Source organism: Rhizobium binae (assembly GCF_017357225.1).
Lineage (GTDB): Bacteria > Pseudomonadota > Alphaproteobacteria > Rhizobiales > Rhizobiaceae > Rhizobium > Rhizobium binae.
The window spans coordinates 115,344-230,686 of sequence record NZ_CP071608.1 but is presented as its reverse complement, the minus strand read 5'-3'; the positions used below and the strand labels follow the sequence as shown (position 1 = coordinate 230,686).

Genomic DNA, 115,343 nt, shown 5'->3' with positions numbered 1-115,343 from the left:
TTATCGACGCCGTCGAGGCGGCTGATGTCCTTGTTGTCGGGTCGCCGGTCTACCGGGCATCGTATACCGGCGCTCTCAAGCATCTCTTCGACCTTGTTGACTACCGCGCACTGACCGGAAAGCGGGTCATTCTGGCTGCCACAGGTGGCACACCGCTGCACGGTTTGATGACCGAACATCAGTTGCGCCCGCTATTCGGCTTCTTCAACGCCCTGACACTGCCGACGTCGATCTACGCTACCGAAACCGATTTCACGGATTATGAGATCGCCAGTCCTGTGGTTCAAGAGCGTATCGAGCGCGCCGTTTCAGAACTCGCTCAGGTGCTGCCGCTCTCTGATCACACCGCTGCCGCGCGCGCTCATGCAAACCGCCCGGCGCTCGCCTCCGCGTCAGCCTAGCCATTTCAAGAGGGAGAGTATCATGTCCTATGCCAGCAGAGAGCCGGTCAAATTCGCCTACTGGGTTCCCAATGTTTCGGGTGGCCTCGTCATTTCCAATATTGAGCAGCGGACGAGCTGGACGATCGAATATAACAGAAAGCTGGCGCAGATCGCCGAGGCTAGTGGCTTCGATTATGCGCTGAGCCAAATTCGTTTCACCGCCGGTTATGGCGCCGAATTCCAGCATGAATCCGTCTCCTTTAGCCATGCGCTGCTGGAATCGACGACAACGCTGAAGGTGATTGCCGCCATTCTGCCGGGACCATGGAATCCTACACTGGCGGCCAAGCAGATCGCCACCATCAATCACCTCACCAATGGTCGTGTCGCCGTCAATATCGTCAGTGGCTGGTTCCGAGGCGAGTTCCACGCAATTGGCGAGCACTGGCTTGACCATGACGAGCGCTACCGCCGCTCGGAGGAATTCATCCGCGCACTGCGCGGTATTTGGACCGAAGACAATTTCACGTTCCACGGCGATTTCTATCGCTTCAACAATTATTCGCTTAAGCCCAAGCCGATCGATCCACAGCCGGAAATCTTCCAGGGCGGCTCCTCTCGCGCTGCACGCGACATGGCATCGCGTGTTTCCGACTGGTACTTCACCAATGGCAACACGCCGGAGGAAATCGGCAAGCAGGTGGCTGACATCCAGGGCAAGGCGAAGGCTAACGGTCATTCCGTCCTCGTTGGTGTCAACGCTTTCGCCATCGTCCGCGAGACCGAGGTAGAGGCAAGGGCCGTGCTCGCCGAGATTATTGAGAAGGCCAATCCAGAGGCGGTCAATGCCTTCGGGCACGAAGTCAAGAACGCCGGGAAATCATCACCTGAAGGCGAGGGCAACTGGGCGAAATCCTCTTTCGAGGACCTGATCCAGTACAACGACGGCTTCCGCTCCAACCTGATAGGGACACCACGCCAGGTCGCCGAGCGGGTCATCGACCTGAAGCGCGCCGGCGCGGACCTCATCCTTCTCGGTTTCCTGCATTTCCAGGAAGAGGTCGAGTATTTCGGCAAGCACGTCATCCCGTTGATCCGCGAGTTGGAAGAAGCCGAAACGGCGACGGCCGTCGCCGCCGAGTAATCGCAACACGTTGTCGGCCGGCCCGCAAAGCCGGCCGCATCAACGATGACAGGCCAAGAACCCGGTGGTTCGTGGTGGGATAGCGTGCGCCTATGAACTCGTGGGCTCGTGGCGCGCCGTCGAAAGCAGGGGCGTGCACACTATGACATTTGCCTTCGGAGGCTTGGGAGCGGCGCCGTTTCCGCCGGACGTTCAGGAGCACTTGGCCGGCTTGGACAGAGGAACAGGCGCGGCCTGGGCGTCGCCCATTGAAGCCGGCGCAACGGACGGCATCATTCTGGAGCTGGCCCGCATCGATCTATCCTTCGGTGGCGTCGTCGCCCTGAAGGATATCGATCTGTCCGTTTGGCGTGGCGAAATCCTCGCCGTTATAGGGCCCAACGGTGCTGGCAAGAGCTCGATCATCAATGTGATCAGCGGCGTATACCGACCCGATCGCGGTTTTGTGTGGCTCTCCGGGCGCCGCCATGCCCAGGTCCCGACGCAGAAACTTGCCCGTCTCGGCATTGCTCGCACGTTCCAAAACCTGGCATTGTTCAAGGGTTTGAGCGTTCTCGACAATGTCGTGGTTGGACGAGCGCAAAAGACGCGGTCTAGCTTCGTCGAACAGATCGTCGGCCTCGGTCGAGCCCGCACGGAACAGAGGGATGCCCGCAGTCGGGCTTTCGAGGTGCTCGAGTTCCTCCACCTTTCGCATATTGGCGATCGTCTGGTCGGTACACTGCCTTATGGTCTGCAAAAACGGGTGGAATTGGCGCGCGCTCTGGTGGCCGAGCCCGACATCCTGCTGCTCGATGAGCCGATGGCCGGAATGACGGCGACGGAAAAGAACGAGATGGCCGATTTCGTGCGCGCCGCACGTGACAGGTTCGGTACCACCGTCGTGCTGATCGAGCACGATATCGGCGTTGTCATGGGGTTGTCCGACCGCGTTGTCGTGCTCGACTACGGCCGCAAGATCGCCGATGGAACACCCAACGAAATCCAGCGCGACCAGCGCGTGATTGATGCCTATCTCGGTGTCGCTCCCGAAAATGAAGAGGGGGCGGGCATCTGATGGCTGACTTCGACTGGCTGTTCTTCATGGAGATTCTCGTCGGCGGCCTTTTGTCCGGCGTCATGTATTCGCTGGTCGCGATCGGTTTCGTCCTGATCTATAAGACATCCGGCGTCCTCAATTTTGCGCAAGGGGCGATGCTCCTGTTCGCGGCGCTGACCTTCGTCAGCCTGACGGAACGCGGCATTTCCTTCCCGCTCGCATTCGCGATCACCTTCGCGATCATGGTCGTTATCGGGATAGCTGTCGAGCGTACCGTGTTGAGGCCGCTGACCAACAAACCGCCGATCACGCTCTTCATGGCGACGCTCGGCCTCTCCTATATTGTCGAGGGCGCTGCCCAACTGATCTGGGGCACGCAGGTGCACGGCCTTGATCTCGGTATCGAGGATGTGCCGTTCGATGTCGGTGGTGTCTACATCAGTCAATTCGACATCTTCGCAGCCGTCGTTGCCGCCTCCATGGTGCTGCTGCTCTCTGTCTTCTTCCGTTACACCCGCATCGGGCTCGGTTTTCGCGCCGTGGCCGACGATCAGTTCGCGGCGCTCGCCGTCGGGTTGAGACTGCCTTGGATCTGGGCGACGGTCTGGGCCACCGCAGGTCTGGTGGCGCTGGTCGCCGGTCTTTTGTGGGGAGCCCGCGTCGGGGTGCAATTCTCACTGTCGCTGATTGTCCTGAAGGCCTTGCCGGTTCTCGTCCTCGGTGGGTTCGACTCGATCCTCGGCGCGATCCTCGGCGGGTTGCTGATCGGCGCGTCCGAGAAGCTGGCTGAGGTCTATATCGGCGGATATTTCGGCGGCGGCATTGAGGGTTGGTTTGCCTATGTGATCGCGCTCGCCTTCCTCCTCGTTCGCCCTTCCGGCCTGTTCGGCCAGAAGCTCTTGGAAAGGGTCTGACCGATGTCCACGATCACTTGCGATCTGCCGGCCTACCGGTTCCCCGCCCGCTGGGCGACGCCGTTGGCTTGGCTTGCCATTGCCTATGTCATTGTGCCGCTTCTCGGGTCAGACTACCTGTTCGAGGCTATCCTGCTGCCGTTCATGGCCCTCAGCCTCGCCGGCTTGGGGCTCAATATCCTGACGGGCTATGCCGGGCAGGTGTCGTTGGGGAGTGCTGCCTTCATGGCTGTCGGCGCGTTCGCGGCGTTCAATTTCAATCTTCGCGTCGACGGTCTGCCTTTGATCGTCAGTATGGTACTTGCTGGTTTCGCTGCGGCCGGCGTCGGCTTGGTGTTCGGCGTTCCCAGCCTGCGCCTCAAGGGCTTTTACCTCGCGGTATCGACGCTTGCAGCGCAGTTTTTCGTGCAGTGGGCACTGACCAAATTTAGCTGGTTTTCGAATGAGTCCGCATCCGGCGTTATCGATGCGCCTCAGCTTTCGGCTTTCGGTCTTGTTTTCGATGGGCCCGTCGGACGATACTATTTCGCGCTGACGGTGGTCGCCGTTCTCACTTTGCTGGCCCATCGGTTGGTGAATTCGCAGACCGGCCGCAATTTCATTGCCGTGCGCGACAACGAGACAGCGGCGCGGATCATAGGCGTGCCGGTGCTGAAAACCAAGCTTTTGGCCTTCGCAATCTCCTCCTTCATCATCGGCATCGCCGGAGTCCTGTGGGCGTTCGCCTATTTGCGCACGGTCGAGCCCGCCGGTTTCAATCTTGACCGGTCGTTCCAGGTCCTGTTCATCGTCATCATCGGGGGGCTTGCATCGATCCGCGGTGCTTTTTTCGGAGCGGCGCTGATCGTTGTGTTTCCCCTGGTCCTGTCCCGGCTTGGCTCCTTCCTGCTCGGAAATATCTTCAATTCAGGCGTGTTGGATATGAGTCAGCGCATCGTGCTCGGCGCGCTCATCATCCTCTTTCTGGTCCTCGAACCGGATGGGCTTGTCGCCCTTTGGGATCGGGTCCGAAAACGAATCCGTGCCGCCATCGTGCAGTCCTGATCGAAACGGAGCTATCAAGGCTCTCGAAATGCCACCAGCCCTTATCAGATCAACCCGGACCGGCGCCTTGCCCCGGTCGATACCCGGAGTATGTCCAAAAATGACGATCCTTGCCAAATTCAAGATTGCGGCTCTTGCCGCCGGCCTCGCCTTCACGGTGGCCCTGCCGATGGCCCATGCGGACGAACAATATTTCCCGCTCCAGAGCTATCGCGTCGGCCCCTATGCTGCCGGCGGCACCGGCTTCTTCGGTGGTTTCATCGATTATCTGAACCTGATCAACACGCGCGACGGCGGCGTGGGTGGCGTCAAGCTGACATGGTCGGAAGCTGAAACGCAGTACGAGGTCGAGCGTGGCGTCGAAGCCTACGAGCGCCTGAAGTCCAACCCGAACGTCGCCGCCTGGAACCCGCTTTCCGTCGGCATTGCCTATGCGATGATCGATCGCATCACCGCCGATAAGGTGCCGTTGATTACTATCAATCATGGCCGCACGGATTCGACCGATGGCCGCGTTTTCCCTTATGTTTTCCCGCTGCTGCTCAATCCATACAGTGAGACCTCAGGCATCGTGAACTACATCGCCGGCAAGGAAGGCGGTATCGAAAATCTCAAGGGAAAGAAGATCGTCGTTCTCTATCACGGCTCGCCCTATGGCAAGGAAACGATCCCGATTTACGAACTGCTGGCGCAAAAATATGGTTTCGAACTTCAGCAGATCGAGGTGCCGCATCCTGGCAACGAACAGCAGTCGCAATGGCTCACGATCCGCCGCGCCAAGCCAGACTTCGTCGTCCTACGCGGTTGGGGCGTGATGAACCCGGTCGCGCTGAAAACCGCAGCCAAGGTTGGCTTCCCGGCAGATCATATTATCGGAAACGTCTGGTCCAATTCAGAAGAAGACGTCATCCCCGCTGGTGATGCCGCCAAGGGCTATACGGCGATCACTACGCAGGCATCTGGCACAAAATACCCGGTCGTTCAGGAGATCGTCAAAACGCTCTACGACTCCGGCAAGGGCAACCTCGAAGACAAGAAGCGTATCGGGTCAGTTTATCATAACCTCGGTATCGTCAACGGCATCCTCAATGTCGAGGCAATCCGTATCGCGCAGGAGAAGTTCGGCAAGCGGACGCTCACGGGCGACGAGGTCCGCTGGGGTTTTGAACACCTACAACTCAACCCGGCGCGTGTCGAGGCGCTCGGCGCCAAGAGCCTGTTCCACTCGATCAACGTTACCTGGGATAATCATGAGGGCAACGGCTACGTGACTTTCCAACAGTGGGACGGGAAGAAGTGGAACGTTGTCTCTGACTGGATTGCACCGGACTGGGCACTGTTGCGGCCGATCATCGAGAAGTCCTCGGAAGCCTACGCGACCGAGAAGGGCATCAAGCTTCGTACCGCGGCAGACGCCGAAACGGCGACCAACTAATCCCTTCATGCCGCGCCTGACAACAGGCGCGGCATGAAGAGCTGGCGCGAGGGTGGTGCCTCTCTCTCCAACCTCTCGCCTTCTCTCAATCTCGCCTTTCAAGGCAAGAGGACACTGTCATGGCTCTGGAAACCACTCTGCTTGCGGTCGATGATCTGAAGGCAACGTACAATCACGCCATCACCGCACTCGACGGCGTCGGTTTCCATCTGGCGCGTGGTGAAATTCTGGCGCTCCTTGGCGCCAACGGCGCGGGAAAGACGACGACGCTCAAGGCGTTGTCCAATCTGCTTCCAGCCGAACGTGGGCAAGTCGTTTCCGGCAGCATCCGCTTCGACGGGCTCGATGTCCTGCGCACAAGCCCTGCTGCACTGGTGCGTGCCGGTCTCGTGCAGGTGCTTGAGGGCCGCCATTGCTTCCGCAGCCTGACGGTCGAGGAAAACCTCGTCTCCGGCGGGCTTGGCCGCAGCGGCACGCGCGCTGAGATCGCCGAGGATATCGAGAAGATCTACGCGCATTTCCCCAGGTTGAAGGAAAAGCGTCGTGCACTTTCCGGCCTGACCTCGGGTGGCGAGCAGCAGATGACGGCGATCGGCCGGGCGCTCATGTCGCGGCCGCGCCTCCTGGTTCTCGACGAACCATCCATGGGACTGGCGCCGCTCATCGTCCAGGACATTTTCCGGAAGCTCCGCCACCTCAATCGCGAAGAAGGTCTTTCTATCCTTGTGGCGGAGCAGAATTCCGCCGTCGCTCTGAAATATGCGGATCGCGCCATCATTCTCGAAAACGGCGCCACGGTGCTGACCGGTGACGCACAGGATCTGCGCGGGCGCGACGACATCAAGTCTTTCTACCTCGGCCAGAGAGCCGTGGCTCCCTCCATCCCCGCCGTTGTCGGCTAACACGATCCAAGAGGAGAAACACCGTGACCCATCCTACCATAAATACCGAAAATGCCGCAAAGGCCGTGCCACCTGTTCCACGCCCGTCGCAGCCCGCCCACATTATCAAGACTGACGCCGAAGCGATTGCCATCGCCAAGGCACTCGCGGCAGAGTTCGTCAAGGGATCGGCAGCACGCGATCGCGACCGCATCTGGCCGGTCAAGGAACTGGACGCGTTTTCGCAAAGCGGGCTTTGGTCTATCAACGTGCCGAAGGCCTTCGGCGGTCCCGAGGTCTCTTATGCGACGCTTGCGAAGGTCATCGAGATCATCTCGGCGGCCGATTCATCCATCGGACAAATCGCGCAAAACCACCTGGGTGTGGTCGCCGCCATCCGCACGGTGTCAGACGAAGACCAACAGAAGCTGCTCTTCGCGGAAGTGTTGAAAGGAACGCGCTTCGGCAATGCCTTCTCCGAATTTGGATCCAAGCGTGCGGTCGACTTCGAAACAAAATTCGTTGATGCCGGAGATCATGTCGTGGTCAACGGCCAGAAATTCTACTCGTCAGGAGCGCTGCTCGCGCATCTGGTGCCAATCGTGGCACTGGATGACGAGGGCAGGGCCTGGTACGCAATTGCCGAGCGCGGTGCCCCGGGTCTGACTGTCATCGACGACTGGTCCTCCTTTGGCCAGCGTACCACGCTGTCGGGCACGGTACTGCTTAACAACGTCAAAGTGTCGAAGACGCATCTCGTGCCTGGCTACAAAGGGTATGAAGTGCCGACTGCGGACGGAGCGATCTTCCAGATTATCCAAGTGGCTGTCGATACCGGCATCGCGCAGGCCGCGATTGACGAGACCGTCAGTTTTGTGCGCACCAAGAGCCGCGCCTGGGTGGATTCCGGCGTCGACAACGCTTGGGACGATCCGTACACAATCCAGGCGATCGGGGACTTGACGCTAAGGCTTCATGCGGCGCAGGCGCTGCTTGAAAAGGCAGGTTATGCCATTGACCGAGCGATCCTCGACCCGAACGCGGGAACCGTTGCGGAAGCCCAGATCGTTACCGCCGAAGCCAAGATCCTCTCCACTGAGATCGCGATCGCGGCCGCCAACAAGTTGTTCGAACTGGCAGGAACGCGCTCGACCCTTGCAGAGCACGGGCTTGATCGCCACTGGCGCAACGCCCGCACCCATACTCTGCACGACCCCGTCCGCTGGAAGTATGCCATTTTGGGTAAGTATTTCCTGAACGGCGAGAAGCCACCGCTCCACGCCTGGAGCTGAGGTTTTCGATCTGCAAAGCACCCTGAGATCAGGTGCTCTGCAGATTTGTCTCCAGCGTATACGAGGGAAGAAGTTGTGGCCTTCGTCAACGGCCGCCGATCGTCATAGCCCCCAGTCGTTTTCATATCTGCCGGCCAACTACGAAGGGCGTGCCGTGCGGCCGAGATAAACATTTTCGCATCCGTCATTCAAATAGGTCATATCAAAACAATGGATTTCACTAATTCGCTCTTGGAAAAGATAAGGGGCACAGGCGGCACCCGTTGCCTCATAAGGAGTATTTGAGATGATGATCAAAGGCACTGATAACAGCCCCTTTATTAACGGATCCGATGACAACGACACAATCTATGCACGCGAGCTCAATGACTGGATCAAAGCCGGCGGCGGCGATGATTGGGTTTGGGCTCAAGCCGGCCACGACGTGATCTTTGCCGGTGACGGCCATGACATTGTCTATGCGGGGGATGGCTCAGACACAATCCATGCTGGTGATGGTGACGACCTCCTGTATAGTGACGGCTCATTCAAAGCCTTCAACCCCTTCGAAGTGCGCCGCGTAATACCACATAGCGGCGAGAGCGACGACAGGCTCGACGCCGGTAAGGGAAGGGATACCCTGGTGGCCGGCGACGGCGCAGATGTTCTGACTGGCGGCGAAGACGGCGACGCCTTCGTGTTTCGGTTCCACGATCCTATGGTTGGAACAACGCACTGGTATACGACTGTGACGGATTTCGACCCGAAGCAAGACCGTTTTGTCATGGACGCCGGTGACTTCGGCAAAGGGGATCTGTTTGGCGCAAATTTCATCAACCACTCGAAGGGTTTCCCAGGCGAATTTGTGGACACTTTCTACAATGGCGAGGCCGCGAAAGCGCACGGTCAGCACGTCGTGGTAATCACGGATCGAGGGTTCACGTCTGGCTCTGCCGCCGCGACCGCTATTCACGACGAAGTCCCCGGTGACATCATTGTCTACCATGACGAAAAAACTCTCGGTCAAGATGGCAAAACTCACGGTGCGACACTAGCCTATGTCGATTCTGCGAACCACGCGCATGCCTTCGCTCATGTCGACAATCTGCACGACATGTCGGATCTTACCTCGCTTACGGCGGAAAATTTCGGCTTCATTTAATTCGAAGATCCGAGGAGCGTTCCACCCTTGGGGCGCCTCTCTTTCCCAACGTGGCGCAGGGAACTGAAAATAGAAACGACGTGATTTATTGATCGACTGCACCAGTAAAGGTACGCCATTGAAACAAGTTCTCGTCGCCGATGACGACGCCGCCATGCGCCACCTGCATCCTGGGGCGGTTGCGCAAGCTGACTTTCTTCTCGCTGGCTGAGGCTAATGCCGCTATTGGCACTTGATCGCATCAACGATCACCTCATGCGTCGATTGGGTGTTACCCGGCGGCAAGTATTTGAACGTGTCGAACGTGCTGCGCTCGCTAGCCTCCCGGGTGAAACTACGAATTCGCCGAATGGCGTCTGGTCCGTGTCTCGACCGATTATCACGTCGAGTTCAAAAGCTTCTTTTATTCCGTCCCCCATGCCCTCATTCGCCAGCAGGTCGATCTTAGAGCAACGGCGCGCACCATCGAGATCTTTTACCGCGGCAAGCGCATCGCCGTCCATCAGCGCCGCTATGGCGGCTGTCGTCATGGAACCGACCCAGATCACATGCCCAGTTCCCACCGGCGATACGCTGAGTGGATACCAGATCGCTTTGGGCGCTGGGGCGCATCCATCGGTCAAAGCATGCCGCGAGGATTTCTCCGTTGCATACCACCGCGTTCCCCGGCTGTTCGCCACGCTCGCGCTTGCAAGGGGTGACGGGCGATACGGCAGAATCCCCAAATCTATCGCCAAGACCGACCTGCTGATCCTCGATGACTGGGGACCGGAAAAACTCAGCGATGATCAGCGCCGCGATCTTCTCGAGATCATCGAAGACCGCTACGAGCGTCGCTCGACGATCGTCACAAGCCAGGTGCCCCTGGATCGCTGGTGGGAAATTATTTCAAACCCAACGCCGCCGATGCGATACTGGATCGCCTCGTTCACAACGCCGAGGCATCGATATCATTGGCGAAAGTATGCGCAAACAGCGTTCACCGATGGCGCTTGAAACACAGCAAAGCTTGACCTGACACAAAACCCGATCCAAACATCAAACTGAACCGCACCGGGTTTGCCGGAGGCCGTTTGGTTTAAGTTATGCAGCCATGGCTGGTTCGTCCAGCATGGCGTAGTACTGCTCCTCGGCTTCGGCTGGCGGGATGTTGCCGATGGGCTCCAGAAGCCGTCGATGGTTGAACCAATCGACCCATTCGAGGGTGGCGAATTCAACCGCTTCGAAGTTGCGCCACGGTCCTCGCCGATGAATGACCTCGGCCTTGTAGAGACCGTTGATCGTTTCGGCGAGTGCATTGTCGTAAGAGTCACCGACACTTCCGACGGACGGTTCGATGCCCGCTTCGGCCAGCCGCTCGGAATACTTGATCGACACGTATTGAACGCCTCTGTCCGAGTGGTGGATCAGGCCGTCGCCATGAACGGGACGCCGCTCATGGAGCGCCTGCTCCAGGGCATCGAGGACGAACCCGGCATGCGCCGTCCGACTCACCCGCCAGCCGACGATGCGGCGGGCGAAGGCGTCGATGACGAAGGCCACGTAGACGAAGCCTTGCCAGGTGGCGACATAGGTGAAATCCGAAACCCACAGCCTGTTCGGCGCGGGAGCCTTGAACTGGCGGTTCACCCGGTCGAGCGGGCTCGGAGCCGTCTTGTCGGAGACCGTCGTCTTGACCGGCTTGCCGCGGATGATGCCCCGAAGGCCCATCGACCTCATAAGCCGAGCAACGGTGCAGCGGGCTATATCGAAGCCCTCCCGCTTCAATTGCCGCCAGACCTTGCGCACGCCATAGACGCGGAAGTTCGCCTCGAAGACACGGCGTATCTCGATCTTCCAGGCGATGTCGCTGCGGGCGCGGACCGACAGGCGGTCCACGTCCTCACGTTTGGCAACGTTCTCGTAGTAGGTTGATAGGGCAATCGGCAGCAGTCTGCAGATCGGCTCGACCCCGAATACCGAGCGGTGTTCGTCGATGAAGGAGATCATCGCTTCAATGGGCGGTCGAGCTCCGCCATCGCGAAATAAGCGGACGCTTTGCGCAGTATCTCATTGGCCTGCCGAAGCTCGCGGTTCTCCCGCTCCAGAGCCTTCATCTTCTCGGCGACGTCGCTTGGGAGCCCGGGCCGGGAACCATCGTCCACTTCCGCCTTCTTCACCCATTCATTGAGCGTCTGCGCGGTGCAGCCGATCTTGGCGGCAATCGAGGAAACCGCTGCCCATCGCGAGGAATATTCGCCTTGGTGATCCAAAACCATCCGTACTGCTCGGGCGCGGACTTCAGGTGAAAATTTGTTTGTTGTCTTGCTCATATCGGCTCCACTTTCTCAGAAGTTGGAGCCTCCGGCAAACCCGGTGCGGTTCAAACAGACCCAGGATCAGCCCGAAAAATGGCCGGCTTCAAATCGGAATCGGTGGCCGGTTTCATCGGAATACGCACCCAATGCAACATCTGAAGATCGACCTGATCGGCTTGCTTAATGCCAACGAAGCGCATCGTCGGTCGTCTTGCAGCTTCTGCGATCGCCGCAGCATCGATGATGTCATTCTTGTTCGATTTTACATAGACTTCACTGCGCCGGGATGATGCGGACGGAATGCCCCATCGTCTGCAACTTGGCGCAAGCCATTGGGAACCCGGACGGGATTCCATTCCGACAAGCGTTCTGTTCGCTCGTTCGAAGAACTGCAGTAGCGTCTCGCGCCGGAACTATCCAGGCCGACCACGTGGAAGAGGTTCTTTCCGATATCGATGCCGAAGACGGCGCATTGGCGCAGTTGGTTGCGATCCATAATTTCAGCCCTCCTTTGCCCACCTCCGTTATGCTCTCGGGAGACAGGACGGACCATCCCATTAGCTCTAAGCCCTGCTCGTAAGCGGGAGGTGGTGAAGGGCATGTGCCGCGATTGGTCGACTCCCGGCCGGCGCCAATACAACTCAGGCGCTGGCGCGCTAATGACGTGATCAGGTTAAACCATCCGGCATCCAGCGCTCGGCTATTGCGAATGTGCGGATTGGATGTTTGCATTTGCGGCTGCAACCGTCGAGGCCTCCCTGGGTGACGCGACTTTGGGAGCCGCAAAACCACCGCGGATTGCTACATTCAACCGCACGTGATCCTTGGCCAGTTGTTGGATCGCCGCAGCGAGGCTCGCCTGAGCGCTGGACATCTGCCTTTGCGCTTCGAGAACATCGAGGAGAGAAGAGGCGCCATCCGTGTACGAGGCCATCGAAAGCTTCAGTGCTTCTTCGATCGTTTCTACTTGCCTGCGACGTGAGTTCTCTGTGTGAACGTCGCGTCGGACGGCTGTCAAAGCGTCCTCGACTTCCTGCACAGCTGTCAGGACGGTTAATTTCCAGCTTATGTAGGCTGCTGCGGCGTCGGATTTAGAAGTCTCCACGTTTGCCTGCAAACGGCCGCCGTCCAGAATTGGGAGGTCAAGGCTCGGCCCGAAGGACCATTTCAAGATACCCCCGTGACGGCCGCGCTGCTTGATATAGGAAGGGGTGATCGAGCCGGAGAGCGTTATCGCGGGGTAAAGCTGTGCTTCCGTCACGCCGATCTGTGCAGTCGCGGCGGCTAGATCCCGTTCAGCCTGGCGAATATCGAATCGATTGCAAATAAGATCGGCGGGAATGCCGGCATTGATCTTTCCGCGATAGACCGGCTGCCCTTCACTTTTCTGCAGTTGCTTGATCACTGTTTCCGACGGCAAAGCGAGGAGGGCCGCAATGTGATGCGCCGACACGCGAAAATTCAGTAGTTGCACGCTGGAGACATTCTGTGTGCTCGTGACATCTCCCCCTTTGCCGATCTCGCCGCTTGTCGTGTGTGATGCCTTGGGAAGGCCCCCGGCGCCAGCGATGGTGACGTCCGCGGCGGCGGCATTAATCTTTTCGAGCGCCTGCTGAACACTGAGGTTCTCATCCAGGCCGGAGGCAACGTACTGGTCGAGCGTACGATCTGAAAACGAATCCCACCACGCCGACACCGCAACATCGCCGGCGCTCTGTTTTGCACCCTCGGAAAACTTCTCCGGTAAAGGCGTTTCCGGCGGTGCATGGTCGGGCCCGAGCATGCAAGATGACAAAAGTAGCGGCAACACCGCAGCGGCCAGACGGAACGAATGCAATCAATCAGCCTCTATTCCAGCGAAATTCAAGTCAAACCCGTTTCTCCTGCCCGAAGGATGATGCCAGCGCGCAATTACCGACGCAGCAGATCGAGAATTCCGGCGTGACACTACAAAATCCCGTGCAGCCAAAACAACAAGTCGACACCCGCTGGCGCGAGCTGGCGTCAAATCCCTTTAGGCCTGTCGTTCGGATCAAACTGAATGATAGTGATCCAATTAGCAGTGAGTGCCGGTCGGTTCTCGTTCTCGATCTCGACCGTCACCTCGTAAGTGGTCACCAGCATGCTTGCGCCGCGAAATTGACATTCAGAGAGAACGAAGCGACCGCGCACACGGCTGCCGGTCTTAACCGGTGACATGAAACGTACCCGGTCTAAGCCGTAGTTAAGACCCATGGTCTGCTCACGGATCCTTGGCATGCCGCTAAAGTTCATCGCCGACAGAAGCGAGAGTGTCAAGAAGCCATGAGCGATAGTGCCACCAAACGGGCTTTCGACTGCCGCGCGTTCCGGGTGCACGTGGATGAATTGATGATCGCGTGTCGCGTCGGCAAAGAGATCGATTGTAGTTTGATCAACGGTGATCCATTCGGATTTGCCGAGCTCCTGGCCAATTCGCGACGGCACGTCGGCGAGCGAAAGTTCGTGCATACAACCTCACTTATTTGATGTCTGATCTAGTCGTGGATTTTGCCGGAGGCGAGTTGCGATCTAGCCAATCGTTACAATCATTCGACTGTGACTGATTTAGCGAGATTCCGCGGCTGGTCCACATCTGCCCCCATAACGACCGCCGTATGATACGCAAGAAGCTGCAGCGGCAGAGAAAAGATCATCGGCGCGATAATCTCCTCAACATCGGGTAATACGATAGTGTGCATGGTGGGAAGCTTTGACATCGAAGCTCCCGTTTCGTCGGTGATCAGAATGATGCGGCCGCCGCGGGCGGCCACTTCCTGCATGTTGGAGACAGTCTTATCGAAGAATCGGTCATGTGGCGCGATAACGATGACTGGCATATTTTCATCGATCAGTGCGATCGGACCGTGTTTTAATTCTCCTGCTGCATAACCTTCTGCATGGATATAGGAGACCTCCTTGAGCTTCAGCGCACCTTCCATAGCCAATGGGAAACTCGTGCCGCGACCGAGATAGAGCACGTCGCGGTAATTCGACAATTCCCGTGACAAGAGCTCGATCTTCGGCTTGATGTCGTTCAGCACCTGTCGCATAACGCCCGGCAACGTCGCCAAACTTTGGACGAGCACTTGTTCCTCGTCGTCCGTGATTGCGCCCCGCGCCTTGCCCGCGCCGATGGCTAGCGCAGCGAGAACAGCAAGCTGGCATGTGAATGCCTTGGTAGAAGCAACGCCGATCTCTGGCCCGGCGAGGATCGGAAAGATGGCATCTGCCTCGCGGGCAATTGTTGATTCTGGGGTATTGACGACAGCACCAATTCTCAGACCTTGTGCTTTGCAATAACGCAGCGATGCAAGCGTGTCAGCCGTCTCACCAGATTGAGAGATGAAGAGCGCTGCCGATCGCGGCGACAACGGGATTTCGCGGTAACGGAATTCAGAGGCGACATCAATTTCCACCATTAACCGTGCGTAGCGCTCGAACCAATATTTGCCAATCAGTCCGGCAAGATATGCCGTGCCGCAGGCGGAGATCGCGAGGCTCTCAACTCTGGCGAAATCGATGTCGGTTGAAGTGACTGTGACATGACTATCGTTGACATTGATGTAGTGCCCAAGAGCACCGGCGATGACCTCGGATTGCTCGTAGATTTCCTTCTCCATAAAGTGCCGGTGATTGCCCTTGCAGACCAGGTCGGCGGTAGCAACCGATCTGTGCCGCGGCCGCGTAACGACTTTGCCTTCGATATCGAAAACTTGGACACTCGCTTTGCCTATAACAGCCCAGTCGCCATCTTGCAGATAAGTGATGTCATTGGTGAACGGAGCAAGAGCGATCGCGTCGGAGCCTAGAAACATCTCACCGTCGCCATGGCCTATCACTAATGGTGGCCCATTGCGCGCCACCATAATGCTTGCGGGATCCTCCTCAAACAGAATGGCAAGCGCGAAGGCGCCCTTGACGCACTTCAGCATGGCTTGCATTGCCTCGAGACATCCCATGCCATCCCGACGGAACTTTGTCAGGAGATGCGCAATCACCTCGGTGTCCGTGTCGGTCTGGAACTTGGCCCCTACCTTCGCCAATCCGTCCTTTAGCTCGGAGAAATTTTCAATGATGCCGTTATGAACAACGGCTACGCCATCGGCAAAGTGCGGGTGTGCATTGCATTCTGTCGGTGCGCCATGGGTCGCCCATCGTGTGTGGGCGATGCCAACAGTGCCGCTCAGGGGTTCTTTTTTCAATCTCGTTTTAAGGTTCCCGAGCTTGCCTTTTGCGCGGCGTCGGCGCAATTCTCCCTCGAATATCGTAGCAATGCCTGATGAATCATATCCGCGGTATTCCAGCCGCTCCAAGGCTGCTACCAGCCGCTCCGACACGGGCTTATGTCCCACTATGCCAACAATCCCACACATGCTCGTCACCCGTGTCCAAGAGCCCCCGACCGGTAGTCAGGAAGGCGGACGCCGCTCGGCGCGTGTCCTCCAGCGCGTGCTAATAAATCTAAACAGATTAGTAAAATTGATTGTTGCGATAGCTATCATCCACAATATGAATGCGGCGCACTCAGTAGGATCGATTGACGCTGTACGCAGCCAATGATGCCTTCTCCACAGTGTCGACTGATAAGCTACGCCCGGGTGTTGGGCGCCTACCTCTGAAGATGTTCCTGGCAACAGCGATTGGTACTTGCCGGCGACATAACGCCAGCGGATGTCTATTCGAAACGAGCAATTGTCATTCATCGAGCGCACGGACTGCAAAAGCAATTCGTGCTTCCGCAGGTGAAGCGGTCTGTATCTGCGGGTTGAGCCCGAAACGCAATTGACCTCTTTGCACGCGGCCGTTCGTACCTCATAAATCGGAAGAGAACCAGCATCTCCTTGAAAACACCAGTCGATCTAGATTCTACAGGTTGGTTTCGGGCACCGATGGGAAGGAGGCTTTGGCATGGGACGAACGAAGGCTATCTTCGGGCGGTCTCCCAGGAAAAGGTCACATGGCCGCGTGTGTCGGCAGTAGATGGTGCCTCGAGTTTTCGACAGGACAGCCGGATCCTGACGCTGGAACCCGGCGGTTCGGTGCGATGTGCAGCCGGTCGTATCAAACGCGATCAGTAATCACATAGCACGACTGCCCGACCGCATTTGCAAAGAGAACTGCGTCAGAGTGCCGATGGTCGCACGGGCCATGGCGACCCAAAATCTTCGTTCGCACAAGCAACGAGACTACCTCTTACCACCAGATTTTCGCCCGACGCCTACTTTTATGATGGCGGCAGGCGTCCACCGACTCTGACCCGAGCAGGATTTCCCATGGCCGTGCATCCTGCAGGGACATCTCGCGTGACCACGCTACCAGCGCCAATGACAGCGTGATCGCCGATCGTCACGCCCGGGAGAATGATCGCTCCACCGCCAATCCAGGCGTTTCTGCCGATGCTGACAGGTCGTCCCAACTGCAGTCCGGCCTGGCGCTGCTCGGGATCATGTGGATGGTCCGCGGTATAAATCTGCACAGCAGGCCCGATTGCGGTTCCGTCACCGATAGTCACCGTTGCCACGTCAAGAATGACGCAGTTGAAATTGATGTAAACCCAAGCTCCGATCCGAATGTTGAACCCGTAGTCGCAGTGAAACGGAGGGCGAATAGCCGCTCCAAGCCCCACCGTTCCCAATCGTTCCGACAGAAGCGCATGCCACCGCTCGGCGGGGTCGCCCAGCGTGTCATTGTACCGTTTCAGCCAAGCCCCGGTGAGGAGCAGCTCGGCTTGGATCTCAGGATCCGCTGCGTTATACATCTCGCCTGCGAGCATCTTTTCTTTTTGGCTGCGTGTCATCGTCTCTTCTCAGATCTTGTTCGAGGAGTGGTCGGTCATTGCGCTCAAATTCACCTGGTTGCCGGCAGAGCGCACAGAGGAGTTAACAGCAATCTTTCGCCTTTTCGCGGCTGGTTCGAAAGTCATCTGCTCAAGCGCGGCAAATCCTGCAGATAGGCAGACCGGGAGCGACCTTCGCATTCACCGGCTGGGGAGGGCACAATAAGATGTGTCTATTTAGCTTGGCAGATTCCGAACACAGCGGCAAGCGCATAGGCAGACCAGGGCTGACTAAGAGACCTTCATTAGGACTTTTACTCAAATCACTGCCCAGCTTCCCGAAGGGTTTATTTTATCCCAGCTCTATGGCCCGTCCGCCTTGCTCGATGCCGGCGGGAATGCAAATCGTCAGCGTTTTGGCGGGGCGCGGCATGACGAAGGGTGGTTCACCGACGGAGGCCGCTATCGCAGCCGCCGTCAATAGAATCCTCGGAACCTGAAAAATTACCGCACGCTGGCCAGTGCCTATGAACTGCTCATCTATAGTTTCTTTCACCCACCGATTGCTTCTTAGCGTGCAGAATTGGGTCGCCAGGGTGATAAGCGCGCGACAGCGGGCGAAGGCGGATATTCCACTTTCCGCCTCACCTTCGCGCAAGATCGGACGAGAACTGTTGGATGTGGAAAATTCACCCCTTACTGGCAGGCGGTCAGGCCCCCCGGATTTCGAATGGCAGCAAAACCGACGCCATCGATCGTGTTGTCGTCGCGGGCAATGAAGCAGTAATTGTCATCGGCGGGGGGAGCGGCGACGATGCAGGAGTTGGCCCCACCCGGTATGACAAAGGTGTCGGCTCCGACGATCGCAAAGACGGAGGCCGTTCCGTTCGGATGGGGCACCGGCTGCTTGGTGAAGAGGATCGCGTCGTTCGGCGGTGCGACCGCAATGGGCTGGTAGTTCCGGCAATCGGACGAAAAAACGAGTTGTGCGGCGGCAGGCAGCGCTGTTGCGAGGATAGAGACGATGGAAATGGCAAGCCCGGCAGCAATTCTATTGCGACGCGCTGTTTGGCCAGCGAATTTCGACGTGATACGTAACATTGCTATATTCCTTTCGTTTCAAGGGTTGGCTTGTTCAAGCGTCAGTGATGATCCGGATCTTTGGGTCTATGGTCCTCCTGTCGCCGAAAAGGTTCCGTCGGCTTTGTAAGTCACGGTGTAGGTCGCGTAACCGGTCGTGAAATCGCAGCATGCCGAGTTGCTCTCGTCATAAGTCACGGTGCTTCCGACCGGCTGGTAGCCCATCTTCACGAAAAAGATTTGCTTAGGTATGCAGTTCATGACGGCGTTGGGGACAGGAGCGACGAAGCTCGAGAGTATGATCGCTTGATTGTCGTTCAGTGCAACGACGCCACAATAGAGTTCGGGACGCGGCAACGGCGTGTAGCAAGGCACGTTTATGCCAAACCCTCCGATCGCAACTCCGGCTTGATTGGCTGGCGCGGAAAGTCCAAGCGGATCGAGCGTCAAGGTCGTGCAATTGTCCGGCGAACCGTCGACCGTGGTGAGCGTAACCGGTCGGAACGCCGAGCTGCTGCCGACCACGGATAGCGTGGCGGCATTGAGCGAGAGAAGCGCGATAAGCTGCGAGGGCGACGCGGTCTGCTTGGTGCTGAGGGCACCTGCATAGACCTGACTGTCCAAACCGAAATTGATCTGCGCTCCCGAACTTGCGTAATTGCCGATGCTTTGGCAGCCGAGACTGCCGCTGAGGATGGGACCATGGCTCGGCAGCAACGGAAATGCCGCCTGCTTCTGGAAAACATAGAAATATTGCGTCGTCTGCGAGAAGTTCCGAACGATGATCTGGTAGGACGAACTGGTCATGGCGCGTGACAATCCCCTCTGAGATCAAGCCTGTCCGTCGCCCGGCGGGCGGCGGCAACGCGCGGATGGTGCGCATGCAGGTGAAGAGGGGACGGTTCTTCACCTGCATGGCTGCCAAGGTTTACTGGAGCTGCGTCGTCCAGGTGCCGTCAGATTTCAGGCTGACGTTGCAGACGGAATAGCCGCCGGTGAAGTCGGAAAGCGCCGCGTTCACGCTCGACTGCGTGAAGTTCATCACAACACCTGGCGTGTAGGCGCCGGTCTGGACATAATATTTCAGGATCGGCTGGCAATCGGTATTGCTGGCCGGGTTTGCCTGCACGAAGTTGGAGAGCACGATGCCGCCATTGACGGCAACCGCTGAGCCGACATTGAAGTAGGGCGGCGAGTTGAAAACCGGCGTGGTGATGCGGAATGCGCCAGGCTGTACACCTTCCCCGTAGATTGGCGAGGATAGTCCGAGCGGATTGACCGTTGCAGTCGTCCAGTCGTTCGGTTTACCGCTGCCACCCGAACTCGGAGCAAGATCAATGGCGCGGCTGGCTGACGAGTAGCCAGATGATGCGCCAATTTGCGGCGGTGTATTTGCCTGCTGGATGCCGGCATAGTATTGCAGGTTGACCTGGAAGGTCAGGATCGCGCCGGTGTTGTCGTAGTTGCCGAGCGATTGCGAGAAAAGGCTGTTCGAATAGACTTGCCCGCCGCCGGTATAAATTGCCGGTTGCTGGAAGAAGTAGAAGTTTTGCGTCTGGGATTCGTAGTTTTTCACGTTGATGGTCAACATTGTTGACATGTCGGCAACCCTTCTGCGTTGATTGTGAAAACAAGGGTCTTCGCGTCGGCGAGGGCAGGGTGGGCTAGCCTTCCTGCCGGTCCCGTCAATGAAACCCTAATTAGAAAGATCGTTGATGCTGCTCATTTAAGCAACCTAAAGCTGTTGAGAGCAAGTTAAAAAACCGTTCAGAATTGTGCTTAGCGTAAGGCGTGTTCCGGAGGGATGGATTCGAGCAGCCCAATAAGATTGGACTGAGCCGCCGCAGATCGGCCGCGTAGCGCCATTACCCACAGCAATTCCGTGGCGGAGATCGCGCTGTTCCTATGCCCGTCCATGGTCCCTCGCCCCAAGAGCAGCCAATCGAGGGAAACATCCAGCAGGCGCGCGAGAGCGCAGGCGCTTTCCAGGGACGTATGGCCGCCATTTTGCCAGCGCGAGACGGCCGCGACTGATACATTCAGTTCGGCTGCAAGAGCGTGTACTTTCCGGAACTTGCCCCGAGATATCGCTTCTCGAATGCGTTTGCCGCGGGCTGGATCGTAGGTCACGAACGATTCTTCCTTGGTTGCGTTGAAGTGGCAGCCACAGCGAGCTTGAGATCGATCAAGCTTCGGAAATGCCTGTGAAAATGAAAGGTAAGTCGAAGCGCCGGTCAATCTGGTGAAATATCCAGATTGCTCGAGGTCGGCCCCTGTTGTGAAACATCGACGATCAGGAGGAACGGATATGTTGCGGATATTCACCAAAGACATGCTCGAGACCGATCGACGTGCATTCGATGCAATGTTTCGGGCTCGCGCCGTCGTTTTTCGCGATCGGCTGGGATGGCAGGTCGATGTCCGGGATCAATGGGAGAGGGACCGATATGATGAGGTCGAAGATCCCGTATATCTCGTCACTCAACGACCTTCGGGCACACTGACAGGTTCGCTACGCCTGCTGCCGACCACTGGCGCTACGATGCTCAAAAGCGAGTTTCGGCATTTCTTCGATCAGCCTATCGACGTCGACAGCCCGACGACCTGGGAATGTACTCGCTTTTGCGTTCACCCATCTGCCGGACACATCGCGCAATCGCGCGCAGTCGCCACCGAACTGCTCTCAGGGCTTTGCGATCTTGCCCTCGGCGCCGGTATCGAAAACATCGTCGGCGTCTATGATGGGGCGATGGTCGGGGTGTATCGCAGGCTCGGCTGGAGGCCGACGCCGCTTGCCCGATCACTGCCCGAGATCGGCAAACTGTATGTCGGCCTGTGGGACGTGACTGCAGATAACTGTCGGACACTTCGCACCAACCTAGCCCGACTTCTCAATGAAACCTCTTCCTGTCCTGGCAGAGCCCTTGTCGATGGTGGCATGCGGTAAGGCCAGTCGCCGTCCCGCCGCCCACAGTGTCGTCAGTTCCTTAACCTGTTCTTCACATCGCGCCATGGTTGCCATAAAATGCTCTTTTCTCGCTAACCGCGAAATGTTACGATTACCCCAGTCAGGAAAACACACAACCGCGAGTCCATCTCATGCTGAGCAGTTCTCGTTTTTTCTACAGTTTGGACCGGATCTCCGCATCGCCGACGTTGGAAGATCTGGAAACGACGCTGGACGAAGTCCGCCACATCTATGCGATATCGCACATGGTTCTGCATGTGACCCGCTCCTCGGGCGCAGCGGCCAACAATCCATTGCTGATGCTGACCTACCCGCCCGAGTGGGTGAAGCAATATCTTGCCCGGGATTACTTCAGCATCGATCCCGTCGTGCGGCTCGGACAGCGCGGCTTTCTGCCCGTGGAATGGTCCGCGTCAAAATGGGATTCAGGGCGGGCTCACGGCTTCTTTAAGGAGGCGATGGCCTTCGGTATCGGGCAGCAAGGCGTGACACTGCCGGTGCGTGGGCCTCACGGGGAGCGATCGCTGTTTACGATCACCTCCAATCAGCCCGCCTCCTACTGGCGTCGGTTCCGCATGGACAGCATGCGCGACCTCCAGTTTCTCGCCCACCATCTCCACGACAGGGCCATGGTTCTGTCGGGCCTGAGAAAAACTGCGGATTTTCCGCAATTGTCGCGCCGCGAACTGCAATGTCTCGGTAATCCTCCCCGTTTTAACGGGGTTTGACTGTAGAATTTACGCGGCCATTTTCAGTTTCTGAGCGGGTGTGACGCCGCCAATGCCCATGTTGGGCCGTTCATGGTTATATGTCCAAAGCCACTCTGTGGCGATCTCCTGCACCTCCGTTATGCTGTCAAAAATATACAGATCAAGCCATTCATGCCGAACGGTTCGATTGTAGCGCTCGACATAGGCGTTCTGTTGCGGTTTGCCTGGCTGAATGTAATTCAGGGCAATTCCCCGTGTTTCAGCCCATTCCATGAGCGTGCCGCTGACGTATTCCGGGCCGTTATCAACCCTGATCGCCAGCGGCTTGCCCCGCCATTCGATGATCTGGTTGAGACTGCGCACGACCCTTTCGGCGGGTAGCGAGAAGTCGACTTCAATGCCCAAGCCCTCGCGGTTGAAGTCGTCCAACACGTTCAGAAGCCTGAACTGGCGACCGTCTGCGAGACGGTCGGCCATGAAATCCATCGACCAGACCATATTCGGCGCAGCCGGAACTGCCAATTCATCCGGCTTCTCGCGCTTCAGCCGCCGGCGAGGCTTGATCCGCAGATTCAGCTCAAGCTCCCGGTAGATGCGGTAGACCCGCTTGTGGTTCCAGCGATACCCCTGAACATTGCGCAGGTGCAGGAAGCAGAGGCCAAAACCCCACGTCTTCTTTATCTTCACAAGCCCAAGCAACAGATCGGCAATCTGCTCGTTGTCGACATTGCGTTGTGGGCTATACCGGTAACAGGTTTCGCTGACGCCAAACGTCCGGCACGCCAGCGCGATACTCACACCGCGTTTCGCCACTGCTTTCTCGGCCAGCTCCCGGCGCTGAGATGGCCGCGTCATTTTTTTCCAAGAGCCTCCTTCAACAGATCGGCTTGCATGCTCAAATCCGCATACATCCGCTTCAGGCGGCGGTTCTCTTCTTCCAGCGCCTTCATCTGGCTCACCATGGAGGCGTCCATCCCGCCATACTTCGCACGCCACTTGTAAAACGACGCGGTGCTGATGCCATGTTCGCGGCACAGGTCAGGAACAGGCATCCCACCCTCCGCCTGGCGTAACACCGACATGATCTGGGCTTCGCTAAATCGGCTCTTCTTCATCAAAATCTCCTCGAGCATCTTGCCGAGAAAATTCTACTTTTGAACCCCTTTAATGCCCGGGAGGATTACCTCTCGATATGACGGCCAGCGGCCTAATGGCAAAGCAGATCTGCGCCCGCTTGTCCATTTCGGTAAGTGCTGTGCAGCTCTATCTTGCGTCGGCACGCCGAAAGCTGACCGTCGCCACGACCAGTGAAGCTGTCGCCAAAGCCACGGCGCTCGAATTGATATCAGCGTGGTGATCGCTTTCTCCGATGACCACGAAGGCCGCAAAGTCACCGAAGGTTCATCAATGCCAACAAGCAGCGGTGCCGAGCCCACTTCGTCAGACGTGTGTGCTCGCTGATGCCGGAAAGAGCGGGCGACGGGCTGCATCCCTCTCATCCCACAGCCTTTGCCCCGAGACGGCGGAGTAGCATGGTGTGCGCGGAGGAAAATTTCAGATGCGAGAGTATCCGAGGAATTAGAGCGAGACTATTTGACAGGATTGCGGTGCCTGCTTCAAGCATGTGCCGCTGGCCATACAAGGGTTAGTCGTGACGATCTTCACTTCATTGCACCTGCTTGAACGCAAGGACAGCATTCATGCCGCCCATGGCGAAGGCGTTGCTCATGGCCACGCCCACCCTGCGCTCCCGGGGCACATTTGGCGTGACGTCCAGATCACAATCGGGGTCTGGTTCGCGATAGTTGGCCGTGGGCGGCACGACACCTTCTTGGATCGCCATCACGCAGGCTATCATCTCGAGCGCACTTGCTGCCCCGAGGCAGTGCGCGTGAGTGGATTTGGTGGAAGAGATGGACATCGATCGAGCATGGTCACCAAAGACGCGCTTAATCGCCGTCGTTTCGATCTGATCGTTGGCCTTGGTGCCGGTGCCATGGGCGTTGAGGTAGTCTACATCCTCGGCATTTAAACCCGCATCAACAAGGCAGGCGCGCATCGCCGCCTCCGGCCCATGCACAGCTGGTGCAGCTATGTGGTAGGCATCGGCGGAAAGGCCGATGCCGGCGACCTCGGCAAGCATCGTTGCACCGCGGGCGGCGGCATGCTCATAGCTTTCCAGCACGGCCATGCCCGCACCTTCGCCCAAAACTAGTCCTTTCCTGTCGCCCGAGAATGGCCGGCAAGTATCTGGAGCGAGTACGCGCATTGCTTCCCATGCCTTAAGCACGATCCACACGAGTGGCGCGTCGCTTCCTCCAGCTAGCATAACGTCCGCCCTACCGAGCTTGATCTGATCTACCGCTGAAGCGATCGCATGGTTGGCCGAGGCGCAGGCAGAGGTGGCACCGAAGACTGGCCCCCGCAGCCCGAGGTTCATGCTTACCTGACAGGCAGCCGCGCTAGGCATTGCCTTTACCCCAGTGAATAGCTCAGTGCGGGTCGCGCCGCCCAATAGGAGGGTGCGGTAGGCCTTCTCGGTAGCGTCCCAGCCGCCAAAGCCAACGCCCACTGTCGCGCCGAAACGGTGGGCAATTCCTTCATCGCACGAAAGGCCGGCCTGTAGCATGGCTTCTTTAGCTGCAAGCACGGCAAGCAGGCTGAAGCGGTCCATGGAGATGAGCTGCTTGCGATCAATGTCGTGTTGAGGCAGCACCTTGATCTCGGTCCCGATCATCCCCTTCAGCTCATGAATCTCTGAGTTTGAGATCGGGCCGATGGCGGAGCGGCCTTCGCGCATCTCCGTCCAGATAGAGGAAGCATCGGTGCCCAGTCCGCACAGTCCGCCCAATCCGGTGATAACGACGCGCCTGTCCATTCAGACCTCCTTGGTGAGCAAGCCACGGACGGCTTCCACCACGTCGCCGATATTGTTGAGGTTCGACCAGGCATCGGCCGTATTCATCTCGATCTTAATGCCGTAGAGTTGCTCCAGATCCCAAAGGACATCGGCCAAACCCAGCGAATCGATGCCAAGCGAAGTCAACTCAGTGTCAGTCGTTATTTCGCCGAGCGCTACGGTCGTTCTCTCGCCGTTTTCAGCTTTGACGAGCTTATTGATCGCACTGATAATTTCCAGTGTGAGTTGATCAGCCATTTGTATTCCTTTCCATCATGCCTAATTTCGACAAGCCGACGGCCTTGCGAGAAGGCTCGATCTAATTGCTGATAACATCGGAAGATGTTCCGGCTCGTTATGCGAAACGACGACAGAAACCGATAAACTTACCGGAACGTCACCGCGCGGTTGCCCTGCTATGGATCATATGGCATCATTGGTAAAATTGATTGTGTGGATCAAAAGCATCCACACTATGGATTGTGGCTCGACATATTGCCGCGGCTAACTTCTCGCACCGGCGCCGTTGCAAATCCTCAAGAACAAGATTTGTTGCGGGATCGAAAGTAGAGCTTCGGCTACTATCCCGGGTCGGCGCGTTGCTCAATTTCGCGCAGACATTACGAATCGCACCTTCTCAGATAGAAACGATCGCTCTCGGCAATAGCTTCGATTGCTAGCTGAGCTGAGGCGGCGGGGGCCGCCTGTAACGTAAGGCCTCCTTTGGGAACACAGCCAATGCGTATGGATCTAATTACTGGGGCTGTGAAATGAGCCGGCGGTGCCGCTTACGACGTACAACTTTCCATCTCAGATTCCATGCGCGAAGCCTCTTGGATCATAATCTCGCGCATCCAGATGTTTCCAGGATCAGTGTTGTGGAGAGCCGGCCATTGGACAGCCTCAGTGAACGAAAGAAGCGGCAAAGGATGCTCAATGATTCTTAGTGGGATAGTTCGTTCGTAATGTTTGACCAGCCGCAGGGGGATGGTTGCTATTCGATTAGTGCCAGACAGCAATGGCGGGATCAAGTTAAACCCCGGGACGACGAGCTCAATACGCCTCTTGAGGCCGTGCTGCATCAATAGCCATTGCTCTACGGAAGGCTTGAGACCACGTCCGAACTTAGCCGCAACATGTCCCATGGACATATATTGCTCCAAGGAGAGCTGCCCTTGTAACTGCTCGTTCGTAGGGCAGCCGACGCACACCAATTTCTCTTCGAAAAGCCTTGCCTTCGGATGGGCGCCGGACATGAATAAATCCGGGAGGATCAGAAAATCGACATCACCACGGCGGAGAAGCTCCTCCGGATCGTCGTCAAGTGGCAGCAACTCGAAGCTGACCCCTGGCGCCTCCCGAGCTAAGCGCAGTATTATCTTGTCGAAGAAGACCAGTGCCATGAAGTCTGAGAGGATAATTCTGAATCGGCGGTCGGACTCCGCTGGGTTTATCGGATCCCAAGCGATAACGGAGAGCTGAATATGCAAGAGTGCTTCGCGAACAGCGGGGGCAAGTGCCTCTGCACGCGGGGTCGGAACTAGCTCCCGTCTCTGCATGATAAAAAGGTCGTCGCGGAAATAGTCGCGCAACCTAGAGATGGCAGCGCTCATGGCGGGTTGGCTGAGGTTGATGCTGCGCGCCGCTGCTGTGAGCTTGCGCTCGGTCATTAGAGCGTCGAGTGCTACAAGAAGGTTTAGATCTAGGCCTTTAAAACGCATGGGTTGAATATCCATTCCATAGATGATTGCCATCCAAACAATCAATTTTACCAATCTTTCGGATCACTTATAGAAAACCCGGAACTTGATCAATATCAGGACCAGGAACTAAAAAACGAAGCGCCGGGCAGGGGCCCGATTTGAGACTCTTACATCTCTTAACCGCTCGATTGCCTAACCGGCAATCCAACAAGTATGCGCAACAATATCGCGCAGCTCTGATCGTGGTTGGGCGAAGAAACAACTTGGAGCTTTTGCATGTCTTCTGAAGTGCGATGGAAAATCTGCTGGGAAAATGAGCTGGAAGCTTCCGACCACGCGGAACTCGCCGATTTTTTTTGCAAGACCTATGGGCCGACGGGAGCGTTCAATGCCAAGCCGTTCGAGACTGGCCGAAGCTGGGGTGGTGCGAGGCCCGAACGCCGCGCAATCGCATATGACTCGCACGGCGTCGCTAGCCACATGGGCTTGTTACGCCGCTTCATAAAAGTCGGTACGACTGATTTGCTTGTGGCCGAGCTAGGCCTGTACGGAGTGCGACCGGATCTAGAAGGATTAGGCATCGCTCACTCGGTCCGCGCTATGTTTCCGATTCTGCGCGAGTTGAGCGTTCCATTTGCTTTCGGAACAGTTCGCCACGCCATGCGGAATCACATGGAAAGATACTGCCGAGATGGTACCGCCAATATGATGACCGGGCTGCGTGTGCGCTCCACGCTTCCAGACGCGCATTCCGACCTGCCAGCCACGCGCACTGAAGATGTCCTCGTATTGGTAGTTCCCGTCGACCGTCCGATGACGGAGTGGCCCGCAGGCTCGTTGATTGAACGAAATGGGTCGGAACTATGAAGCGGCCTGCCTATATGAGCGAAGTACCGGTCAATCACACAAGCGGCCAGGAAGATCGCTGCGTTTATTTTACGTTCGATGATGGTCCTAATCCATACTGCACGCCGCAAATCCTTGATATTCTAGCTGAGCACCGTGTCCCGGCGACATTTTTTGCTATCGGTTCATACGTGAAGGATCACCCCGACCTCATTCGGCGTCTTGTGGCGGAAGGTCATGATGTCGCCAATCATACCATGACGCACCCCGACCTCGCCACCTGCGATCCCAAGGATGTCAAACGTGAAATAGACGAGGCGCATCAAGCTATTGTCTCGGCCTGTCCCCAAGCCTTGGTCCGGCACTTACGAGCGCCTTACGGGGTTTGGACTGAAGACGTCCTTTCAGCATCGGTGAGGGCTGGACTTGGAGCCGTTCACTGGTCGGCCGACCCTAGAGACTGGTCTTGCCCGGGCGTCGACGTGATCGTTGACGAGGTGCTTGCTGCTGCTCGGCCTGGGGCAATCGTGCTTTTGCACGACGGGTGTCCTCCCGATGAGGTTGAGCAATGCTCGCTTGCCGGACTCCGTGACCAGACGCTCATAGCACTCTCTCGAATTATTCCGGCACTGCATAGCCGCGGATTCGAGTTTCGTTCACTTCCCTGAAACACTGGACAAACGAGAAACCATGACCCTGCTCGCAACAACCAGCATCGCCGCCATCTCGCTTTATGCAATGCTCTCCACCGTTTACAAGAGCGCGCAGGTCTTTCATGCTAGGCGGACAACGATCTCAACAACACCTGCGAAAGACATTGAAACCAACCCCGTGCCAAGCGTTGATGTCATCGTGCCGTGCTTCAACGAGGACCCAATCGTTCTTTCGGAATGCCTCGCGTCGCTTGCGGAGCAAGATTATGCCGGAAAATTGCGCATCTATGTAGTCGACGACGGTTCCAAAAATCGCGACGCGGTTGTGGCTCAGCGCGCTGTCTATGCAGACGATGAGAGATTCAACTTCACAATTCTCCCTAAAAATGTTGGAAAGCGCAAAGCGCAAATCGCCGCTATAACCCAGTCCTCTGGGGATCTCATTTTGAATGTGGACTCAGACACCACGATCGCCCCCGACGTCGTATCTAAGCTTGCCCACAAAATGCGGGATCCAGCAGTCGGTGCGGCGATGGGCCAAATGAAAGCCAGTAACCAGGCGGACACCTGGCTAACTCGCTTGATTGACATGGAGTACTGGCTTGCCTGCAACGAGGAGCGCGCGGCACAAGCTCGCTTCGGTGCAGTTATGTGTTGCTGCGGCCCATGTGCGATGTACCGTCGGTCTGCTATGCTTTCGCTGCTCGATCAGTACGAGACGCAGCTTTATCGCGGCAAGCCGAGTGACTTCGGCGAAGATCGCCATTTGACGATTCTCATGCTGAGCGCAGGCTTTCGAACTGAGTATGTTCCGAGTGCCATCGCGGCGACAGTCGTTCCAGACACGATGGGTGTTTATCTACGCCAACAACTACGGTGGGCACGCAGCACCTTTCGGGATACTTTGCTTGCGCTTCCTGTACTGCCTGGTCTCGATCGGTATCTCACGCTGGACGCAATCGGGCAAAATGTCGGCCTGCTACTTCTTGCGCTGTCGGTATTGACAGGAATTGGCCAGTTTGCGCTGACCGCCACACTGCCCTGGTGGACGATCCTGGTCATTGGATCCATGACTCTTGTACGCTGTAGCGTGGCTGCCTATCGCGCCCGCGAACTTAGGTTTTTGGGTTTTGCTCTCCACACGCTCGTGAACATCTTTCTCTTAATTCCCTTGAAGGCATATGCCCTTTGTACCCTATCCAATAGCGACTGGCTGTCGCGCGGATCAGTCGCGATTGCGCCCACTGTTGGGCAGCAGGGCGCTACCAAAATGCCAGGGCGGGCGACATCTGAAATTGCCTATAGTGGCGAGTGATGAACACGTCACTGCAGCTCAAAATCTGGGACAAGAAATGAACGGGCAATTAACGAATTTGACGACGACGACCGCTGATCCGCACCAGGATCATCTCATCCTATCGGAGCGGCAGCACCAATCGAAATTTAAGGCAATGGATTCGCCTTCTGGCTCATTGTCCCCAGTCGCAATCGACCTAGCCGGCGTTTCGAAATCATATGGTGGTAAAGTCGTCGTCAATGACTTGTCGTTTACTATCGCCGCCGGAGAATGTTTTGGTCTTTTAGGGCCGAACGGCGCAGGTAAAAGTACGATCACCCGTATGATCCTAGGGATGACGTCGCCAAGTGCAGGCACAATCACTGTACTCGGAGCACGGGAACCGCGCCAGGTTCGCTTGGCACGAGCGAAAATCGGGATCGTGTCTCAGTTCGATAATCTCGACCTGGAATTCACGGTCCGCGAAAACCTTTTAGTATACGGCCGCTACTTCCGCATGAGCACCCGAGAAATCGAAGCGGTCATCCCGTCTCTGCTTGATTTTGCGAGACTTGAGAGCAAGACGAATACGCGTGTGGCAGACCTATCTGGAGGAATGAAGCGGCGCCTCACTTTGGCGCGTGCGCTCATTAATGACCCGCAGCTACTCATTTTGGACGAGCCGACCACTGGCCTCGACCCACACGCGCGCCACTTGATCTGGGAACGACTTCGATCGCTGTTGGCACGAGGCAAGACAATTCTTCTGACCACCCATATCATGGAAGAGGCGGAGCGCTTGTGCGACCGGCTGTGCGTGCTTGAAGCTGGGCGAAAGATCGCCGAAGGCCGACCGCATGCCCTGATCGAGGAGCAGATTGGCTGTCCCGTGATCGAAATTTATGGTGGCGATCCGCAGGAGCTTAGTCTTTTGATCAGGCCAAATGCTAGGCGAGTGGAAATCAGCGGAGAGACTCTGTTCTGCTACACGCCTGATCCGGAGCGGGTGCGCGCGCAACTGCGTGGATATTCGGGCCTACGCTTGCTGGAGCGTCCACCAAATCTAGAGGATGTCTTCTTGCGGTTAACCGGACGCGAGATGGAGAAGTAGACGATGAGCGTAGCAACATTACCCGCCGGCGGTTTGAACTGGCTCGCAGTTTGGCGCAGAAACTATCTGGCTTGGAAAAAAGCGGCGCTGGCATCCGTTCTTGGAAATCTAGCCGATCCTATAATATACCTATTCGGGCTCGGCGCTGGATTGGGAGTGATGGTAGGGCGCGTTGACGGCGTATCGTACACTGCATTTTTGGCGGCTGGAATGATCGCGACAAGCGCGATGACTGCTGCAACCTTCGAGACTATCTATGCGGCCTTCGGCCGAATGCAGGGCCAGCGCACCTGGGAAGCAATGTTATACACACAGCTCACGCTAGGGGATATCGTCGTTGGGGAAATGGCATGGGCAGCAACTAAGGCGGCGCTGGCGGGTACCGGTATTGGTATCGTCGCCGCCACGCTGGGATACACCCACTGGCTGTGTCTTCTCTATGCGCTTCCGGTCATCGCCCTCACTGGCTTAGCGTTTGCGAGCCTTGGAATGGTCGTTACGGCCCTCGCGCCCAGTTACGATTACTTCATATTTTACCAAACCCTCGTCATCACACCGATGTTGTTTTTGTCAGGCGCAGTGTTTCCCGTAGACCAATTGCCCGTAACATTCCAACAGATGGCCGCCTTCTTGCCCTTGGCGCATTCGATAGATCTTATCCGCCCGACAATGCTGGGCCAACCAATCGCAAATGTCTGCCTGCATATCGGTGTTCTCTGCATCTACATAGTCGTACCATTCCTCGTGTCGACCACATTGCTTCGGCGGCGACTAATGCGGTGATTAATGCCCCACCGTCCGGATCAGCATGTAAGCGTTGATGTTGTTGCCCAACGAGGACAACCGATCTGACGGCAGAGCTGCAGACAACAAAGCCGTCCACCGCTACACCGAGTTCTGTTCTCAATAAAACGCCAAAAGGTTGCGCGGCATCTGCCGGCGCTAATGGACATTCATGGGACCATTCAATGAACACTCATCCGGCCACCGGAACAACTTTGACCTGTTAAGGCTCTTTGCCGCCTGCCAAGTGATGTTCAGCCACGCGTGGAATTGGCTTCACCTGGGCGATTCTTTGAACGGCACAGCGGTCTTCAATCTGTTGTTTTCGGCGCCGGGAGTTGCGATCTTCTTTGTAATCAGCGGCTTTCTAATAACGGATTCATACATCCGCTCATCGTCTGCAGCCTCTTTTTTCGTCAAGCGGTCGCTCCGGATCTTTCCTGCACTGTTCGTCAACATCGCCGTAATGGAACTTGCCCTGCTGGTGACCGGGGGATTAAATGTAACAGGCATCTTGCAGTATCTGTCTTACTTCACGGTCTACATCCTGACCGCTGCACGCATCTGGGCGGTCTACTTCACGTACGAGCCCTACACGATGAGCGGCTTTTATGGCGCCTCGGACCCAAGTGGGGTGCTGTGGACGCTGACGGTGGAGCTGACGTTCTACCTCACTCTGCCAATGCTGTTGCAAATTTGGCGGCGGTGGAAACGAGCAGGGGCGCTAATCGTTGCCGTCGCCGCCCTCGGGTCTTGGGTCATGGCGCAGCACTTCAACATAACTGATAAGTACGATCCGTTCCTGTCGGTGACAGCAGGCCCGACTTTCTGGATTTTTTCGATGGGAGTTCTTGCTCGGCTTTACTGGCATCGCGTCAGCAAGATCTTTGAAGGCAAGCTCTTGTGGTGGCTGGCAACTCATCTCGCGATAACGTGGTGGGTAGCAGGAACGTCCGCTGCATTCGTCTCGATCAACAATGCGGCGCCTGTCGATGCGTTCCGAATCGCTGTTCTCGCCGGTCTAGTCCTGTCGGCAGCGCACTCATTTCCGCACCCTAATCTGTTGCGCGGGCAGGATCTCTCTTACGGGATTTACCTCTACCATATGCTCGTCATGCACACGCTGATCGCCATCGGATGGGTCGGCCATTGGTGGCTCTGGATCGTCGAGCCGGTCGGAACCGTGGCATTAGCCGCTCTATCATGGGTGCTGATTGAAAAACCGGCCATGAAACTTCGCACATTGCTAGTCGCCAGAAGGCTTTCCGTCGCTTAAACGGAAGCTCCTGTTAAAAGATCGCAACTCCAATGGAAGCTGTGCGTGAAGATTGCCCCGGAACACCCCCCGGAAGCGCGTGCGGCCAATGAGGCGGACTCGCCCGCTTTTTCGCTCGTCCAGCAGGCAATTGGAGAGCGACGACCGGATCTGCCCTCAAGCGCGCAAAAGGGTCCAATTTCAAGTGGTAGCCGTTTTTCGACGTCAGGTTTGCACCGAGAGCCTGACCATCTGGCTGGCGCCACTCCTTATCATCAGGTCGCCTCGAGAACCATGTTCAGCGGGGTCTCGGCTGCTCGTCTGACATGTGTGAACCCGCCTGACAGGATCACCTCCGTCAATCGCTTCTCTCCCGCCTGTGCGCCAAGTGCTAATCCCGTCTCCTGCGCCAGGGAGGTGGGAACGCAGATCATCGTCGAGGCGGAGTAGTAGAGCCGCCCGACCGGGTTTATATTCTCGTCAAGCGTGTCTCTGGCCATTGGTTCGACGACCATCCAGGTGCCGCCTTCCTTCAGCGCTTTTCTGATATGAGACGCCGCGGCGTTCGGGTCGCCCATGTCGTGCAGACAGTCGAAGCAGGTGATCAGATCGAAGTCGCTACCGTCGAAGTCCTGCGCCCGGCCCACCTCAAACTGCACGTTCGCCAAACCGTGCGCTTCCGCGTGCGCTTTCGATGCCGCGATCGAGCCCAAATGAAAGTCGTAACCCGTGAACCGGGAGTTGGGAAACGCCTGAGCCATCAGCACCGTTGATACCCCGTGCCCGCATCCGACGTCGGCGACCGTTGCACCCGATTTTAACTTGGCGATCACACCATCGAGCGCCGGCAGCCACTCCTGGACCAGCGCATTGACGTAACCAGGGCGGAACAGCCGCGCGACAGCGCAGAACATGCAGCCAGCCTGATCGCCCCAGGCAACGCCTTCCCCGGTCTTGAAGGCAGACTGCACCTTCGCCTGATTTCCGACCATCGCGGCAGCCGTATCGAACGCGCCAATCAGGTTGAACGGGCTATCGGGTTCAGCAAACACATAGGCCTGCTCCGGCGTGAGCGAGAACTGGCCATTCTCGTAGTGCACATAGCCCGAAGCCGCCTGCGCTGCCAGCCACTCGCGCACATAGCGAGGCGCGCATCCCGCGGCCACGGCAACCTCCTCGACCGTCGCGGGACCGATCGCCTTCAGCGTCTTGTAGAGGCCGAGCTCATCGCCGATATGCACCAGCGGCACGCTGAATGCACCACCAAGGTCGCCAAAGATGCGGTCCACGAGCTCCTTAAGCGTTGTTTCGTTGAGTGGGGTCACGTCGGATTCCTCCTGATATACGGGCGACCTCTTGCCGATCGTCGTCTTCAACGGATCGGCAAAGGATGGATGCCCTGGGGCGTATGAACTGCTTAAGCTTTGCACCAACGCTCGTCTATTGACCTGCGCGCGCACTCTAACTGGATAGCCTTCTGGCATCGACAGTAACGGGCAGGCGCCTGTTCTGCGATAGATCGGGAAGGGCAATCCGCCATCCATTTTTCAGCAGAATAAAGCCGCCCCATAGGTTTTTGTGCTCAACCGAGATGATCGGTTCCTCAAGGTCTTTCTTGTGAATATAGGCCGATAAGCCGACGTCAGTTCTGCTGATTGTCACTCTCATGCATGTCCCTTCTCGCTACTGCGGCTTTGGAGATCGAAAGCCGATCTTTATCAAAGCCCATTATTCTGGTTGGAAATATCCCCAGGCCGACACCTCCGTTATGGCTCTACATCAGATTTGGGCGGAATCCGCTCACTGGATGTGATACCGGTGGTACGCAATTTTCTAACCGCATGTTCGCCCGCTTGTCTCATTCTTCTCGCTTTAGTCGGTGGCGATCAAGCAGGGACGCAGGTCTTTGGCATCGGACACACCGAAGCGCATTGTTGCGTGTCAAACTCACCCTTGCACTCGGTACATTTTTTTGAATCCACAACATATCCTTCACCTTTGAAACTGATCGCATCTGAGGGACATGCAAATTCGCAAGAGCCGCACTGGGTGCACTGGGATGCAATGATCTTATAAGCCATGTTTCAACTCCTGAGTCAGTCAGAGGGGTAACGCCGTCGGCATCGACGGCTTGCGGCCAAACTCGGCGATGTACAGCGCGCCGATCGCAGTCTCGATGTAAGCATAGGCAAATGCGTCCGCTGCTCGCACGCCAGCTTTTGCCAACCGCTTCTTTGGTCCATCGCCAATTTTGGCAGAGAGCAGAATATCGATACCGTCGAGTGCAACGATGATTTGATCCAGAGCGCTCTCCTCGCCTACGCCACCCAAGCAATATGGCAGAACCTTACGGTGTCCCACCAAGTTGATCCCTTTTCGAGAGACGGCATACAATTGGAGTTCTCTTACCTGACCGAAATGTTCGTTGATCCGCCCGCCACCTTTAGTCGCCACCGCAACGGCAAGGGTTCCCGACGAACCCAGTGACTCGACTGCCTTGTTCGCGTCCAATTTTGCTGCAAATTGATCCTCTCGCTCATGCTCGACCAGCTTCCGATATGCCTCGCGCATGTTGGCATCGTAATCAACTTTGGTGGAGATTTGGTCGAGGGCAAACTCTCGCTCGCGATCACCGCCCAGCAAACCAATGGCGTCGGCCCGGCACTGTTGGCAGTGGCGCATAAGCTTAACGTTACCATCGAGACAGTCTTGAAGTGCCATTAGTTCGAATGGCTCGGGGCAACGCTGACCCGTGAGACCGTAATAAGTACCATGCGAAGGCTTTGAAATCAGGGGCACAACATTGTGCATGAATGCCCCGCGGTCTCTGATCCAACGGTTAACTTCCACGAGGTGCGTGTCATTGACGCCTGGAATCATAACCGAATTGATTTTGGTGAGGATGCCGCGTTCGGTCAGCATTTCCAAACCCAACATTTGGCGCTCGTGAAGGATCCTGGCACCTTCTATCCCGGTGTATCGACGATGACCGTGAAGTATCCATGGATAGATCTTCGCCCCGACTTCCGGATCCACCATGTTGATGGTGATCGTCACGTGATCGACGTTCATGTCAGCTAGCTCATCGACATGGTCCGGAAGCGCCAATCCATTGGTAGAAATGCATAGTTTGATGTCAGGTATTTCTCTGGCAACGCCTTCAAACGTCGCTACTGTTTTCTTCCAGTCGTAACAAGCGTCGCCCGGTCCGGCAATGCCGATTACGGAAAGCTCCGGCACTTTGCTGGCGACGGCAAGCACCTTGCGTAGTGCCTGGTCGGGAGTTAGCTTGACTGATGCGACCCCGGGACGGCTTTCGTTGGTGCAGTCATATTTGCGATTGCAGTAATTGCACTGGATGTTGCAGGCAGGTGCGACCGCGACATGCATGCGAGCAAAATAGTGATGGGCTTGCTCTGAAAAGCAGGGATGATCTTTGATTCTCTCCCAGATCCGCGCATCTATGTCATCCGTCACCGAAAGGTCATAGGACGAAGATGCGCGGCCGCCGCGCATAGCGGGCGCCATCGGCGCCCGGTCGAAGGGGGCGCTGCTGGTCATCCCGACCTTTATTTCCGGTTCCGACATCACACTGTTCCACTGTTGAGGAAGGTTAAATCTCCGAATGCAAAAGATTCCGGTCGACGAGACATTGTTGTTTCAGCGTTATGTCGCCTTACCGCCCGTTTCCCCGCTTGCTGCCGGAGATGTCTTGTAGAAATGAAAACAGATCGCGCCCGAAGTCGTTGGGCCACGCTTACGGAGTTCTTGGCGATCGCCGTCACTCTTTCTTCACATCGATACGATGCCGGCGTAGCGCATAGCCGACCTGCCGCGGCGTCTTACCCAGGATACGAGCCGCTTTGGCCTGTACCCAGCCAGCCTTCACCATTGCATTGATCAGCCGATCACGCTCAGTGAGACCCGCTGCCTCGATTGTGGCTGCGGCACCGCTGGGAGTACCTACGTTGGCCCCCAGTCCGCCTAACATTGTATCTCGCGGGTTGAGACTATGCACCGGGCCGTTGCCAGTGCCGTCGCGGGCGTCTTTCCAGAGGAGCGCCGAAGAACACTGGTCTTGCTGACAGGCAAAATCCGATGAAGTGATGGTATTTGAACTGGCGAGAGTGGCGGTCCTTTGAACGCAGTTGTCCAGCTCGCGAACATTGCCGGGGAAGGCGCATTTCGACAAAATGTCTATGGCCGACGGGGCGAAGTCGCAATTTCGATCATTTGCCTTGTTGAATTGCTCGAGGAACACTTGCGCTAGAAGCGAAATGTCACCGTCGCGCTGCCGAAGTGGCGGCAAAATGATCGGCACCACATTGATCCGGTAATAGAGGTCGGCTCTGAACTCCCCTCGAAGGACGGCCACTTCAAGGTCCTTGTTGGTGGCGCAGATAACTCGAACGTCTACTTTCAATGTCTTCGTTCCGCCGAGACGTTCGAATTCGCCTTCCTGCAAGACGCGCAATAACTTCGCCTGGAATTGTGGGGATACATCGCCAATTTCATCAAGCAACAGCGTTCCGCCATTGGCCAGTTCGAAACGCCCAGCTCGTTGAAGGAGAGCGCCAGTGAAAGCGCCCTTCTCATGGCCAAACAATTCGGATTCCAGAACGGTTTCCGACAGCGCGGCGCAATTCAACTTAATAAATGCCTTGCTTTTCCGTATCGACAACGCGTGTATTGCTCTTGCAAAGCATTCCTTGCCAGTGCCGCTCTCTCCTCTCAAGAGCACCGCGGAGTTCGTCGCGGCCACGATCTTGGTGGTAGCTAATACCCTCTTGAGCGCGGGGCTCTCCCCAACGATCCAGTCGATTTTGTCGAGGTGGGTGGGTTGAGGCTTCGGCTTGATTTTCGGAATCTGTCCTGCTTGTTGTTCCTCGGCGACTGAGCCGCCATCGCTGCACGATTCGCGATAGCGCTGGCAGGTTAAGCCGATCAGGACGGCAATCATTGCCAGAAGGGTTTCGTCCTGATCTCCGCTTTTCTGCGCGAAATCAATCCACAATGCGCCAATTGCTTTCCGGTTTACTTTAACGGGGAGAACGGCAGAATTTTTCCCAAAGTGCTTCTCACCGCTAGCGATGACACGATTTATTGCGTCCGCCTGTTCAAGCGTCAGAGAACGTGAGCGAACATCGTGCCCAATGGGAGCCCGTACGTTTATCCAGGGCTCTCCTCCGGAGCCGTGAATCACGATTCCGCCATCGCGCAATAGCAGATGCTCGACGAGGGCGTTCATGGCAGCCTTCAGCACGTTGTCGAGAGGAAAAGAAGAGATAAGCTCTTTGGATATGTCGTAGAGTATATGGAGCCGCGCCTCTGGTTTAATCATGCCTGCAAACAGGGGAGGGTGCACTGCTTTTTACCCTAGTGCGCGAAATATGTCGCCGCATATTCCTAAGTTAACGATAGGTGTTATCGACGGCGTAAAAATTAGCCTTTCGAAAGTTTGAGTGGATGCACATTTAATCGCCGCCGCTAATGCAGCTGCATCGATCGCTGCTATCCCGCCGGAGGTAGGAACTCTTCATCCGAATTTGAAGAGGACCCCGAACCCGCCCCGGGGATAATTCCACTTTATGTCGCCACTCGCTTCGCATAACACTCTGCATGTGCCGCATTCCAAGCAGCCATCCGAAACAATTGCCACCTGACCAACATCGTTCACCTCGTAGCATTTGGCCGGACAGATTTGCGTCAAGGCGAGCAGGCTTGGGCTTGGCGACCGATGCGGCCGCACCGTAATGTGTGGGCGTCCAGTATCGACGAGATATCGGTTTTGGTACAGCTTATCCTCAATGCGCTCAATGGTGGTCGCCTTCATCGAATTTTCCTTTTAACGCCAAGATACGGCGGAGCGGACCGCGTCGCTAATCAACCCCCAACGGGATCGTGCGTTGATAAAGGAGGCAGCTGTGGCCTTCTCCCTGTTGATTTTAGGTGCACCGTCGACGCGCACAAAATTTTGCGCCGCCTGAGATATAAGCGTTGGATACGTCATGAGAAAATTGTGACTGTCGGTGTGGAGGAGGCTTGGAAGATCTTTGTGTTTCATCAAGTCTTTCATGACGAACGACTTATCCAGCATACCCTTATAGAGAGAGAGATTGTGCTTCGTCATGAGACCGCCGCGGCTCTTTATCTGGAAGATCGCTTCACCCGCCATGAGGCCTGATGTCATCGCAAGGTTTGATCCCTCCCTATGCACGGCATTGTTTAATTGCGCCGCGTCGCCCACGACGACCCACCCGTTGCCAAAGAGCTGTGGGATTGCCTTGAAGCCTCCCTCAGGGATAAGATGTGCGGCGTATTCTTTGATCTCGGATCCCGCCAGTAATGGTCGGATGGATGGATGTTGCTTGAAGGCGTCAAGAAGGCGGTACGGATTTTCCATGCTTTCCGCTAAACCGGAGACGAGACAGCCGATCCCCACAGAGATCGACTCCTTGTTGGTATAAAGGAAGCCCAGTCCGGCCATTCCGCGTGAAATCGTGCCGCCGGCTTCGATCACACAGCCTTCGCCACCGGTGAGGCCGAAGCGCTCTGCGATGACCTCTTCCGGCATAAAATGCATTTCCTTGACAGCGAGTGCCACATTTTCTGGCTTCGGCATATCGCGCAAGCCGGCTCGTGTTCCAAGCAGTCCGTTCACGCCCTCAGCGAGGACGACTACGTCCGCGAGGATCACACCGCCCTCTCGGTCCGTGTAAACGCCTATTACACTACCGCTCCGATCTCGAGCAAGTTTCGTCGCTGTCGTTTCACAAAGGACTGTGCCGCCCGCCTCGCGCACCTTGGATGAGAACCATTTGTCAAACTGGGCACGGATGATCGTATACCGGTTTGGCTTCAGTTCATTAAAGTCATCAGAGCGATAGTGCACGCCCGTGTGCGACGAGTCATCCATTAGCCAGAATCGTTGCTCGACCAGATGCCGTTCCAGGGGAGCGTCATCTCGGAAGTTTGGGATAATCGCCTCCAACATGTTCGCATATAATATAGCCCCCTGAACATTCTTAGAGCCCGAATGTTCTCCGCGCTCCAGTTGCAGCACTTTTAGACCGCGACGAGCCATCGAATACGCTGCGGCGTTGCCGGACATACCGGCACCAATGACGATCGCGTCGAACTTACTCTTGGTCATCTAGCCTTCCTCGATCCATACCCTTGATAGAGTTGTGCGGTGGCATTCGCCTGGCGAAAGCTTCTGTCAACGCCGGCAAGAACTCCAGCGCGCAAGCGACAACGCCGATGTGGGCGAAGTCAAAGATCGGAGCCTTCTGGTCGAGGTTGATAGCGACAATCAGATCGGCTCCTTCGACGCCAACGCGATGCTGGACCGCGCCAGATATTCCCGCCGCGATGTAGAGCTTAGGTCTAATGGTATGGCCGGACTGACCAATTTGTCGATCAGCAGGCATCCAGCCTTTTTGGACCAGTGGGCGCGAGCACCCGACTCCCCCGCCGATCGTCGTTGCAAGGTTTCTCAAGTGCTGCAGGTTTCCCGCAGCGCCGAGGCCGAGTCCGCCCCCAACCACGATGTCGGAGTTGGCCAGATTGGATTGCTCAGAACCGTCGTTGCAGAGGAATGCGAGGACTTTGGTGACGATCGCTTCCTCGACCATTGTGAGTTCGTGCTGGATAACGCGCCCAATTGGCTTATCCGCACGTTGCGGCGTCGCCATGACCCTGGACCGCACCGTTGCCATTTGTGGCCGGCTGTTCAGCGTGTAGATCGTGCACAACAAGGACCCGCCGAAAGTTGGCCGCGTCGCTGCGAGTGAACCATCTCCATCAACATCCAGCTCGGTGCAATCAGCCGTAAGCCCCGTTTGTAAGGTCGTTGCTACAGCACCGGCGAGGTCGCGGCCGAGCGTGGTCGCGCCGAGAAGCAGAATTTCTGGTTTGTGAGTAGTGACCAGATCCGTCAAAGCCTTGGTGAAGGGCTCGTTTCGATAGTTTGCGAGGAGGGGCGACTCTACCAGATAGGCGACATCAGCTCCGTAAGCGAAGGCCTCTTCGATCGCCGGCTTGGTCCCCACGCCTTCAGACGAACCGAGGATTACCCCGGCCAGTTGGACGCCCAGCTTATCGGCTAGTCTGCGGCCTTCGCCGAGGAGTTCAATCGATACGGGATGAACCTTGCCGCGCTCAAGTTCCATGAAGACCCAGACGTGCCGGTGATCTTCGAAACACTTAAGCAGCTTTTTCCCTGAGCTGGCGCGGCCGACCGCGTTTGCCGGCGTTTCATTTTTTCTAGCGACCAAAATCTACTCCTCGCTGCTCACCGATTGCCATGGGACGTGAGCTTGCGTTCCAAAACAGGCTCGCGGGCAAAAATTGCAGCGACCGTGTCCGCCGCGACCTCGGCCAACGTTTTGTCGTTAATGTCCATTTGCATAGCTTTTTCGGCGCGCGGACCAGGAGCGAATACTCGCTTCACGACCGTCGGCGATCCCCTTAGGCCGCATTTGGTCAACTCCCCAATGCCGGCGTCAGCGGCCCCCCATTTAAGAACCGGGCTTCGCGCGGCACGGAAGGCGTCATCGAGAGAGCCCCGGCGGATTGCATTGACACCTTCCAGCACGGTGATGAGACACGGCAACGTGCTCTTCAGCATCTGCGTGCCGCTCTCCGCGTGTCGTTCAACCATGAGCTCGCGCGAAGTGGGATCAATGGAGACAATCTTCGTTACGTAAGTCAGTTGCTGGAGGTTCAGCCTCTTTGCAATTCCGGGCCCGACCTGGGCCGTGTCGCCGTCAATTGTCTGCTTTCCGGTAAAGACGATATCTGGCGCCCCATAGCTCTCGCCAATCTTCGCTACTGCTTGAGAAAGAGCATACGAGGTCGCCAGCGTGTCAGATCCAGCAAAGTGGCGGTCGGTGAGAAGCACTGCGCGATCTGCGCCGTGGGTGAGGGCTTTGCGTAGCGCTTGCTCAGCCATGGGCGGCCCCATCGTGAGAACAGTCACCTCGCCCCCATAGCGGTTACGAACTTGTAGTGCCTCTTCGAGAGCAAACAGGTCGTAAGGGTTAATGATGGTCGGTACGCCTTGGCGCATGATCGTATTTGTCACCGGGTGTACGCGTATCTGCGCAGAGTCCGGAACCTGTTTGATACAGACCACGATGTGCATAGTCGTTTAAGCTCCCAATCTAATTTGGGCTCTAGGGACCCGGCTTTCTGTGAGCACTGCTCGTGCCAATCAGGTTGCGGCGGTAACCCTTCGGGATTGCACGTGTTTCGTTGTCGCTATGCGGAGGATGTTGTAGGGTTGCCGACATGTCGTGTCGCAATCCGCCCAATTACCACGCGATGGAGAGGGCGGCCCATTAGCGTCAACTCGGTTAAGTCATGATGGCTGCGCTACGAGCCGGGAGATGATAAGGATCTCCGAGATGGACCGCGGGTACAAAGTTCCGGCGCGGTGGCCCGCACATGGGTGAGGCCGTCACCGAGCAGCTCCATATTGATGTGAGGCGAAGGTCCTGCAGAATGTGGGGCTCAAGTATGCATGCCGCCATTACGACCGGACCGGCCTCAATACGCCTGTTGTCATTGCCCCGATGACCGCGCCGCTTGCCGGGCAGGATCGCCACTTTATCCCGCCCGCCTCCATGAAGCGCATTCTTCCGATCAATGTCCCGAAATGACAACGGCGCAAGGAGATGTTGTCCAGGTTCAGGTTGATGCCCTCCTCAACGGCCGAAAGCGCCGTATTCCAGCCCTTGATCTGTGTCGCCGCCGAGTTCGTCATGGAACGAGCTCCGCTGCGTAAGTCTCGCCTGCAGCAATACGCTCCTTTTCGGCATTTTTTTGCTTCCGCGCTGGCACGCCAGCTGCCGTCAATGACTTTTGGCAAAACGTCCTCGATCGCACCCAGATGCCGATAAAGGCGATGCTGCCGTCGCGATCGACAACGAACGCCTGTGGAACGCCGAAAGATAGCTGGCATCGATCCAATGCTCATTCATTTCGCCTGAGTGATCGATGGCGTCCACCTCAGCTCTGGCCTCGTCGGCCGTTGCAGCTTACTCACGCGATGCGACCGCGATAACCTCAACTCCCATGTCGCGATATCCCTCCTGCAGCTGCGCCAGGTAGGTCAGCGATGGCCGGCAATAACCGCAGCCCGTCGCAAGAAGTCGAGGATGTATATCTTGCCGAGCTTGAAGTTTGGAAGCCGATCGCCGCGTAGCCAGTCCAGCGCTTCGATCGACGGGGCTGGAGAGCCGCTATTTAAACTGGAAGTCATTTTCATTCTCCACCAGTAGCTATCCGGAGCTTCGTAGGCCAGGATTGAGCGTGTCAAGTATCAGGCCGAGTTGCTTCGATTTCGAAACGCGGCGCATGTTCCGTCTGTTGGACCCACGCTTGTGATCTCTTCGTCTAAAATGGCTTCTGCGGGTGCGGGCCGCCATTGCGATAGTGTCCTTCGTTTGGGAGGGTGGCGATGTTCCCGTCGTGACAGGAAGACGCCGAGCCTTGATGCAGATCGAGGTCATTAAAGAGTTCCCATTAGTCATGAACACCGACTATGCTTCTCCGTGTTAGACGCTGCGGGGTTGTGCAAGCGACGCCTGTAAGTCAGGTGCCGGGGACTTAGCCTCCGGCGGGCTGCGCCGGCGATGTCTTGGGGCGAGGTTCTAAACTTTAGTTTCCCTATTGCTTCGTCAGCTGTTTGCGATTATCCGGCGTCGCTGTCATTCGCCGGTCGGCCGTCTATCCTCTGTTTGATTGGTTCAAGTGTCAGCAGCCGCAGCAATCGTCTTCATCGATGATGTATTTTCTTTCCGTTTTCTCATTCCTCTTGAGAGAGCTGGCTGCTGCTTCAGCGTCGGCGAAGACCACCTCAACATCCTCGCGTGAGACGAGTGGGGCGACACCTCTCATAATGCTCCGTTGGGCGAGACGGCGCACAATTTCCTTGACATATGCGGCGCTGGCACCCTTTGAACGAAGGACGGCTTCGGCCAAGGCTCCATCCTGGAAGTTCAGCGCGTGACCGTATTGCTTGAACAGGCGCTGGCGGCAATCGTCATCAGGGAGAGGAATCTCAATCGCCGCATCTACACGGCCCGATCGGGTGGCGAGTGCCTCCTCGAGCGATCTCGGTCTATTCGAGGTCAGGAGAATGACGATGTCGGAATCTTCGCCAAGACCATCCAACTCGTTCAACAGACGGTTCAGGTGGGTTTCTGCCTTTTGGCCCGAAATATCATCGCGTGAACGGGCAACCAGATCCACATCCTCAAACACCATGATGCATGGCTGTAGGACACGAGCCAGCGCAAAGTGTTCCTCCATATCCAGCATCTGCTCAGCCGTGACCAGAACTACACTGTGCCCGGGCAGGTTGGCAGCGATATAGTGGACGACATGGGTCTTGCCGGTGCCAGGCTCTCCGTGGAGCAAGATCCCTTTCTGTCCTGACTGGCCGAGGCGCTTCAGCTCCTCCCGGTATTTAACAAAATCGAAGATGTGCGTATCGAGCTGGGCCATAGTCGCCTTTGAAAGCACGACGTCGTCCCGGCTTACCGCAGGAAGCTTGTGCACCCTCATTGTTTCATTCGTGCCTTCGAAGTCAGTGGACTCGAAAGAGACGGCCTTGTGGCGATAATATCGGGAGCTCTTGCCGTGCGCCTCGATTGTGCGCAGAAAGCCCTTGGCGAAGGCATGACCCACCTCATTGGGCAGATGAGCAATTTCGACCTGGACCTTTGGACCATACCGGGTAAGGAACTTCGACAGCATGACTGCTGCAGGCATGTCGTCATCGATCATTATCAGCCAGAGACCGTTGTTAATCGAAGCATAGGGCTCATCTTCGCCAATGTCGATGTCCTGATACTGCACGGGCGTCAGCTGCACGACGCGTTTTCCCTCAAAGGTGGTCAGGTCTGACAGCTTCATCGGCAAAATCTCCAACTCTTGTTGGAAGCCCAAGAGCTCAGGGGACCGAGGTGCGACTAGGTCCTCGATAATGGTTTGAAGATCTGGCACGAGATGTGCGGTAAATTGTCGGCGTGAGCTCACGAGAACTGCCAAATCATTGGTCTTGAAATGGCGAATAAGTTTCTGCCACACAAAGCGAACGGATTCACTCATGACGATGTCCCTTTGAAAGTGGAGTTGAGTGGAAGGCCTGAGTCTCTAAAAGCAGCATCCGCATCGGGTTTCTCTCCAAACGTTCCGGCAGCCACGGTGTTTTCAGTGTCGCTTGGTCTCCGAAAATAGGATCAGGTCTCTAGGGACCCGGCTTACTCTGAGCACTTCTCGTGCCAATCAGGTTACGCCGGTAAGCCTCCGGGATCGCACGTGTTTCGTTGTCGCTATTCGGAGGGTTTTGTGGGGTTGCCGACATCTCGTGTCGCAGTTCGTCCGCGAATACTGCATTGGAGAGGCGGTCCGATAGTCTTCAACTCGGACAACTCATGAAGGCTGCGTCATGAGCCGCGGATCACCATCTTGACGCGTTTCGAAAATCTGCGGCCGGTGGAGCGCAAGTCCCACGGGCCTCTTTGCAATCAATACAGGTCGGCAACGGCGCGTTCGACGCGATCGCATGCCTGCGTGATCACCTCCATCGACGTTGCGATCGAGAGGCGGAAGTGAGGGGATATCCCGAAGGCAGCACCCTGCAGCGCCGCGACCCCGACGCCTTCCAGCAGGTAGAGCACGAAATCGAGGTCTGTCTCGATTGTCTTGCCTTCGGGGGTTTTCTTGCCGATGACACCGGCGCAGTTCGGAAACAGATAGAAGGCTCCGTCCGGTACGAGACAGGAGAGGCCGGGCACGGCATTGAGCCGTGAGCACGCATAATCGCGGCGCTCCTTGTAGACCTTCACGCATTCCGAAACGAATGACTGGTCAGAAGACAGCGCATAGGCAGCGGCGGCCTGACTGACCGACGACGGGCAGGACGACATCTGCGACTGCAGCTTGTTGATGGCCGCAATCAGGGCGGCCGGACCCGCCGCGTAGCCGATACGCCATCCGGTCATGGCGTAGGACTTTGAGACGCCGTTGGTGAGCAGAACTCGCTGCTTCAGTTCCGGGACGGCGGCAACCAGCGTCGTCATCGGCTCGTCCTTGAACCAGATCTGGTCGTAGATATCGTCGGAGAGCACGAAGACGTGGGGATGGCGCAGCAGCACCTTGCCGAGGGCTTCGAGTTCGCTCCTGTCATATGCCGCGCCCGTCGGATTGGACGGCGCGTTGAGAACCAGCCACAAGGTCTTCGGCGTGATCGCTTTTTCCAATGCTTCCGGCGTGAGTTTGAAGCGTGCTTCCTGCGGGCATTCGACGATGACCGGCTTGCCTTCGTTGGCGATGACCATATCTGGATAGGAAACCCAGTATGGTGCGGGAATGATCACCTCGGCATCGTTTTCCACGCTCGCCATCAGCGCCAGAAACAGAACCTGCTTGGCGCCGCCGCCCACGCAGATTTCGTTGTCCGCGTAGCTGAGACCCAGCCGGCGCTGAAAATCGCCGAGGATTGCCTTGCGCAGAGCTGACGTGCCGTTGACGGCCGTATATTTCGTTTCGCCCCTGTCGATGGCCTCATGCGCCGCGGCCTTGATGTTGTCAGGCGTATCGAAGTCCGGCTCGCCGACGGTAAGATCGACGATGTCGCGACCTGCCGCCGTCAGATCGCGAGCACGCGCTGCCGCAGCCGTGCTCGGCGAGATCTTGATATTGGACACACGCGATGCAGGCACGAAGGTGCTCATTGGGATTTCCTCGGTTCTGGAGGCTGGATAGGCCTCAGTGAACGGCGTCGGTTTCGCCGCGCATCTTCCCGGTCAGAAAAAGGTCGACGAGTTCGTCATGGGTGATGGCAGGGTCAGGGTCGCTGACAGCTTGAGAAAGTTGATTGCCAATCTAGTGGCGCCCGGCGAACTCAGAGCATCAGGACTTAAGGTCAGATCGCGTTATTGTCCCTTTGAAGATTCATCCCTGAACCGGTCGCTCCATAGGTAGCAAAATCCGTGCCAATTTTGACGGGCCGCACAGCATAGGAATTCTTTCAAGTTCTGATACTTAGAGGAAACTTCGACAGAACTCCATGCGCAATCAGTGTCCGACAAAGCCGACAGCGAAATGGAAAACCCTCCTGACTCTTAGAAAATCGGGCTTTCGCCAGCCCGATAGACAATCGGGCGCCAGTGCGTCGGGGGCCGTCGCCATGAGATCTCAAGGGAATACATCAAACACGAAAAGGAGCGTTCACTCATGCGGCAGGAAAGTAGGAAATGCGACAATCCCCCAGCCGGTGGCGAAACCATTTTCCCTCCGACTAAGTGATGCCGGGGCGGCTTTGCTGCCACGCGGGGCAGGAGACTGTCGCTTGCCGCAGATAGGGCTCCAATCCCACAGGATTGTAGCATGAAGACGACGCCGAACGATGACGTTAGTTGCACGCTTTCCTGGGGAAAAACGTCAGCGACCTCGAGCAATCGGCATTGTTGTGAAAGATACGCGGCGATGCTTCGCGGCCGTGTCGATAACATCGAGGATGCCCGCTTGCTGAAAATGAGATGATTGGCCTGAGCGGCACTTTCGAGGCGGTACCGCCGATCATCCGGCGGAGACGCTCATGCGCGTCTTTTGGCGCGCGAAGATCAGGGGCGATAACATCGCAATCGAGGCCGGAATGGCAGCCGCATCCCGATGATACATTGATGGTGGATGGCGGTAGACGACCGCGCTCCGCAGAGCACTCGTAAATCCCGCAAATAAAGGTTGTGAGTAACGAGCGCGCCTCACTTGAGATCTACGGAACGAAGTTCTACTTCTGTTCTAGCGGTCAATGGAAGCCTGAATCTTCGTAGATTGCGAATGATAATTGTGGGCGCGGCGACCACGGCGGCAGAAGCAGAGCAGCGATGGGGGGTAGGAAAGTGGCGAAAACCCGGATTTTTACTTCATTTGATTTCGATCACGATGAAGATTTGCGGAACTTGCTGATCGGGCAATCAAGGAACCAGGATTCACCGTTCGAGTTGGCCGATTGGTCAGTGAAGGAGCATATGACCGGAGACTGGAAGGCCAAGGTCCGGACCCGCATCCGCAGCACTCAGCAAGTCATAATCATGTGCGGCGAATATACGCATACCGCGACCGGCGTCAGTGTCGAGCTGGACATCGCGAAAGAAGAGAAGAAACCCTACTTCCTTCTTTGGGGGCGGTCTTCAAAGACTTGCAAGAAGCCGCTGTCGGCGCTTGCGCAGGACAAAATCTATAACTGGACATGGGATAACCTGAAGAGCTTGATCGGCGGAGCACGATAAAGGTGGCGACAATGTCTAGAAGGGCTCTCATCGTAGGAATCAATCACTACGACCACGCCGGTGTGAACAATTTGTCCGGTTGCGTACCCGATGCCAATGCGATGCGCGAGGTCCTCGGCCGTCACGAGGATAACAGGCCGAACTACGACTGCCTGATACTGACCTCCAATACGTCACGTATCACGAGAGTCAATCTCCGCTCGGCCCTGGTAGAGCTGTTCGCCTTCGATGGTGATATCCTGTTCTATTTTTCCGGTCATGGATCACTGGAAGAGACAGGGGGATATCTTGTCAGTCAGGATGGTGAGCCCGGCGATCCGGGCATTCACATGGATGAGATCATTCGCCTCGCCAACGGATCACGGGCGCGATCCGTCTTGATCATCATCGACTGCTGCTTTTCAGGCAACATGGGCAACGTGTCCGCCAATCAGGGCGGCCAGCATGCACAGGCGCAACTCCGGGAAGGAATGACCATCCTTGCCGCTTCAAGACCATCAGAGCCATCAATGGAGGTGGGAGGTCAGGGTGTGTTTACAGAACTGGTAGTTGGAGCTTTGAAGGGCGGTGCCGCGAATGTTCGCGGGCGTGTGTCGGCCGCCTCGATCTATGGATATGTGGAGGCAGCTCTGGGTGCTTGGGACCAGCGACCTATATACAAATCGCACGCGAAGCAACTTGACTCCGTGCGCGAATGCGAGCCCCAGATCCTTGATGACCTTCTTCGCAAGATACCGGAATTCTTCCCCACATCAGATCACGTCCATTTGCTCGACCCAACGTTTGAAGAACAAAACGTGCATTGCGCAAAGCCGGAGAATGTCGCGATCTTTAAGATATTCAAGCAGTATCAGATCGCCGGTTTGCTGAAAAATCGCTCCGGCAGAGACCTCTACTGGACCGCAGAACAATCGGGGGGCGTTTATCTAACACCACTTGGGGAATTTTACTGGCGTTTGGCTTCCGGCGGAAGAATCTGATGATCGTCGGTATTACAGGGCATCAAAGCCGCGAAGGGATCGACTGGAGATGGGTCAGATCGAAAATACGCGACGAGCTGAAAACGCTTGGTGATATCGAGGAGGGGTTAAGTTCGCTCGCCGAAGGAGCTGATCAGGTTTTCGCCGAATGCATCCTTGCTCGGGGCGCTCCTCTGCGCGCCGTCATTCCGACTGATAACTACGTAAAGTACTTCCGAGGGCGTTCCCGCGCCATCTATTTAAAACTGGTCGATCGCGCGACGATAGACAAAATCGAAGGAGCGCTCGGCTCCGAGGAAGACGCTTTTCTTAAGGCTGGAAGATATATCGTGGACCACTCTGATGTGATTATAGCTGTATGGGATCAACAACCCGCACAGGGAAAAGGCGGAACGGCGGATGTCGTGGCTTACGCGCAGCAGCGAGAGCGCAATGTCCGGCTGATTAATCCAATCGCCAAAACGGTGGGGAAAATTTGATGCCCAAGAAGGTATTTGTATCGCATAAGAAGGAGGATAGCGGCACCGCCTCCAAGGTGGCGGAGCGGATCAAGACCAACGGAATTGCGACCTACCTCGATGTCATTGACGATGCACTTGCATCGGACGGACCGGAATTGGCGGATCATATCCGCAAGCGCATGAGCGAATGTGACCAGCTTGTCGCGGTTCTTTCGACGGCAACGAAGGATTCCTGGTGGGTGCCTTGGGAGATAGGCGTGGCCTCCGAAAAAGACTTCCGTATTGCAAGCTACGCTGAGCAGTACATCTCGCTGCCGAGCTATTTACAGAAATGGCCGATATTGCAGACGATGAGCGAGGTGGATCTATATTGCGAGTACTCTAAGCGCAACGAGCAAGTTACCGTGCGAAAGATGGATGAAGCCTATTCGGCCGAAAGGAAGAGCACAATCTTCAAGTCGGGAATCGGCGACTTTCATAAAGAGCTTGCACGAGCACTGGTGACGAAGAGGCGCGGGTACTAGCGCTTCGCTACAGTGTATGCGGCGGCAGGGTTGGAATGTCCGTTTGTGTGCAAAGTAGAAGTGTCACTTTGGGCGCGTCTTCCGCCATTTAGAAATGGGACACTCGGCATGTCCACTTGCGCTGAGGCAAGCCGGCGACCGGACCGGCTGGACCGGGTTGCAAGGGAAGGGAGGGGCGGATGAGATGCTCCACTTCGGCTTTAGCTTTGACAGTTGGAGCAGCCGGTCATTCCGCCGCATTGAGGTCAGAGAGCGCTTGTCGCCGTCGGGCAATGACGGCGGGATCGTTCATGAAATCCGTCTTCCGACCCGGCTTGCGTCCCTGCAGCGTGTAGCCATTCTTCTCGCTGTTGGTCCTGACCTTGGGCGCCGGCAGTTGCTCCTGACGCTCCTTGATATAGGCCAGCACATCGCCGAGCCGCTTGTTCTCGGTGATCGCCGCATGCGTCACCCGCCGGTCCTTGTCGTCGAACGTATTGCTGCGCAGCTCACGGAAAATGGTTGAGCGATGACGGTGCAGCTTCTCGGCGATCACGTCAACGCTGATCCCAGCCGTGCGCCAGCGGGCAATCTGCGGCGTTCCTCCATATCGATTTGGGAGTAGGTGCGCTTCATATCTCGTTCCTTGCAGGGATAAACCGTTGTTATCTATCGCAAGTCGCACTTCATCCTTGAACCACCCGGCTACAGCCAATGTCAAAGCTGATTAGAGGCGCAACGCTGTCAGCCAGTTAGAAACGCGACACCGGCTCCGCTGATCAGCCCACGATCCGACCGGCTGGTCCGGGTTGAGAGGGAGGAGCGGGGGCGGGTGAGACGCACCCATTGGCTTTAGCTTTGAGACTGTGAATGCAGGCGATCATTCCGCGGCCTCCATGCGCGCCAGCGCCTTCTGCCTTTTTGCGATGACCTCCGGATCATTCATGAAGTCCGTCCGCCTTCCGGGCTTGCGGCCACGCTTCTGATAACCATTGCCCTGGCTGCCATCGGGAATACCGAACATATGATCCGTCTGGCCAGTGCGGCGAGGGCCGCTCTTGCTACGCTGCTGTTCCCGCCCGGCCTGCTGTTCTATGATGGCCGAGAGCACGTCATCCAGGCGCTTGTTCTCGACAACAACTGACCGATGAACCGACCGCAAGGTGTCAAAGGTTCTGTAAGGTAGGACGTAACTCTCATGCATGATCTCGAGGCGTCCATCCGGATAGTCGCAAACCACGACCTTCTTGCCTGCCAAGGGTCTGGAGACAGCACTGGTTCGAGAACGAAGAGGACTTTGTCATAGCGCAGCGTCAGGGATTGCGACAGCGTGCGAGCTTCTTTCCTACACATGGCGCCATCAAGGTTCTCATGATCGGCCAGCGGCCGGTGCATGTCCTTCGGATTGCGCGGTTGCTTGCCGAACCGCGAATTGAAATCCGCAATGAATTCTGATGCATAGGCGTTGGCAGCCTCGATCGTATCGATACTGCGAAGCCGCAACTCCTTCACCAGCCGATCCTGCAGCGTCTGGTTGGCGCGTTCCACGCGGCCTTTGGCTTGCGGAGTGTTGGCGCAGATGATGTCGATGTTCAGCTCATAGAGCGCACGTCCAAACTGCGTTAGCCCGCTCGTCCGGTCTTTCTCCGATGCATTAGTCGAGCGAAAGACGCTGTGCTTGTCGCTGTAGAACGCCAGTGGTTTGCCCCATTGCTGCAGATAAGCCTTTGTCGCATGCAGATAGTCGAACGTGTTCTCTGATCCAGCGAACCGCAGATGCAGCAGCTTGCCGGTCGCATCATCGATATAGACCAGCAGGGCGCATTTGGGGCCGCGGTTCTCGAACATGGAGTAATCGCGGCGCGATCGTCTGCGGCTTTTGGTCTGGCGAGGGTGGTTGCCCCCGATAAGATGGAAAAACGGGCTCTCGATTGGAACCGGGCCCAAACATCGGATGGAGGCAACCATGAACCAATATATTGGCCTTGATGTTTCATTGAAAGATACGGCAATTTCGATCCGCGAAGACGGGAAGCGGATCTGGCGGGGGAAATGTCCTTCGGATCCAAAACTTCTGGCGGAGATGATCCGCAAGCATGCCCCTTACGCTCGGCGCGTCGTATTCGAGACGGGACCGTTGTCGACGTGGTTCTATCACGTGCTGACGAGCGAGGGAGTGCCGGCGATCTGTATAGAAGCGCGGCACGCGCAAAAGGTATTGAACGAGACGCTCAACAAAACCGATGCCAATGATGCGGATGGTTTAGCTCAACTCGCTGAAGCCGGTTTTTACAAAGCGGTTCGCGTCAAGTCGTTTGACGCTATGATGACCCGCTCATTGGTGGCTGCCCGCGAACAACTCCTGTACATCTCAACGCAACTCGGCAATCAAATCCGCGGCCTGATGAAGACCTTCGGTCTGATCATCCCGAAAGCGAAGGGTCGAGTGTTTGATGGCGATGTGCGGAAGCTTTTGGACGGGAACAACGAGCTTGCGAAGATCATCTTGCCTCTTTTGGACGCGTGGCACGATATCCGCAAGCGCGCCGCCGATCTTGGTCGCCAGTTGCTTATGGTGGCCCGTCAAAGCGAAGCCACGAAGCTATTGATGACAATCCCGGGAATCGGCGCAGTCACAGCGGTGTCCTACGTTACGGCAATTGAAAATCCAGAAAACTTTCGAACGTCACGCTCGGTCGGCGCCTGGCTTGGGCTGACAACGCGACGTTATCAGTCAGGTGAGGTCGACTATGACGCCCATATCTCGCGAAGGGGGGACAATCGTTTACGTGGGCTGCTTTATGAAGCGGCGACAGTGCTTTTGACGAGAACCAGCGCCAGGGCCGAGAGCAGTCTCAAGAGCTGGGGACTTAAGCTGCGCGAGCGACTTGGCTTCAAGCGCGCCGCCGTGGCGGTTGCCCGAAAGCTTGCGGTCATCATGCACAGCATGCTCAGAACAGGAGAAGTGTTCAACGCATCGGCTGGTGCCGCTGTATAGGCGATGCGCTCAGCCTTCATCCCTCAGCGCGTCATCTAACTAGAGGCGCTGAGCGTCCCTGCTGCGGACGTGGGCAGGATCATTCCGCTTCTAGTGGCTGCAGCTCGTTGAGACTGCGCCTCGAACATTAGGAAGATCCCACCTGCGAAGACCATTGTGCGGCGACATCTGTCGACCGCGGAGACAACCCTGCGCCCAGCAATGGACAGCTCTGCCGGTACGGCCGATGAGGGCAGATCCATCCAAACAGTCTAGCCGTCTTTCCCATCCCGCAAGACGGCAACGTCGAGGAATGCTCAAATCAGCTTGACGGATGGAATGCGATTAGACAACCACCAATGATGCGAGCCATCGATCTGAACCAACTCACCGAAACAGTCGCGCCGGCCGCGCGGCTGGAAAACCCGCTTCTTGCGCTCACGCCGCGAGACCCAGATACCGGCCTCGGTCATCCATTGACGCAGCGTTTCCTTGGCCACCGAGATCCGGTGCAGCTCGATCAGCTTCTCGCGAGCCAGCGTCGGACCGAAATCCAGATAGCGCTCCCGGATGAGATCCAGCGCCGCATTGCGAAACTCCTCGCTATGGCGCCGGTTGCTCGGCTGCGATCGCTTCTTGGAAACGAGCCCGGCTGGACCATCCCGGTCATAGGCCTGTAGCAGCCTGTGCATCTGACTTCGGCTAAGGCCCAGCAGTTCGGCGGCCCGGACAACGCTCAGGCGCTCGTCACGAATCTTCTGGATAACCTCGAGGCGATGCAATTCTTTCTGCGACATGGTGATCATAAAGGACATGACGACTCCGACCGCTCATGGTCTCGACCAGGCTGAAGATCGTCATCCTTGCTCCCAACATTGGCATTGACCAGCGCGTCGAGAGGCGAGACTGTCGCATCTCTAACTGGCCCAACTGTCGCATTACTAAATAGCCCCTGGAGAATCTACACCAAGTGCAACATGGGCGTTTGAAGGGTAGGGGATCAGCCGCATTCACGCAAATGCGCCATGAAGACCTCGGCCGGTGTTTTGTAGCCCAAGCACTTTCTTGGCAGCGAATTCAGGTGATGGGCGAGGTCGACAAGTTGCTTCTGAGCGACGTTGGACAGATCCGTATCGCCAGGCATGAAGCGTCGAATGCGCTTGTTGGTGTTCTCGACAGCGCCTTTCTGCCAAGGCGAATTGGGATCGCAGAACCAGCTCCTGGCGCCGATCCCATCTTCCAAAGCCCTGAAAGCGGAGAACTCCGTGCCGCGATCAAAGGTGAAGCTTCGGCGTGCAAAAGACGGCAATGGTGAGAAGGCATGGATGATCTTGTCCATGATCGGTCGCGAGTGACGGCTGCGGTTCTTGATCATCACCGTATAGCGGCTCTTGCGCTCGACGAGAGAGGTGACGTTGGTCTCTCCGAGTTCACGCCGGAAGATCAGGAGATCGCCCTCCCAATGCCCGAACTGTGATCGATCATCAATAAAATCAGGTCGTTGGGAGATTCTGTAATCGAGCGGGATTAAGCCGTCGCGCGGTTTGCGTGCGCCGCGGCGCCGACGCCTGCGCCGTCGTTCCGGCAGGTGCTGATACAGCCCGAGCGGATAATCTTCCTTGCAATAGATGAAACGATAAATCGTTTCCGGGCAAATGCGCACAGGACTGACGCCATCGGCGAGAAGCCGGCCAGCGATCTGCTCAGGTGACCAATGCGCCTTCAGCCGGTCGATGACGAGATCGCGCAGATGCGGATGGCGTCTGAGTTTGCGCAGCCGTCGTCGGCGCTCCTTGCTCATGTCGTTGGCGATACCGCTGTAATAGCCGCTGTATTCCGGAAATTCGTGATCCTGGAACGTATTGCGTTTAAGCTCGCGATAGATCGTCGAACGATGACGACCGAGTTGGCGGGCAATCTCCGAGACGGAAACCTTGCGTTCTCTAAGATGAAAAAGACGCTTGCGATCAGGCAGGGTGAGCTGCGAATAGCAAAGGGACATGCATATATCTCCAAGGCGAAGCCATTGTTTTTATAAGCATGTCGCACTTGGAAATAGAATGTACCCCCCTACAGCCAATGTCAAAGCTGATTAGATGCGCAACGCTGTCAGCCATTTAGAAATGCGACACTCGGCATGTCCACTTGCGCTGAGGCAAGCCCCCGACCGGACCGGCTGGGCCGGGTTGCAAGGGAAGGGAGGGGGCGGGTGAGGAGCACCCCTTCGGCTTTAGCTTTGAGACTATGAGTGCCCGATTTATTCCGCTGCCTCCAGCCGTGCCAGCGCCTTCTGCCTTTTTGCGATGACCTCCGGATCATTCATGAAGTCCGTCCGCCGGCCAGGCTTGCGGCCACGCTTCTGATAACCATTGCCCTGGCTGCCATCGGGAATACCGAACATATGATCCGTCTGGCCGGTGCGGCGAGGGCCGCTCTTGCTGCGTTGCTGTTCCCGCCCAGCCTGCAGCTCGGCGACGATGGAAAGCATGTCGTCGAGACGCTTGTTCTCGACAACCTCTGCCCGGTGGACCGACCGCAATGTATCGAAGGTTCTGTAGGGCAGGGTGAAGCTCTCGTGCATGATCTCGAGGCGGCCGTCCGGGTAGTCGCAGACAACGACCTTCTTACCCGCCAATGGCCTGGAAATCTCGGTCGGATCGAGAATGAACAAGACCTTGTCGTAACGGAGCGTCAGCGACTGCGACAGTGTGCGGACTTCCTTCCGGCACATGGCGCCATCGAGATTCTCATGGTCGGCCAGCGGTCGGTGCATGTCCTTCGGATTGCGCGGTTGCTTGCCGAACCGCGAATTGAAATCCGCAATGAACTCAGGCGCATAGGCATTGGCAGCTTCGATCGTATCGATGCCGCGAAGCCGCATCTCCTTGACCAGCCGATCCTGCAATGTCTGGTTGGCGCGTTCCACACGGCCCTTGGCTTGCGGAGTGTTGGCACAGATAATGTCGATGTTCAGCTCATAAAGCGCACGACCAAACTGCGTCAGGCCGCTCGTCCGGTCCTTCTCCGACGCATGGGTCGAACGAAAAACACCATGCTTGTCGCTATAGAAAGCCAGCGGTTTGCCCCATTGCTGCAGATAGGCTTTCGTCGCATGCAGATAATCGAACGTGTTCTCCGATCCGGCAAAGCGAAGATGTAACAGCTTGCCAGTGGCGTCATCGATATAGACGAGCAGGGCGCATTTGGGGCCGCGGTTCTCGAACCACCAGTGATGCGAACCATCGATCTGCACCAGTTCGCCAAAGCAGTCGCGCCGGCCGCGTGGCTGGAAAACCCGCTTCTTGCGCTCGCGACGCGAGATCCAGATGCCGGCCTCGGTCATCCATTGCCGCAGCGTCTCCTTGGCGACCGAAATATGATGCAGTTCGATCAGCTTCTCGCGAGCCAGCGTCGGACCGAAATCCAGATAGCGCTCCCGGATGAGATCCAGCGCCGCATTGCGAAACTCCTCGCTGTGGCGCCGGTTGCTCGGTTGTGATCGCTTCTTGGAAACAAGGCCGGCTGGACCATTCCGGTCATAAGCCTGCAGCAGCCGATGGACCTGACTTCGACTGAGGTCGAGCAGTTCGGCAGCCTGGACAACGCTCAGGCGTTCGTCACGGATCTTCTGGATGACTTCGAGGCGATGCAACTCTTTCTGCGACATGGTGATCATAAAGGACATGACGACTCCGACCGCTCATGGTCTCGACCAGGCTGAAGATCGTCATCCTTGCTCCCAACATTGGCTTTGACCAGTGCGTCGAGAGGCGAGACTGTCGCATCTCTAACTGGCCCAACTGTCGCATTACTAAATAGCCCCTACAGCCAAAAATGGCATAATATGATTTATGGAACCTAACTGGTGCCACTGTTTTACGTTGGTTGTTATCGGCGGGAGTGATCGTCCACGCAAGCAGGAAATCTAGATTTCCTGCTCGTTGCACATTTGCGCTAGAGCACATCCTGTTCAATCCGGGTCATATCCAGCAGCCCTGAAGTAGTTTGCGCATTCTTCCGGTGTGAAGCGGGCGATCAAGGCGCCGACGGCATCCCATAAGGCGCAGCGCTCCGGTGAAGGTCGTTGTTGTCCAATGGCCATGCGGCACGCCGGCTCGGCAACGCGCCTCGAGTTGCACGCCCCCGCAGACGCGCATCTTCGTCGAAAGGCCGGTTTCGTCTATAAATATTAGCTTCTCCGGATCGAGATCGAGCTGACCATCAAAGCAGACGCGCCGGCGCTTCAGGACATCCGACCGGTCTTGCTCCAGTGCATGTGCGGACTTTTTTTAAAGGTCCATCCGCGGCCTCGTAACCAAGCACCGAGCGCACTCCGGCTGATGATCAGTTTGCCGCTCAACGGACAAGCGCTCGACCATTTCACCGAGCGTTACGTCCTTACGGTCTTCGATTAGCTCAACAACGAACACCTCGTGAGCACCCAGTGCCGACGGCCGTCTCTAACCTTGCGGCCGGGAAATAGGCTCGCCGTCTTTCGCTCTTGCGATCCAATGGATGGCCGTCGAAATCCCAACTCCGAACCGGGCTGCGGCCTGCCTTGCAGACATACCCGCCGCAGACGCTTTCAATACGCGTAATCGAAGATCATAGCTCAGAGCTTGTGCCATCATCCACCTCTTCGTTGTGGATGTTGATCAACTTCGGCCTGCGCCGTCACTTCACAATCGATTCATCGATCACAGGACCTGCTCTAGACGAAAGGATGCCGGATTTGCAAGTGGTCTGTCTCGCAACGCTGAACGTTCATCTGCCCTTAAAGGTGTCATTGTGCGAATTCGATTCTGACACGGCGACGCATCACCCATAGCAAACCGATCCCCCGCACCAGCAAAAAGACGTGATAAGAAGCCCAAAGCCCGTGATTGCCAAACATCCTCTCCAAGGCGAATAATGCAGTGATATAGGCCGCGAACGATACAAGCATAACGTCGCGCATACCACGCGACCAAGTGGCACCGATGAAGACGGCGTTCATCTGAAAGGACAGGAAGCCGCTCAGTGCAGTCAAGGCAGCCCAAGGAAGATATAATACCGCCTCAGAACGCACGTCCGGTGCCTTTGTTATTGCGACCACGACCTGTTCTCCGAACGCAGAGGCTACAAGGCTTGCAATGGCCGCGACTGCGAATCCCCAGCCCGTAGTAAGTCTCACAGCACGCAAAAAAGCCGTCTTGTCGCGGGCACCGATGGCGCGCCCAGCGAGGTGCTGTGCTGCCGTCGCGAATCCACCCAAAACGTAGTCAGCCATAAGTAAGAAATGCATCAGCACTGAATTGGCAGCGAAGGTCGAGGTGCCAAGTTGTGCGCTCTGCCGGGTGAAAATGAAGTATGCTCCCATGAGTACCAAGGTTCGGATCATTATGTCACTGTTCAAGTGTAGCATTCTCTTGAGGGCCGCTACATTGAACGTACGCCGAGGAGATATGGTTGGCAAAGTGTAGAAGCGCCGAACAAGAATGAACATGCCAGCAATCATGGCGGCAACTTCAGCGCATCCGGTTCCCCAGGCGACTCCTCCAATCCCCCCGCCGAGATAGACGCCAAAATAAATTGTCAGCACGATGTTTACGCCATTAAGGAGCAGTTGCAGTATAAGTGCGATCCCTGTATCGCCCCGCCCCAAGAGATAACCAAGAGTTGCATAGTTGATCAGCGCTGCAGGCGCCGAGATAAGGCGAATGCGGATGTAAATGTCCATCGCGGAGGTCACCGCGGGTTCTGCGTTCATGGACCATTCACTGAATTCGGCAATCAGTGGCGCAAGCAGCACTAGAACCAATCCAAAGAGAGCGGCAACAACTATCGCACGCAACACTGCCGCCCGCTCTTCAAGCGCATCACCTCTCCCGAAAGCCTGGGCAACAACGCCCGACGTGCCGGAGCGCAAAAAGTTGAAGGTGGCGAAGACGACGTCGAAAACCACGGCGCCGGCCGCAAGGCCACCAACTAGTACGGCGTCGCCCACTAGACCAATTACGGCCGCATCGACAAGGCCGACGAGCGGTGTCGTGATGGATGCTAGCATCATGGGAATGGCGATCGCAAAGACCTGCCAGCTACTGAGGCGGGACTGGCTGCCGCCGAGGACAAGCATTTTCTGTATCACGTTAAATCCTACAGGTTCGGAAACGCACCGTTCGGACTTGGTGTAATCGACCAATCCATTAGCTCAACGGCACACTGAAGTATCGCCCTGGCTTGAGCCAGCGTAGGCGAAACGGCGATAACATGTCCGATCTTGTCGCGGTTATCCCCTTTTCTAATGACAGTGATTTTGGGTTGAACGAAAAATTTCGCCTCTACGACGCCTTTTATTGCAGCGGCCCGGCTGTCGCCTTCAACTGCATCGAGGACGCCATCCCGATCAGCAACCAAAATCCGGGCGGCGGCAATGCCCAAATTCCTTTCGCGCAAATCTAATTTATCCCCGATCACAAGCTTGATGTGTTCGGCGACGAGATCGATATCGTAGGCGAGGTGAACCAGTCGGGAGTTGGGCATCCCGGCAAGTCGCGGATTGACTTCAATAACCACCGGACCACGCTCCGTCCACCGCAGATCAATGTTCGTCGGGCCCCAGCCAAGGTCGAGGGCGCGCAAACAATGGCGTGCGACATCGACAATACGTGTGCGGTCGTTTTCGGTAAGCTCTGCCGGGTAGATATACTCACGACAGACGAAATGTGGCGGACGGCCGAAGTCGGCGGCACCAATTCCTATGACCTCATTCCCCATCAACTCCACGCTATAATGGGCCCCCTTTGCGTATTCTTCTACCAGTATTCTTGGCGTCGACCGGCAGATGTCCGTTCCAACCATTAAGCGCGCAGTATGTTCCACTAGCTCATCAACATCGCGGCACAATCGCACCCCGCTGCTGCCGATGCCCACCGCTGGTTTAACGATCACCGGCAGGCCAATTTCCGCTGCGGCGCTTTCCACTTCCGCCGCATTCACCGCCACGCGATAAGCGGGAACCGGTAGGCCACCCTCTGCGAGCGCCTGACGTTGAGCGAATTTATCGCAACAATTTTCAACTGCCACGGGGTTCGGTCCAGGTAAATCGAAAGACCGGCAGAGTTTGCCAACCGTTGCATAGACAGCCTCCTGCGCGCTGGTAATGCCAGCAATGTCATACAGCGCGCGCAGACGGACGCATTCGCGGATCAGCGTCTCGAGATCACCGGTATCGACTCGGATGACGTCTGCCTCTTTCGCCACCAGGTAGTCGTATTGAGTTGGGTCAGTTGAAAGGGTGATCGGATGAAGATTAAGGCGTTGCGCCACTTCGAGGTAGTACGGACCATTACTTGCACCTTCAAGTAAAATCAGAGCTTTTTTCGCCATAAGCAATGCCTCCACCACTTTTTCTTGGGCCGTTATCAAGCCCCACCCTAGCGTTCTACCATTTACAGCGCAGCACAAAACCTACCCCATTGAGCAGTGTGCTCTAGATGTGACCTTGCCCCCAAGTTTTATCCAGTTTTGAGTTCGCTCCAGCGGTTTTTGGTTGCTGTTGTTGGTTCGGTAGCGGCGGGTTGCGGTGCGGAGCCATTTCGGCTGCGCAGCACCGCATCACGTCGCGGGTTGAGTGTCTGAGCGAATTCGGCCGGTGTCAGCCAGCCAAGGCTTGAATGCGGGCGTTGATCGTTGTAATCGCTACGCCAGTTTGAAAGCGCAGACCGGGCGTGAGCAAGCGACGAGAACAGGGTTTCATTCAAGAACTCGTCTCGCAGCCGCCCGTTGAAGCTTTCGATAAAAGCGTTCTGGATCGGTTTTCCAGGCGATGTAATGCCAGTCAACCTTGGTCCGGTCCGCCCATTGCAGGATCGCGTTGCTGGTGAACTCGCTGCCGTTGTCGCTGACGATCATCCTCGGCTTGCCGCGCTCCTCGATAATCCGGTCAAGCTCCCGTGCGACGCGAAGACCGGAAAGCGATGTATCGGCGACGAGCGCCAGGCACTCCCTCGTGCAATCATCGACGACGGTCAGAATCCGCAACCTGCGCCCATCGGTGAACTGATCCGACACGAAGTCTAGCGACCAGCGATCATTGGCCACCATCGGCACCAGCATCGGCGCTCGCGTGCCTATCGCTCGCTTGCGACCGCCGCGCTTGCGCACCGTCAGTTTCTCCTCCCGATAGAGCCGGAAGAGCCTCTTGTGGTTCACGAGGTGACCCTCCCGCCGGAGCAGCACATGAATGCGTCGATATCCGAAGCGGCGACGTTCATGCGCCAACGCCTTCATTCGCTCGCGAAGCTCATGATCATCGTCGCGCCTGGTCTCATAACGGACCGTCATTCGGCAAAAACCAATGGCTTTACACGCCCGCCGTTCGCTCATCTCATGATGGCTCATCAGATGCGCGACAGCTTTCCGCTTGGCCGCGGGCGTCACCACTTCTTTCCCAAAAGGTCTTTCAAGGCAGCATTGTCGAGCATCGCATCCGCCAGGAGCCGCTTCAGCTTCGTGTTCTCGTCCTCAAGCGTCTTCAGCCGCTTGGCCTCGGACACCTCCATGCCGCCGAACTTGGCCTTCCATTTATAGATGCTGGCATCGCTAACGCCATGCTTGCGGCAAAGCTCCGAGACCGGCGTGCCTGCCTCGTGCTCCTTCAATATGCCGATGATCTGTTCGTCTGTGAAACGATTGCGCTTCATCCTCTGGTCCTCTCAAATGGGCCAGAGCTTACTTCAAAATGGATTATTTCAACGGGGCAAGGTCAGATGAACTGAACCGCGCCGGGTTTGCCGGAGGCTATTGCGTTTAAGTTATGCGGCCATGGCTGGTTCGTCTAGCATGGCGTAATATTGCTCTTCAGCTTCGGCTGGCGGCATGTTTCCGATGGGTTCCAGAAGCCTTCGATGGTTGAACCAGTCGACCCATTCCAGTGTGGCGAACTCCACCGCTTCGAAGCTCCGCCATGGTCCGCGCCGATGGATGACCTCGGCCTTGTAGAGACCGTTGATCGTTTCGGCGAGCGCATTGTCGTAGCTGTCGCCCACACTTCCGACGGAAGGCTCGATCCCTGCCTCCGCCAGCCGCTCCGAATACCTGATCGACACGTATTGAACGCCCCTGTCCGAGTGATGCACGAGGCCGCCGCCATGAACGGGACGCCGATCATGAAGTGCCTGTTCGAGAGCATCGAGGACAAACCCGGCATGTGCCGTTCGGCTTACGCGCCAACCGACGATGCGCCGAGCGAAAGCGTCGATCACGAAGGCCACGTAAACGAAGCCTTGCCAGGTAGCGACATAGGTGAAATCTGAAACCCACAGCCTGTTGGGCGCAGGAGCCTTGAACTGTCGGTTCACGCGGTCCAGTGGGCTCGGAGCCGTTCTGTCGGGGAACGTCGTGCGGATCGGCTTTCCCCGAATGATACCTTGCAGGCTCATCGACCTCATAAGCCGAGTGACGGTGCAGCGGGCGACATCGAAGCCTTCTCGCTTCAACTGCCGCCAGACCTTCCGAACGCCATAGACGCGGTAGTTCTGCTCGAAGACACGACGTATCTCGATCTTCAGGCTTATATCCCTGCGGGCGCGGATCGATAGACGATCCACATCCACACGCTTGGCCACGTTCTCGTAGTAGGTTGATGGGGCAATCGGCAGCAGCCTGCAGATCGGCTCGACCCCGAACACTGCGCGGTGTTCGTCGATGAACGAGATCATCGCTTCAATGGGCGGTCGAGCTCCGCCATCGCGAAATATGCTGACGCCTTGCGCAAAATCTCGTTGGCCTGCCGAAGCTCACGGTTCTCTCGCTCCAGCGCCTTCATCCTCTCGGCGACGTCGCTTGGGAGCCCAGGCCGGGAACCATTGTCCACTTCGGCCTTCTTCACCCACTCATTGAGCGTCTGCGCAGTGCAGCCGATCTTGGCGGCGATTGAGGACACCGCCGCCCATCGCGAGGAATGCTCGCCTTCGTGATCCAAAACCATCCGCACGGCTCGGGCGCGGACTTCCGGTGAAAACTTGTTCGTTGTCTTGCTCATATCGGCTCCACTTTCTCAGAAGTTGGAGCCTCCGGCAAACCCGGCGCGGTTCAAAATGAATTCCTAAAAATCCCTAACCTGACAAGAAAGGCGCAGCGTCACACCGAGCGAAATCCGTTTGAGCGGCGGCAGTCGCGTTGGCTTACGATTTGGAGGCGATGTGGCTAACTTTGAAGCTCCCGGCAGATGTTTTCTTAATTCGAAAACACGGTTGACTATTAGATGTCGCAGTAGACGGCGGTTCTTTTTGCTATCGGTATCAGCACGCGATTGAGTGGGTGCGAGGCACCCTCCAGGAGGGTGGCATTGCGAACGAGTGGGCGGGCCGCAAGACCGCAGTGTATTGCGGGGCACCGCTGGGCCTAGGTGATGGAACACAGCTTGGCGCAGGCAGTCTCTAAATTTCGGGTACGGGCTGAGCTTAGTCGCCCACCCGTCGCGACCGCCACAAGTGGCGGCAGTTCACGTGCCTACTCAATGCTGTAGGTTTCTTGCTGGGTCGCAAATGGTAGAACGAGCAACATTACGAAGTCACAAATAGGAGAAGGTCCATGGCAAAATCGCTCATCCTACTTGAGGGCCATAGAAGCATTGGTCCGCTATACGTGAAAGCAGCTCAGCGTCGGGGCCTCAATCCAATCACGATGTCTACTGATCCCACTCAGCACGGCTATCTAGCGGCTGAAGGCATTGAGACCGTCCAGGTCGATACCAATGACCTCGATGCGATAAAGAGTGTCTATTCACGACTCAAACTGACCCATGCCATTGCTGGCATCACTGGCTTTTCGGGCCTTGATGAGTCGGTCTATGTAACAGTTGGCAAGCTCTGCCGCCATTTCGGTCTGCCAGGCCCCGACCCCGCATCCATTGAACAATGCCATGATAAGTTCGTTCAACGTCAGCTTCTTGCGCAAGCCGGCGTTGCCATGCCTTACTATCGCATGGCAACGAATGCGACGGAGGTAGAAAGCGCTGCCGTAGAAATCGGCCTGCCGGTGGTGATAAAGCCTGTCGTCGGTAGCGGCAGCAGCGGTGTACAAATTTGCCGCACCGTCGACGAGGTAGCCGAACATACACGGCATCTCTTGGGTGGAAGACACATCTGGCAGTCTCCGCCGCGGATACTGGTCGAAGAGTTTGCACAAGGCCAATACTTCACCGCTGATTTGATGGGAGGTCGTGTCGTAGGGATAGGCACCGGCGACTTCGGCCCCCCACCACATTTCGTCTATCGCGAGTACAGCTTCCCGGCCCCGCTGACTGATGAGGAGCATGCACGTATCATCGATATTTCGCTGAGCTGTTTACGCGCTCTTGGCCTTGGCTGGGGGCCAACGAACATTGAATTCCGGTGGACCAAGCGTGGTCCGGTCGTCATTGAAGTCAATCCGCGTCTAGCTGGCACGCCCGATCCCCAACTGATTCATCTGGCTTATGGCATCGACCTGGTCGATGAGCACATCAAGCTAGTCATCGGCGAAGAATGCGATCTACGCGCACGCCATTCGCGCACGGCGTCCGCGCGGTTCCTGGTTCCTGATCGCGACGGAATGCTCGAGAAAATCGAGGGCGCCAATCGGGCGGCCGCTATACCGGGCGTCGCCGAGGTCAAGATGTATATTCATCCAAACACGCCAATTGTGAGAAAAGGCGATTACCGAGATTTGATGGGGCATGTCATCGGTGCTTCGCCCAGCCGTGATCAGACGGCGGCGCTACTTCAGCAAGCCGCCGACTTGATTTCGTGGAATATAACACCATTCCCGCTCTTCCAGAACACGTGATGACTTTTACCCTCGCCAACACCTATGATGGGGAATACGAGTAGAGGAGGGATCCATCTCAATGGCAACATGTAGCGCCCGTATGACAGCCAAACCGTGCGATTCCGCAGTTACGACGGAGACTATATCCTGTTTAACGCCTCGGTTTCCGGTGCTCACGCATCCCCGACGATCCATTCCAGGCCCAAAATAGAAGGGAAAAGGACGATGGAGAAACATTCAGCGCCCCAAGATGATGGCTATGACTTGATTGGATCCACCGCCACCAACGTGGTGGATGGGTTTACCATGGTGGCAGTCGGTGACCTCATCGTGACGCGAGCGCTAACGACGGGTCAACATCCAGGGTTCAGCGAGATCGCTGAGATCCTTCAGAAGGCTGATGTCACTTTCGGAAATATGGAAACCAATATCTTTGACATTCGATCGTTCAAAGGGTTCCCTCAGGCTGAGCATGGAGGTGCTTACCACATCAGCTTGCCGGAGCTCGGACCTGACCTGAAAGCCATGGGTTTTAATTTGATGAGCTACGCCAACAACCACACATTCGAATGGGGTGTCGAGGGCATGCGTGAGACGTGTCGGGCACTTGATCAGAACGGTATTAAATATGCAGGAGTTGGCGAAAATCTTGCACAAGCCGGTGCGGCGCGTTTCCTGGAGACCCCGTCGGGTCGGGTGGCGTTGGTGTCATTTGCTTCAACGTTTACACCGATGTCCCGCGCGTGCGATCCGGCCGGCGAGGCACCGGGCAGACCGGGTCTTAATTCTCTTCGTTTAGAACAAAGTATAGTCGTCCCTTCGGCCATGCTGGAGAACTTGCGCCAAGTCCGCGATGCATTGCCCAACTATAAGTCGGATCATATCGATCCAAACCGACTCACCCTCGCTGGCACGACATACAAGGCGGGCGAGGAGGCCGGCTATAGCTATTTCCCCAATCCAGCCGACGTCGCCAATATTGAGCGCAACACTCGTCAGGGAAAGCAGTTCGCTGATTTCTGCATCGTCACCAATCACGGGCATGAGCCCGGCAATTGGAGCCAACAGCCTCCCGATTATGAACAAGCATTTGCACGTCGAATGATTGATGCTGGGGCCGACGCATATATCGTGCATGGGCCCCACCAGCTAAGAGGCATCGAGATCTACAAGGACAGGCCGATCCTCTACAGCGTCGGGAACTTTATCATGGACGACCTTCGGACGCCGGTAGGCGCGGATATGTTCGAGGCGTACCGAAAGGACCCTCGAACCGACACCGATGCAGACGTAACTTTGGCAGAGATGGCCGAAGGTTACGAGACGGATGCTGGCTTTTCCGATCCGATCTTTTACGAGAGCGTTATTGCACTGAGCCGGTTTGAGGACAACCGGCTTGCGGAATTGCGGCTCTACCCGATCGAACTCGGACACGCGCGCAGATTTGCAAATCGCGGTGTTCCTCGGCTCGCTGTTGGCCAGCAGGCAAGCCGAATTCTGGAGCGTCTCCAGGAGCTATCGAAGTCGTTTGGAACTGAGATCACGATCGATAGCGATATCGGAATCATCAAGCCTGCGCTCCTTTGTTTTTGATACGGACCAAGAAGACACGCTCAAACTTCACCTGCTGGAGACAATAGATGTCCATAGGAAGAGCTACATTGGCTGAACCATCTGTGGTCTCGCATCAGTTCGATACATCGCAAACTGAATGGGCCGCCAGGGAATGGCTTGATGACACATCTTCCGCTCGTCCTCCGCCTTTTTCTATCGATGAGTATCACTCTCGCCTAGCTGCATTGCGCAACGTCATGGCTGACCGGCGGGTTGAGCTGCTTATTATAGATCAATCCGAGCACAGGGCATATTTCAGTGGGTTCTGGTCGACTGCCGCCATGTACCAAGCGCTGCTTGTTCCCCTCCACCAAGAGCCTGTCGCGGTCATCCGCAGCATAGATGCTCCAAGCTTCAGCGAGTTGAGTCGGTTCAGCGATTGCGTATGTTTCTCCGATAGTGAGAATCCAATCCAAGTCGTAGCAGATACCATCAAATCCCGCGGTTTCGGAGCCACAGTCATTGGCATCGAACGTGATAGTCATTTCCTCACAATCAACCGAGCAGCGGAACTCGAGACCCTCCTTCCAACAGCCAAGTTCATCGATTTTTCTAAAGTCATGTGGGAAATGCGACTAATCAAATCGCCGCTGGAAATCGCCTGCCTGAAGGTTGCCGCCGAAATTTGCGACCGAGCAGCGGCGGCCGCCTTCAACGTGGCTCACGCGGGGGTGAACGAGCGCGAAGTCTTCACGGCAATGACGAGTGAAGCGTGGCGCTGCGGCGCGGACAACGCGCAAGTTGCCGTCCTCTCATGCGGGCCTACAACGTCGTTTCACGCGTCATTCAATGGGCGCGTTTTAGCAGAGGGTGACATCGTGTTTGTAGAGCCAGTCCCCCACTTTCGCGGATACACCGCGCGGTTGATGCGCCCCAAAGTCGTGGGTAAGCCAACTGATCAGCAAATGCTGACCGCCGAAACGATGATCCGGATCCAGGACGAGCAGTTTCACCTCATGAGGCCCGGCGCTAATGCACGGGACGTCGATCGCGTTATGCGAGAGGGGGCTTTGGCAGCAGGCCTGCGCGACAGTTACACGGGTATCACCGGGTACACGCTCGGGCTTAAGTGCCCTCCGCGGACAAGTGATTTTACCCGTGTATTCCTACCCAACAGTGACTGGCAGCTCCAAGAAAATCAAGTCTTTCACATGTATACGTCGGCACTCGGCCTGCCGTTTAGTGAAACCATCGTTGTCACGCCAGACGGCGGAAAACGGCTTACGGAAATGGAGCGTAAGCTCTTCTGCTGATGTGCACAGGCCGCGAAGCAACTGGGGAGCGCGTGCCAAGCCCCGCCCAAAAACGCTGACTATGCTTATGCCGATCAACTTAAATTAGCGATTGTGGCTTGGGGCAGAGCCGACACTCTCAGCGGCCATTGTGCTGCACCTATTGTCGGCTTTGTTGGGCTCGTGACACGTTGCTGTTCGAACTGGCCTTCACACCACTGTCAATCAAGCCATTGAGACCATTTACAAAATTGATCCGTGAATACTTTTTTCCAGTTGGCACGAGTCTTGAACTCACTGACAGGTAGCGGCAATTGCCGGCCGGCATTCGAGTAAAGGGTGAACGAAAAAATGGATCTCGCAAGTGAAATGAGCAGCAGCATCAACGGGGTCAAGCACGATTTCTCGGCGGCCTATAATCAAAGGTGGCCCCACGCCTATTTTCGCGCGCATCTGAGCCTGGATTATGTGATCCCAGATCGCGCCAAACCGGTATTCGAAAGGATCCTCGCGGAATATCGACGCGTCAGGAACAGAACCAACTTAAAGATCATCGACATCGGTTGCTCCTATGGTATCAACGCAGCCCTACTACGCACTAATCTCAGTTTGGACGATCTGTATGCTGCCTATCTGGAACCCTGTGGACCACTGTCCCGCCTCGACTTAATGGAGCATCTCGCCTTCTTTCGCAATCGCGGGCTCCGCTATGACACCCAGTTTGTCGGGCTCGACACATCGTTGAGGGCTGTTCGCTACGCGCTTGATGTGGGCTTGTTGCAAGTCGGCATCTCTGCCGATCTGGAAGACCGTGAGCTAACCATCCGAGAAAGTTGTGACATTGCGGGCGCGGACATCATCATCAGCACGGGCTGTGTGGGTTACGTCACAGCGCGGACGTTTGCACGGGTGTACAAGGCAACGGCAGCATCACGCCCGTGGGTCGTCTCCTTTGCAATGCGCCCATTCAGCTATGACGATATCGCCGCGGCCCTTCAGGATTTCGGGTTAGAAACTAGGCACGTAGAACAGTTCAGACAACGCCAGCGCCGCTTTTCCACTCCGGCGGAACAGCAAGAGATAGCAACGGCTATGATTAAACGCGGCATAGAGGATCACGTCGAGCGCACGACCGGCTACATTTATGCGTCCTGCTACGTCTCCTCGCTACTAGACGAAGAGCTCGAGCTATCGAGCATGGGCAGTCAACTGATACCTCCGCCAGGACATCTGGCGTAATAGGAGTTACAGCAAATGGAAAAGGGGTCCCATTCTGATTGAAGGCAATTCAATGGATACCGGTCAGCTATACGCTCAAGTGGCGAAGCTGTCCGTCGTCGAATGATTTGAGACTTTTCGGACTTTGGAAGGTCGGAGTTTTCGGCTCGGTCTACTGGTTGATTTAATCCGCTTTGTCGTGGTGGTTCAGGCGGTGCTGTCGGACGGCTTCTCGTTTGATCTTTTGAAGGGTGGTTGGCCTCGCCTGAAGTAGCTCGGCTGCTAAAACTGGTCCATTTTGAAGGGTCAGATCACTGCTGAACCTCGCGCCTCTTAATGTCGCGGCGATGCAGCAGGATATCCGGCCTACAGCGACATAAATATGCATACATCTACAACTATTGGAACCGACCGCTCCTCCTGATCGCCAATTTGACGCGCGATATTCTGGAAATACTCAATTCAGCTTATCCCATTCTCTCGGATGCGTAGGAGCCCGGGCTTGGAGGAAAAACGACGGTTCGGCTTCCATTCAAGAAAACTCTGTGGTGAATGTGAGCGTGAATAGAGCGCGCAAGAACCTGAGCTTCGACGTCACGCCCCAGCGAAACATAGTCGTCGGGGGACTGCGCGTGGGTTATCCGAACCGTATCCTGCTCAATGATCGGGCCTTCGTCGAGGTCTGCAGTGACGTAATGAGCCGTTGCTCCGATCAACTTCACACCGCGTTGGTAAGCCTGCTTATAAGGATTTGCACCTTTGAAGCTTGGTAGAAAAGAATGATGAATATTGATGATGCGGCCGGACATACGCTCGCACATCTTGTCCGAAAGAACTTGCATATAGCGAGCTAGAACAACGAGTTCTGTGGACCCCGCCTCCGCGATCTCCATGATCTTTGCTTCGGCATGAGGCTTATTTTCCCTCGTCACTGGAATATGGTGGAAGGGTATGTCGTGATTTACAACGAGTTTCTGATAATCAAAGTGGTTCGAGACAACGCCTACGAGGTCAATCGGAAGCGCGCCTATGCGCCAGCGATAAAGCAAGTCATTCAAGCAGTGCCCAAAACGAGAAACCATGAGCAGGACCTTCATGCGCTGCGAGTGATCGTGAAGCTGGCTTTCCATTTTGAATTTGTCGGCGATGGGCTTAAGGCCAGCTGACAGATCTTCGATCGTTTTTCCTTCCTCCGAAATGAACGAAATCCTCATGAAGAAGCGTCCTGTTCCGAGATCGTCGAACTGCGAGCTATCGATGATGTTGCAATCCATTTCCGCCAGAAATCCGGACACGGCAGCGACGATGCCGCGTGTTGATTGGCAGGTGACGGTAAGTACAAATCTAGTCATGGCTCTCTCTGTGGCGTATGAGGAAGGGCCATGCGTCCCGATTGGGGACGCGGGCTAATTTGCCGCGCGATGCGGCGGGAAACGAATGCTGACAGACCAGCGGGGTTGGCGTGTTTTCGATCTTGCTTAGCCGGTCGAGATATATCGCGCGACTCGCGAAAGGCCGTACGATATATAATTTCGCTGGACGAAACCTACGGCCCTAAGGTCTCCGGCCCGCATCGCGCGGCAAAGCTCATCAACTTCCGCCTTTAGGAATCTGACTTCGTCTTCCCACATGTGTATGTCCGTTCGTGCGGAACAGCAAAACCGGAGCGATGACGATCATGGCTCCGGTTCGTGCCTTGGCTGTCGCATTCGATCAAATGAGGGAAATGACAGCTTCGATCTCGACCTTCGCGCCTTTCGGAAGGGCCTTTACCTCGTAGCATGCGCGAGCGGGAAAGGGGGGTGAGAAGAAGCTCGCGTAAATGCGATTGACGTCAGCGAAGTCACCAAGGTCGGTGAGCAACACAGTCGTCTTCACTGTCTTCGACAGTTCAGTACCGGCGGCCCTCCCGATTGCCTGAAGGTTTCTCAGGCACTGCTCGGCCTGCTCTACGGCGTTTGCGGAATTGAATTCGCCTGTGGCCGGATCAATTGGCAGTTGGCCCGAAACGAAGAGCAGATCGCCTACCTTGATTGCTTGTGAATATGGGCCAACTGCTCCAGGAGCGTTGGTCGTGGAAATTTGTTCGATCAAAGTTTCATCCTCCATGAGGTTTGTGACTGTGGTTTAGGCGTACCGGCAAATCGCCAGGTCAGTTGCATCGATTTCGGGCTTCCGTCCGGACACGAGATCAGCGATGACGCGGGCCGAGCCAGAACTCATCGTCCAGCCGAGTGTGCCGTGTCCGGTGTTGAGGAAGAGGCCCGCGATCTTGGTGGGACCAATCACCGGCGTTCCATCCGGCGTCATCGGGCGAAGACCCGACCAGAATGTAGCCTCTTTTGCATCACCACCGGGAAAAAGATCCATGACGGAATGCTCGAGGGTGCTCCGGCGGGCTAGGCCGAGGTCGTTCGAATAGCCGGAGATTTCTGCCATGCCCCCCACGCGGATACGGTCGCCAAGACGCGTGATCGCGATCTTATAAGTTTCGTCCATGATCGTCGATTCCGGCGCCCGCGAGGAGTCAGTGATAGGGATAGTCAGTGAGTAGCCCTTGACCGGTTGAACTGGGAGCTTGATTCCGTGGCGCTTGAGTAGCAACGGAGAGTAGCTGCCAAGTGCCACAACAACCGCATCTGCCGGCAGGGATCCCGATTTCGTCACAACGCCACGCACACGACCGGCCTCGACATCCAAGCCGTTAATCTCCGTACTCCAGGAAAACCGGACGCCGAGCTGCTCGGCCTCGTTAGCAAGCGCATCGGTGAACTTGAAGCAGTCGCCAGTTTCGTCCTTTGGCGTCAGCAGACCGCCGGTGATCTTATCGCGGACATGCGCGAGCGCCGGCTCAGTGCGAACGCACCCGTCACGATCGAGTACCTCGTAGGGAATGCCGTCGGCTGCAAGCGCCTTGACGTCCTTGGCGGAGGCATCGAGCTGTGCCTGCGTGCGGAAGAGCTGTAGCGTGCCCTGCATACGTTGGTCGTATTCGATGGCAGTCTCGTTGCGCAGGGCAGCAAGGGAGATACGACTGTAGTCAGCCAGACGCAGCATGCGGCTCTTGTTGATAGCATAGCGCTCGGTAGTGCAGTTTGCGAGCATCTTTACGAGCCATGACAGCATGGCGCCATCGATCTTTGGCCGCAGGATCAGCAGCGCATGTTCCATGAACAGCCATTTCAAAGCCTTCATCGGAATTCCTGGCGCTGCCCAAGGTGAGCAATATCCGAACGAGACTTCGCCTGCATTAGCAAAGCTTGTCTCAAGTCCCGGACCTTTCTGCCGGTCGACAACGGTGACTGTGTGACCGTCTTTTGCGAGCTGATATGCGGAGGTGACGCCAACAATACCGGCGCCTAGAACGATGACCCTCATAATGTCCTCAATGGATGAACCCCTAACGATGCCGTCTATGGTAGCGGTCGCCGAGGCAACGGCCAGAGCCATTTCCTCTCGATGCAGCCGTGTCTGTCTGTCATTGTCCAGATGTTCATTCGGAGTGATCCTGGAAAATCGAGGTGTAGCAACTCCAGTCTCCTAATATTCACTCAGGATGGACAACCTCAAAGCCTACAGCTAGCCGACAATGGCACCTTCGAAATGGCGATCGCAATAAAAAACGACCGGTCGCCCCGCCCCTTTTCTCATAGCAGTTGGTCGATATCACTCACCTCAGACGGCGTTCAGAATCCAGTTAGTGTAGTGGCCCCCTAAATCCCCGGACACGATCTCCCACTTGTTAAGTGTTAGGAGTAATGTGCCCATTATGACCAGTCACATACCTAAGATAGAAGTGCTGTCCGGCCCGGAGCGCCGCCGTCGCTGGTCGACAGCGGAAAAGCTCGCGATAGTCCAGGAGACCTACGAGCCTGACGTCACGGTCAGCATCGTTGCCCGACGGCATGGCATTCAGCCGAACCAGTTGTTCGCCTGGCGCAAACTAGCGGCGCAGGGTGCGCTGACGGCGACGGCATCACAGGAAGAGGTCGTCCCGGCATCCGAATACAGGGCACTTCAAAACCAGGTGAAAGAGCTGCAGCGCCTCCCTCGGCAAAAAGACGATGGAAGGCGAAATCCTCAAGGAAGCGCTTGAGATAGCATCAGGGTCAAAAAAACACCTGTTGCGCTCGCTCTCGTTGCCGAAGGACGGTTCGCGATGACGGCGGTGTGCGAAACCCTGGGTGTCGCCCGATCCAACATCGCCGAACGTGTGAAGCAACGCCCTTCAAAATCCCGAGGGCGGCCGCCGCTCGCCGATCAGGAACTGCTGGATGAGATCAAGACGATCATCGACGACATGCCGACCTACGGATATCGGCGGGTTCACGCGATCCTTTGCCGTAAAGCCCGCAGCGAAAACCGCACATGGCCAAATGCCAAACGCGTCTACCGGGTGATGAAGGTTCACGGCATGCTTCTTCAGCGCCACACCGGTGCAATTGACACCCGTCGCCACGATGGCCGCGTCGCCGTCGAGCAATCCAATCTGCGTTGGTGTTCAGACGGCTTCGAAATCGGCTGCGACAACAAGGAGAAGGTCCGCGTTGCCTTCGCTCTCGACTGCTGTGATCGCGAGGCCATTGCCCATGTCGCGACAACCGAGGGCATTAAGAGCGAGGACGTCCAGGACCTTGTCATCACCGCCGTTGAGAACCGCTTCGGTCTCATCAACACCCTTCCAAAGCCAATCGAATGGCTGACTGACAACGGCTCCTGCTTCATCGCAAAGGACACCAGATCGCTGCTCATCGATATCGGCATGGAGCCGTGTTCAACGCCCGTTCGCAGCCCTCAGTCCAACGGAATGGCCGAGGCCTTCGTCAAAACCTTTAAGCGCGATTACGTCTCGGTGAACCCCTTACCGGACGCTATAACCGTCATCGCGCAACTGCCCTCATGGTTCGAACACTACAATACCCTTCACCCGCATAAGGCATTGGGGTATCGCTCGCCTCGTGAGTTCTTAAACCGTCAAACAGAAACCTGATCCTGTCCGGTTTTTAAGGGGCAACTCCAGTTAGAAATATCGGACTTCTGTCTTGCACCGACCAGCTTATCGGCAACCTCGCCGTGCTTGAAGATCCAAAGGGTCGGAATAACCCTCACACCCAACTGAGCGGCGAGTTCTTGGTTCTGAATGACATTCAGCTTGGCGAATTTGACCTTTCCTTCGAGCTCGACGGCGAGTTCTTCGAGAACGCGAGCGATTATCTTGCAGGGGGGGCACCTATCGCCCCAGAAATCGACCAGAACAGGTTTTTCGGATTCCAGAACTTCTGACTGAAAGTTCTTTTTATCAACTTTTGAGACGAACATGGGCAGCTCCATTAAATTAGGTTGTCATGTGATTGTGTAATCTCAATCTGATGAGTCGCCGAATGTTACGCTCCTTTCTGACGTTAGACGGAGTAGTACATCTGGAACTCAACCGGGTTCGGGGTTGTCTCTAAGAGAGTGACCTCGTCCATTTTCATCTTGATATAGTTGTCGATGAAATCGTCGTCGAAGACACCACCGGCCGTGAGGAAGGCGCGGTCGTTGCTGAGACTCTCAAGAGCCTCGGACAGCGATCCGCAGACGGTTGGAATTTTTGCCTTTTCGCACTGCGGCAGTTCGTAGAGGTCTTTGTCGATCGCTGGGCCGGGATCGATCTTGTTCAGGATACCATCGAGGCCGGCCATCTGGATGGCCGCGAAGGCGAGATAGGGGTTGGCGGCAGGATCCGGGAAGCGGACTTCCACACGCTTTGCCTTCGGGTTGGAGCCGAACGGAATGCGGCACGCGGCCGAGCGATTGCGGGCCGAATAGGCAAGCAACACAGGTGCTTCGTAACCCGGGACAAGACGCTTGTAGGAATTTGTCGACGGGTTGGTGAAGGCATTGATTGCCTTGGCATGTTTGATGATGCCGCCGATGTAGTAGAGGCAGCTCTCGGAGAGACCGGCATATTCGTCGCCGGCAAAGGTCGGCTTGTCACCATTCCACAACGACATGTGCACGTGCATGCCCGAGCCATTCACGCCAATGACCGGCTTCGGCATGAATGTCGCCGTCTTGCCGTAACGATCAGCGACATTGCGGACGCAGTATTTGAAGATCTGCACCTCGTCGGCGCTGCGAACGAGGGTGTTGAACTTCGTGCTGATCTCGTGCTGGGCAGGAGCCACTTCGTGATGGTGCTTTTCCACTGTCACGCCCATCGCTCTTATGTGTGCTGACATGTCGCTGCGCATTTCTTGACCAGAATCCTGGGGCGGCGTTGACATATAGCCGGCCTTGGTTTGGATGCGGTGGCCGAGATTACCTTCTTCGTAAGACTTATCACCGTTGATCGGCAGCTCTACGGAATCGAGCTTGAAGCCGGTGTTGTAGGGGTCGGTCTGGTACTTGACGTCGTCGAAGACGAAGAATTCCGGCTCGGCACCCACATACACCGTGTCGGCAATTCCAGTCGACCGCGAGTAAGTCTCAGCCCTTTCGGCTATACCGCGTGGGTCGCGGTTGTAGCGCTCACCCGTGACAGGTTCGAAAACGTTGCAGATGATCGTCAGCGTGGGCACCGAAAGGAACGGGTCCATCTGGGCGGTCGTGAGATCTGGAATGAGGACCATGTCGGACTCGTTGATCTCTTTCCAGCCGGGAAAGGACGAACCGTCGAAACCTTCAGTCATTGCGTCCGAGTCAATTACTTTGACGTCGTGTGTCATGTGTTTCACGTTGCCGTCCATGTCGGTGACGCGGAAGTAGATTTCTTGGACGTCGTTGTCTTTGATAAGCTTGAGTAGTCTTTTTAGGGGATCCATGTTTGGTCCTTCGCCGCGTTGATCAGAAGTCAGCTCAACCCGTTGGAGCGGGAGCATTTTCAATAGGCTCAATGTCAGGGCGATTTCTCCTGTTGCCGTGTGCCAATCAATTTCGCAAGTTCGATGCCAAACCGAAAACTGTTATAAAACAGGCAGATAACATTTCTGTGGCAATATTTTTGGCCGACATTGTCGGACAAAACCAAACGATTTTGTCGCTGCCAGTTCCATTCACTCGTTTTTCCTCTTCACCAGCAAGCGACCTTGGCCTCGCGGAATGCACTTTCGGAACTTCGGACGGTAGTCGGCCCAGTTGTCGAGTATCTCAGTGGCGCGGGCCGAGCCGGTATAGTGCAGATGGTTGGAAATCAGCTGGTAGAGGCGCTCCTCGTCGTAGCGGGTCATGTCGCCTGAGACGTCGACGCGTCGCTTGTGCATGAGATCGCCGCCGTGATGATGCAGCTTCTCCAGCATGTCATCCTCCTCGGGCACCGGCTCGAGTTCGACCATCGCCATGTTGCAGCGGCTGGCGAAATCGCCGGTCTCATCGAGCACGTAGGCGACACCGCCGGACATGCCGGCCGCGAAATTGCGGCCCGTGGCGCCGAGCACGACGACGACGCCGCCGGTCATGTATTCGCAGCCATGGTCGCCGACACCTTCGACGATGGCGATCGCACCGGAATTGCGCACGGCGAACCGTTCGCCCGCCACGCCGCGGAAATAGCACTCGCCCTCGGTCGCGCCGTAAAGCACGGTGTTGCCTACAATGATCGAGTTTTCGGCGACGATCCGCGAATTCTCTGGCGGCCGGATGATGATCTTGCCGCCCGAAAGCCCCTTGCCGACATAGTCGTTGCCATCGCCGATCAGGTTGAAGGTGACACCGTGCGCCAGGAAGGCGCCAAAGCTCTGGCCCGCCGTGCCGCGAAGTGTCACGTTGATCGTGTCTTCCTTCAATCCGCAATGGCGATAACGCTTGGCGACCTCGCCGGAAAGCATCGCGCCCACAGACCGGTTGACGTTCTTGATGTCGACTTCGAACGCGACGGGCGTCTTGACCGTCAGTGCCGGCTGAGCCTGCTCGATCAGCACGCGGTCGAGAATATCGTCGATCGGGTGTTGCTGCCGGCTCGTCCACAAGGTCTCTTCCTTGGGAGCGTCGACCTTGTGGAAGATACGGCTGAAGTCGAGACCCTTTGCCTTCCAGTGCGCCAGCATCTCGTCCTTCTCCAGCAGCTCCGAGGCGCCGATGATCTGGTCAAGCCGAGTGAACCCCAGCGAGGCGAGGATTTCGCGCACTTCATTGGCAACGAAGAAGAAGTAGTTGATGACGTGTTCCGGCGTACCCTTGAAGCGCTTGCGCCGCACCGGGTCCTGGGTCGCCAGGCCCACCGGACAGGTGTTGAGATGGCACTTGCGACACATGGTGCAGCCAGCGGCAATCAGCGGTGCGGTGGCAAAGCCGAACTCGTCGGCTCCAAGCAGCGCCCCGATGATGACGTCGCGGCCGGTCTTCAGGCCGCCGTCCACCTGCAGGGCGACGCGCGAACGCAATCCGTTCAGCACCAGCTTCTGCTGGGTCTCGGCAAGGCCGATTTCCCAGGGGCTGCCGGCATGTTTGAGCGAAGTCAGCGACGAAGCACCCGTACCGCCGTCGGAGCCCGAAAGAGTAATGTGGTCGGCGCGCGCCTTGGCGACGCCAGCAGCAACCGTGCCGACGCCGACTTCCGAGACCAGCTTGACCGAAACATCGGCAGTCGGGTTGACGTTCTTCAGATCGTAGATCAGCTGGGCTAGATCTTCGATCGAATAGATGTCGTGGTGCGGCGGCGGCGAGATCAAGCCGACACCCTGCTTCGAATGGCGGGTCTTGGCAATGGTCGCATCCACCTTGTCTCCGGGCAACTGGCCGCCTTCGCCCGGCTTGGCGCCTTGCGCCACCTTGATCTGCAGCACATCGGCATTAACGAGATATTCGGTGGTGACGCCGAAGCGGCCCGAGGCGATCTGCTTGATCGCCGATCGTTCCGGGTTCATCGAACCGTCGGAGAGCGGCATATAGCGGTCGGATTCCTCGCCGCCCTCGCCGGTGTTGGACTTGCCGCCGATCCGGTTCATGGCGATCGCCAGCGTCGTATGCGCCTCCCTGGAAATCGAGCCGAAGGACATCGCCCCCGTCGAGAAACGCTTGACGATATTCGACGCCGGCTCGACCTCGTCGATCGACACCGGTTTGCGGCCGATCGCCTCGGCGCTCTTCATCTTGAAGAGACCGCGGATCGTGTTCATGCGCAGCGCCGAGTTGTTCACCATCTCGGCGAATTCCTGGTAAAGGTCCTCGTCATTGCCGCGCGCGGCATTCTTGAGGACGACGGCCGCATCCTGCGTCCAGGCATGGCTTTCCCCGCCTATTTTTTGGGCATATTCGCCGCCGATATCGAGCGTCGTCGCCAGCAGCGGATTAGTGCCGAAGGCCGCATTATGGCGGGCGACGGTTTCTGCGGCGATCGCTTCGAGGCCGACGCCTTCGATCCTCGTCACGGTGCCGAAGAAATACTCGTCGATCAGTTCCGACGACAGGCCGACCGCATCGAAGATCTGCGCGCCGCAATAGGACTGGTAGGTCGAAATACCCATCTTCGACATGACCTTGAGGATGCCTTTGCCGACCGCCTTGATGTAGCGGTAGACGACCTTGGAGGCATCCACTTCCTTCGGGAACTCACCCTTGGCATGCATGTCGAGCAGCGTGTCGAAGGCAAGATAGGGGTTGATCGCCTCGGCGCCGTAGCCGGCGAGCAGGCAGAAATAATGGATCTCGCGCGAGTCTCCGGTCTCGACGATGAGACCGACCGAGGTGCGCAGCCCCTTGCGGATCAGATGGTGATGCACGGCAGCTGTGGCGAGCAATGCGGGAATGGCGATCCGGTCCGGGCCAATCTGGCGGTCGGAGAGCACGATGATGTTGCAGCCCCCCTTGACGGCGGCTTCCGCGCACTCGCAGAGCCGGTCGAGCATTTCGGGCATACCTTCGGCACCACACTCGATATCATAGGTGAAATCGACCGTCTTGGTGTCGAAACGGTCGGTCGAACGGATTTTTTCGAGATCGCCATTGGTCAGGATCGGTTGGCGAACCTTGAGCCACTTGGCGTTCGCCGCCCTCTCATGGTCGAGAATGTTCGGCCGCGGCCCGACGAAGGAATCTAGGCTCATCACCAGTTCCTCGCGGATCGGGTCGATCGGCGGGTTGGTCACTTGCGCGAATCTCTGCTTGAAATAGGTGTAGAGCAGCTTCGGCTTTTCCGACATCGCCGAGATTGGCGTATCCATGCCCATCGAACCGAGAGCCTCTTCGCCGTCAATGACCATTGGCTTCAAGACCATCGCCAGGTCCTCGAGCGTGTAGCCAAAGGCCCGCTGGCGGTCGAGCAGCGACACGTCGCGGCGCAGCGTCCGCGGCTCCACCGGCTTCAGGTCTTCGAGGATCAGCTGGGTGCGGCCGAGCCAGCTGCGATAAGGATGCGCCGTCGCGAGCTGCGACTTCACCTCGTCGTCGGAGATGATGCGGCGTTCTACCATGTCGATCAGCAGCATCTTGCCCGGCTGCAGGCGCCCCTTCTGGATGATCTTCTCCTCCGGAACCGGCAGCACGCCGGCTTCGGACGCCAAGATGACGCGGTCGTCATCGGTGACGAGGTAGCGCGCCGGCCGCAGGCCGTTGCGGTCGAGCATGGCGCCGATCTGCTTGCCGTCGGTGAAGGCGATGGCAGTCGGTCCGTCCCATGGTTCCATCAGCGCCGCATGATATTCGTAGAAGGCCTTGCGTTCGGCGGCCATCGACTGGTTGCCGGCCCAGGGTTCCGGGATAAGCATCATCATCGCATGCGCTAGCGGATAGCCGCCGCGCACCAGGAATTCGAGTGTGTCGTTGAGAGAGGCGGTGTCGGACTGCCCCTCTTCGAAGATCGGCCAGAGCTTGGAGATATCCTCGCCGAACAGCGGCGAGGAGACCGAGGCCTGGCGGCGCGCCGCCATCCAGTTGACGTTGCCGCTCAGCGTGTTGATCTCGCCGTTATGGGCGACCATGCTGTAGGGATGCGCAAGCTTCCACGACGGTAAGCTGTTGGTCGAGAAGCGCTGGTGCACCAGGGCGACCGCGCTTTCGAAGCGCGGATCAGACAGGTCCTTGTAATAGGCATCGACTTGATCGGCCAGGAACATGCCCTTGTAGACCACCGTCGCCGACGACAACGATACCAGATAGAAATTGCTCTCCTTGCCGTCGCACTCGTCATTGATGCCGTGGGAGATTACCTTGCTCAGCTTGAACAGCCGGCGCTCGAACTCGTCGTTGTTTTCGGCATCCTCACCGGCCCCGATGAAGACCTGCACATGATGCGGCTCGGTCGCGGCAATGGCCGGCGCCTTGGAGAGCGAGGAATTATCGACCGGCACGTCACGAAAGCCGATGAACACCTGACCTTCCTTGGTGATCACGTCCTTGATCACCTTCTTGAGGTGCTCGATCTGCTTTTCATCGCGCGGCATGAAGATATGGCCGACGCCATATTCGCCGACCGGCGGCAGAGTGATGCCCTTCTCGGCCATCTCTTCGCGGAAGAATCGGTCGGGAATCTGCACCAGGATCCCGGCACCGTCACCCACCAGCGGATCGGCACCGACAGCCCCCCGATGCATCAGTCTCTTGAGCATACCCAGACCATCCATGACGTTCTGGTGCGACCTCTCGCCCTTTATATTCGCGACGAAGCCGAAGCCGCAGGCATCACGCTCGTTGCGTAGAGCGTAGAGGCCTTGGGCACGAGGCTTGATCGCATTGGCAGCAATCTTCTTGGCTGTCGGACTTGAGCTCAACGTTGGCATTGACTTGGTCCCTCTTCTGCTCCTCTTCCCCACCAGCGATGTTGGCGAGGAATATCAGCGGCAATCTCCCGTCGACGGACTGACGACACGCTTCAGCAAGGTCAACATTATTGATTTGACGGTGCAGCGCCGGCTGGCGCTGTCGACGCAAATCTACTTTCCTAAATTCAGCAATATCAATCTCGAGTGCAGGCCGAAACCTACAGGATTGGGTAGGGACGCATCCGCTTGTGGCCCACAAAAGTGCCAATACGGCTAAGAGCCTTGCCGCCGGCCAAGCGTTGCCACATGCAGTCGAGATGGCTCGCACCCATTAAACGTTCCCTCGCACAAGCGGCGGAGTTTGAGGTGCCGCGCAGCCAGGGTGGCCGAGTAGGGAAATGGGGGAACCGGCACCGTTCGTATGCTTTAGCTTCCGTGATGGTGATTAACGACAGCGTCATCAACGAGTCCCTCTGTTATGAGTCACATCAATACAAGTTCCTCCCGCATCAGCCGCTGGCGGGAGGAGCCCCCCTATTCGACGTCTGTTCGAAATGGTGTGATTGACCAAGTGACTTCGTCAACGGCCCGCTGGAGGATCTCCTGCGTCAAAGCGAGGTTGGGTGACGCGGCGATGACATGTCCAAGAGTATCTGTATAATCGCCTCTCCTGATGATCCGGGCGTTAGGTTTTACATGGAACTTCACATCGGCTACACCCTGGATAGAAGCCGCCCGGGCGCCGCCCCTAATCCAATCTAAGGTACCATCGCTAACGGGAACTAGATGCCGTACAATTGCAGTGCACGAATGCCTGCTGCGCAAATCCCATTCCTGACCGATAACAACCTTTATATGCTCGCGTATGAGGTCGGTACCGCAAGAGAGCTGAACCAGCCGAGGACTGGCGCCACCGGCAAGACGCGGATTGACTTCAATCACCACGGGCCCCTGCTTTGTCCATCGGAATTCAACGTTTGTCGGTCCCCAGCCAAGCCCGAGACCTTCCAAACAGCGCAGGGACAGATCGACCACGCGATTAAATTCCTCATCAGTCATAGGGGCCGGAAAGACAGTCTCATGGAAGACGAAGTTCGGTGGAGGGCCGAATTCTGAAGCACCGATTGCTACGACTTCGCTCCCCATTAAGTTAGCACTGAAAAAAGTTCCCCTTGCGAATTCCTCGACTAGTATCCTCGGCGTGGACCGCCATGTGTGTTCCCCGCCCAGCAGATAGCTCGTATGAGCGGCCAATTCGGCGACATCGCGGCACAATCGAACGCCACTGCTGCCGCTTCCTTCAGCAGGCTTTAGAACTACAGGTAGGCCGATCTCTGCGGCTGCGTATTCTACCTCCTTTGCATCCATTGCTAAGCGATAAGCGGGCATTGGAATGCCTGCCTTTTTGAGCAACTGACGTTGATTGAATTTGTCGTTGCATCGATCGATCGAAGCAGGGTCCGGCCCCGGCAGACGGAAATGCCGGCAGAGTTCGCTGACTGTCACATAAATCGACTCGTCAAGTCCCGAGAAGCCCGTTATGCCAGCGATTTCATGGGTTGAACGCAGTAGTGAACATTCATGAAGCAGAGCCTGGACATTGTCTGTGGCGACTGGGATGACCTCAGTGCCTTCCGCCTCGAGATAGGCATACTGAGTTGGGTCAGCAGAAAGCGTGATTGGGTAAAGACCCAAACGCCGGGCTTCTTTCACGTACAGATGGCCAATAGTTCTATGGCCCTCAACCAGAATAAGCGCTCTTTTGGCCAATGGCGTTGACCTCCACGGTTTCGATTGCACCCTATGTACAGGCTCTGGCGAGTATCGAAGCCTACGAGGTAGGAACGTGCCAGGCCATGCAAAAGTAGTGCTCGCTATAGCTCCAGGAGTCCGAATCGCGTTGCCGTCGCGACGGCGGCCGTTCTAGTTCGAACATCCAGTTTTCGTAGGCAGTTCTTCACATGAAAAGCGACCGTATTTTCAGAAGTCCCCATGATCACCGCCGTTTCCCACGATGTCTTCCCTGCGCTATCCACAGGAGAGATTCTTTCTCGCGTGCAGAGAGGCTAGGAACACACTCTATGCCACCCTTATCCATATCGATTCGTTCCACCGATTGAAGGACGCCACAGAAGTGCCTGTTGACGTCGCCGCTTCTTTCGTTGCGAATATCGTGCCAACAGCGTCGAACGCGCCTCAGACGAAATTGCCATTTATTTATCAACTGTTTAGGGCATAAAAGCATGGAGGCAGGCCAACAGCGTTGTGTTTTGAAGTAGACAAACTCTACAGGAGGCCTACCTCGCGGCATGGTTTGGCCCGGAGTCAATTATCGGCGGGAGGAAAGCCTGATCCCTCTGGGCCACAAGCAAACAGGCAACAATTGCCTTCACCGACTGATAAACCATGGGATAAGGTCATGCTTGATAACCTCGACCCTCTAAGAATTGCCTTGGTCTTGATCGATGCCTTACGACCGGGAACGCACATCACTAAGCTGTCTGTCGCTTTGGGGGCAAACCGAGCGCCGAGCGCGGCCACGCACCACAGACAAATTAGCGGTTGTCAGTCTCCAAGGTTGACGAAATCATTTGCAGCACTTGGTCTCGCGTCATCCAAAGGAGCCAATCATCATCATCGATGCCCTCAGCATCGAGGCGCAGGACCGACCCATGCTGCTCTCGGTTCACGTAACCAGAACGACCAAGGACCCCTTTTGCCACATACCAGTCGGCAACCAGCGAATAAATGAAATCGGGCGCCCATTTAGCCCATGCCAATCCGAATGCGATGTGACCAATATAACTCATGAGGCCGCGGCCCCTAAAGTCTTCCCGCAGCCACAGATCGCCACGATATGCTACAACGCCGGTTATTCCTCGAGCACTCGGTGCGTAGCAGCGACACGAGGAGTATTGTCCCGCTTTCAAGTCAGGATCCTTGAAGCAGGATTTTAGCGACTCGAGGTGCTCTGCTAGGTTCGTTTCACGTAGATCGTCGACGCGCATTGCTTGGACATGTGCGACGGTTCCTTCCCTGTCTCGCCCGACAATCCAAAAAGCTTTTCCAGGGAAAAGATCGGAACAATCTGGACGGAAGTTAGGATACGTGGGCCGCTTTCCGGGAATTTTGCTGGTGATCCCCACATATTCCTCAAAGTCTTCGCCCATCGTAATGCTGAGACCGGATCGGCGTGCCAACTCGTTTGTCGCGCAGATATATTTTGATACATCGAGCGTCGTCACGTTTCCGTGCATGTCACTTCTCCTATTCCACCAGTGTTTGCGGCGAAGATCGCTAGAGGGGCATTTCGCCCAACAGATGAGTCGTCTGTTTGGTCACCCCGTCGGCGTTGCGGCGTAATCGGACACGCATGCCGCCGGCGTCTACGGCCTATACTCACCGGCAGTCCAATCTCCGCTGCGCTGTCTACCTTCTTCGCAGCCAACGGCGAATATATTCGAGCTTCTTTACTTGGGGGATTGGCAACGGTCATCTGATGATCAATATAAATGCCAACAGGGTCGCTCATCGTTACCTCCTAAATTTGAGTGAAGTACCAGGGGGCTTCGACTAAGCCACGGGTCGGAGCTCTTCATGAACCTTGCGCGAGATGCAGGACCTTCCTGGGCCTCTAGGTTAAACATGGGGCCTGCGAGCCAACTGCCAGGCGCCGCCGCCGGCGATGAGCATCTTCTGCTTCAAGTCCGGCCCCTCAGTAACATTAGTTCCGCAACCGTAGGCCTACGCGCTTTCGAAGGAAGTCATGTCGCTGACCATGCATTGAGCCTGTCCGATTTTCGGCTGTTAGAGTCAGACGCTCGCGTGGACAGACAGGTCCAGAATGTCCAGACCACGTTGAAGCGTTTGCGCATCGATCGTCAGAGGTGGAAGAAACTTGATAACTTGGTCCTCTGCACCGCATCTCTCTACCACAAGCCCCTCATCAAAGGCTTTGCGAACGATCCTTTCGGCCACATTGCCTACAGCACAGTCGAGCGCCAGCATCAGGCCTCTTCCGCGGACGGATAGATTGTGATTTTGGGTGCTTTGCGCGATCTGCCACAGGCGCTCCCTCATGATACTTCCTTTTTCCATGACATCGTCAGATAGATTTTCATTTGCCCAGAACTTTCTCAAGGCGCCCGTCGCTGTCACGAGCGCAAGGTTGTTGCCCCGGAACGTTCCGATGTGTTCTGCCGGCTGCCATACGTCCAACTCCGGCTTGAGCAGCAAAAGAGACAGCGGCAGCCCAATGCCACTCAGCGACTTCGAGAGAACGATTATGTCGGGCGATATACCGGCGAACTCAAAGCTGAAGAAACCGCCGGTTCTCCCACATCCTGCTTGAATGTCGTCAACGATGAGGAGAATGTCGTTCTTTCTGCAAATTCGCTCGACCGACCGCAGCCACTTCTCGCTCGCGACGTTTATGCCCCCCTCGCCTTGAACGGTTTCCAAAATGATGGCTGCTGGGAGATCTATGCCGCTGCTTGCATCCGAAAACACTTTGTCCAGGTACTCCGACGTGTCTGTTTCAGGCCCGAAGTAGCCGTCATAGGGCATGAATACGGCGCCGGCTGGAGGAAGGCCTGCCGCATCGCGGTAGTAACGATTACCCGTCACCGAAAGCGCGCCCAAGCTCACTCCATGAAAGCCGTTGGTGAATGAAATTATGTTATGCCGTCCAGTGACTTTGCGTGCGAGCTTCAAGGCCGCCTCCACGGCATTAGCGCCGGTCGGGCCGGGGAATTGAAACTTATATTTCAAACCACGCGGGCGTAAAATAGTGGCATTGAAAAACTCCATAAACTGTCGTTTAGCTGACGTAGCCATGTCCAATCCATGGATTATTGCACTCGATTTCGTGTATTCTACCATGGCATTTATCAACTCGGGATCGTTGTGACCGTAGTTGAGAGCACCCGCGCCGGAGAGAAAGTCGATGTATTTGCAGCCCTTCTCGTCCTCGATAATGGCTCCGACGCCCCTCCTAAATACGGTAGGAAAGGATCGCGAATACGACCTCACGTTCGATTCGAGATTTTCGAACACAGAAAGCGAGTTGGAGTTGTTGTCAGCGAACACGATCTTACTCCTTTTTAAACGCTGTAATTTCGGTCTGCTGTCCGAGCTAGGGTCCGATCGGAATCCCGCCTCGGCTCAACGGCGATGACTTGCAACCTTCGTCGTCCGGCCCAATTCTCTCAAGTTTCGTGCCAGTCAGCTTCTTTATAGACGACCCATATTATTCACTGCTATGCCAGCTATTTAGGCGCCCAAATATGGGCCGAGAAATGCAGGCATGTCGCTGAACCGGCAAATTGTCGTGACAATGTCGTACATCGTGGCTCCTATAAACGGTTAACCGATTGCGGCGCGTGGAACTCATGTGCGAGTCGTTTATCTTTTTGCCGTGATCACTTTGAATCGGCGAAGGAGGGGCTACCAAAGCATTCAGTCGTTGTTTATCGATCGCGGTTCGTCACCAGAAGTCACCACGCTTGCCTTCGCCAGCCACCAAAATCTGTCAAAACTATCGGCGTGGTGGCCGGTCGGCATGGCATCGCCTCTTTCCACCCTATTGAAGCAGCTCCGCGCGAACTCGTGGCACTTGTACTCGGCTAGTGTCTTCAGCAATCGGGCTAGCTTCTTCACTTCGTCTTGGATGGGCAACCCCTTTACCAAAGTCACAGTCATTTCGAACAACTCCACTGCAACGATGTTGTTGCGTAAGCGGGTAGGTCACCCCACGTATCTTTAGGGCCGCTGAACGGTCATTCTCTAGCATGAGTCATGCGGAGAAACCTATGAGCGACAGTGTGAATCATCATCGAACATTCGAGGTCCTGACGGCGGAGCCGGTGCAGTCTCGACGCAAGCCACGTCATTGGTCGGACGAAGAGAAGGCACAGCTTGTCGCCGAGGCACTCTCGCCGGGGGCCAATGTGTCGGCGATTGCGCGGTCTCAGGGATTGGACCCGTCGCAGCTCTATGCCTGGCGTCGTAAGGCGCTCTCGTCGGGAATGGTCGCGCCACTGACGGAGGGAGCGCGCGCGCCAGTCAAGTTCACGCGCTTTGAGGCGGTGGCCGGTTCGATGGTGGAGATCGTCGTGGGCGATGTTGTGGTGCGCGTCGGCGGCGATGTTGATGCCGATCACCTGACCAAGATACTCCGGGTGGTCCGCACGGCATGATCGCTTCCGGTGTGGTGGTTTACGTGTCGTGCCAGCCGGTCGACTTCCGCAAGGGGGCCGCGTCTTTGATGGCGCTGGTCCGAGATGGCGGTCTCGACCCGTTCAATGGCTCGCTTTACGTGTTCCGGTCGAAGCGGTCGGACCGTGTTCGCATTGTCTGGTGGGACGGCTCAGGCGTCTGCCTCTATTCGAAAACCCTGGAAGAGCAAGGCTTTTGCTGGCCGGGTATATCGGCGGCGCGGATGCGTCTCGACCATTCGCAACTGATGGCGCTTCTGGCGGGGCTCGATTGGAAAAAGATCCGACCGGCCAAGATCAGGCGGCCGTTGTTGACGGGCTGAAACCGGCCTGCGGCAAGATGAATCATGTGGCTGTAATGATTGGGAAAGCGGCTGTTCTTGTGCTCTATTGCCTCCATGGATTTGCCCGTTTCCGACCTGCCAGACGACGTCGATGCGCTGAAAGCGATGATCCTTGCGATGGCGCGCGAGCAGGCTGCGAACGAGACCCGGCTTGCAGCCGCGGCGGCAGAGGTCGAGCGGCTGAAGGCCGTCGAAGTGAGCGCCAACGAACGGATCGCCAACCTCACGGCGATCCTGAAGGTTTTGCAGCGCACGCAACATGGCAAGCGATCCGAGCGGCTGCGCCTGGCCGTCAATGACGAACAGGTTTCCTTTGCGTTCGAGGAGGTCGAGACCGGCCTTGCGGCAATCCAGAGCGAACTCCACCGCGCGACCGGGGACAAGCCGAAGCGCGCGCCGCGTCCGCGCAAGGGCTTTGCCGCTCATCTCGAACGCATCGAGGAGGTTATCGAGCCGGAAATCCCGGCCGACTGCGCGGGGCTGGAAAAGGTTCTGATCGGCGAGGATCGCTCCGAGCGGCTGGACGTGGTGCCGCCGAAGTTCCGGGTGATCGTGACGCGCCGCCCCAAATACGCTTTCCGGGGCCGCGACGGTGTAGTTCAGGCCCTGGCGCCGGCACACCTTATCGAAAGCGGCCTGCCGACGGAGCGGCTGCTCGCCTATATCGCCGTGTCGAAATACGCCGACGGACTTCCGCTTTACCGGCAGGAGGCGATCTATGTGCGCGATGGCGTCGAGGTCAGCCGGTCGTTGATGGCGCAGTGGATGGGGCATCTGGGCTTCGAATTGCAGATGGTCGCCGATTATATCCTCGACCGGGTCAAGGAGGGCGAAAGGGTCTTCGCCGACGAGACGACCTTGCCCACGCTTGCCCCCGGTTCCGGGAAAACCACCAAGGCCTGGCTGTGGGCCTACGCACGCGATGATCGACCCTACGGTGGAACCAGTCCGCCGATGGTTGCCTATCGCTTTGAGGACAGCCGGGGCGGCGATTGCGTGGCGCGTCATCTCGCCGGATTCAGCGGCATCCTGCAGGTTGACGGCTACTCAGCCTATACCAGCCTGGCCAAGACGCGGGCCAAAACCGGCAGCAATGAACCCATCCAGCTCGCAGGCTGCTGGGCACACCTGCGGCGCAAGTTTTACGATCTGCACATCAGCGGAGTCTCTCAGGCCGCAACGGAATCGATCGTCGCCATGACCGAGTTGTGGAAGTTCGAGGACGAAGTCCGCGGCAAGAATGCCGAGAGCCGCGCGGCGCGACGCCAGGAAGAATCCGCGGCCATCGTCGCCAGCCTCTTCGAGCTCTGGGAAAAGGAGCTTGGCAAGGTCTCGGGAAAATCCAAAACCGCCGAGGCGATCCGCTATGCGCTCACCCGGCGAGAGGCGCTGGAACGCTTTCTCACGGACGGTCGCATCGAGATCGACTCCAACATCGTCGAACGGGCGATCAGGCCCCAAACGATTACGAGAAAGAACAGTCTATTCGCCGGCAGCGAGGGCGGTGGACGAACCTGGGCGACGGTGGCCACCTTATTGCAAACGGCCAAAATGAATGGCGTCGATCCGCTCGACTGGCTCTCGCAGACCTTGACCCGCATTGCTCAAGGCTGGCCAGCATCCGAAATCGAAGCGCTCATGCCCTGGAACTTCAAGCCTGACGTTATCGGCTGACCGCTTACGTTGTTGCCGACCTCATGGAAGAAGTAGGCCATGGCCCGATAATACTCCGCTCTTGAGTGGGCATTTTGCCACTGGCACAGTGTCAGGATGTGCTCGCAGAGCGCCTTGCCCATCGATAACCGTTCACCAGATGGAAATCGCGAGTAGTCATGCGATGAGTCAAAGAGTTGATGCATCGCTCCAAGAAGCCAGTCTTTTGAGTCCTTCTCAATTGCAAGGCGGACAAATTTGCGTAGCATCAGGCAGCCGGCCTCCATGTCTTGCAATTCGTCAATCAATATGTCTGCATATAACGTAAGCGGTCAGCCGATAACGTCAGGCTTGAAGTTCCAGGGCATGAGCGCTTCGATTTCGGATGCTGGCCAGCCTTGAGCAATGCGGGTCAAGGTCTGCGAGAGCCAGTCGAGCGGATCGACGCCATTCATTTTGGCCGTTTGCAATAAGGTGGCCACCGTCGCCCAGGTTCGTCCACCGCCCTCGCTGCCGGCGAATAGACTGTTCTTTCTCGTAATCGTTTGGGGCCTGATCGCCCGTTCGACGATGTTGGAGTCGATCTCGATGCGACCGTCCGTGAGAAAGCGTTCCAGCGCCTCTCGCCGGGTGAGCGCATAGCGGATCGCCTCGGCGGTTTTGGATTTTCCCGAGACCTTGCCAAGCTCCTTTTCCCAGAGCTCGAAGAGGCTGGCGACGATGGCCGCGGATTCTTCCTGGCGTCGCGCCGCGCGGCTCTCGGCATTCTTGCCGCGGACTTCGTCCTCGAACTTCCACAACTCGGTCATGGCGACGATCGATTCCGTTGCGGCCTGAGAGACTCCGCTGATGTGCAGATCGTAAAACTTGCGCCGCAGGTGTGCCCAGCAGCCTGCGAGCTGGATGGGTTCATTGCTGCCGGTTTTGGCCCGCGTCTTGGCCAGGCTGGTATAGGCTGAGTAGCCGTCAACCTGCAGGATGCCGCTGAATCCGGCGAGATGACGCGCCACGCAATCGCCGCCCCGGCTGTCCTCAAAGCGATAGGCAACCATCGGCGGACTGGTTCCACCGTAGGGTCGATCATCGCGTGCGTAGGCCCACAGCCAGGCCTTGGTGGTTTTCCCGGAACCGGGGGCAAGCGTGGGCAAGGTCGTCTCGTCGGCGAAGACCCTTTCGCCCTCCTTGACCCGGTCGAGGATATAATCGGCGACCATCTGCAATTCGAAGCCCAGATGCCCCATCCACTGCGCCATCAACGACCGGCTGACCTCGACGCCATCGCGCACATAGATCGCCTCCTGCCGGTAAAGCGGAAGTCCGTCGGCGTATTTCGACACGGCGATATAGGCGAGCAGCCGCTCCGTCGGCAGGCCGCTTTCGATAAGGTGTGCCGGCGCCAGGGCCTGAACTACACCGTCGCGGCCCCGGAAAGCGTATTTGGGGCGGCGCGTCACGATCACCCGGAACTTCGGCGGCACCACGTCCAGCCGCTCGGAGCGATCCTCGCCGATCAGAACCTTTTCCAGCCCCGCGCAGTCGGCCGGGATTTCCGGCTCGATAACCTCCTCGATGCGTTCGAGATGAGCGGCAAAGCCCTTGCGCGGACGCGGCGCGCGCTTCGGCTTGTCCCCGGTCGCGCGGTGGAGTTCGCTCTGGATTGCCGCAAGGCCGGTCTCGACCTCCTCGAACGCAAAGGAAACCTGTTCGTCATTGACGGCCAGGCGCAGCCGCTCGGATCGCTTGCCATGTTGCGTGCGCTGCAAAACCTTCAGGATCGCCGTGAGGTTGGCGATCCGTTCGTTGGCGCTCACTTCGACGGCCTTCAGCCGCTCGACCTCTGCCGCCGCGGCTGCAAGCCGGGTCTCGTTCGCAGCCTGCTCGCGCGCCATCGCAAGGATCATCGCTTTCAGCGCATCGACGTCGTCTGGCAGGTCGGAAACGGGCAAATCCATGGAGGCAATAGAGCACAAGAACAGCCGCTTTCCCAATCATTACAGCCACATGATTCATCTTGCCGCAGGCCGGTTTCAGCCCGTCAACAACGGCCGCCTGATCTTGGCCGGTCGGATCTTTTTCCAATCGAGCCCCGCCAGAAGCGCCATCAGTTGCGAATGGTCGAGACGCATCCGCGCCGCCGATATACCCGGCCAGCAAAAGCCTTGCTCTTCCAGGGTTTTCGAATAGAGGCAGACGCCTGAGCCGTCCCACCAGACAATGCGAACACGGTCCGACCGCTTCGACCGGAACACGTAAAGCGAGCCATTGAACGGGTCGAGACCGCCATCTCGGACCAGCGCCATCAAAGACGCGGCCCCCTTGCGGAAGTCGACCGGCTGGCACGACACGTAAACCACCACACCGGAAGCGATCATGCCGTGCGGACCACCCGGAGTATCTTGGTCAGGTGATCGGCATCAACATCGCCGCCGACGCGCACCACAACATCGCCCACGACGATCTCCACCATCGAACCGGCCACCGCCTCAAAGCGCGTGAACTTGACTGGCGCGCGCGCTCCCTCCGTCAGTGGCGCGACCATTCCCGACGAGAGCGCCTTACGACGCCAGGCATAGAGCTGCGACGGGTCCAATCCCTGAGACCGCGCAATCGCCGACACATTGGCCCCCGGCGAGAGTGCCTCGGCGACAAGCTGTGCCTTCTCTTCGTCCGACCAATGACGTGGCTTGCGTCGAGACTGCACCGGCTCCGCCGTCAGGACCTCGAATGTTCGATGATGATTCACACTGTCGCTCATAGGTTTCTCCGCATGACTCATGCTAGAGAATGACCGTTCAGCGGCCCTAAAGATACGTGGGGTGACCTACCCGCTTACCATATAACTGGAATAGGTAGAGGCTCTCCGGCATAACACTGATGCCATCTTGTAGTAACGAAAGTGCCGTCTTCCAATCCTTCGCCTCTATCGCCGCCCAGATGCGATCGATCAATGATTGTCCAGCGGCATTCATTTCGTTCTCCTTTGTCAGATCGTTCGCTTCTTGCTGGTGCGCCAGCCGCGTTAATGAGGGAACTTTGCCGTGAGCCACATGCACAGGTGGAGCTCTAGACTAGCCTCGGCCTTCGCAGCTTCCTCATCTGTTGCAACGCCGATAACCCTCCAACCCATGTTCCGTCTTTCTCCGGGACCTGCTCCAGGCGGGCGAGTGCCGGTATGCGGGCCGAATGAGGAAAGAATCCGGGGACGTGCATATTCCCGCGCTGGAAGGTCGAAAAGAGATCGCCACGCAGCCAGTCCTTCGTTTTAACCGACGGTATAGCGCGACGATCAGGATGAGACGCGAGCGACAATCTGGATGAGATTCTTATGTCGCGGTCGGGATGAAGGTATCATGCTGATTGTCGCTGGCAAGAGTTTCGTCGTGTTCTGATTGCCGCTCCGCGACAAACTGTGAGGTGCCTTTGATTGTCGCGAATGACGCTGGCCTGCCACGCTGGCGTTTGGCTTCCATGGCGGAACGTCGCCGGTAGCTTTCGACATTCATCTCGAAGATCGTTGCGTGATGAACAAGTCGGTCCACCGCGGCAAGCGTCATGGCTGGGTCCGGAAAGACGCGGTTCCATTCTCCAAAGGGCTGATTGGCGGTGATCATGATGGAACGCCGCTCATATCTTGCGGAGATGAGTTCGAAGAGCACGCTCGTTTCGGCCTGGTCCTTGGTGACGTAGGCCAGGTCGTCGAGGACGAGCAGATCGAACTTGTCGAGCTTTGCGATGGCGGCTTCGAGCTGGAGTTCGCGGCGCGCGACCTGAAGCTTCTGGACGAGGTCGGTCGTGCGGGTGAAGAGCACGCGCCAGCCGTTCTCGATCAGCGCGAGGCCGATGGCCGCGGCAAGGTGGCTCTTTCCGCCGCCGGGCGGGCCGAACATCAGGATATTGGCTCCTTTGGCGAGCCAACTATCGCCGGCTGCAATCGCCATGACCTGGGCCTTGGAGACCATGGGCACAGCGTCGAAGGCGAAGCTGTCGAGCGTCTTTCCGGGTGGCAGGTGGGCCTCGGCGAGGTGTCTTTCGATCCTGCGATGTGCCCGTTCGGCCAATTCATGCTCGGCGATGGCCGAGAGGAAACGGGCGGCAGGCCATCCTTCCCGATCGGCCTGCTCGGCAAATTGCTGCCAGAGCGTCTTGATCGTCGGCAGCCTCAGTTCGTTGAGCATGATGCCGAGGCGGGCTTCGTCGACTGTGTGGATACTCTTCACGCGATCTCTCCCGCATAGGCCGCGCCGATTAGAGCTTCATAGCCATCGAGCGATGCGAGTTGGACACGAACGATCGGCAACTGGTCCGGGTCCGGGCCAAAGACCGCTCTCAAGGCCGCCAGGTCAGGCAGTTTGCGGGCGTTGAGCGTCCTGGCAAGCTCCTCGGCCAGTTCACGTTCGCACCCGCGATCATGCGCCAGCGCCAGCAGTTCGACGGTGATCTTGCAAGCCTGCCGCTCGGGCAGTTGCTGGATGAGAGCGTCGAAAGTCCTTCGATATTCCGGCCGGGGAAAGAGTTTGTCGCGATAAACGAGCCCTAAAAGTGCCATCGGCTTTTTGCGCAGGGAATGAATGACGTGGTGATAGTTGACGACCTGATCGTGCTTGCCATTCGCATGGGCGCGGCCTCGGGGCAACGTCAGCAGATGCGTGCCGCCGATGAAGACGTCGAGGCGATCATCGAACAGACGTACCCGTAGCCGGTGGCCGATCAAACGGGAAGGTACGGTGTAGAAGACCTTGCGCAAGGCGAAGCCGCCGGTGCTCGATACGGTAACGATGATTTCCTCGAAGTCGGTGGTGCGACGATCGGGAAGCGCCTGCAGATGCGGACGCTCGGCATCGATGCGCTTGCCATGCGTGGCATTGCGGCGGCTGACGATCTCGTCGATGAACGCGCGGTAGGAGACGAGATCGCCAAAGTCCCTGGTTCCGCGCATCAGCAGAGCATCGCGGATCGCTTTCTTGAGATGGCCGTGGGAACTTTCGATCGAGCCGTTCTCGTGCGCGACGCCCTTGTTGTTGCGCGTCGGCGTCATGCGGTAATGAGCGCACAGTTCGTCGTAGGGTAATCCTCCCCGTTTTAACGGGGTTTGACTGTAGAATTTACGCGGCCATTTTCAGTTTCTGAGCGGGTGTGACGCCGCCAATGCCCATGTTGGGCCGTTCATGGTTATATGTCCAAAGCCACTCTGTGGCGATCTCCTGCACCTCCGTTATGCTGTCAAAAATATACAGATCAAGCCATTCATGCCGAACGGTTCGATTGTAGCGCTCGACATAGGCGTTCTGTTGCGGTTTGCCTGGCTGAATGTAATTCAGGGCAATTCCCCGTGTTTCAGCCCATTCCATGAGCGTGCCGCTGACGTATTCCGGGCCGTTATCAACCCTGATCGCCAGCGGCTTGCCCCGCCATTCGATGATCTGGTTGAGACTGCGCACGACCCTTTCGGCGGGTAGCGAGAAGTCGACTTCAATGCCCAAGCCCTCGCGGTTGAAGTCGTCCAACACGTTCAGAAGCCTGAACTGGCGACCGTCTGCGAGACGGTCGGCCATGAAATCCATCGACCAGACCATATTCGGCGCAGCCGGAACTGCCAATTCATCCGGCTTCTCGCGCTTCAGCCGCCGGCGAGGCTTGATCCGCAGATTCAGCTCAAGCTCCCGGTAGATGCGGTAGACCCGCTTGTGGTTCCAGCGATACCCCTGAACATTGCGCAGGTGCAGGAAGCAGAGGCCAAAACCCCACGTCTTCTTTATCTTCACAAGCCCAAGCAACAGATCGGCAATCTGCTCGTTGTCGACATTGCGTTGTGGGCTATACCGGTAACAGGTTTCGCTGACGCCAAACGTCCGGCACGCCAGCGCGATACTCACACCGCGTTTCGCCACTGCTTTCTCGGCCAGCTCCCGGCGCTGAGATGGCCGCGTCATTTTTTTCCAAGAGCCTCCTTCAACAGATCGGCTTGCATGCTCAAATCCGCATACATCCGCTTCAGGCGGCGGTTCTCTTCTTCCAGCGCCTTCATCTGGCTCACCATGGAGGCGTCCATCCCGCCATACTTCGCACGCCACTTGTAAAACGACGCGGTGCTGATGCCATGTTCGCGGCACAGGTCAGGAACAGGCATCCCACCCTCCGCCTGGCGTAACACCGACATGATCTGGGCTTCGCTAAATCGGCTCTTCTTCATCAAAATCTCCTCGAGCATCTTGCCGAGAAAATTCTACTTTTGAACCCCTTTAATGCCCGGGAGGATTACCCTCGGAGCCGTTCTGTCGGGGAACGTCGTGCGGATCGGCTTTCCCCGAATGATACCTTGCAGGCTCATCGACCTCATAAGCCGAGTGACGGTGCAGCGGGCGACATCGAAGCCTTCTCGCTTCAACTGCCGCCAGACCTTCCGAACGCCATAGACGCGGTAGTTCTGCTCGAAGACACGACGTATCTCGATCTTCAGGCTTATATCCCTGCGGGCGCGGATCGATAGACGATCCACATCCACACGCTTGGCCACGTTCTCGTAGTAGGTTGATGGGGCAATCGGCAGCAGCCTGCAGATCGGCTCGACCCCGAACACTGCGCGGTGTTCGTCGATGAACGAGATCATCGCTTCAATGGGCGGTCGAGCTCCGCCATCGCGAAATATGCTGACGCCTTGCGCAAAATCTCGTTGGCCTGCCGAAGCTCACGGTTCTCTCGCTCCAGCGCCTTCATCCTCTCGGCGACGTCGCTTGGGAGCCCAGGCCGGGAACCATTGTCCACTTCGGCCTTCTTCACCCACTCATTGAGCGTCTGCGCAGTGCAGCCGATCTTGGCGGCGATTGAGGACACCGCCGCCCATCGCGAGGAATGCTCGCCTTCGTGATCCAAAACCATCCGCACGGCTCGGGCGCGGACTTCCGGTGAAAACTTGTTCGTTGTCTTGCTCATATCGGCTCCACTTTCTCAGAAGTTGGAGCCTCCGGCAAACCCGGCGCGGTTCACTTCTTCATCGTCGAGTGGTCATGATTGCTGACCGCGTGAGCAGGGGCGAGAGCTTCATTGACATCACTGCCACTATCATGACCGACAGCAGAGCAGGAAGTTAGCCTTATGTAGGGGACCAGTCGAGGCGCGAGTGACGTCTTCCTTGTCAAGTAGCCCACTCGCCGTAGCGCAGTCGAGCTTAGATGGCATGATCATCATCAATATTCACCGAAGACAACTCTTTACGGGGGCGATCAGAATTCGTTACGGCCGGTCTGGTGATGGGATAGCAGCTGCTCTAACAATAGTTCTAGAAGCTACCCAAAAAGAGACATCCTGTCGGTTGGTCAGATATTGCACAAAGGGCCACCATTCATTAGCCCTTAGACGGTGACAATCTATTTCGACATTGTCATCACCTTTGTCGGTTACGTGACAAGCGTTCTTGTTCTCAATCCCGTATTTTACGTCCACATAACTGGAATCGCAGCGAATTATTGTTCGTCAGCTCAATCGGCCCGCTTGGCACGAATCTTGAGAGCTATTGCGAGGCCGCGGGACGGCCTCGGCATCCGCGTTGCAGGATAACCGCACCGCCTCGAACACATGAAGGAACGCCAGACATGGCAGCTCTGCGTCAAATTGCATTCTATGGAAAGGGCGGAATTGGCAAGTCCACTACGTCCCAAAACACACTAGCCGCCCTTGTGGACCATGGGCAGAAGATCCTCATCGTCGGCTGTGACCCTAAGGCCGATTCTACGCGCCTGATCTTGAACTCGAAGGCCCAGGATACGGTTCTTGATCTCGCAGCAACGAGAGGTTCGGTTGAAGATCTTGAACTCGAAGACGTGCTCAAGGTAGGCTATAAAGGTATCAAATGCGTGGAGTCTGGCGGCCCGGAGCCAGGCGTCGGATGCGCGGGACGCGGCGTTATCACGTCGATCAACTTTCTCGAAGAGAACGGCGCCTACAACGATGTCGACTACGTGTCTTATGACGTGCTCGGTGACGTTGTGTGCGGCGGCTTCGCGATGCCGATCCGTGAAAACAAAGCTCAGGAAATCTACATCGTCATGTCCGGCGAAATGATGGCACTCTATGCCGCCAACAATATCGCCAGGGGCATCCTGAAATATGCTGCAGGCGGCAGCGTGCGCCTAGGTGGCCTAATTTGTAACGAGCGTCAGACCGACCGCGAACTCGACCTCGCCGAAGCGCTGGCTGCCAAACTCAATTCCAAGCTCATCCACTTCGTGCCACGCGACAACATTGTCCAACATGCAGAACTTAGAAAGATGACGGTGATCCAATATGCGCCGGACTCTCAGCAAGCGGCCGAGTACCGGACACTTGCCCAAAGAATACATGACAATTCGGGCAAAGGCACCATCCCGACCCCCATCACCATGGAAGAACTTGAGGACATGCTGCTCGATTTCGGGATCATGAAAACCGATGAGCAGATGCTTGCCGAACTTCAAGCAAGGGATGCCAAGTTGATAGCTGCCCAGTGATCACACTGACGCGCAGCGACACGCAAGGCGCCCGCCGTCTCGTGAGGGAGGTTTCGCCGTGAGGATACATCCGGATTTTCTAAGGGGTAGTGTCAATGAGCCTCAAATACGACAATGACAGTGACTTCCATGCGAAGCTTATTGCAGACGTGCTGTCGCAATATCCGGGCAAAGCAGCGAAGCGCCGCAGTAAACACCTTAGCGTTGCAACGAGCGAAACGGACGCAAACGCGATCAGCGAATGCGAGGTAAAGTCGAACATCAAGTCTGTTCCAGGCGTGATGACGATACGCGGCTGCGCCTATGCCGGTTCAAAAGGTGTCGTCTGGGGACCAATCAAGGATATGGTTCACATTTCACACGGGCCTGTGGGTTGCGGTCAATATTCCTGGTCGCAACGTCGCAACTATTACGTCGGTCTGACAGGCATCGACACATTCGTGACGATGCAATTTACATCTGATTTTCAGGAAAAAGATATCGTTTTCGGTGGTGACAAGAAACTGGAAAAGGTCATCGATGAGATTGCTGAACTTTTCCCGCTAAGCAATGGCATCACCCTACAATCGGAATGTCCGATCGGTCTGATTGGCGACGATATTGAGGCCGTAGCGCGAAAGAAGGCCAAAGAACACGCGACGACCGTCGTGCCAGTACGCTGCGAAGGCTTCCGTGGCGTGTCGCAATCGCTTGGCCACCACATCGCCAACGACGCAATTCGAGATTGGGTCTTCGACAAGAAAGACATAAAATTCGATCCAGGTCCCTACGACGTAAATGTCATAGGCGACTATAACATTGGCGGCGACGCATGGGCCTCACGCATCCTGCTCGAGGAGATCGGATTGCGCGTGGTCGGCAACTGGTCCGGAGATGCAACTCTCGCCGAAGTGGAGCGCGCGCCGAGAGCGGCACTCAACCTCATTCACTGCTATCGGTCGATGAATTACATCTCCAGGCACATGGAGGAAAAATATGGCATCCCTTGGATGGAATATAATTTCTTTGGACACTCCCAAATCGATGCCTCGCTGCGCAACATTGCCGAACACTTCGGGCCGGAGATCCAAGAAAAAGCCGAAAAGGTCATAGCCAAATACCAACCCCTCGTTTGGGCCGTAATCGACAAATACTGGCAGCGCCTTTCCGGCAAACGGGTGATGCTCTACGTCGGGGGATTGCGTCCTCGTCACGTCGTCACCGCCTATGAGGACCTCGGGATGGAAATCGTAGGAACCGGTTACGAATTCGGTCACGGCGACGACTATCAGCGCACTGGCCATTATGTAAAAGATGGCACGCTGATCTACGACGATGTGACTGGCTATGAACTTGAGAAATTCATTGAGGGAATTCGGCCCGATCTCGTCGGGTCCGGCGTTAAAGAAAAATACCCGGTGCAGAAAATGGGCATTCCATTCCGTCAGATGCACTCCTGGGACTATTCTGGTCCGTATCACGGTTATGACGGCTTCGCAATTTTCGCTCGGGACATGGACATGGCCATCAACAATCCAGTTTGGGGTCTCTACGACGCGCCCTGGAAAAATGACCGCATTTTGGCGGCGGTTGCTGGGTGAGAACATAGCGTTCGCGCGTAAACGCGCAACGGCTTAAACGACGCATGTTTCTGGACCGCCCTTGAGCCGCGGCCAGATCGAAAGAGGTGACCCTATGCCGCAGTCAGCTGAGAAAACTCTCGACCACGCGCCCCTATTCTGCGAGCCGGAATACAGGAAGATGTTGGCCAAAAAAAAGCTGAAATTCGAGTGCCCACACCCGGATCAGGTCGTGTCGGACCAGCGCGAATTCACGAAGAGCTGGGAATACCGAGAGAAAAACTTGGCCCGCCAAGCCCTTGTCGTCAATCCAGCCAAAGCCTGCCAGCCCCTCGGTGCGGTGTTCGCAGCGGCGGGATTCGAGCGAACGATGTCGTTCGTCCATGGCAGCCAAGGTTGCGTTGCCTACTACAGATCGCACCTATCGCGCCATTTCAAGGAGCCGTCATCGGTGGTCTCGTCATCGATGACAGAAGACGCGGCTGTTTTTGGTGGCCTGAAAAATATGGTCGACGGTCTCGCCAACACGTACAAGCTCTATAACCCGAAGATGATCGCGGTGTCGACCACATGTATGGCAGAGGTCATCGGAGATGACCTGCATGGTTTTATCGAAAATGCCAAAAGTGAAGGTTCGGTCCCGCGCGATTTCGATGTCCCCTTTGCCCACACACCAGCCTTTGTCGGCAGCCATGTCGATGGCTACGACAGCATGGTAAAAGGTGTGCTGGAGAATTTCTGGAAGGGCACCGCGCGAAGTGAAGCCACCGCTTCTATTAACATCATTCCTGGATTTGATGGCTTCTGCGTTGGGAACAATCGCGAATTAAAACGCCTGCTCGACTTGATGCAAGTGACTTACATGTTCATCCAGGACGCATCAGATCAGTTCGATACCCCCTCCGATGGTAACTTTCGTATGTATGACGGGGGGACCAAAATCAATGACGTGAAGGCGGCGTTGAACGCGGAGGGGACGTTGTCCCTGCAATATTACAACACTCGCAAGACGCTGGATTACTGCAGAGCCGTTGGACAAGCGACGACCTCCTTCCGCTATCCTCTTGGCGTCGAAGCTACCGACGAACTCCTGATGGCGATATCTGACATTTCCACGAGAGAAATTCCCGAGGTGATCCGTCTGGAGCGCGGGCGACTCATCGACGCGATGGCGGACAGCCAAGCTTGGCTGTATGGAAAAAAATACGCGATCTACGGCGATCCAGATTTCGTCTATGGGATGGCGCGCTTCATCATGGAAACCGGCGGCGAGCCAACCCACTGCCTTGCCACTAACGGCACCTCAGCTTGGGAGGACGAGATGAAGGAACTCCTCGCATCCTCGCCCTTCGGGAAGAATGCACAGGTTTGGCCAGGCAAAGATCTCTGGGCACTGCGCTCGCTACTTTTCACTGAGCCCGTGGATCTCCTGATAGGCAATTCTTATGGGAAGTATCTCGAACGGGACACCGGTACCCCACTGGTTCGGCTGACGTTTCCAATTTTTGACCGGCACCATCATCATCGATTCCCCCTCATGGGCTACCAGGGCGGACTGCGTCTTTTGACCGCGATCCTCGACAAGATCTTCGACAACCTCGATCGCGAAACAATGCACGCCGGTGTGACAGACTATTCGTATGACCTCACTCGCTAAGAGCGGCGGCCGGCCAGGCGGCCTATCTCTCAAACCAGATATGAAGGCAGACGAATGTCCTCGCCCAACGCCAAAATCAAAGATGCCTTCCACGAGCTAGCGAGTGAAAGGAGCGGCGGCAAGGGTCCTAAGGCGCGCCGAAAGAATTGCGCGAGGCCAATGGCCCCGGGAACGGCTGTCGGCGGTTGCGCTTTCGACGGCGCCAAGGTCGCACTGCAGCCGATTACCGATGTCGCGCATCTGATTCACGGACCGCTCGCCTGCGAGGGAAATTCCTGGGACAACCGTGGCACTGCCTCGTCAGGTCCAACACTTTGGCGCACGAGCTTCACGACTGATCTTACGGAAATCGACATCGTAATGGGCCACAGTGAACGGAAGCTCTTTAAAGCAATCCGGGAAATCAAGGAGGGGTATGCGCCCGCGGCAATCTTCGTCTATTCAACCTGCATAACGGCGATGATCGGCGACGACATCGAGGTTCTTTGCAAGCGAGCGTCGGACGAATTTGCGTTACCAGTGGTGCCGGTCAATGCGCCAGGCTTCCTCGGATCTAAGAACCTCGGCAACAAGCTAGCGGGCGAGGCGCTACTAAAGCATGTCATTGGTACCGTGGAGGCCGATGAACCAAGCGTTTGCGATATCAACATACTCGGCGAATTTAACCTCTCGGGTGAGTTCTGGCTGGTGAAGCCGCTCTTGGATAAGCTCGGCATCCGCGTCCGCGCCTGTATCCCGGGAGACGCGCGATACCTGCACGTCGCCTCCGCCCACCGCTCACGCGCAGCGATGACGGTGTGTTCGACAGCGTTCGTTGCTTTGGCACGTAAGATGCAGGAACGCTGGGACATTCCATTTTTTGAGGGCTCCTTCTATGGCATTTCCGGCACCTCGGAGGCGCTCCGGCGGATCGCCGATCTGCTTGTAAGGAAAGGTGCCGACCCCTCGCTTTTGCGTCGCACGGAAATCCTTGTAGCGGAAGAAGAGGAAAAAGTGTGGAAGAGGCTGGAAGCCTACCGACCTCGCCTTGAGGGCAAGCGCGTGCTTCTAAATACAGGCGGCGTGAAATCATGGTCGGTCGTCCATGCCTTGATGGAGATCGGCATGGAGATCGTCGGCACATCAGTCAAGAAATCGACGCTCGAAGATAGAGAGCGAGTGAAACAGACCCTGAAGGAGGAGAACCTCCTGTTCGATTCGATGTCGCCGCGCGAACTTTTCTCGCTTCTACTCGAGAGAAAGGCTGACATCATGCTGTCGGGCGGACGCACCCAGTATATAGCGCTAAAGGCAAAACTGCCCTGGCTCGACATCAACCAGGAGCGTCATCACGCTTACGCTGGCTATGAGGGAATGGTGCAACTTGCTCGACAAATTGACCTGGCAATCCACAATCCGATGTGGCCGCAGGTGCGCGAGCCGGCGCCATGGGAGCCGGCCTTGGTCGTTTAAAAACGAGCTAAAAGAGAAGCGTAAGCGCGTCGAACCAAAACCGCGAGATCACTCGCAAAAAATGTTGAGGTCGTACTATGGCACGCGTCGTATCTCAAAATAAGTCGGCGGCGGTCAACCCCCTGAAGTCGTCTCAGCCGCTTGGTGCTGCCTTCGCCTTTCTCGGCGTCGACGGCGCAATACCTCTGCTCCATGGCAGCCAGGGATGTACGAGCTTCGCGCTCGCACTGCTCGTGAGGCATTTCAATGAAGCGATCCCGCTGCAAACGACGGCGATGAACGAAACCGCGATAATCGTCGGCGGCGCGGATCGTCTCGAAGAGGCAATTCTCAGCCTCAAAGCCCGCACAAGACCACGACTGATCGGGATATGCACGACCGCATCGGTAGAGGCCCGCGACGAGGATGTCGCCGGTGACGTCGAAAACATAAAACGCAAGCGGGCGATAGAACTTGTGGGCACCGAAGTGGTACTCGCCAACACGCCGGACTTTGACGGCGCCATAGAGGAAGGTTGGTCTAAAGCTGTTACCGCCATGATCGAGGCAATAACACGACCTGAAAAGCAGTATCGAGATGCAGGCAAGATCGCGATCTTGCCTGGCTGCAACTTAACAGTTGCTGATATTGAACATTTGCGCGAGACGGCCGTAAGCTTCGGGCTCGATCCGGTTATCCTTCCCGATGTGTCGGGAGCGCTCGACGGGTCCATCCCCGAAGAATGGATGCCGACCACATATGGCGGCACGAAAGTGCAGGAAATCCGCGATCTTGGTACTGCGATGCAGTGTATCGCAATCGGTGAGCATATGCGGCGACCGGCTGAAGCGCTACAGAGACTGACCCGCGTCCCATACGTCCTGTTTAGATCGCTAACGGGCCTAGAGAACGTCGATCGCTTTATTCGCGTGCTTGCCGCTCTGTCACGGAAACAGGCGCCGCTCAACGTCCGCCGCAATCGAATGCAGCTGCAGGATGCGATGCTCGACGGACATTTCCATATGGCAGGCAAGAAGATCGCAATCGCCTCCGAGCCGGATCAGCTTTTCCAGTTCTCCAATCTTTTTACTGCCATGGGTGCGGAAATTGCGGTCGCAGTCGCCACGACCGGCACTTCGAAGGCACTCGAGATGGTACCGGCGAACACCGTCAAAGTCGGTGATCTCAGCGATCTGGAGAGTCTCGCCGCAACGGCCGATCTTATCGCCACACACTCGCACGGCCGGGAAGCTGCCAAACGCCTCGGCGTTCCGCTGATGCGGCTTGGTTTGCCAATTTTCGACCGCGTCGGCAGCCAGCAAAAGCTTACAATATTATACCGGGGAACCCGCGATGTGATCTTTGACCTCGCAAACATCATTCAGGCCAACCACCCTCCGAACCCACGGTCCAGTTGACCCAACCGACAGGCGGGAATCGCAAATGAGATCAATTCGTCGCCTCTCACTCTTCAATGGGAGACTCCAGCAACAGCGGCCGAAACTGCCGGCAGGCGCTCTGCGAATTGCGATCGTCACGCAAGATATGAAGGGACTGACAGCGCGGTTTGCATCGGTCAGACTATTTGCCACCTACGACGAGACAAGCGACACGCGGACCTTCGTGGAAGCCGCCGGGATCGAGAATATCTCCGACAAGATCGAAAGACATCGAAGCGAAGGTGAGGCTGCGCTGGGCAAAGATTGTAGACAGCTGCCAACTCGTTTTTGTCTGGCAATCGGGGGGCCTTCGGCTGTCACATTTGCCATCGGCAGAACTCGCTAAATTGGAGGAATCTATGACAAGCTCATGCGTGACTCGCGACGGATCCCAATGGATGCCGGAATATTTGAATTCGATCAACCCTGCGACCTGCATTGGCTGCGGTCGCTGCTTCAAGGTCTGCTCACGCGAGGTCATGCATCCCTACGGCATCGATGAAGCAGGCGACATGCTCGGTGCCTGCGATGGCGAGGACGACTTTAATGGTGAACTCAGTCGGGTCATCATGGTCATTGATTATCCCGGCCGCTGTATCGGCTGCGGAGCGTGCGCCCGCGTCTGTCCAAAGAACTGCCAGACTCATATCGCCGTTGATCATCTTTCACCGCACGAATCTTGAATTCCGTTCCGAGCGCTAGAAGCCGCCGGCACCGTCCAAATTGCGAGACTATCGCATCGGTTCGAAGACGTGGAGAAGGCCGCATGGCAGCTTCCTGAAAGCAAATCCGGCTGGCGACGCGAAGACCTTTCTAGGCGTCCAATCTGCCATTCGGAGGCAATTATTGCAGGAAACACCAGGTCGAAAGTCCAACGATCTGAAGAGAGGAGGCATTGAACTGTGCATCAAGCCGCGACGACAGACTTCCAGTTACATCCTTGGGCGGCCGAAGCGAGCTTCGAATATTGAAAGCAAGATCCAACCACGAGCGTCTAAATGAGGTACTCATGAGACCATTAGATATTTCTATCGTTGGAGCAACCGGGGCGGTCGGAACGGCCCTGATCAAGTTATTGGAAAAAAGTGAGATTAAGGTCAACCGACTGCGGATGTTCGCCTCCAGTTCGGGTGCGCGCCAATTCAAGTTTCGAGACCAAACATACCAGGTTGAGGCACTCCGCGACATTAGCGATATCGGTGATACCAAAACCGACATTGCATTCTTCTCTGCAGGCGGCGACGTAAGCGGCGTATGGATACCTCGGTTCGCATCCCAAGGAGCCTTGGTGATTGATAACTCGAATGCCTTTCGAATGAGGCCTGACGTACCCCTCATCGTACCACAAGTTAACGCGTGTTCACTTACGGTTCGTCCACCGTCTGGAATAGTAGCAAATCCAAATTGCTCCACGATACAGCTGGTTCGGGCACTGCGACCGTTGATAGCGACGTTCGGCATTAGCCAGGTTCTTTTGACCACCTTTCAAGCCGCCTCAGGAGTTGGCCTGCGCGGGATTAAGGAGCTGGAAGACGGTGTCAAAGCCTGGCTCGAGGGGAGCACCGGACCCGCTGCGGAGAGCTTCCCTGTCCCTCTTGCATTCAACGTCATACCGCAGATCGGACAGATTTCCCGCGAAGGCGTGGCTCTTGAGGAACGCAAGCTGGTTCAAGAGTCACGGAAGATCTTCGGTATGCCTCATCTGCAGTTAGCCGCCACCTGCGTCAGAGTGCCGGTAAAGACGGGTCATTCCGAGGCGGTATACGTCGAGTTTGACGAACATGTTCGACTAGAACAGGTCCATGAGCTCCTGGCAAATGAACCAGGTGTTCGACTTTATGCTGACGGATATCCAACGCCGCGCTATCTGGGAGATCCTGCAGATGTTCACGTCGGACGGGTCCGAGTTAATCCAGAGAACCCGCGCGGGCTGTGGATGTGGGTTGTAGCCGACAACGTTCAGGTTGGGGCCGCACTCAACGCACTCCTCATCGCACAGCTTGCGATCGCCAAAAATTTGATCGGTGAATCATGAAGACGACTATTGTCAAATTCGGGGGCTCGAGTTTTCGAGACCCTTGCCATTATGCCCGAGTTGCTCGGTATTTAGCTGAGCTGCGAGCTGAAGGAGGAAGCAAGATAGTTGCCGTGGTCAGCGCAATGTCTGGAATGACCGACGAGCTGAAATCAACCGTGCTTGGCGTCAATAGGGAAGCAACGCCATCGAATCTCGATGCGACGCTTGCTATCGGCGAGATGCTGAGTGCGTGCCTGTTGGAAGCTGCGGTCAGTCGCCTTGGGATTCCCGTAACGTCGTTGAACGGCTATGTCCTAGGGATACGCACAAATTCGGACTTCGGTCGCGCCTCAGTTGAAAGCGTCGATCCTCAGCCAATCAGGGCTGCACTTCAGGAGCATGACATTGTCGTTGTCGCGGGTGGTCAGGCAGTTGATGAGTCGGGCAGACTAACGTTTCTCGGCAGAAACAGCTCCGATCTGACAGCGGTCGTGATCGCGGCTATGTTGGGAGGGCAAGTGTGCGAAATATATTCAGATGTTAAGGGCGTCTACACGGCAGATCCTCATCTTGTACCAGGGGCACGATTAATCCCGAAGATTGGGTATGGGACAATCGCGCAGATGTCGCGACAGGGCGCAAAGGTGCTGCACCACAGGGCAGTGGATTATGCTAATAAGCACGCAGTCACCATAGTGTGCAAAGCACTGACTAATAACGGAGCGGCGACGGGCACAGTCATCACAGGCCACGAATACTCCAGATCCGTGACAGTAGCACGCGACACAGCAGTATTAGCTGTCGCGAGTGTTGCAGAACGCGATGCTCTCTGTGTCTTTCTTGATCAACACGATATTAGCTCGATATGCTTTGAAGAGGACGGCAGGCCCTGCCTTTGCATCATAACCGACATCGATTTCGCGATGCGCCTCGTCGAAACGGGAGGCACGCGCGCCGTCGCCATCGGATCAAAGGTCGTGGTGACCGAGCTTAATGGCGCGATGTCGCGCGTCCACCTTCACGTTAACTACGAGAGCGCCATGGCACATGCGCAAAACATCCACGAACAAATGCATCCTGCAGCCATTGGCGATCTTGTGATAGAGAACGACTAAACAGCGCCACAAGCGACGCCCGAATGGAGGCGGCGGCGAAATCGCTTGATCTGGCCATCGCCCAGGGACGCGTCGACTTGGTAGCCATTTGATCGCTGGCGGCGATCGCCTGTTCCACCGCTCTGATAACCCAGCACATCGTCGAGTTCAACATGCAGTCTTCATCGCACGGACAGGGCGCGGACAGACCCGACCGGTGAATACGGATAGGGTTGTAGGTTCCGGATCGGCGCTTTCCCGTTATTGAAGACGAGGCAGTCCAATGCGGCTGACGTTGATAGCCTTCGACTCCGGTGCGCCAGCATATCGTTGTCTGACTCAGGCTCGATCATGAAGTGCTTGCTGGTCGCCAGAACCCATCGCAAGGTATTGAGCTCGCATTCGCGGTCATTGATGCGGCTGGCGGCAGTCCGCGCCGCGGTGGCATATGACTAGCGCCTCCATTTGATGGCATTGCGGTTGGTCTTCGGCGCAACTTCCAGCCGCCGGACGACTCGCGCAGCCCTGTACGACGAGAGGAGAACGCTCCCTGCGGAACGCTCTGATCGAATCGGAGACTTCCACCTATCTTGGCGAACCAGGTGTTGGCGGCCCCCTTTTTGACCAGACAACCAACATAGAGAGGAACAATAATGCCGCTCACCCGTAGCGGCGTTTCTGACACGATCGAGCGAAGCGCGCAGCTTGCTTCCAATCGGCTCGTGTTTCATTGATTATACGCCGGGCTTGCACGCCGTCGACAAGTTGCCGCTCGAAACATGTATCCCAGCCGATGTTAGCAACGATTTCCTAAGCCCTCCTTCTGGACATCTCACCTCAAGGGTGCAGCGCCCTAAATTCGGCGTTTCCTACGGCATGTCGGCCAAAAACATAATTTTTCTTCCGGCCACCTTCCTCAGGTTGATCCTATAGCGCGTCAGCAAACTCTGACATTGTTTGATGGGCTGCATCTGTCGTCGTGCGCTCGTCTATAACACCTGGCCCATCACGCGTTCCGCCAATCCGGGAGAACTGATCCACCACAAAAACGTGATCTAACACACCCAGCGTGATGTCAGGACAGTTGCAATGTGCCGAACGACTAAACGACCCATTGTATTATAATCGTAGCGCAGTCCCGTTTTCCCGACCTCTCGTTGACGCAGATCAAGGCGCAATTCGCGGCTTCATGACAGTCCTGGCGAGAAAGACGGCCGCGACGCGGTCGTCGGCGTACTGGGGACGACATCATGAATTACACAACGGAAACGATGGTGATCGCGGTCGCGGCGTTTCTAGCGCTGCTACTAGCCGCATTCGCGCATGATCATCTCTTTGCGGTTCATATGGGCATACTTTGCCTCTGCCTCGTTATGGGGGCTGTGCTGATGGTCAGCAAGGTTGAATTTTCGCCGGCAGGCCAACAGCGTAACGCCGATAAGTCCGGCTACTTCGACGAGGTGATACGGTATGGCTTGATCGCCACGGTATTCTGGGGCGTGGTCGGCTTCCTGGTTGGCGTGATCATCGCGCTGCAACTTGCCTATCCCGACCTCAACATCGCCCCTTATCTCAATTTCGGGAGGCTGCGGCCCGTTCATACGTCGGCGGTCATCTTCGCCTTCGGCGGCAACGCGCTCATCATGACATCGTTCTACGTGGTGCAACGCACCTGTCGCGCACGTCTTTTCGGCGGCAGCCTGGCTTGGTACGTATTCTGGGGCTACCAGCTTTTTATTGTGATGGCTGCGACCGGATACGTTCTCGGAATCACCCAAGGCCGTGAATATGCCGAACCTGAGTGGTACGTCGACCTCTGGCTGACCATCGTTTGGGTGGCCTACCTAGCTGTGTATTTTGGGACGATCCTGAAGCGCAAAGAGCCGCACATTTATGTAGCAAACTGGTTCTACCTTGCCTTCATCATCACCATCGCCATGCTGCACGTGGTCAACAACCTAGCGGTTCCCACCTCGTTCCTTGGCTCCAAGAGCTATTCTGTCTCCTCGGGTGTCCAGGACGCGCTGACCCAATGGTGGTACGGCCACAACGCCGTCGGCTTTTTCCTTACCGCCGGCTTCCTCGGCATGATGTACTATTTCGTGCCGAAGCAGGCCAACCGGCCGGTCTATTCGTACCGGCTGTCGATCATCCACTTCTGGGCCCTGATCTTCATGTATATCTGGGCCGGCCCGCACCATCTCCATTACACGGCGCTGCCCGACTGGGCCCAGACGCTCGGCATGGTTTTCTCGGTCATGCTCTGGATGCCCTCCTGGGGCGGCATGATCAACGGCCTGATGACCCTTTCGGGCGCCTGGGACAAGATCCGCACCGACCCGATCATCCGCATGATGATCGTCGCCATCGCCTTTTACGGCATGTCGACCTTCGAGGGCCCGATGATGTCGGTCAAAACGGTCAATTCGCTCAGCCACTATACCGAATGGACGATCGGCCATGTGCATTCCGGCGCGCTGGGCTGGGTCGGGATGATCACCTTCGGGGCGATCTATTACCTGACACCGAAATTGTGGGGGCGCGAACGTCTCTACAGCCTGCGGATGGTCAACTGGCACTTCTGGCTCGCGACCCTCGGGATCGTGATCTACGCCGCCGTGCTCTGGGTTGCCGGTATCCAGCAGGGGCTGATGTGGCGCGAATACAATTCCCAGGGCTTTCTCGTCTATTCCTTCGCCGAAACGGTCGCGGCGATGATCCCCTACTACGTGCTGCGCGCGGTCGGCGGAGCGCTTTACCTGGCAGGCGGTCTCGTCATGGCCTGGAACGTGTTCATGACGATCCGCGGCCACTTGCGCGACGAAGCTGCAATCCCAACCACTTTCGTGCCCCAACCACAGCCTGCCGAATGAGGTGAGACATGGCATCGATACTAGATAAACATCAGATCCTCGAGAAGAACGCGACGCTTCTTCTCGTCGGCTCGCTGCTCGTCGTGAGCATCGGCGGCATCGTCGAAATCGCACCGCTGTTCTACCTGCAGAATACGATTGAAAAGGTGGAAGGCATGCGGCCGTATACGCCGCTCGAATTGGCCGGCCGGAACATCTACATCCGCGAAGGCTGCTACCTCTGCCACAGCCAGATGATCAGGCCGTTCCGCGACGAGGTCGAACGTTACGGCCATTATTCGCTCGCGGCCGAGTCCATGTACGATCATCCTTTCCAATGGGGATCCAAGCGAACCGGGCCGGATCTGGCGCGTGTCGGTGCACGTTACTCCAACGAATGGCATGTCCAGCATCTCGCGGATCCACGGGCGGTCGTGCCGGAGTCGATCATGCCGAGTTACGCCTTCCTCAAAGAGCAGAGGGTGACGGTCAAGGACGTGGGAATGGACCTAAAGGCCAACGAGGACGTGGGCGTGCCTTACAACGACGACATGCTGGCGAATGCGGAGGCCGACATGAAGGCCCAAGCCGATCCGAACGCAGATAGGACGACCCTGCTTGCCCGCTATCCGAAGGCGAAGACCGGCGATTTCGACGGCGATCCTGCTGCGCTGACCGAAATGGATGCCCTGGTGTCCTACCTGCAGATGCTCGGAACGTTGGTCGATTTCTCGACCTACGACGACGCGACCGGCTACCGATGAGGTGATCCATGGAAACCTACACTGCAATGAGACACTTCGCTGACAGCTGGGGCCTTTTGGCAATGGCGGCATTCTTCGTCGGCGCGGTTGTGTTCACCCTTCGCCCAGGCAGCAAGCAAACGGCGAAAGAAGCCGCCGATATTCCCTTGAAGGACGATTGAGATGTCGGAAAAACATATCGATGAATTTAGCGGCGTCGAAACGACCGGACATGAATGGGACGGCATCCGCGAACTCAACAATCCGATGCCCCGCTGGTGGGTGTGGACCTTCTACGCCACCATCGTCTGGGCCTTGGGTTATGCGATCGCATATCCCGCGATCCCGATGGTTACCGACGCCACCAAGGGCATGCTGGGTTTCTCCAGCCGCGCCGAGTTGCAGCAGAACCTGGATCAGGCCAAAGCATCGCAGACGACGCTGCGTGATCTGATCGCCGCCAAGACGGTGCACGAGATCGATTCCGATTCTGCTCTTCGCGAATTCGCGGTCGCCGGCGGCGCATCTGCATTCAAGGTGAACTGCGCGCCGTGCCATGGCTCGGGAGCAAGCGGCGGCCCGGGATTTCCGAACCTCAACGACGACGATTGGCTGTGGGGTGGAGACCTGGATGCCATCCAAGCGACGATCGCGCATGGAATTCGCTTCAACGAGGATACGGACACTCATGCTTCCGAGATGCCGCCCTTTGCCGATGTTCTGGATCCCCTCCAGACAAGGCAGGTCGCGGCTTACGTCTGGGGACTGACCAATACACCGTCGGACCCCGGTCTCGCAGAGGCCGGAAAACAGGTCTTCGTCGATAACTGTGCCGCATGTCACGGCGACGACGCCAAAGGAAAAGCCGAAATGGGCGCGCCGGATCTCGCCGATGCGATCTGGCTGAAGGCACGCGGCGAGGATGCGATCATCCGTCAGGTGGCCGCTCCCAAGCATGGCGTCATGCCTGCCTGGGAAGGGCGCCTCGGCGATACGACGGTCAAGGAACTTACGATTTTCGTCCATTCGCTCGGCGGCGGGACGTGAGGAGAAAACCATGACAGCTCACGGCCACAACCCGATCCTCGATCTCTATGGCACGCCGCGCGCCACGATACGATCACGCGGCACGACGCGGCAAGGCCACGCCGCCCCCTTCCAATCAGGAAGATCCGGCAAAGATCGGCAGGTCGATCATCAGTTGGACCTGCCTCAAAGACCACGAGCAGACAAGCCGGTTGCAATAGCCTTGTCGAGGACGTTCCAGCGTGGTTGCTTGTTCCCCGCAGCCCCCCAAAGCCACGCCCTCTCTCCATGGCGTTTTCCTTTCGCGGGAAGGCCTTGTCTCTTGATCTGCATCAAGGGCAGATGCGCAGCAGATGGGACAACGGCAGATGAAGTCCGCTAGGCCCCATGAACCTCCGCACCGCACCAGATCCCGATACATCAAAAGGCTCAGTGGCGAGCCAGTCAACGCCCGTCGCAACCGGCAGCTTCTCTACGCTCCTCGGAAGAAGGTCTTTCCCAAGCGTGCAGAGGGACGGTTCCGTCGGTTCAAGTGGATCGTCATGCTGGTTACGCTCGGCATCTACTATCTCGCGCCATGGATTCGCTGGGATCGCGGGCCTTACGCGCCTGACCAGGCAATCCTCATCGACCTTTCCTCACGGCGCTTCTTCTTTTTCTTCATCGAAATCTGGCCTCAGGAATTTTACTATGTAGCGGGTCTCCTCGTCATGGCGGGCCTCGGCCTGTTTCTCGTCACTTCCGCGGTTGGCCGCGCATGGTGCGGCTACGCTTGTCCGCAGACGGTCTGGGTTGATCTTTTTCTCGTCGTCGAGCGTGCGATCGAAGGCGATCGAAACGCGCGAATGAAGCTTGACGCTAGGCCAATGAGCTTTGCCAAGCTGAGAAAGCGCGTCGTCAAGCATTCGATCTGGCTGCTGATAGGCGTAGTCACGGGGGTAGCGTGGATCTTTTATTTTGCCGACGCGCCGAGCCTGCTTGTTTCGCTGTTCACCGGCCACGCTCCTGCAGCCGCCTACACGACCGTCGCCATCCTTACCGCAACCACCTATGTGCTAGGCGGTCTCATGCGAGAGCAGGTGTGCACCTATATGTGCCCTTGGCCACGCATCCAGGGTGCGATGCTCGACGAAAATTCTCTCGTCGTCACCTACAATGCCTGGAGGGGCGAGCAGCGGTCGCGGTATCCCAAGAGCGCGCGAGCCAGGGGCATCCCGGTCGGGGATTGCGTCGATTGCAATGCCTGCGTGGCCGTGTGTCCGATGGGAATTGACATTCGCAACGGGCAGCAGATGGAGTGCATCACATGCGCGCTTTGCATCGACGCCTGCGACGGTCGTATGGAGAAGCGCGGGAAGCCTCGCGGCCTGATAGCCTACGCCACCCTGAGCGAATACTCGAGCAACATGTCGCTTGCCACCAGGGTAGGGAGAACAGCCGTCCAGCCGTCGAGGGTTCGAAACGATGATGGGACTTTCGTTCCGGCGATCCGGCACTTCAACTGGCGCATCATCTTTCGTCCGATAACCGTGTTTTACGCAGTCGCCTGGGCGTCGGTCGGCGTGGCCATGCTCGTCCATCTCACCTTTCGGGAGCGCCTTGAACTCAACGTCGTTCACGACCGAAACCCCCAGTATGTTCTGGAAAGCGACGGCTCGCTGCGGAATGGTTACACGCTTCGTATCCTGAACATGGTGCCGAAGCCCAGGGATGTGAACATAAGCCTGGTCGGGCTGGAGGGGGCGACGATGCGTATTCCCGAGTTCGGCAAGGAAGACGCTCGCAGCTTTACAGTCTATGCCGAACCCGACGCGGCCACGACGCTCAAGGTCTTCGTTACGCGCAAGCCTACCGGAGCCCCGATCAATGAATTTCTGTTCGTTATCGAAGATACCGATCATGCCGATCGGGCAGCCTACCGCGCGGCGTTCAATGCACCGGGAGACACCAAATGAAGACCTCTGCCCAAGGTTTTACAGGCCTGCACATGCTGGTTGCGACCTCGACTTTCTTCGCTGTTGTGATCGCGGTGAATGTCACCATGGCCTTCTATGCTTCCTCCAGCTGGAGCGGTCTGGTCGTGGAAAATACCTATGTCGCCAGTCAGGAGTTCAACCGCAAAGCGGCGGCGATGAAGGCAATGGCCGCTTCCGGCGTCGCGGGCGATCTCTCCATAAGAGGGCATCAGATCCGCTACGACATTCACGACAAGAGCGGCGCGCCTGCGGCCGTCGACGACGTCGTGCTGAATTTCAAGCGACCCGTCGGAGATCACGAAGACTTCCACCTCACGCTCAGAAAAACAGCCGAGGGACGGTTCGAAGCAGATCACAACCTGGCCGAGGGTGACTGGATCGTCGAGGCCATCTCGCGAAACGACGGCTTGGTCGTCATGCATGAGGCCAAACGCATCGATACCAAGGAGTTGGACCGATGACCTGCTGCACCATGGACGCGGAAAGCATGCTTGCTCTCAGCATGACGTCATCCAGTGCCGAAGAGGTCCGCCTTGCCAGCCAGCCGCTCGGCGGCGGACTGCGCCAGTTGGACTTGAGCGTTCCTGATATTCACTGCGGTGGCTGCATTTCGACCATAGAAGGGGCGTTACTGACACTTCCTTTCGTCAAGACGGCGCGCGTCAATCTTACGGCTCGAAGGGTAACCTGCGTCTACCAGGAGGAGATGGAGACACATGCCGCCGATCCGTCCGAGATCCTCGCAGCGATCAACTCGGCCGGATATCGCGCGCATCTGTTTACCCCCTCGGCCGCCGAAAACGACAGAACCAGAAATCAGCTTCTCCTGGCGATCGGCGTTTCCGGCTTTGCGGCCGCCAACATCATGTTGCTCTCGGTATCGGTCTGGTCTGGCGCAGATGCCGCAACACGCGACATGTTTCATTGGATCTCGGCGATGATAGCAGCGCCCGCGCTGGTTTATGCCGGGCGTTTCTTCTTCAAATCGGCCTGGAATGCGCTCCGCCACGGGCGCACCAACATGGACGTTCCGATCTCTCTCGCCGTGACGCTCTCCTATGCCGTTTCACTGTGGGAGACCATCCATCACGGTGAACATGCATGGTTCGACGCGTCGGTTTCGCTGCTCTTCTTCCTGCTGATCGGCAGGACCCTCGATCATATCATGCGGGAAAAGGCTCGGGCGGCGATCAACGGACTTGCAAGGCTGGCGCCGCGCGGAGCCTTGCTGATCAATCCGGACGGGTCCCGACGTTACATTGCGGTAGAAGAGATCGCGGTGGGAGATGAAATCTCGATAGCGGCAGGCGAAAGGGTTCCCGTCGATGGCGTAGTCGTCAGCGGAGAAAGCGACGTGGATCTCTCCATCGTCACCGGCGAGAGCAGCCCCGTCGCCGTCGCCGGTAACAGCGAGGTGAGTTCGGGCGCGATGAACCTGACCGGCTCGCTCGTCCTGCGCGCGACGCGCATTGCCAAGAATTCGCTTCTTTCGGAGATCATCGGCCTGATGGAAGCCGCCGAGGGTGGAAGAGCTCGCTATCGCAGGATCGCCGATCGCGCTGCGGCGCTCTATTCGCCGGCCGTGCATCTGTTGGCGCTGGTCTCCTTTCTTGCCTGGGGCCTCCTCGGCGGAGACTGGAAACAGGCAATGCTGGTCGCGGTAGCGGTCCTGATCATTACCTGCCCATGCGCATTGGGCCTTGCCGTGCCCGTGGTCCAGGTCGTCGCCGCGGGGGAGCTTTTCCGGAAGGGCATCATGGTGAAGGACGGCTCAGCACTCGAAAGACTGGCCGAGACCGACACCGTGGCCTTTGACAAGACGGGCACCTTGACGATGGGCAGGCTGCGCCTTGTCGAGGTGGACGCCATGGAAGAGAACACCACGGCAATCGCCCGCGGATTGGCCGTGCATTCACGGCATCCTCTTTCTCAGGCTCTGGTGCGGGGCACCGAAACCGCCCCCATCTCCTTCGACAGCGTCACGGAAATCCCCGGCGGGGGACTGGAAGCCAGGAAGGGCGCTGACGTCTATCGATTGGGCAACACGGCGTTTGCCTGCGGAACCAGCTTCGTGCCCCGCACCGCCGATAGTCCGTTCTCGGAAGTGGTCTTGTCGCAGAACGGCGTCGATCTTGCCCGCTTCTTCTTCGATGACACGCTTCGCCCGGGCGCTCGCGAGGCCATCGGCCAGCTCGACGCAGCCGGCCTTGAAACGCTGATCGTGTCCGGCGACCGTCAGATCGTCGTCGACAATACGGCGCATGCTCTGGGCATCGGGAGGGCTTTGGGCTCTCTGACGCCGAAACAGAAGGTCGAGGAATGCCAGAGGCTGAATGGCGAAGGTCGTCGCGTGCTCATGGTCGGCGACGGGATCAACGACGCCCCGGCGCTTGCAGCCGCGCATGTCTCGATGGCGCCGGCCACTGCCTCCGATATTGGCAG

89 protein-coding genes, 16 pseudogenes and 3 other annotated features (2 of these 108 cut by a window edge) are annotated in these 115,343 nt (G+C 56.9%); of the genes and pseudogenes, 51 read left to right on the top strand and 54 right to left on the bottom strand.

All coding sequences use genetic code 11. The features are described 5' to 3' along the window. The 11 genes and pseudogenes from msuE to J2J99_RS30220 all read left to right on the top strand — a co-directional run. Positions 1-401, top strand: the 3' portion of a protein-coding gene (msuE, locus tag J2J99_RS30270; protein WP_168301795.1) for an FMN reductase. Its footprint begins 187 nt before the window's first position; only the last 401 of its 588 coding nucleotides appear in the window; its start codon lies beyond the left edge, outside the window; the stop codon is at positions 399-401. 22 nt (positions 402-423) lie between these two features. After that, entirely contained in the window at positions 424-1,527 is a 1,104-nt protein-coding gene (gene sfnG / locus J2J99_RS30265) for a dimethylsulfone monooxygenase SfnG (protein ID WP_168301794.1), read from the top strand. Between the two features lie 163 nt (positions 1,528-1,690). Beyond that, positions 1,691-2,584, top strand: a complete 894-nt coding sequence (locus tag J2J99_RS30260; RefSeq protein ID WP_376741976.1) for an ABC transporter ATP-binding protein — start codon at positions 1,691-1,693, stop codon at positions 2,582-2,584. Next, positions 2,584-3,480, top strand: coding sequence for a branched-chain amino acid ABC transporter permease (locus J2J99_RS30255; protein ID WP_168301792.1), 897 nt, complete (start codon positions 2,584-2,586; stop codon positions 3,478-3,480). Before J2J99_RS30260 ends, J2J99_RS30255 begins: the two co-directional genes overlap by 1 nt. 3 nt (positions 3,481-3,483) lie before the next feature. Then, complete coding sequence (locus J2J99_RS30250) at positions 3,484-4,524, top strand: branched-chain amino acid ABC transporter permease (RefSeq protein ID WP_168301791.1); 1,041 nt, start codon at positions 3,484-3,486, stop codon at positions 4,522-4,524. A gap of 100 nt (positions 4,525-4,624) precedes the next feature. Next, the gene (locus J2J99_RS30245; RefSeq protein ID WP_127431427.1) at positions 4,625-5,959 is read left to right on the top strand and encodes an ABC transporter substrate-binding protein; all 1,335 of its coding nucleotides are present in this window, start codon (positions 4,625-4,627) and stop codon (positions 5,957-5,959) included. A 119-nt stretch (positions 5,960-6,078) separates the two neighbouring features. Continuing rightward, positions 6,079-6,861, top strand: coding sequence for an ABC transporter ATP-binding protein (locus tag J2J99_RS30240; RefSeq protein ID WP_131702639.1), 783 nt, complete (start codon positions 6,079-6,081; stop codon positions 6,859-6,861). Between the two features lie 23 nt (positions 6,862-6,884). Next, positions 6,885-8,132, top strand: a complete 1,248-nt coding sequence (locus J2J99_RS30235; protein WP_168301790.1) for an SfnB family sulfur acquisition oxidoreductase — start codon at positions 6,885-6,887, stop codon at positions 8,130-8,132. A gap of 286 nt (positions 8,133-8,418) precedes the next feature. After that, the gene (locus tag J2J99_RS30230; RefSeq protein ID WP_168263630.1) at positions 8,419-9,273 is read left to right on the top strand and encodes a calcium-binding protein; all 855 of its coding nucleotides are present in this window, start codon (positions 8,419-8,421) and stop codon (positions 9,271-9,273) included. A gap of 356 nt (positions 9,274-9,629) precedes the next feature. Next, positions 9,630-9,974, top strand: coding sequence for a Mu transposase domain-containing protein (locus J2J99_RS34815; RefSeq protein WP_373289166.1), 345 nt, complete (start codon positions 9,630-9,632; stop codon positions 9,972-9,974). Then, a pseudogene (locus tag J2J99_RS30220) lies at positions 9,895-10,291 on the top strand (ATP-binding protein); the annotation flags it as partial. The gene J2J99_RS34815 and the pseudogene J2J99_RS30220, both read left to right, overlap by 80 nt. Before the next feature lie 65 nt (positions 10,292-10,356). Here the strand turns inward: J2J99_RS30220 and J2J99_RS30215 are convergent. The 10 genes and pseudogenes from J2J99_RS30215 to J2J99_RS30170 all read right to left on the bottom strand — a co-directional run bounded on the left by J2J99_RS30215 (position 10,357) and on the right by J2J99_RS30170 (position 20,577). After that, positions 10,357-11,585 (bottom strand): IS3 family transposase gene (locus J2J99_RS30215; protein WP_097596472.1). Its coding sequence is split into 2 segments (ribosomal slippage): positions 10,357-11,291 and positions 11,291-11,585, totalling 1,230 coding nucleotides; the frame shifts between segments, so codons are not numbered across the junction. Next, positions 11,188-11,304: a sequence feature (AL1L pseudoknot), on the bottom strand. (Overlaps the previous gene by 117 nt.) A 122-nt stretch (positions 11,586-11,707) precedes the next feature. Further along, a pseudogene (locus tag J2J99_RS34810) lies at positions 11,708-12,066 on the bottom strand (IS110 family transposase); the annotation flags it as partial. A 204-nt stretch (positions 12,067-12,270) separates the two neighbouring features. Beyond that, the gene (locus tag J2J99_RS30205) at positions 12,271-13,407 is read right to left on the bottom strand and encodes a TolC family protein (RefSeq protein ID WP_168301789.1); all 1,137 of its coding nucleotides are present in this window, start codon (positions 13,405-13,407) and stop codon (positions 12,271-12,273) included. Positions 13,408-13,574: 167 nt separating this feature from the next. Beyond that, the gene (locus J2J99_RS30200; RefSeq protein WP_168301788.1) at positions 13,575-14,060 is read right to left on the bottom strand and encodes a MaoC family dehydratase; all 486 of its coding nucleotides are present in this window, start codon (positions 14,058-14,060) and stop codon (positions 13,575-13,577) included. Positions 14,061-14,137: 77 nt separating this feature from the next. Further along, on the bottom strand, positions 14,138-15,964 hold the full coding sequence (glmS, locus tag J2J99_RS30195; RefSeq protein WP_168301787.1) for a glutamine--fructose-6-phosphate transaminase (isomerizing): 1,827 nt from the start codon (positions 15,962-15,964) through the stop codon (positions 14,138-14,140). A gap of 851 nt (positions 15,965-16,815) precedes the next feature. After that, positions 16,816-17,388, bottom strand: coding sequence for a nodulation O-acetyltransferase NodL (nodL, locus tag J2J99_RS30190; RefSeq protein ID WP_168301786.1), 573 nt, complete (start codon positions 17,386-17,388; stop codon positions 16,816-16,818). Positions 17,389-18,063: 675 nt separating this feature from the next. Further along, on the bottom strand, positions 18,064-18,468 hold the full coding sequence (locus J2J99_RS30185) for a hypothetical protein (protein ID WP_168301783.1): 405 nt from the start codon (positions 18,466-18,468) through the stop codon (positions 18,064-18,066). 66 nt (positions 18,469-18,534) lie between these two features. Then, a complete protein-coding gene (locus J2J99_RS30180; protein WP_168301802.1) occupies positions 18,535-19,254 on the bottom strand; it encodes a hypothetical protein in 720 nt (239 codons plus the stop codon). A gap of 121 nt (positions 19,255-19,375) precedes the next feature. Continuing rightward, positions 19,376-20,047 carry a hypothetical protein gene (locus J2J99_RS30175; RefSeq protein ID WP_064649264.1) on the bottom strand — a complete coding sequence of 224 codons (672 nt, stop codon included), beginning with the start codon at positions 20,045-20,047 and terminating at the stop codon, positions 19,376-19,378. Positions 20,048-20,226: 179 nt separating this feature from the next. Beyond that, a complete protein-coding gene (locus J2J99_RS30170) occupies positions 20,227-20,577 on the bottom strand; it encodes a helix-turn-helix domain-containing protein (RefSeq protein ID WP_131702677.1) in 351 nt (116 codons plus the stop codon). Between the two features lie 178 nt (positions 20,578-20,755). Here J2J99_RS30170 and J2J99_RS30165 point away from each other — a divergent pair, with 178 nt between their 5' ends. Both J2J99_RS30165 and J2J99_RS30160 read left to right on the top strand, forming a co-directional pair. After that, on the top strand, positions 20,756-21,394 hold the full coding sequence (locus J2J99_RS30165) for an acyl-homoserine-lactone synthase (protein WP_168301785.1): 639 nt from the start codon (positions 20,756-20,758) through the stop codon (positions 21,392-21,394). Between the two features lie 152 nt (positions 21,395-21,546). Then, positions 21,547-22,113: pseudogene (locus tag J2J99_RS30160) on the top strand (autoinducer binding domain-containing protein); the annotation flags it as partial. Positions 22,114-22,152: 39 nt separating this feature from the next. Here the strand turns inward: J2J99_RS30160 and J2J99_RS30155 are convergent. Beyond that, positions 22,153-23,240, bottom strand: a protein-coding gene (locus J2J99_RS30155) for an IS3 family transposase (RefSeq protein WP_168302474.1) whose coding sequence is annotated in 2 segments (ribosomal slippage) — positions 22,153-22,979 and positions 22,979-23,240 — 1,089 coding nt in all. Because the reading frame shifts where the segments join, the coding sequence is not laid out codon by codon here. 71 nt (positions 23,241-23,311) lie between these two features. Here J2J99_RS30155 and J2J99_RS30150 point away from each other — a divergent pair. Then, a pseudogene (locus tag J2J99_RS30150) lies at positions 23,312-23,482 on the top strand (LuxR C-terminal-related transcriptional regulator); the annotation flags it as partial. A 309-nt stretch (positions 23,483-23,791) separates the two neighbouring features. On the opposite strand, the gene J2J99_RS30145 reads toward J2J99_RS30150, so the two are convergent. The 3 genes from J2J99_RS30145 to J2J99_RS30135 all read right to left on the bottom strand — a co-directional run bounded on the left by J2J99_RS30145 (position 23,792) and on the right by J2J99_RS30135 (position 26,745). Continuing rightward, a complete protein-coding gene (locus J2J99_RS30145; RefSeq protein ID WP_207601001.1) occupies positions 23,792-25,003 on the bottom strand; it encodes a beta-ketoacyl-[acyl-carrier-protein] synthase family protein in 1,212 nt (403 codons plus the stop codon). After that, entirely contained in the window at positions 25,004-25,282 is a 279-nt protein-coding gene (locus tag J2J99_RS30140) for an acyl carrier protein (protein WP_168260025.1), read from the bottom strand. A 530-nt stretch (positions 25,283-25,812) separates the two neighbouring features. Next, on the bottom strand, positions 25,813-26,745 hold the full coding sequence (locus tag J2J99_RS30135) for a LysR family transcriptional regulator (RefSeq protein ID WP_207601006.1): 933 nt from the start codon (positions 26,743-26,745) through the stop codon (positions 25,813-25,815). A gap of 258 nt (positions 26,746-27,003) precedes the next feature. On the opposite strand from J2J99_RS30135, the gene J2J99_RS30130 reads away from it, so the two are divergent. The 6 genes from J2J99_RS30130 to nodX all read left to right on the top strand — a co-directional run bounded on the left by J2J99_RS30130 (position 27,004) and on the right by nodX (position 32,672). Then, entirely contained in the window at positions 27,004-27,594 is a 591-nt protein-coding gene (locus J2J99_RS30130) for a NodA family N-acyltransferase (protein WP_168302438.1), read from the top strand. Beyond that, positions 27,591-28,241, top strand: coding sequence for a chitooligosaccharide deacetylase NodB (gene nodB / locus J2J99_RS30125; protein ID WP_168302439.1), 651 nt, complete (start codon positions 27,591-27,593; stop codon positions 28,239-28,241). The genes J2J99_RS30130 and nodB overlap by 4 nt, the downstream gene beginning before the upstream one ends. A 22-nt stretch (positions 28,242-28,263) precedes the next feature. Beyond that, positions 28,264-29,541: a chitooligosaccharide synthase NodC gene (gene nodC / locus J2J99_RS30120; protein WP_127431412.1), complete on the top strand. Its 1,278-nt coding sequence runs from the start codon at positions 28,264-28,266 to the stop codon at positions 29,539-29,541. A gap of 37 nt (positions 29,542-29,578) precedes the next feature. Then, positions 29,579-30,613, top strand: coding sequence for a nodulation factor ABC transporter ATP-binding protein NodI (nodI, locus tag J2J99_RS30115; protein ID WP_207601005.1), 1,035 nt, complete (start codon positions 29,579-29,581; stop codon positions 30,611-30,613). 3 nt (positions 30,614-30,616) lie between these two features. Continuing rightward, the gene (locus J2J99_RS30110; RefSeq protein WP_168302403.1) at positions 30,617-31,396 is read left to right on the top strand and encodes an ABC transporter permease; all 780 of its coding nucleotides are present in this window, start codon (positions 30,617-30,619) and stop codon (positions 31,394-31,396) included. A gap of 172 nt (positions 31,397-31,568) precedes the next feature. Next, positions 31,569-32,672, top strand: coding sequence for a nodulation protein NodX (gene nodX, locus J2J99_RS30105; protein ID WP_168302404.1), 1,104 nt, complete (start codon positions 31,569-31,571; stop codon positions 32,670-32,672). Positions 32,673-32,926: 254 nt separating this feature from the next. Here nodX and J2J99_RS30100 read toward each other — a convergent pair whose 3' ends face one another. The 9 genes from J2J99_RS30100 to J2J99_RS30060 form a co-directional block, all read right to left on the bottom strand. Then, positions 32,927-33,976 carry a class I SAM-dependent methyltransferase gene (locus J2J99_RS30100; RefSeq protein WP_168302405.1) on the bottom strand — a complete coding sequence of 350 codons (1,050 nt, stop codon included), beginning with the start codon at positions 33,974-33,976 and terminating at the stop codon, positions 32,927-32,929. Positions 33,977-34,112: 136 nt separating this feature from the next. Beyond that, positions 34,113-34,319, bottom strand: a complete 207-nt coding sequence (gene nifT / locus J2J99_RS30095) for a putative nitrogen fixation protein NifT (RefSeq protein ID WP_017991528.1) — start codon at positions 34,317-34,319, stop codon at positions 34,113-34,115. Between the two features lie 218 nt (positions 34,320-34,537). Further along, complete coding sequence (locus tag J2J99_RS30090) at positions 34,538-34,732, bottom strand: 4Fe-4S binding protein (RefSeq protein ID WP_127431408.1); 195 nt, start codon at positions 34,730-34,732, stop codon at positions 34,538-34,540. A 19-nt stretch (positions 34,733-34,751) separates the two neighbouring features. Continuing rightward, entirely contained in the window at positions 34,752-36,239 is a 1,488-nt protein-coding gene (gene nifB, locus J2J99_RS30085; RefSeq protein ID WP_168302406.1) for a nitrogenase cofactor biosynthesis protein NifB, read from the bottom strand. A gap of 193 nt (positions 36,240-36,432) precedes the next feature. After that, entirely contained in the window at positions 36,433-37,992 is a 1,560-nt protein-coding gene (gene nifA / locus J2J99_RS30080) for a nif-specific transcriptional activator NifA (RefSeq protein ID WP_168302407.1), read from the bottom strand. A gap of 195 nt (positions 37,993-38,187) precedes the next feature. Beyond that, complete coding sequence (locus tag J2J99_RS30075; protein ID WP_027667869.1) at positions 38,188-38,484, bottom strand: ferredoxin family protein; 297 nt, start codon at positions 38,482-38,484, stop codon at positions 38,188-38,190. 12 nt (positions 38,485-38,496) lie between these two features. Continuing rightward, complete coding sequence (locus tag J2J99_RS30070) at positions 38,497-39,804, bottom strand: FAD-dependent oxidoreductase (protein WP_207246254.1); 1,308 nt, start codon at positions 39,802-39,804, stop codon at positions 38,497-38,499. Next, a complete protein-coding gene (locus J2J99_RS30065; RefSeq protein ID WP_207601000.1) occupies positions 39,791-40,927 on the bottom strand; it encodes an electron transfer flavoprotein subunit alpha/FixB family protein in 1,137 nt (378 codons plus the stop codon). Before J2J99_RS30065 ends, J2J99_RS30070 begins: the two co-directional genes overlap by 14 nt. Before the next feature lie 17 nt (positions 40,928-40,944). Then, positions 40,945-41,796 carry an electron transfer flavoprotein subunit beta/FixA family protein gene (locus J2J99_RS30060; RefSeq protein ID WP_018484294.1) on the bottom strand — a complete coding sequence of 284 codons (852 nt, stop codon included), beginning with the start codon at positions 41,794-41,796 and terminating at the stop codon, positions 40,945-40,947. 302 nt (positions 41,797-42,098) lie between these two features. On the opposite strand from J2J99_RS30060, the pseudogene J2J99_RS34805 reads away from it, so the two are divergent. Beyond that, positions 42,099-42,266: pseudogene (locus J2J99_RS34805) on the top strand (IS66 family transposase); the annotation flags it as partial. Between the two features lie 499 nt (positions 42,267-42,765). Here J2J99_RS34805 and J2J99_RS34320 read toward each other — a convergent pair. From J2J99_RS34320 to J2J99_RS30040, 3 genes are all read right to left on the bottom strand, one after another. Then, positions 42,766-42,915: a hypothetical protein gene (locus J2J99_RS34320; protein WP_246569480.1), complete on the bottom strand. Its 150-nt coding sequence runs from the start codon at positions 42,913-42,915 to the stop codon at positions 42,766-42,768. A 494-nt stretch (positions 42,916-43,409) separates the two neighbouring features. Further along, on the bottom strand, positions 43,410-44,768 hold the full coding sequence (locus J2J99_RS34315; RefSeq protein ID WP_246735357.1) for an AAA family ATPase: 1,359 nt from the start codon (positions 44,766-44,768) through the stop codon (positions 43,410-43,412). 419 nt (positions 44,769-45,187) lie between these two features. Beyond that, the gene (locus J2J99_RS30040; protein ID WP_168296866.1) at positions 45,188-46,396 is read right to left on the bottom strand and encodes an aspartate transaminase; all 1,209 of its coding nucleotides are present in this window, start codon (positions 46,394-46,396) and stop codon (positions 45,188-45,190) included. 1,155 nt (positions 46,397-47,551) lie between these two features. Between J2J99_RS30040 and J2J99_RS30035 the strand changes: the two genes are divergently transcribed. Genes J2J99_RS30035 through J2J99_RS30020 form a run of 4 tightly spaced genes read left to right on the top strand, consistent with a single transcriptional unit; the run spans position 47,552 to position 49,921 of the window. Next, on the top strand, positions 47,552-47,956 hold the full coding sequence (locus J2J99_RS30035; protein WP_168296865.1) for a TIR domain-containing protein: 405 nt from the start codon (positions 47,552-47,554) through the stop codon (positions 47,954-47,956). Positions 47,957-47,967: 11 nt separating this feature from the next. Next, complete coding sequence (locus tag J2J99_RS30030; protein ID WP_168296864.1) at positions 47,968-48,936, top strand: caspase family protein; 969 nt, start codon at positions 47,968-47,970, stop codon at positions 48,934-48,936. Beyond that, positions 48,936-49,415, top strand: a complete 480-nt coding sequence (locus tag J2J99_RS30025) for a DUF1273 domain-containing protein (RefSeq protein ID WP_168296863.1) — start codon at positions 48,936-48,938, stop codon at positions 49,413-49,415. The genes J2J99_RS30030 and J2J99_RS30025 overlap by 1 nt, the downstream gene beginning before the upstream one ends. Next, the gene (locus tag J2J99_RS30020; protein ID WP_168296862.1) at positions 49,415-49,921 is read left to right on the top strand and encodes a toll/interleukin-1 receptor domain-containing protein; all 507 of its coding nucleotides are present in this window, start codon (positions 49,415-49,417) and stop codon (positions 49,919-49,921) included. Before J2J99_RS30025 ends, J2J99_RS30020 begins: the two co-directional genes overlap by 1 nt. Positions 49,922-50,147: 226 nt before the next feature. Here the strand turns inward: J2J99_RS30020 and J2J99_RS30015 are convergent. The 3 pseudogenes from J2J99_RS30015 to J2J99_RS30005 form a co-directional block, all read right to left on the bottom strand. Then, positions 50,148-50,396: pseudogene (locus J2J99_RS30015) on the bottom strand (ISNCY family transposase); the annotation flags it as partial. Continuing rightward, positions 50,379-50,536, bottom strand: a pseudogene (locus J2J99_RS30010) (helix-turn-helix domain-containing protein); the annotation flags it as partial. The pseudogenes J2J99_RS30015 and J2J99_RS30010, both read right to left, overlap by 18 nt. A gap of 244 nt (positions 50,537-50,780) precedes the next feature. Then, positions 50,781-51,745, bottom strand: a pseudogene (locus J2J99_RS30005) (ISNCY family transposase); the annotation flags it as partial. Between the two features lie 121 nt (positions 51,746-51,866). Here J2J99_RS30005 and J2J99_RS30000 point away from each other — a divergent pair. Continuing rightward, positions 51,867-52,898: an IS110 family RNA-guided transposase gene (locus J2J99_RS30000; protein WP_168296861.1), complete on the top strand. Its 1,032-nt coding sequence runs from the start codon at positions 51,867-51,869 to the stop codon at positions 52,896-52,898. Positions 52,899-53,197: 299 nt separating this feature from the next. On the opposite strand, the pseudogene J2J99_RS29995 reads toward J2J99_RS30000, so the two are convergent. From J2J99_RS29995 to J2J99_RS29960, 8 genes and pseudogenes are all read right to left on the bottom strand, one after another. Continuing rightward, positions 53,198-53,692, bottom strand: a pseudogene (locus J2J99_RS29995) (helix-turn-helix domain-containing protein); the annotation flags it as partial. A gap of 185 nt (positions 53,693-53,877) precedes the next feature. Next, a complete protein-coding gene (locus J2J99_RS29990; protein WP_064648104.1) occupies positions 53,878-54,879 on the bottom strand; it encodes an IS30 family transposase in 1,002 nt (333 codons plus the stop codon). A 255-nt stretch (positions 54,880-55,134) separates the two neighbouring features. Then, positions 55,135-56,562 (bottom strand): ISNCY family transposase, encoded by a 1,428-nt coding sequence (locus J2J99_RS29985; protein WP_168312671.1) that lies wholly within the window; start codon positions 56,560-56,562, stop codon positions 55,135-55,137. A gap of 285 nt (positions 56,563-56,847) precedes the next feature. Next, a pseudogene (locus tag J2J99_RS29980) lies at positions 56,848-57,505 on the bottom strand (helix-turn-helix domain-containing protein). 155 nt (positions 57,506-57,660) lie between these two features. Then, on the bottom strand, positions 57,661-59,058 hold the full coding sequence (locus tag J2J99_RS29975) for an MATE family efflux transporter (protein WP_312038585.1): 1,398 nt from the start codon (positions 59,056-59,058) through the stop codon (positions 57,661-57,663). Next, on the bottom strand, positions 59,013-60,245 hold the full coding sequence (locus J2J99_RS29970; RefSeq protein WP_168302435.1) for an ATP-grasp domain-containing protein: 1,233 nt from the start codon (positions 60,243-60,245) through the stop codon (positions 59,013-59,015). Before J2J99_RS29970 ends, J2J99_RS29975 begins: the two co-directional genes overlap by 46 nt. A 128-nt stretch (positions 60,246-60,373) precedes the next feature. Then, positions 60,374-61,561, bottom strand: a pseudogene (locus J2J99_RS29965) (IS3-like element ISRle4 family transposase). A gap of 111 nt (positions 61,562-61,672) precedes the next feature. After that, positions 61,673-62,901, bottom strand: a protein-coding gene (locus tag J2J99_RS29960) for an IS3 family transposase (RefSeq protein WP_207600998.1) whose coding sequence is annotated in 2 segments (ribosomal slippage) — positions 61,673-62,607 and positions 62,607-62,901 — 1,230 coding nt in all. Because the reading frame shifts where the segments join, the coding sequence is not laid out codon by codon here. Next, positions 62,504-62,620 (bottom strand) — a sequence feature (AL1L pseudoknot). It overlaps the preceding gene by 117 nt. A gap of 551 nt (positions 62,902-63,452) precedes the next feature. Here J2J99_RS29960 and J2J99_RS29955 point away from each other — a divergent pair. The 4 genes from J2J99_RS29955 to J2J99_RS29940 all read left to right on the top strand — a co-directional run bounded on the left by J2J99_RS29955 (position 63,453) and on the right by J2J99_RS29940 (position 68,755). After that, entirely contained in the window at positions 63,453-64,688 is a 1,236-nt protein-coding gene (locus J2J99_RS29955) for an ATP-grasp domain-containing protein (RefSeq protein ID WP_168302149.1), read from the top strand. 207 nt (positions 64,689-64,895) lie between these two features. Beyond that, positions 64,896-66,263, top strand: coding sequence for a CapA family protein (locus J2J99_RS29950; RefSeq protein ID WP_168302150.1), 1,368 nt, complete (start codon positions 64,896-64,898; stop codon positions 66,261-66,263). 68 nt (positions 66,264-66,331) lie between these two features. Then, positions 66,332-67,537: a M24 family metallopeptidase gene (locus J2J99_RS29945; protein WP_168302151.1), complete on the top strand. Its 1,206-nt coding sequence runs from the start codon at positions 66,332-66,334 to the stop codon at positions 67,535-67,537. Between the two features lie 318 nt (positions 67,538-67,855). Next, positions 67,856-68,755 carry a hypothetical protein gene (locus J2J99_RS29940; RefSeq protein WP_246763169.1) on the top strand — a complete coding sequence of 300 codons (900 nt, stop codon included), beginning with the start codon at positions 67,856-67,858 and terminating at the stop codon, positions 68,753-68,755. Positions 68,756-69,201: 446 nt separating this feature from the next. Here J2J99_RS29940 and purU read toward each other — a convergent pair whose 3' ends face one another. From purU to J2J99_RS29925, 3 genes are all read right to left on the bottom strand, one after another. After that, positions 69,202-70,086, bottom strand: a complete 885-nt coding sequence (gene purU / locus J2J99_RS29935) for a formyltetrahydrofolate deformylase (RefSeq protein ID WP_168302152.1) — start codon at positions 70,084-70,086, stop codon at positions 69,202-69,204. A 361-nt stretch (positions 70,087-70,447) separates the two neighbouring features. Further along, positions 70,448-70,828 (bottom strand): RidA family protein, encoded by a 381-nt coding sequence (locus J2J99_RS29930; protein ID WP_168302153.1) that lies wholly within the window; start codon positions 70,826-70,828, stop codon positions 70,448-70,450. Between the two features lie 33 nt (positions 70,829-70,861). Further along, a complete protein-coding gene (locus J2J99_RS29925; RefSeq protein WP_168302160.1) occupies positions 70,862-72,112 on the bottom strand; it encodes a D-amino acid dehydrogenase in 1,251 nt (416 codons plus the stop codon). 391 nt (positions 72,113-72,503) lie between these two features. Between J2J99_RS29925 and J2J99_RS29920 the strand changes: the two are divergent. Next, positions 72,504-73,724: pseudogene (locus tag J2J99_RS29920) on the top strand (IS3 family transposase). Here the strand turns inward: J2J99_RS29920 and trxA are convergent. From trxA to gltB, 3 genes are all read right to left on the bottom strand, one after another. Further along, the gene (gene trxA, locus J2J99_RS29915) at positions 73,709-74,053 is read right to left on the bottom strand and encodes a thioredoxin (RefSeq protein ID WP_168302154.1); all 345 of its coding nucleotides are present in this window, start codon (positions 74,051-74,053) and stop codon (positions 73,709-73,711) included. The pseudogene J2J99_RS29920 and the gene trxA overlap by 16 nt on opposite strands. 83 nt (positions 74,054-74,136) lie before the next feature. Next, positions 74,137-75,540 carry a type I glutamate--ammonia ligase gene (gene glnA, locus J2J99_RS29910; protein ID WP_168302155.1) on the bottom strand — a complete coding sequence of 468 codons (1,404 nt, stop codon included), beginning with the start codon at positions 75,538-75,540 and terminating at the stop codon, positions 74,137-74,139. Positions 75,541-75,771: 231 nt separating this feature from the next. Then, positions 75,772-80,430: a glutamate synthase large subunit gene (gltB, locus tag J2J99_RS29905; protein ID WP_246735464.1), complete on the bottom strand. Its 4,659-nt coding sequence runs from the start codon at positions 80,428-80,430 to the stop codon at positions 75,772-75,774. On the opposite strand from gltB, the gene J2J99_RS29900 reads away from it, so the two are divergent. Next, on the top strand, positions 80,384-80,689 hold the full coding sequence (locus J2J99_RS29900) for a hypothetical protein (RefSeq protein WP_168302148.1): 306 nt from the start codon (positions 80,384-80,386) through the stop codon (positions 80,687-80,689). The genes gltB and J2J99_RS29900 overlap by 47 nt on opposite strands. A 257-nt stretch (positions 80,690-80,946) precedes the next feature. Here J2J99_RS29900 and J2J99_RS29895 read toward each other — a convergent pair whose 3' ends face one another. The 4 genes from J2J99_RS29895 to ectB form a co-directional block, all read right to left on the bottom strand. After that, the gene (locus J2J99_RS29895; RefSeq protein WP_168302156.1) at positions 80,947-82,182 is read right to left on the bottom strand and encodes an ATP-grasp domain-containing protein; all 1,236 of its coding nucleotides are present in this window, start codon (positions 82,180-82,182) and stop codon (positions 80,947-80,949) included. A gap of 104 nt (positions 82,183-82,286) precedes the next feature. Continuing rightward, the gene (locus J2J99_RS34310) at positions 82,287-82,406 is read right to left on the bottom strand and encodes a LuxR C-terminal-related transcriptional regulator (protein ID WP_168333689.1); all 120 of its coding nucleotides are present in this window, start codon (positions 82,404-82,406) and stop codon (positions 82,287-82,289) included. Positions 82,407-82,967: 561 nt separating this feature from the next. Next, positions 82,968-83,669, bottom strand: coding sequence for a hypothetical protein (locus J2J99_RS29885; protein ID WP_168302157.1), 702 nt, complete (start codon positions 83,667-83,669; stop codon positions 82,968-82,970). A 556-nt stretch (positions 83,670-84,225) separates the two neighbouring features. Further along, positions 84,226-85,500: a diaminobutyrate--2-oxoglutarate transaminase gene (ectB, locus tag J2J99_RS29880; RefSeq protein ID WP_168302158.1), complete on the bottom strand. Its 1,275-nt coding sequence runs from the start codon at positions 85,498-85,500 to the stop codon at positions 84,226-84,228. A 722-nt stretch (positions 85,501-86,222) separates the two neighbouring features. Here ectB and J2J99_RS29875 point away from each other — a divergent pair. From J2J99_RS29875 to tnpC (J2J99_RS29865), 3 genes are all read left to right on the top strand, one after another. Continuing rightward, a complete protein-coding gene (locus J2J99_RS29875) occupies positions 86,223-86,609 on the top strand; it encodes a transposase (protein WP_168302454.1) in 387 nt (128 codons plus the stop codon). Further along, a complete protein-coding gene (tnpB, locus tag J2J99_RS29870) occupies positions 86,606-86,950 on the top strand; it encodes an IS66 family insertion sequence element accessory protein TnpB (protein WP_168302453.1) in 345 nt (114 codons plus the stop codon). The genes J2J99_RS29875 and tnpB (J2J99_RS29870) overlap by 4 nt, the downstream gene beginning before the upstream one ends. A 75-nt stretch (positions 86,951-87,025) precedes the next feature. Next, on the top strand, positions 87,026-88,645 hold the full coding sequence (gene tnpC, locus J2J99_RS29865; RefSeq protein WP_168302452.1) for an IS66 family transposase: 1,620 nt from the start codon (positions 87,026-87,028) through the stop codon (positions 88,643-88,645). Between the two features lie 311 nt (positions 88,646-88,956). Here the strand turns inward: tnpC (J2J99_RS29865) and tnpC (J2J99_RS29860) are convergent, their stop codons facing one another. The 7 genes and pseudogenes from tnpC (J2J99_RS29860) to J2J99_RS29830 all read right to left on the bottom strand — a co-directional run. Further along, positions 88,957-90,576: an IS66 family transposase gene (gene tnpC / locus J2J99_RS29860; RefSeq protein ID WP_168302452.1), complete on the bottom strand. Its 1,620-nt coding sequence runs from the start codon at positions 90,574-90,576 to the stop codon at positions 88,957-88,959. Positions 90,577-90,651: 75 nt separating this feature from the next. Continuing rightward, on the bottom strand, positions 90,652-90,996 hold the full coding sequence (gene tnpB, locus J2J99_RS29855) for an IS66 family insertion sequence element accessory protein TnpB (RefSeq protein ID WP_168302453.1): 345 nt from the start codon (positions 90,994-90,996) through the stop codon (positions 90,652-90,654). Beyond that, entirely contained in the window at positions 90,993-91,379 is a 387-nt protein-coding gene (locus J2J99_RS29850; protein ID WP_168302454.1) for a transposase, read from the bottom strand. Before J2J99_RS29850 ends, tnpB (J2J99_RS29855) begins: the two co-directional genes overlap by 4 nt. 568 nt (positions 91,380-91,947) lie before the next feature. Then, positions 91,948-92,799 carry an IS21-like element helper ATPase IstB gene (gene istB / locus J2J99_RS29845; protein ID WP_205919394.1) on the bottom strand — a complete coding sequence of 284 codons (852 nt, stop codon included), beginning with the start codon at positions 92,797-92,799 and terminating at the stop codon, positions 91,948-91,950. A gap of 38 nt (positions 92,800-92,837) precedes the next feature. After that, positions 92,838-93,686 (bottom strand): annotated as a pseudogene (locus J2J99_RS29840) (IS21 family transposase); the annotation flags it as partial. Between the two features lie 40 nt (positions 93,687-93,726). Continuing rightward, a protein-coding gene (locus tag J2J99_RS29835) for an IS3 family transposase (RefSeq protein WP_168302474.1) occupies positions 93,727-94,814 on the bottom strand; the annotation gives its coding sequence in 2 pieces (ribosomal slippage) (positions 93,727-94,553 and positions 94,553-94,814; 1,089 coding nt in all). Positions 94,815-94,889: 75 nt separating this feature from the next. Then, positions 94,890-95,554 (bottom strand): annotated as a pseudogene (locus tag J2J99_RS29830) (IS3 family transposase); the annotation flags it as partial. After that, positions 95,157-95,273: a sequence feature (AL1L pseudoknot), on the bottom strand. Its footprint overlaps the pseudogene before it by 117 nt. Positions 95,555-96,213: 659 nt before the next feature. Between J2J99_RS29830 and nifH the strand changes: the two are divergent. The 16 genes and pseudogenes from nifH to J2J99_RS29755 form a co-directional block, all read left to right on the top strand. Next, positions 96,214-97,107 (top strand): nitrogenase iron protein, encoded by an 894-nt coding sequence (gene nifH / locus J2J99_RS29825; protein WP_003551759.1) that lies wholly within the window; start codon positions 96,214-96,216, stop codon positions 97,105-97,107. Positions 97,108-97,202: 95 nt separating this feature from the next. After that, positions 97,203-98,687 carry a nitrogenase molybdenum-iron protein alpha chain gene (nifD, locus tag J2J99_RS29820; protein ID WP_168301760.1) on the top strand — a complete coding sequence of 495 codons (1,485 nt, stop codon included), beginning with the start codon at positions 97,203-97,205 and terminating at the stop codon, positions 98,685-98,687. Between the two features lie 94 nt (positions 98,688-98,781). Beyond that, entirely contained in the window at positions 98,782-100,323 is a 1,542-nt protein-coding gene (gene nifK, locus J2J99_RS29815; protein WP_168301761.1) for a nitrogenase molybdenum-iron protein subunit beta, read from the top strand. Positions 100,324-100,377: 54 nt separating this feature from the next. Beyond that, the gene (nifE, locus tag J2J99_RS29810) at positions 100,378-101,775 is read left to right on the top strand and encodes a nitrogenase iron-molybdenum cofactor biosynthesis protein NifE (RefSeq protein ID WP_168301762.1); all 1,398 of its coding nucleotides are present in this window, start codon (positions 100,378-100,380) and stop codon (positions 101,773-101,775) included. Positions 101,776-101,852: 77 nt separating this feature from the next. Continuing rightward, positions 101,853-103,172 (top strand): nitrogenase iron-molybdenum cofactor biosynthesis protein NifN, encoded by a 1,320-nt coding sequence (gene nifN / locus J2J99_RS29805; RefSeq protein ID WP_168301763.1) that lies wholly within the window; start codon positions 101,853-101,855, stop codon positions 103,170-103,172. Positions 103,173-103,552: 380 nt separating this feature from the next. Next, on the top strand, positions 103,553-103,876 hold the full coding sequence (fdxB, locus tag J2J99_RS29800) for a ferredoxin III, nif-specific (RefSeq protein WP_168301764.1): 324 nt from the start codon (positions 103,553-103,555) through the stop codon (positions 103,874-103,876). A gap of 326 nt (positions 103,877-104,202) precedes the next feature. Continuing rightward, the gene (locus tag J2J99_RS29795; RefSeq protein ID WP_168301765.1) at positions 104,203-105,228 is read left to right on the top strand and encodes an aspartate-semialdehyde dehydrogenase; all 1,026 of its coding nucleotides are present in this window, start codon (positions 104,203-104,205) and stop codon (positions 105,226-105,228) included. Beyond that, complete coding sequence (locus tag J2J99_RS29790; RefSeq protein WP_168301766.1) at positions 105,225-106,325, top strand: aspartate kinase; 1,101 nt, start codon at positions 105,225-105,227, stop codon at positions 106,323-106,325. Before J2J99_RS29795 ends, J2J99_RS29790 begins: the two co-directional genes overlap by 4 nt. Before the next feature lie 1,229 nt (positions 106,326-107,554). After that, positions 107,555-109,177, top strand: a complete 1,623-nt coding sequence (ccoN, locus tag J2J99_RS29785) for a cytochrome-c oxidase, cbb3-type subunit I (RefSeq protein WP_168301767.1) — start codon at positions 107,555-107,557, stop codon at positions 109,175-109,177. Between the two features lie 8 nt (positions 109,178-109,185). Further along, a complete protein-coding gene (ccoO, locus tag J2J99_RS29780; RefSeq protein WP_168301768.1) occupies positions 109,186-109,920 on the top strand; it encodes a cytochrome-c oxidase, cbb3-type subunit II in 735 nt (244 codons plus the stop codon). An 8-nt stretch (positions 109,921-109,928) separates the two neighbouring features. Beyond that, complete coding sequence (locus J2J99_RS29775; protein WP_003568501.1) at positions 109,929-110,081, top strand: CcoQ/FixQ family Cbb3-type cytochrome c oxidase assembly chaperone; 153 nt, start codon at positions 109,929-109,931, stop codon at positions 110,079-110,081. Position 110,082: 1 nt separating this feature from the next. Continuing rightward, positions 110,083-110,946, top strand: a complete 864-nt coding sequence (gene ccoP / locus J2J99_RS29770; protein ID WP_168301769.1) for a cytochrome-c oxidase, cbb3-type subunit III — start codon at positions 110,083-110,085, stop codon at positions 110,944-110,946. A 10-nt stretch (positions 110,947-110,956) separates the two neighbouring features. Further along, positions 110,957-111,146 (top strand): annotated as a pseudogene (locus J2J99_RS34305) (hypothetical protein). Between the two features lie 166 nt (positions 111,147-111,312). Continuing rightward, positions 111,313-112,880, top strand: a pseudogene (gene ccoG / locus J2J99_RS29765) (cytochrome c oxidase accessory protein CcoG). Next, entirely contained in the window at positions 112,877-113,362 is a 486-nt protein-coding gene (locus tag J2J99_RS29760) for a FixH family protein (protein ID WP_097544498.1), read from the top strand. Before ccoG ends, J2J99_RS29760 begins: the two are co-directional and overlap by 4 nt. Next, positions 113,359-115,343 carry the 5' portion of a cation-translocating P-type ATPase gene (locus J2J99_RS29755; protein WP_168301771.1) on the top strand. The gene runs 301 nt beyond the window's last position, so 1,985 of the gene's 2,286 nt are visible here — the first part of the coding sequence; the start codon lies at positions 113,359-113,361; its stop codon lies off the right edge, out of view. Before J2J99_RS29760 ends, J2J99_RS29755 begins: the two co-directional genes overlap by 4 nt.

What these genes read in the sequence shown, in the direction of transcription:
- sfnG (WP_168301794.1), top strand. Translation starts at nt 424, where the DNA reads ATGTCCTATGCCAGCAGAGAGCCGGTCAAATTCGCCTACTGGGTTCCC.
- J2J99_RS30255 (WP_168301792.1), top strand. Translation starts at nt 2,584, where the DNA reads ATGGCTGACTTCGACTGGCTGTTCTTCATGGAGATTCTCGTCGGCGGC.
- J2J99_RS30250 (WP_168301791.1), top strand. Translation starts at nt 3,484, where the DNA reads ATGTCCACGATCACTTGCGATCTGCCGGCCTACCGGTTCCCCGCCCGC.
- J2J99_RS30245 (WP_127431427.1), top strand. Translation starts at nt 4,625, where the DNA reads ATGACGATCCTTGCCAAATTCAAGATTGCGGCTCTTGCCGCCGGCCTC.
- J2J99_RS30240 (WP_131702639.1), top strand. Translation starts at nt 6,079, where the DNA reads ATGGCTCTGGAAACCACTCTGCTTGCGGTCGATGATCTGAAGGCAACG.
- J2J99_RS30230 (WP_168263630.1), top strand. Translation starts at nt 8,419, where the DNA reads ATGATGATCAAAGGCACTGATAACAGCCCCTTTATTAACGGATCCGAT.
- J2J99_RS30200 (WP_168301788.1), bottom strand. Translation starts at nt 14,060, where the DNA reads ATGCACGAACTTTCGCTCGCCGACGTGCCGTCGCGAATTGGCCAGGAG.
- glmS (WP_168301787.1), bottom strand. Translation starts at nt 15,964, where the DNA reads ATGTGTGGGATTGTTGGCATAGTGGGACATAAGCCCGTGTCGGAGCGG.
- nodL (WP_168301786.1), bottom strand. Translation starts at nt 17,388, where the DNA reads ATGACACGCAGCCAAAAAGAAAAGATGCTCGCAGGCGAGATGTATAAC.
- J2J99_RS30185 (WP_168301783.1), bottom strand. Translation starts at nt 18,468, where the DNA reads ATGTTACGTATCACGTCGAAATTCGCTGGCCAAACAGCGCGTCGCAAT.
- J2J99_RS30180 (WP_168301802.1), bottom strand. Translation starts at nt 19,254, where the DNA reads ATGACCAGTTCGTCCTACCAGATCATCGTTCGGAACTTCTCGCAGACG.
- J2J99_RS30175 (WP_064649264.1), bottom strand. Translation starts at nt 20,047, where the DNA reads ATGTCAACAATGTTGACCATCAACGTGAAAAACTACGAATCCCAGACG.
- J2J99_RS30165 (WP_168301785.1), top strand. Translation starts at nt 20,756, where the DNA reads ATGTTGCGGATATTCACCAAAGACATGCTCGAGACCGATCGACGTGCA.
- J2J99_RS30145 (WP_207601001.1), bottom strand. Translation starts at nt 25,003, where the DNA reads ATGGACAGGCGCGTCGTTATCACCGGATTGGGCGGACTGTGCGGACTG.
- J2J99_RS30140 (WP_168260025.1), bottom strand. Translation starts at nt 25,282, where the DNA reads ATGGCTGATCAACTCACACTGGAAATTATCAGTGCGATCAATAAGCTC.
- J2J99_RS30135 (WP_207601006.1), bottom strand. Translation starts at nt 26,745, where the DNA reads ATGCGTTTTAAAGGCCTAGATCTAAACCTTCTTGTAGCACTCGACGCT.
- J2J99_RS30130 (WP_168302438.1), top strand. Translation starts at nt 27,004, where the DNA reads ATGTCTTCTGAAGTGCGATGGAAAATCTGCTGGGAAAATGAGCTGGAA.
- nodB (WP_168302439.1), top strand. Translation starts at nt 27,591, where the DNA reads ATGAAGCGGCCTGCCTATATGAGCGAAGTACCGGTCAATCACACAAGC.
- nodC (WP_127431412.1), top strand. Translation starts at nt 28,264, where the DNA reads ATGACCCTGCTCGCAACAACCAGCATCGCCGCCATCTCGCTTTATGCA.
- nodI (WP_207601005.1), top strand. Translation starts at nt 29,579, where the DNA reads ATGAACGGGCAATTAACGAATTTGACGACGACGACCGCTGATCCGCAC.
- J2J99_RS30110 (WP_168302403.1), top strand. Translation starts at nt 30,617, where the DNA reads ATGAGCGTAGCAACATTACCCGCCGGCGGTTTGAACTGGCTCGCAGTT.
- nodX (WP_168302404.1), top strand. Translation starts at nt 31,569, where the DNA reads ATGGGACCATTCAATGAACACTCATCCGGCCACCGGAACAACTTTGAC.
- nifT (WP_017991528.1), bottom strand. Translation starts at nt 34,319, where the DNA reads ATGAGAGTGACAATCAGCAGAACTGACGTCGGCTTATCGGCCTATATT.
- J2J99_RS30090 (WP_127431408.1), bottom strand. Translation starts at nt 34,732, where the DNA reads ATGGCTTATAAGATCATTGCATCCCAGTGCACCCAGTGCGGCTCTTGC.
- nifB (WP_168302406.1), bottom strand. Translation starts at nt 36,239, where the DNA reads ATGTCGGAACCGGAAATAAAGGTCGGGATGACCAGCAGCGCCCCCTTC.
- nifA (WP_168302407.1), bottom strand. Translation starts at nt 37,992, where the DNA reads ATGATTAAACCAGAGGCGCGGCTCCATATACTCTACGACATATCCAAA.
- J2J99_RS30075 (WP_027667869.1), bottom strand. Translation starts at nt 38,484, where the DNA reads ATGAAGGCGACCACCATTGAGCGCATTGAGGATAAGCTGTACCAAAAC.
- J2J99_RS30070 (WP_207246254.1), bottom strand. Translation starts at nt 39,804, where the DNA reads ATGACCAAGAGTAAGTTCGACGCGATCGTCATTGGTGCCGGTATGTCC.
- J2J99_RS30060 (WP_018484294.1), bottom strand. Translation starts at nt 41,796, where the DNA reads ATGCACATCGTGGTCTGTATCAAACAGGTTCCGGACTCTGCGCAGATA.
- J2J99_RS34320 (WP_246569480.1), bottom strand. Translation starts at nt 42,915, where the DNA reads ATGACTTCCAGTTTAAATAGCGGCTCTCCAGCCCCGTCGATCGAAGCG.
- J2J99_RS34315 (WP_246735357.1), bottom strand. Translation starts at nt 44,768, where the DNA reads ATGAGTGAATCCGTTCGCTTTGTGTGGCAGAAACTTATTCGCCATTTC.
- J2J99_RS30040 (WP_168296866.1), bottom strand. Translation starts at nt 46,396, where the DNA reads ATGAGCACCTTCGTGCCTGCATCGCGTGTGTCCAATATCAAGATCTCG.
- J2J99_RS30035 (WP_168296865.1), top strand. Translation starts at nt 47,552, where the DNA reads ATGGGGGGTAGGAAAGTGGCGAAAACCCGGATTTTTACTTCATTTGAT.
- J2J99_RS30030 (WP_168296864.1), top strand. Translation starts at nt 47,968, where the DNA reads ATGTCTAGAAGGGCTCTCATCGTAGGAATCAATCACTACGACCACGCC.
- J2J99_RS30025 (WP_168296863.1), top strand. Translation starts at nt 48,936, where the DNA reads ATGATCGTCGGTATTACAGGGCATCAAAGCCGCGAAGGGATCGACTGG.
- J2J99_RS30020 (WP_168296862.1), top strand. Translation starts at nt 49,415, where the DNA reads ATGCCCAAGAAGGTATTTGTATCGCATAAGAAGGAGGATAGCGGCACC.
- J2J99_RS30000 (WP_168296861.1), top strand. Translation starts at nt 51,867, where the DNA reads ATGAACCAATATATTGGCCTTGATGTTTCATTGAAAGATACGGCAATT.
- J2J99_RS29990 (WP_064648104.1), bottom strand. Translation starts at nt 54,879, where the DNA reads ATGTCCCTTTGCTATTCGCAGCTCACCCTGCCTGATCGCAAGCGTCTT.
- J2J99_RS29985 (WP_168312671.1), bottom strand. Translation starts at nt 56,562, where the DNA reads ATGTCCTTTATGATCACCATGTCGCAGAAAGAGTTGCATCGCCTCGAA.
- J2J99_RS29970 (WP_168302435.1), bottom strand. Translation starts at nt 60,245, where the DNA reads ATGGCGAAAAAAGCTCTGATTTTACTTGAAGGTGCAAGTAATGGTCCG.
- J2J99_RS29955 (WP_168302149.1), top strand. Translation starts at nt 63,453, where the DNA reads ATGGCAAAATCGCTCATCCTACTTGAGGGCCATAGAAGCATTGGTCCG.
- J2J99_RS29950 (WP_168302150.1), top strand. Translation starts at nt 64,896, where the DNA reads ATGGAGAAACATTCAGCGCCCCAAGATGATGGCTATGACTTGATTGGA.
- purU (WP_168302152.1), bottom strand. Translation starts at nt 70,086, where the DNA reads ATGACTAGATTTGTACTTACCGTCACCTGCCAATCAACACGCGGCATC.
- J2J99_RS29925 (WP_168302160.1), bottom strand. Translation starts at nt 72,112, where the DNA reads ATGAGGGTCATCGTTCTAGGCGCCGGTATTGTTGGCGTCACCTCCGCA.
- trxA (WP_168302154.1), bottom strand. Translation starts at nt 74,053, where the DNA reads ATGTTCGTCTCAAAAGTTGATAAAAAGAACTTTCAGTCAGAAGTTCTG.
- glnA (WP_168302155.1), bottom strand. Translation starts at nt 75,540, where the DNA reads ATGGATCCCCTAAAAAGACTACTCAAGCTTATCAAAGACAACGACGTC.
- gltB (WP_246735464.1), bottom strand. Translation starts at nt 80,430, where the DNA reads ATGCCAACGTTGAGCTCAAGTCCGACAGCCAAGAAGATTGCTGCCAAT.
- J2J99_RS34310 (WP_168333689.1), bottom strand. Translation starts at nt 82,406, where the DNA reads ATGGGGACTTCTGAAAATACGGTCGCTTTTCATGTGAAGAACTGCCTA.
- J2J99_RS29885 (WP_168302157.1), bottom strand. Translation starts at nt 83,669, where the DNA reads ATGCACGGAAACGTGACGACGCTCGATGTATCAAAATATATCTGCGCG.
- J2J99_RS29875 (WP_168302454.1), top strand. Translation starts at nt 86,223, where the DNA reads ATGAGCGACAGTGTGAATCATCATCGAACATTCGAGGTCCTGACGGCG.
- tnpB (WP_168302453.1), top strand. Translation starts at nt 86,606, where the DNA reads ATGATCGCTTCCGGTGTGGTGGTTTACGTGTCGTGCCAGCCGGTCGAC.
- tnpC (WP_168302452.1), top strand. Translation starts at nt 87,026, where the DNA reads ATGGATTTGCCCGTTTCCGACCTGCCAGACGACGTCGATGCGCTGAAA.
- tnpC (WP_168302452.1), bottom strand. Translation starts at nt 90,576, where the DNA reads ATGGATTTGCCCGTTTCCGACCTGCCAGACGACGTCGATGCGCTGAAA.
- tnpB (WP_168302453.1), bottom strand. Translation starts at nt 90,996, where the DNA reads ATGATCGCTTCCGGTGTGGTGGTTTACGTGTCGTGCCAGCCGGTCGAC.
- J2J99_RS29850 (WP_168302454.1), bottom strand. Translation starts at nt 91,379, where the DNA reads ATGAGCGACAGTGTGAATCATCATCGAACATTCGAGGTCCTGACGGCG.
- istB (WP_205919394.1), bottom strand. Translation starts at nt 92,799, where the DNA reads ATGCTCAACGAACTGAGGCTGCCGACGATCAAGACGCTCTGGCAGCAA.
- nifH (WP_003551759.1), top strand. Translation starts at nt 96,214, where the DNA reads ATGGCAGCTCTGCGTCAAATTGCATTCTATGGAAAGGGCGGAATTGGC.
- nifD (WP_168301760.1), top strand. Translation starts at nt 97,203, where the DNA reads ATGAGCCTCAAATACGACAATGACAGTGACTTCCATGCGAAGCTTATT.
- nifK (WP_168301761.1), top strand. Translation starts at nt 98,782, where the DNA reads ATGCCGCAGTCAGCTGAGAAAACTCTCGACCACGCGCCCCTATTCTGC.
- nifE (WP_168301762.1), top strand. Translation starts at nt 100,378, where the DNA reads ATGTCCTCGCCCAACGCCAAAATCAAAGATGCCTTCCACGAGCTAGCG.
- nifN (WP_168301763.1), top strand. Translation starts at nt 101,853, where the DNA reads ATGGCACGCGTCGTATCTCAAAATAAGTCGGCGGCGGTCAACCCCCTG.
- fdxB (WP_168301764.1), top strand. Translation starts at nt 103,553, where the DNA reads ATGACAAGCTCATGCGTGACTCGCGACGGATCCCAATGGATGCCGGAA.
- J2J99_RS29795 (WP_168301765.1), top strand. Translation starts at nt 104,203, where the DNA reads ATGAGACCATTAGATATTTCTATCGTTGGAGCAACCGGGGCGGTCGGA.
- J2J99_RS29790 (WP_168301766.1), top strand. Translation starts at nt 105,225, where the DNA reads ATGAAGACGACTATTGTCAAATTCGGGGGCTCGAGTTTTCGAGACCCT.
- ccoN (WP_168301767.1), top strand. Translation starts at nt 107,555, where the DNA reads ATGAATTACACAACGGAAACGATGGTGATCGCGGTCGCGGCGTTTCTA.
- ccoO (WP_168301768.1), top strand. Translation starts at nt 109,186, where the DNA reads ATGGCATCGATACTAGATAAACATCAGATCCTCGAGAAGAACGCGACG.
- J2J99_RS29775 (WP_003568501.1), top strand. Translation starts at nt 109,929, where the DNA reads ATGGAAACCTACACTGCAATGAGACACTTCGCTGACAGCTGGGGCCTT.
- ccoP (WP_168301769.1), top strand. Translation starts at nt 110,083, where the DNA reads ATGTCGGAAAAACATATCGATGAATTTAGCGGCGTCGAAACGACCGGA.
- J2J99_RS29760 (WP_097544498.1), top strand. Translation starts at nt 112,877, where the DNA reads ATGAAGACCTCTGCCCAAGGTTTTACAGGCCTGCACATGCTGGTTGCG.